Genomic DNA, 113,884 nt, shown 5'->3' on the forward strand with positions numbered 1-113,884 from the left:
CGTTGCGCCCGTGGCGAGAACCATTTCCCGCCTAGCCCGCCACGGGGATGTTTGCCAGGGATGGGCAGGAATATTTATTTTACGCTCCGGCGCACCACTATCAAACAACCCATTCGGTGGCCACTACCGCCTCCTTCGTGAAAATTAGTGCATCCGTGGCTAATTTCTCTTTGCCACGGATGCACGAATGGGCACGAAGGTTTTTCTTACTCTCCTGTCCACCAAAATCAACAACCGTACTATGGCCACATCCACACCTTTCGTGAAAATTCGTGCATTAGTGGCTAGTTTTTTTGCCACGGAGGACTAATGGGTAGGAACTTATTTTATTCCTATATTGCTAAAGCGTAAGACCATTAAATGATGAAACTAGACAAAAAAGCTTTTTCTATTCAACGTTTCGAGGAAGCAGCGAACCATCAAGAACATTACAGAAGCCTTTCGGAAGTAGAAAAAAGGAACCTCTTTCTTCACCTGATGCAAGTTGCCTATGGGTTTGTGGGAAGTGACTGGCCCAAGATGGATAAGAATCATTTTGAGATAAGAAGTTTGATCAAAGATGGTAAAAACGAATCTTAATTTAAATGGGGCATAAAGGTTTCAGGAATACTTTGCTTTTTTTGTTCGTCCTCCTCATAAGCGGAGGTGCTTTTGCGCAGGATATGCCCAGCATCCTTATTACCTATTACTCCGGGTCGGGCAAGACCAAGGCCATGGCAGAGGCTGTTGCTATGGGAGTGGAAAAGGTGGAAAATGTCATCTACACCATTAAACCCATCTCCGAGGTCAGTGGGGAAGAAGTTCTGAATGCTTCCGCCATCATCTTGGGTTCCCCGGTGTACAATGCCAATATTGCCCCTCAGGTACAAGAATTTATCAATGACTGGCCCTTCGACGGCAGACCCTTGAAAGATAAAATCGGTGCGGTATTTGTCACGGGAGGAGGGTTTTCCATTGGGGAGGAATCAGTGATGTTTGGCATGATCCGTGCCATGCTGGTGCACGGGATGGTGGTCTTGGGCGGAGAGGAACCAGAGGCTGCATTTGGTGCCTCGGCAATTACCGGGGAGGGTGATTATGCGGATAAGGAGATCGATCCACTATTTTTGAATAAAGCCGAAGGCTTGGGAAGAAGAGTGGCGGAGATGGTAGTGAGATTGAAATAAATAGCTGACAATAACATAGAGGCTACCCTAAATGATTCCAGAACTGTCACCTTAATTTGGCAGACAAGTTACTGCGGACACTTTATCAAGAATAAAAAATCATTTTATATGTGGACCAAAAATAAGGCTAAGAATTTAACGGGATAGTTGTCCTTTAGTAGTATTCATAGGTAATCCTGCCTCTTGGGCTAAACCGAAAATTGGGGTCATATAGTCTTTTCTCCACCAGGCGGCCTTGATCGTCGTAGTCAAATTCCTCCACGTTTCCCAGTTTTGTTTTATAATCTCGCGTTTTTTTATTCAAGTGATTGAGAATTACCAGGTATTTATTAGGTGTATTTCGGGTTTCACCATTTATGAATAACCGGATTTATCTAAATTTATCCTTGTTAAATCTATATTTTAGAGATTATTTTTTATAATATTTTTAATAAAAGAAATTAATTAATAATTTTTCAATAAAAATTAAATTGTTCAGTAGCACTTTTTTCCATTCTTTCGTATGGTTTATACAGAGGTTGTGGAAAAGTCAAGTTAAAGGCCAGAGGTACAAAATGTTATAAAAGGCATAACCACCATTCAAAAAACAATAGGCCCCTGTCTTTCTTTTTCTGATGAAACCGAAGATTAAGAAAACAATTTTTTTAACTAAAATTAAAAAGCTATGATAAAATCAATGCTATGGGTTTTCCTGACAGCGATGTTAATACCAGGTTGCTCGGACGACGATGCGGACAGAGATGATGCAAATAGGGTTGCCCTTCTCTGTCCGGAACACTCGGACAAAAAAATAATAGACAAAGTAGAAAACATAGTGGGTACAGTGGAATATCATGATAGGTATGTTATCCATGATGTAACCCCTTTGTCTCCAAACCAATCTATGAATACCTTGGTTCCCTGCAATCTTGAGGGAGAGTTTAAAGAAATAGGGCTACAGGTAGAGTTTAGCGGGTATGTATTGGAATTGTTTGATGGCATGGTTATCGAAGATACCGCAGGCCATCCTTTTGTCATAACTGAAATCAACACTATTGATAACTAAATACTTGGTTTATGAAGAAACGTTACTTTCTTTTTTTATTGGGGTGTGGGTAATTTTTTTTTGTATAGAATAAACGTAAACCCAAAATACAATAGCTATGAGAAAGATGTTTTACTATTTGTCCACCGTAATTATCGCATTTGTTTCATTAGAGGCCTTTGGGCAGGAAAAGCGGCAAACATGTTTTTTTCAACGATAAGAACCTAAAAGATAAAATGGATTTCCAAGCGCCTTAAAAAATGTTTCTTGAGGGATTGAGCTTGACGGATCCCTCACCGGAGGGATGACTGCCAACATGTGAGTTCCTTCCGAAGGAAAATTGTGACTAGCTACTTTCTCAGCCTGAAAGGCGCCGACCTTTGGATAGAGGCTTGCTCTGACCTTTAAAAAGAAAAACATAAATAGATAGAATTGAATAACTAAAAAAATATTGTGTATATTTATTGAAAAGGTACACATTATGAGGACCAATATTGAGATTGACGAGAAGTTGATAAGGGAGGCCATGAAAGTTTCAGGGTTGAAAACAAAAAAGGCCGCTGTGGAAGCTGGGCTAAAATTAATCATCACCTTAAAACACCAAGAGAAGATCAAAAGCCTCCGGGGTGAATTAAAATGGGAGGGTAATTTGGAACAAATGCGACTAGACCAATGATCCTGGTCGATTCATCTGTTTGGATTGATTTTTTCAACGGAGTGGATAGTCCTCCAGCAGATAAATTAAATGAACTTTTAGGCAATGAGATGATAGTGACAGGAGATTTGATCATGGTGGAAGTGCTGCAAGGATTTCATAATGACACCCATTTTCAAAAAGCAAGAAACATCTTTCTCGAACTGCCTTTTTTTAATCTCTGCAATAAAGATCTTTCGATGATTGCTGCCGAAAACTATCGAATGCTAAGGAAAAAGGGGATAACTGTCAGAAAGACTATAGATGTCATTATAGCCACTTTTTGTTTAGAGAACCGTATCCATTTATTGCACCACGATAGGGACTTCCATCCATTGGAAGCTTATTTGGGATTACAGGTTATAAGTTGTTGATTACTGAGCATATTATGTTTAAGTCACGGGCTCAAAGAAGTCAGCTAGGGTGGATGAATGCCACAGATACACTAATTTTCACGAATATGTATAGACAGTCCGTCCACGTGGCGTTCGTTGCGCACCCGTTGCGTCCTTTGCGTGAAAAAGTTTTACGCAATGAGGTATGCCACTGATACACGAATTTTCACTAAGTAAGTAAAGGTAGGCCTGCAAGGTAGCGCACGTCGCAGTCACAACCTGCACAGCCCCATTTAGAGGTATTCGAATCAAAGGGAGGTAATTTCCATTTGAATAAAGCCCATTTCGTCCTCCACGTTCTCAAATATCCAGATCTTGCCGTCCTTGGCAAAGTATTTATTGTATAAGGGTTGGTTCAATTCCGGAATTAAGCTCTCGGCGATCAACTTCAGTTCCTTATCATAGACACACAAAAACACCTTACTTCCAATAGGTTGGGGCAAAAACTCGTCTTCCTTCGTCGGCCCTTCCTCAAAAACCAACAGTTGAGAAAACCGGTAATAGCGCTCATTCACTTCATCCCAAACAAGGGAAAGATAGCTGATTTCCTCTCCTGATTTTTTATAGATCGACTCAAACAGTTTCTTGTCCGACACCTTGTTTTCATACTTCCCCACTTTCTCCTTTGGCACTATCTCCGGTTCATAGTCATGAGAAAACCATTCAAAGGTTGTAGGATCAACTTCATAAAGCTGACTGGTAGCATTCCCCCCAAGCAAAATCCTTCCGCCACAGTAGATTACGAATTTGGTGGAACCAATTCCTGCCCCTACTTGACCATCATTAAACTCTATATCATAAGCTGACAGTTTTTCCAATATGGGGACATCCATTCTTATTGCCTTATCGTGTTCCAGGTCCAGTACCATTAATTGGTTGGTTTTTTCCTGCCAGGAATTCACTATTCCGTAAAAAATCTCCGGTTGATCGGGTAAAATGGAAGGAGAATAGAAACTTTCCCCGTCTTTGATGGCGTCTTTATCACCAGCTCCTACTTTCCTAAATGAAAAATGCTTGGTTCTCTTTCCATCCCAGCTACAGATATTGTCCTGATCATATCCGGAAATAAGCAAATGTGCGTCATCCAAAAGTAACAAAGACATGAAATACTCACCCACTCCATCAGGCCCCTCCTTGGAAAACGGCAACATCTCTTTAAAAGCCAATTCATCCAAGTCGATCTTTTCGAAGGCAAACTCATTTCTGTTAAAGTTATACAGGTATCTTTTATCCTCGGATAACAAGGAGGAATATAGTCTGCTATTTAAAAAAAGAATTTCCTGACCCGGATTTACCATCACGGTATCAAGTTGGTAGGAGATTCTGACCAAGGCGCCTTGCTCAGAATTATTTCCTCCCCCGCAAGCCCAAAGGAGGCATATCAAGAGGGCAAAGGTATTGTGTCTCATAGGGATAGGAGCTGATTGAGACTAAAAATTTAGTGAATTTTAAACAAAAGAAAAACTATAAATAGTTTTATTTCCAAAATAAGGAAAAAAAAGACGATAACTCTTCCGAATAAGGGGAAACTATGTAGGGAATATCCATCCTTCAAGAGAAGCGCCTGCTCCAGGTAAAAGGATACCCATTATTTTTCCAAACTATCCTCCCCTATTACCTCCTGTTCCTGGCATCCCGCATAGGGTTTGGACCACGGGAGGTTCCCCTTGGGGCGGATTGCTGTTTAAATAATTCGAAACGGGAGGGGATTGCTCTTTGAGGCCAATAGTTGTTCTCCTCGTCCACATCGGCTGTTTCCCTAAAGGGATCGAGGATAATTTCAGCCACCTCTTTTTCTTTGGCAAATACCTTGGTCACCTCATATTCATCCAATCTCCAAATCTGTGCTGGCAACCTTTCCACATCCGAAGTCCCGTCCACATAATTGAATTGGAGAATCACCGGCATGACCAGCCCGCCCAGGTTCTCTAAAGTGATTTCATAAAAATTCATCCCACTTTCCAGCATTTCCCTTTCTTTTTCATTCAGGCTATTTAAAAATGCCCTGTATTGACTCTCCTCACCCGGGCCCACCCTAAACCGGTCATAGGTGGTATAGAAGTCCCTGGTTTCAGGGTCCTCTTCCACCACAGTAGTGGGCACGTCTTGTCTATTTCTCTCCTTGGTCAAAAAAGACCATTCCCTATCATGGGCTTCTTTTTTCCTTTGCTGCACGGCTGCTGGGTTTCTGTCGTCTATTTTATACCATTTCACGTCCGCAAGGGAAATATCCACTGTTTCGGTCCCGTAAAACCAACCCCGCCAAAACCAATCCAGATCCACCGCCGAGGCATCCTCCATGGTCCTGAAGAAATCCTCAGGGGTGGGGTGTTTGAATTTCCAACGTTGGGAATATTTCTTAAAGGCATAGTCAAACAGATCTCTACCCATGACCGTCTCCCTGAGAATATTCAAAGCGGTGGCAGCCTTCGCATAGGCATTGCCTCCCAGGGAAACTATATTCTCCGAATTGGTCATGATGGGTTCCAGGTATTTCTGCTCCATCTTCATGTAAGGAACGATTTTATGCGGGGGTCCTCTTCTAGAGGGATAATCCCTGTCCCACTCCTGCTCGGCCAAAAACTGAAGAAAGGTATTTAACCCCTCGTCCATCCAGGTCCACTGTCTCTCATCGGAATTGACGATCATGGGGAAGAAATTATGCCCCACCTCATGAATGATCACCGAAATCATCCCGTATTTAATGGCCTCCGAGTAGGTGCCATCCTTATCCGGCCTGCCATAATTGAAACAGATCATGGGATATTCCATCCCGTTGGTGGCCTCCACAGAAATGGCCACGGGATAAGGGTAATCGAAGGTCTTCTCCGAATAGGATTTGAGGGTATGGGCCACGACCTTGGTAGAATACTGTTCCCAAAGCGGGTTGGCCTCTTTGGCGTAATAGGACATGGCCATTACCTCTTTGCCCCCGACGTCAACGGCCATGGCATCCCAAATAAACTTCCTGGAAGAGGTCCAGGCAAAATCCCTAACGTTTTCGGCATGGAACTCCCAGGTTTTAGTGTCGCTTGCCCTTCTGCGTTCTAGCCGCTCAGCTTCGGCCTGCGTGCGGATGATTACAGGCGCATCAAAACTGGTTTTAGCCTTTCCCCACCGCTCCAGCTCCGTATTGCTCAATACTGCCTCGGGATTTTGCAAAACTCCTGTGGCACCCACCATATGATCCGCCGGAACGGTAATGCTGACCTTGTAATCCCCAAAAACCAAGGCAAATTCACCCGTGCCCACAAACTGCTTATTTTGCCATCCCTCAAAATCGGAATACACGGCCATCCTGGGAAACCACTCTGCCATGGTATATAGGTAATTCCCATCTTCTTCAAAAAACTCATAGCCCGGTCTGCCTCCTATGAAGCTCATCCTATCATGGATGTTAAATCCCCAATCGATTTGAAAGCTAAAACTTTCACCGGGTTGCAAAGGCTCCTCCAGGTCCAGCCGCATCATGGTCTGATTAATGGTATTGGCGATGGGGTTGCCTTGGGAATCATTTACCGTATAAATTTTGACCCCGTAGTCTTCCTCGTGCCACATGATGCGTTGCAAGGCAGATAGGGACATGGTGGAATCTATATTGCTGGGAGCCATCTTAGGCGTCTCAGAATCCTTGTCCCTCTGGTTTTGATCTAGCTGTATCCAGAGGTAGTCCAGCACATCCGGGGAATTATTGTAATATGTGACCTTTTCAGTTCCGGTGATGGACTGATTATCGTCATCCAAGGTCACCTCGATTTCATAATCTGCTTTTTGTTGCCAATACAAATGACCGGGAGCGCCGGCAGCAGTCCGGTACACATTTGGAGATCGTAACATGGGACCCAACTGCTCGAATCGCTCTCCATGTCTTCTTTCGTCCTTCTGAGCCAAAACATTGTGTCCTAGCGCAATCCCAAAAAGGAATAGTAGTAAGTAAGTTTTATTCATGTGCTTATAATTACTTTTCAGCGGTCATATAGCCTGCCCCGAACTCGTTTCGGGAGAATCTCGCAATCTTATTCATTCCCCCGTCTGACGTGCTCGTCATGTTCGATTTCATTTTATATATGCTAAACGGAATCAAATAAGCCTGTAATTTAAACAATTAACAGCAATTTCGCTTCTATTTCGTAGGCAAAGGGGCAAATAAAAAACATTATCTGGAACATTTTTTACCAAAAAACCCGAAAAGGGATAAAAAAACAAGTTAAAAACCCAGCTCAAACAAAGCGGACTCTTGCCTTTGAGGTGGCTTTGGAAGGTCATAATATAACCTCAGTCTTAAATCCGGGGGAGTCTCCTCGTAATGGTCCTTTAGCCAGGCAATGGTCTGGTGAGTGAGTACCTCCAAGGTTACCTCTACGATCCCATCCTGCACCATTTCCAGGTGTTCGGCTATCCCTTTCGAAAGATCAATGATACGGGTTGAGCTTTTCGGCAACCTATCGTTGATGCGCACTATGGCCTGATATCCGTTATTGAGGTTGGTGACTTTCAGCAGCGTGCCAAAAGGGAGGTGCTTATGAGCAGCCGTAAACTCCATCATGTCATAAATTTCCCCACTGGCAGTGGGTCTATTGTGAAATTGCTCGGCATAATAACTCGCCACCCCCTGCTGTATGGTCAACAAGGAATCAGGAGCTGTGAAAGGAGATTGCGCATTACCTACAATTGCGAAGTGTGTCAAAAAAATGAAAAGCAATATGTTAGCGTGTTTTCTAATCACTGTTTTGTAATTATCTTTTTCCCTCGCAGGGGATATAAATTACTTTTTTGGTCTCAAAATAAGCATCTTGGAAGTAATCTTCCAAATGATAACTTACATAGGATATATTTAGACTTTCCATTTCCTCGTCAATATCTCCCCCTTTCAAATAGAAAATGCCATTTGGAATATCCAAAACATCTTCCTTTTTGAACTTTCCTTTCACCCATGGCATGAACTTCTCCATTTGGGTTACGGCCCTGCTCACTACGAAATGGTATTTTCGGTTTAAGGCTTCAGCCCTGATCTGCTGTGCCTCTACATTGGAAAGTTTAAGTTGCTTTACCACATCCTTTACTACCTGAATTTTTTTACCAATGGAATCCACCAAATGGAATTGTACATCCGGGAAAAGGATGGCCAGAGGTATTCCTGGAAAACCACCCCCAGTGCCAATATCCAGAACCTTTGTGCCCGCGGGAAATTCCACCACTTTAGCTATCCCAAGAGAATGCAGGACATGGTGGGTGTTAAAATGGTCCATGTCCTTTCGGCTGATAAGGTTGATTTTGGCATTCCAATCTTGATACAGGGGTTCCAATAGCTCAAACTGAGATTTTTGTTCTCCTGACAAATTGGGGAAATAGTGGGATACCTGCTCAAGTACATCCATAAAAATCAAATATGCTTATTTTTACCTTGGGCTATTTCATAGAGCAATTCCCTTGATCTATGCAATTGGGCCTTGACTGTCCCCAATGGTTTTTCAAGTTGTTCTGCGATTTCATCGTAAGAAAGCTCATCAAAGTACCGCAATTTCACCAGTTTCCGGTATTTTGCAGGAAGCTTATCCACAAAAATACGGACCATCTCAATTCGCTGGGACTTGATGTACTCATCCTGAGGGTTATTGTCATCATCCTCCACGTCAATGTTTACGGCATTACCCCCATCATCCGTCAAGGTATTATTCAAGCTCATTGTCTTCAGCTTTTTCTTACGGATAAAGTCAATGGTATTGTTGGTAGCGATACGGAATAGCCAAGTGCTAAAAGTATAGTCCTTTTTAAATTTGTGCAGATTCCTGAAAGCTTTTGCAAAGGCCTCCATGGTAAGGTCTTCAGCATCATCGGTATCCCTAATCATTTTGAGAATCATAAAATATACAGCCTTTTTGTACCTTTTCATTAAGGTGGCATAGGCTTGCTGATCCTTTTCCTTTACCGCTCTATCGATAAGTTCAAAATCTTCTAATGCTTTATCCGAAAACCCTCTATCGTTTATTTCCATCTAACTGTTTTTGACAGGTAACCCTTAGTTCCTATGACCCAAAAATAAACCATATACAACAAATCAAAAAACATGGTCCAAAGAACCTGTCCCATACCTTCCAATTTAAGTTTGGCATTTTTAAAGATCGAATAGTGCAAAATTGCCCTCAGCAGGATTAACCCTAGTACCAGGCCAATTGGTTCCCAATCCCTGCTGTACAGAATGATTCCAAGTCCTGAAAGCCAAAACAACAAATGACTCATGGTATAAACGCCAAATTTGAGTTTATCTTTTGTCCGGAAATATTTACCGACATGAAAGTGCCTCTTTTTTTGTTCAAAATAAGCCCTGAAATTTTCTTTGGGCATGGATAGAGTTACACTTTCAGGGTGAATAACCATAGCAGTGTTTCCCTTGTTGGCATACTTGTTCACGAAAAGGTCATCGTCACCGCCATTGATATGCCAAAGGTCCTTAAATGCTTTTTTGTCCATGAAAAAATCCTTTTTGTAGCAGAGGTTTCTCCCCACGCCCATGAAAGGTGCCCTCCAAAGCCCAAAGGAAAAGTAGTAAAGGGCGGTCAGCAGGGTTTCGTATTGGATAAATTTGTTCAATAACCCCGGCAAAACTTGGTAAGACCCATGCCCCAGAGCAAAATCCTTTTCCAGGATCCTCACCGGATAGCTCATCCGTTTAATCCAATTCTTGGAAAGCGGAAGACAGTCGGCGTCAGTAAGCAAAATGACATTATGTTTGGCAACCTTGATTCCCAAGGTAAGTGCATATTTTTTTGCCGTCACATGGTCGGGTAGATACCTGATATTTACCACTCTTAGGTTAGGATGATTAGTGGATGCCTCTCTTAAAAAGTCCTCGGTTCCATCTGAGGACCTATCATTTACGATGATCACCTCAAAGGTGTCGTACACTTGTTCGAACAAACGCGGGATTAACTGCTGAAGATTATTCAGTTCGTTACGAGCAGCTATTACCACACTTACGCCTACACCGGCTGTATCGGAGGTATCCTCCGAGGGCTTATACAAAAAAGCCAGCCTTCCAAAAACAAACAGTAAATAAACCAATTGTATGGCCAAGGCCAAAAAAAAGATCATCCACAACCAATCGAACAGTATCATGGGTTCTAATAACTTAAAGATAAAATCAAAAACGAAGTATGTTTTGTTTAATTGCCCCTATTTTTGTGCCTCTAAATATATAAATAAGAAATCGTATTTTTCAAAAACATCCCCAATGAAGTTTACCCTTCAACACAAAGACCCTAAAAGTGATGCCCGTACCGGAACATTGCTCACCGACCATGGTGAGATCCAAACTCCGATTTTTATGCCGGTAGGCACAGCCGGCTCTGTGAAGGCTGTACACCAAAGGGAGCTCACCTATGACGTGAAGGCACAAATCATCCTTGGCAACACCTATCACCTCTACCTCAGACCGGGGCTTGAAATATTGGAGGCTGCTGGAGGCCTACATAAATTCAATGGATGGTCCAAACCTTTACTCACAGACAGTGGTGGATATCAGGTTTTTTCCCTAGCGGAAAACAGGAAGATTTCCGAAGAAGGAGTGGTGTTTAAATCCCATATCGACGGGTCCAAACACCATTTCACCCCAGAAAACGTGATGGATATCCAACGCAGCATAGGTGCTGACATCATAATGGCCTTTGATGAATGTACGCCCTATCCCTGCGATTGGGATTATGCCAAAAAAAGCATGGAACTTACCCACAGGTGGCTAAGGAGATGTCAGGATAGGTTTGACAGCATGGAGGGAAGATATGGCTATCAACAATCCCTCTTTCCCATAGTGCAAGGAAGTGTATATAAAGATTTAAGGGAAGCTTCTGCAAACTTCGTGGCCAAACAAGGCAGAGATGGAAATGCCATAGGAGGGCTTTCTGTAGGTGAACCGGCAGAAATTATGTACGAGATGACCTCCTGGGTTACCCGCATACTACCTGCTGATAAACCACGTTACCTCATGGGTGTAGGCACTCCAGCCAATATATTGGAAGCGATAGCTTTAGGGGTGGATATGTTTGACTGTGTGATGCCTACCCGCAATGCGAGAAACGGCATGCTCTTTACTTCGGAAGGAATTATCAATATCAGGAATGAAAAGTGGAAGGATGATTTCTCTCCTATTGATGAAGGTTTTCCTAGTCATGTCAGCCAGTTTTATTCCAAGGCTTACCTAAGGCACCTCACCATCAGTAAAGAAATTTTGGGGGCGCAAATCTCCAGCATCCACAATCTTTCATTCTACCTTTGGCTAGTTGGAGAAGCACGGCAAAAAATCCAAGAAGGAGAATTTTCCTCCTGGAAGACAAAAATGGTGGAGAAAGTAAGCCAAAGGTTATAAAGGTACAACTTTGACTGTACAGTACCGTAAATTAGCGAGGGATTATTCCAGGAAATATCCTTAAATCGAGTATGCCGAGAGGGCACCACATAGGGATACCCCGATAGCTATCGGTGTGCGAGATTCTCCCGAATTAAATTCCCCGAAACGAGTTCGGGGCAGGCAGGGACAGGCTCCCGAAGCGAGTCCACCGAAACAAGTTCGGGGCAGGCTATATGACCGCTGAAAAGAAATTATAAACATATGAAATTACTTGACAAACTGATCATTAAAGATTTTCTCAAAACCTACCTTTTTGTGGTTTTGATGTTGATATTGATCGTTCTGGTATTGGATTTCACCGAGAAAAATGATGCCTATATTAGGAACAATGTCCCTACGCCGGAGATATTGAAATATATGTTCAACTATGGGCTATACCTAAACAACCTCCTAACCCCCATTACAGTATTTATTTCTGTCATCTTTATTACCTCTAAAATGGCCGGGAGGACTGAAATTATTGCCATTTTGAGCAGTGGTGTAAGTTTCTTGCGCATGTTGGTGCCATTTATGTTCAGTGCCTTCTTGATTTCCATCGTAAGCTTTTTCCTCAATGGTTGGATTTTGCCGGTGGCCACAGCAGGAGTATCGGAATTTAAGGTAAAACACCTGGATGACAAAAGGGACTTCAACCAGCAAAATATCCACATAAAAGTAGCTCCCGAAACCTATGCTTATCTGTCTAGGTACTACACTTCTGGAAATACGGGCTATAACTTCACACTTGAACATATTGAAAACGGGGAGTTGCTTTCAAAGCTTTCGGCAGATAGGATAGTTTGGGACACCACGAAGATGGCTTGGAATGTGAGAAACTGGCGATTGCGGGAGCTGCGCGACATGCATGAGGAGTGGAGCACTGGAGATGCCATGGATACCGTGTTATCCATTACCCCTGATGATTTTGACCTTCCTAAAAACCACCATGAAACCCTAACCCTTCCAAAGCTCACAGACCAAATCCGGGTTTTGGAGGAAAGAGGGGCAGACAATATCAGTTTTTATAAGATAGAAAAATACGTAAGGTACATGTCACCCTTTGCAGCCATCATTTTGACTTTTATAGGGGTTATTGTGAGCTCAAAAAAAACCAGGGGGGGTTCTGGTTTTAAAATTGCATTGGGTTTCTTGCTGGCCTTTGTTTATATCATACTTTTCCTGCTTACCAGGACCTTTGCAGAGGCTGGTACCTCTTATCCAGTCTTTTCTGTTTGGATTCCCAATTTGATTTTTGCAACCATGGGATTGGTGCTTTATAAAACAGTTCCAAGGTAAGCCATACGATGCGTATTTCCACCACCACAAAGGATTATGGCATGCTCCATCTCATCGTGATGATATGGAGTTTCACGGTGATTCTGGGACTTTTTATAAGTATACCCCCATTAGAAATCGTTTTTTTTCGTACCCTTATAGCCAGCCTCTTCTTGGTGGTTTTATTCCGATTTCAGGGAAGGAGCTTTAGGATGCCCATAGAACAGGGGCTGAAAATTTTCCTTACCGGGTTTATCATCGGGTTACATTGGATTTTGTTTTTCTGGGCAGCCAGAGTCTCCAATGCCTCCGTTTGTTTGGCAGGGATGGCCACTTGTTCATTATGGACGGCTTTTTTGGAGCCTTTATTCAAAAAAGTGAGTATCAAGATGTACGAGGTATTTTTGGGACTTATAGTAATTGCCGGTTTGCTGGTAATTTTCAGGTTTGAATTTGATTACTGGTTAGGCTTGTCCATGGCTATTGGGTCGGCATTTTTGGCAGCATGTTTTATGGTAATCAATGGCAAGTTTACCCAGAAACACTCTCCCTATGTAATTACTCTCTATGAAATGGTAGGTGCCTGCCTTTTTACCGTTCTCTTTATGCCTATTTATGACCTTTTGCTCACCGAGGCAGGGTTAAACCTCAGCCCGGCATCAATGGATTGGCTATGGTTGATAATCCTTGCGCTGGTTTGCACTATTGTGCCTTTATCCATATCCATAGACATCATGAAAAGACTCAGTGCCTTTGCGGTTAACCTCACCATTAACCTAGAGCCAGTTTACGGGATTATTCTTGCCGTCCTTATATTTGGAGAAAAGGAAAAAATGAGCTCAGGGTTTTACTTGGGGACTTCCTTGGTCCTTTTGGCCATATGTCTTTATCCGGTCTTCCACCTTATAAAAAGAAAAAGGAAATCCCGCCAACTCAGAACCTTGCAATAGGTTTAGGGCAATGGTTCATTAATCTCAAAATAATGATTAGGGAAAGGAATAGGTTCAGGCTTGTGGTCGAATAACCCAAAAACCGCAGATCCAGAACCTGACATAGCTGCATAAAATGCACCATTGCGGTAAAAAACTTCCTTGATTTCTGATAATTCCGGGTGTTTGCTAAAAAGAGAAGCTTCAAAATCATTTATCAAGTGTTTCTTCCAGTTTTCGGGGGTTTGGAGGATTTTATCAATTCTTCGTTCTGGGAGTTTTGGAGTCAGTCCCGAATAGGCTTCTTTTGTGCTGATATGGATCTGAGGATATACCAAATATATCCATTTTCCCTGCATATTCAGTTTGGTTGATGTCATGATTTCCCCTCTTCCTGTCACAATTTTGGGTTTGTTTTGAATAAAAAACGGGCAGTCACTTCCCAATTCAGCTGCATACTTTTCCAAAACCCTAGGCTCCAGATTCAGGCCCAATAGGCTATTCATCAGAGTGAGGGAAAAAGCAGCATCAGCCGACCCCCCACCTAGGCCTGCACCAATGGGAATGTTTTTATGTAAGTGAATCTGAAGTTCTGCCAGAGAAGGGAAATCATTCTTAAGTATTTGATAGGCCTTTAGGATGAGGTTTTCCTTTCCGCTTCCGGGAATGGGAATTCCTGTGCAGGTAAAACTACCTTTTGTGGCCAAGCCCATCTCCAATACATCAAATAATGGGATGGGGATCAAGCAACTTTCAATCTCGTGATAGCCATCCCCCCTTTTTTTGGTGACATGAAGGCCTAAATTGATTTTAGCGTTTGGGAAGGTGATCATTAATTGGTCTATCTATATTATGTCCCAAAAATAATCATTGGGGGTTAAAAACAAGTTACTTTATCGAATACAATGCCAGTATAGCTACTTTGCACAACTTTTAAAAATGGCAGGATAAAGTTAGAAATTCACCAAGATTGCAAGAAAAAAACGACCAAAATCGCAAACAAAAGAAAATTCGGAAATTTCTTATTTTACAAAAAATTAAAAATATTATATTTGTATTTTCAAATAAACTTAATTTTAAATTTCTAAAAAGAAATAATATGCATTTGATTCATTTTTGATTCAAATTAAAAAGTGAAATAAAATATTGTAAGTGTGGGATAAGGGTTTTAATATTGCATATCCAAAATATTTTGGATTAAAGATTATAGAATTTAAAGCAACTAGCATGTTCAGCTTCATTCACTTCCTTATTCTTGTCGTCCTCGTCATTTAACCAAGAATGGAGCGCTGAACTATTGTCAAAAAATTGCAAAACAATAAAGTGCTTCATTCGGTTGAAGCACTTTTTTTTATAGGCCTTTGGATAAAAACATGTATTAATTAATGAGCAACTCTAAGAAATATAGCTGGGAAGTAAGTGATAATCAGGAGAATCCTGGTTCAATGGCCATGCTTTATGCCACGGGCCTTTCTGATGAAAAGATGAAGCAACCCTTTGTGGGGGTTGCAAGCTGTGGGTATGAAAGCAACCCGTGCAACATGCACCTGAATGATTTTGCCAAAGCCATCAAGGATTCAACTGTAAAATCCAAGCTTACTGGTTTAGTCTTTAACACCATAGGAATTAGCGATGGCATTTCTATGGGCACTGCAGGCATGCGGTACAGCCTTCCTTCTCGCGAAATCATCGCGGACTCTATCGAATCTTTTATCCTAGGCCATTCCTTCGATGGGGTGGTGGTAGTGGCTGGATGCGACAAAAACATGCCTGGGGCAGTAATGGGCATGCTCAGGGTAAACAGGCCTGGGATCATGGTGTATGGAGGGACGATAAGGTCTGGAAAATATAAAAACGAAAAGCTCAACTTGGTTTCTGCTTTTGAGGCATATGGCAAGAAGATCAAAAATGAGATAAATGACGAAGATTACATGGGCGTAATCAAAAACGCCTGTCCTGGAGCTGGTGCCTGTGGGGGTATGTACACTGCCAATACCATGTCATCTGCCATAGAGGCCATGGGGCTTTCTCTGCCATACAGCAGTACCAACCCCGCCACCTCCCCAGAAAAACGAAAAGAATGTGATGAGGTAGGTAATTTTATCTCCCAATTATTAGAGAAAAATATCAAGCCAAAGGACATTGTCACCAAGAAAAGCCTGGAAAATGCAGTGAGGGTGGCTGTATCATTAGGGGGAAGTACCAATGCGGTATTGCACCTATTGGCCATCGCTAAAACAGCAGGAGTGGAGTTCAACCTGGAGGATTTTAAAAAAATCAATGCCGAAACCCCATTATTGGGGGATTTTAAACCCAGTGGGAAATATCTTATGGAAGATTTGCACCTTCAGGGAGGATTACCCGCCTTTATGCGGTATCTGCTGGACAATGGGATGCTGCACGGAGACTGCCTCACCGTAACAGGGAAAACCCTAGCGGAAAACCTTGCGGAGATAGCACCGGTAAAACCTGAAAAAGGTGGGGTAATATATCCTCTTGAGGATCCCATTAAAGAATCCGGCCACCTATGTATTTTGTCTGGCAACCTTGCTCCGGAAGGAGCAGTGGCGAAAATTTCCGGAAAGGAGGGAAAATCCTTTACTGGCAAGGCAAAAGTGTATGATAGTGAACAAGAGGCGAATGATGCCATGAAGAACCATAAAGTAGAAAAAGGAGACGTAGTGGTGATCCGATACATAGGTCCTAAGGGTGGGCCTGGCATGCCGGAAATGCTAAAGCCCACTTCCATCATCATCGGTACCGGTTTGGGTGCGGATGTGGCATTGATTACGGATGGTAGATTTTCGGGAGGCACTCACGGATTCGTGGTAGGGCACATTACCCCTGAAGCCTTTATGGGCGGGCCTATAGGGCTGTTAAAAGACGGAGACATCATTACCATCAACTCCGAAGATTTGAGCATTTCCTGTGAGGTTTCAGAGGAAGAATTCGAAAAAAGGAGAAAAAATTGGAAAAACAAGGACTTGTCCCATTTAAGTGGAACGTTAAAAAAATATTCTCAGTTAGTTTCTACAGCATCTGAGGGATGTGTTACTGATAATGGTTAAAGAATTATGGAATATTCTAAAATTAGGGGCGCAGACATTGTAATCAAATCCCTGATAGCCGAAAATGCCAAATATATTTTCGGTTACCCAGGAGGGGCTATCATGCCTGTATATGATGCCTTGTACGATTATGTGGATCAAATCAAACATATTCTCACCAGACATGAGCAAGGAGCCATTCATGCCGCTCAGGGATATGCGCGGGTCTCCGGAAAGGTAGGAGTCTGTATTGCCACCTCAGGACCGGGGGCCACTAACCTTATCACCGGCCTTGCTGATGCCATGATTGATAGTACCCCTTTGGTTTGCATCACGGGACAAGTCCCCTCCCACCTGCTGGGAACGGATGCTTTTCAAGAAACCGATGTGGTGGGCATATCCATGCCTGCCACCAAGTGGAACATACAGGTACAAAAAGTGGAAGATATAGCTCCCGCCATAGCCAGGGGCTTTCAGATAGCTAGGTCTGGCAGACCAGGACCGGTTCTGATTGATATTACTAAGAATGCTCAGGTGAGTGAGGGTGAATTTAATTACGTGCCCTGTTTGAACATTCGTTCCTACAAGCCTTACCCAAAATTAGATGACAAAGCCATCCAGGCCGCAGCTGCTATAATTAACAAAGCAGAGAGGCCATACGTGCTGTATGGGCAGGGGGTGGTTTTAGGCAAAGCGGAAAAGGAACTTAATGCGTTCTTGGAGAAGTCCGGAATTCCAGCGGCATGTACCTTGTTGGGTACAGGTGCCATTTCTGAATCTCACCCAAACTATGTGGGTAAATTGGGGATGCATGGGAATTACGCTCCTAACATGTTGACTAACAAGTGTGATGTTTTGATCGCAATAGGCATGCGTTTTGACGATAGGGTGACAGGTGACCTTTCCAGATATGCCAAGCAGGCGAAGGTGGTGCACTTGGAACTTGACCCCGCAGAAATTGACAAAAATGTGAAATGCGATGTGCCAATTTTGGGGGATTGCAAGGAATCCCTGGAAAAACTCACCAAAGCCGTAGACAAAAAGACCTATACTAGTTGGCTTGAAAAATTCAGGGAACTGGAAGCGGAGGAAAAACGAGTGGTTGTGGGAAATGACTTGCTGCCCACCAAGGAGGGTCTTACCATGGGAGAGGTCATACGGCATATCAACGAATTCAAGGCAGAAGATGCCATCTTGGTTACCGACGTGGGGCAGCACCAAATGGTAGCTTGGAGATATTTCCAATATAATCAATCTCGCACCCAGGTTACTTCCGGGGGGCTGGGAACGATGGGTTTTGCCCTTCCTGCTGCTTTGGGAGCCCAACTGCACGATTTTAATAGGCAGGTAATTTGTGTGGTGGGAGATGGAGGTATTCAGATGACCATTCAGGAACTCGGTACCATCATGCAGACCAAGGCTCCAGTGAAAGTTGTTCTTTTGAATAACAACTTTCTGGGCATGGTAAGGCAGTGGCAACAGCTGTTTTTCGACAAGCGCTATTCCTTTACGGAGTTGGAGAACCCGGATTTCCTCAAAATTGCAGAAGCCTATCGCATCAAGGCGCAAAAAGTGGAGAAAAGGGATGGCCTGAGAGAAGCCGTTGCAGAAATGTTTATACACGATGGCCCCTATTTCTTGGAGGTAGCAGTAGAAAAAGAGGATAATGTGTTCCCGATGATTGCTTCAGGCACCTCGGTGGAAGATATTAGACTGAGCTAAACCTAAAGACTAGATGAAGAGATATACAATTTCTGTATTTACAGAAAACTTTATAGGTATTCTTAGCAGAATTACCGTAATATTTACCAGGCGCGGTATCAATATTGATGGGTTTACTGCTTCTGAGAGTAGAGAGGAAGGCATATACAGGATCACTATAGAAGTCACCACAAGCGAAGAGCAAATCATACAGCTTTCCAAGCAAATTGACAAGATCATAGATGTGATCAAAGCCTTTTACTATACAGATGAGCAAATGGTTTTTCAGGAGATCGCCCTATATAAGATTCCTATAGAAAATTTGGACCCTGGTTTGGAGCGTGTTATTCGCCAACACAACGCCAGGATCATTTCTGCGGAGAAGGACTTTGTGGTCATTGAGTTGACCGGGCACAAGGAGGACACGCAGGACTTACTCGAAGTTTTAAAAGGCTTTGGGGTTTTGGAATTTGTGCGCAGTGGAAGGGTTGCAGTAGCCAAGCCCATGGAAACCATTGACAAATATTTATAACATATAACATTCTAACACACATATTTAACAAACTATTATGAAACTGAAATTCGGTACAGTTGAGGAAAACGTTGTCACAAGAGAGGAATTTCCTTTGGAAAAAGCCCAGGAGGTTTTAAAAGATGAAGTAATCGCCGTTTTGGGGTATGGTGTTCAAGGCCCCGGTCAGGCGCTGAACCTTAAAGACAATGGATTTAACGTAATCGTAGGTCAGAGGAAAGGTTCCAAAACTTGGGATAAGGCTGTAGCGGATGGTTGGGTACCCGGAGAAACCCTTTTTGAGTTGGAAGAAGCCTGCGAAAGAGGAACGATTCTTCAATTTTTGCTTTCAGATGCCGGCCAAATCGCATTGTGGCCCACTGTTAAGAAGCACCTAAGTCCAGGTAAAGCCCTGTATTTCTCTCATGGTTTCGGCATCACCTATAAAGACAAGACTGGGATAGAGCCCCCAAAGGATGTGGATGTCATTTTAGTGGCTCCAAAAGGTTCTGGAACTTCCTTGAGAAGGATGTTTGTTGAAGGAAGAGGATTGAACTCCTCCTATGCCATCTTTCAGGATGCGACCGGAAAAGCAAAGGACAGGGTAGTAGCCTTAGGAATTGGTGTAGGTTCAGGTTACCTGTTCGAAACGGACTTCTACAAAGAGGTGACTTCAGATCTTACTGGAGAAAGGGGCACCTTAATGGGAGCGATCCAGGGAATCTTTGCCGCCCAGTATGAGGTACTTAGGGCCAATGGCCACACGCCTTCCGAGGCTTTTAACGAAACGGTGGAAGAACTTACCCAGAGTTTGATGCCCTTGGTGGCCGAAAATGGGATGGATTGGATGTATGCCAATTGTTCTACCACTGCTCAAAGGGGTGCATTAGACTGGTGGAAACCTTTTAGGGATGCCACAAAGCCTGTTTTTGAGGAATTGTACAACAGTGTGAAGACTGGAAAAGAGGCCAGCAAGTCCATTGAATCCAACAGTAAGTCTGACTACAGGGTGAAATTGGAAGAGGAATTGAAAGAGCTCAGGGAATCAGAAATGTGGCAGGCAGGTGCAACAGTCCGAAAATTGAGACCAGAAAACAATTGATATGACAGAAAAGCTTTGGGTATTTGATACGACGCTAAGAGATGGGGAGCAAGTACCTGGATGCCAATTAGACACCAGGGAGAAAATCATTGTAGCCCAAGCCTTGGAAGCTTTGGGTGTGGATGTACTGGAAGCAGGGTTTCCTGTTTCCAGCCCCGGGGATTTCAAGTCTGTTCAGGAAATATCCAAGGCCGTGTCGAATCCTACCATTTGTGCCCTTTCCAGGGCGGTAGAGAAGGACATAGAGGTAGCCGCTGACTCCCTGCGCTTTGCCAAAAAAGGCAGGATTCACACAGGCATAGGAGTCTCCGGCTACCATATTCAACACAAGCTCCGAAGTACCCCTGAGGCGGTACTGGAAAGGGCGGTAAAGGCGGTAACTTTTGCCAAGAACCTAGTAGATGAGGTGGAATTTTATGCCGAAGACGCAGGTAGGGCAGACAAAGATTATTTGGCCAAAATTATTGAAGCTGTGATTAAGGCAGGTGCCAAGGTGGTAAATATCCCGGACACCACCGGGTATTGCCTGCCCGTTCAATATGGGGCTTTGATCCGGTTCTTGAAAGAAAACGTAAGTAACATCGACCAGGCCATTATTGCCACCCACTGTCACAACGACTTGGGGTTGGCAACGGCAAACACCCTTTCCGGGGTGGAAAATGGTGCCAGACAAGTGGAAGTCACCATGAACGGCATCGGTGAAAGGGCAGGAAACACTTCCTTGGAAGAAGTAGTAATGGCCATAAAATGCCATTCGGAAATTCCCGTTCATACTGATATTGTTACCAAGAAAATCTACGAGACCAGCCGTATCATATCCAAACTCATGAACATGCCCATACAGCCCAACAAGGCTATCGTGGGCAAAAATGCCTTTGCGCATTCCTCTGGTATCCATCAAGACGGAGTACTGAAATTCAGGGAAAACTATGAGATCATTGACCCTAAAGATGTAGGAGTGGAGGAATCCTCCATCGTACTTACAGCCAGAAGTGGAAGAGCGGCATTGAAACACCACTTGAACTTACTTGGCTTCCCTGTGGAGGGAGAAAAGCTCAATGAGATTTACGAACGTTTCCTGGAACTGGCAGACACCAAAAGGGACATAGGGAGAAAGGAACTTTTGTCCCTAATTGGGGAGCAGATGGATCATTCGCTCCTTGTTGAGATTCAGGACATCTCCTACCAAGGTGCCGAAGGAAAAGAAGCTAATGCTGAAGTGACGCTGGAAATGGGAGATAAAGTACTTACGGGAAGCTCTAAGGGAAATGGACCGGTAGATGCCGTGATCAAATCTATCAAACAGCTCATCGAACACAAAGTGATATTGGATGAATTCCTCATCCAAGCCATGACAAAAGGGAGTGACGATGTATGCAAGGTACATATGCGTATCATGCATGAGGGAAAACCCTATTATGGGTTTGCTTCTGAAACCGACATCGTATTGGCCTCGGCAAGGGCCTTTGTGGATGCCTTAAACAAGCTGCCAATAAAAGCGACAAATTAATAAATGATGGAAAAGAAAACATTATTTGATAAAATATGGGATGCTCACGTAGTGAAATCCATCCCCAACGGACCTGATGTTTTCTTCATAGATAAGCATTTTATCCATGAAGTGACTAGTCCTGTGGCTTTTCTCAATTTGGAGAAGAGAGGGACTGGGGTGATGTTTCCGGAGAGGACCATTGCTACTCCAGACCATAACGTTCCTACTATTGACCAGGAAAAAACCATTAAAGACGAGCTCTCCAGGATGCAGGTGGAAAAGCTCCGACAAAATTGCAAAAAGCATGGCATAGAACTTCATGATTTGGGAACTGACCATCATGGAATCGTTCATGTGATCGGCCCTGAACTTGGCGTTACCCAACCTGGTATGACCATTGTGTGTGGCGACAGCCATACTTCCACCCATGGAGCATTTGGTACCATCGCATTTGGAATAGGTACCTCCGAGGTGGAGATGGTTCTTGCTACCCAGTGCATCATGCAGTCCAAGGCTAAAAAGATGCGCATCACTGTAGATGGAGAACTTGGAAAAGGGGTGACATCCAAGGATATTATCTTGTATATCATTTCCAAGATTTCTGCGAGTGGTGGTACAGGGTATTTTATCGAATATGCAGGAAGTGCCATTCGGAACCTTAGCATGGAAGCCCGTATGACCATCTGTAATATGAGCATCGAGATGGGGGCAAGGGGAGGCCTTATTGCTCCGGATGAAACGACCTTCGAATACCTTAAGGGAAAAAGATATACGCCAAAAGGGGAAGAATGGGAAAAAGCCTTGGCCTACTGGAAATCCTTAAAGACAGATGATGGAGCCCAATTTGACTTGGAATACCACTATGATGCAGAGGATATCGAGCCAATGATCACCTACGGCACCAATCCTGGTATGGGTATTAAGGTGAAAGACCCTATCCCTACCACCGATGGCATGGACACCAGCACAAAAAAGTCTTATTTGAAGTCATTGCAATACATGGGCTTTAATCCAGGTGAGCCTATGAAGGGCAAGAAAATCGATTATGTCTTTGTGGGGAGCTGCACCAATGGCCGGATTGAAGATATCCGTTCGGTAGCCCAATTTGTAAAAGGAAAGAAAAAGGCAGACAATATCACGGCATGGATTGTACCCGGCTCAAGGGAGGTAGAAAAGAAAGCCATAGAAGAGGGCTTGGTAGCAATTCTGGAAGAGGCCGGTTTTAAGTTGAGACAGCCGGGTTGTTCGGCCTGTCTGGCGATGAATGACGACAAAATCCCTTCTGGAAAGTACGCTGTCTCCACATCCAATAGAAACTTTGAAGGAAGACAGGGTCCCGGATCCAGGACGCTCCTGGCTAGTCCCCTGACGGTGGCCGCAGTAGCCATCAGAGGAGAAGTGACCGACCCTAGAGAATTGTTTGAAGAATCACCTATCCTAATTTGAAAGTAAACATGGCTTACGATAAATTTAATGTATTGACTAGCACCGTAGTACCTTTGGCAGAGGAAAACGTGGATACGGATCAAATCATCCCGGCGAGGTTTCTTAAGGCCACGGAACGAAAAGGCTTTGGGGACAACCTGTTTAGGGACTGGAGATATGATAGCGAGGGTAAACCTAAAAAAGACTTCGTGCTCAATGATCCAACTTACAGTGGCAAAATCCTGCTTTCCGGAAAAAACTTTGGTTCCGGCTCCAGTAGGGAACATGCCGTTTGGGCCCTCTACGATTATGGGTTCAGGTGCGTGGTTTCCAGTTTCTTTGCCGACATCTTTAAAAATAACTGTTTGAATATTGGTGTACTGCCCGTTACGGTTACCCCTGCATTTGCCGATGAGATGTTCCAAGAGGTGGAGAAGGATCCCAAAACTGAAGTAAAAGTGGATATTGATGCGCAGACCATCACCCTGCTTTCCACAGGAAGAAGCGAATCTTTTGACATCAATGTCTACAAGAAAGAAAACATGAAGAACGGATTTGATGATATCGACTACTTGCTTAATATAAAAGAGGATATTGTTAAATTTACCGAGAAGGCATAATAAATACTCTGTTTCTTTAGGTGTTGGCATAATTTTATCAGGGAACCGCATAAACAGCAAAAATGAGTAATCAATCACGAATAGAAATCATGGATACCACCCTGAGGGATGGCGAACAAACCTCAGGGGTGTCCTTTCTACCTTCAGAAAAACTTCAGATAGCAAAATTGCTACTTGAAGAATTGAAAGTGGATAGGATAGAGGTGGCTTCCGCCCGTGTTTCTGAGGGGGAGTTAGAGGGAGTAAAAAAGATCACTCGCTGGGCTAAAGAAAAAGGTATCTTGGAACAAATCGAGGTGCTTGGTTTTGTGGACACCCCGATGTCGGTGGACTGGATGGTAGAATCCGGGGCAAAGGTCTTGAACTTATTGACCAAAGGTTCATTGAATCACCTTACCCACCAGCTAAAAAAGACGCCAGAACAGCATTTTGAGGAAATCGAAGCCTGTATTACCTATGCCATCAGCCATGGGATATCCGTGAACGTGTACCTGGAGGACTGGAGCAACGGCATGCGAAACTCAAAAGACTTTACGCTTGCCCTGATCCATTTTCTTGGAGGGCTTCCAGTAAAGCGTATTATGCTCCCAGACACCCTAGGTTTGTTGCAACCAGTGGAGGTGAGTCAATTTATGGATGAGATCACTTCCAAATTCCCGGATTACCATTTTGATTTCCATGCGCACAATGACTACGACCTTTCTGTGGCAAACGTGTTACAGGCCGTAAAAGGTGGGGCCAGAGGAATTCATACCACTGTAAATGGGCTAGGGGAAAGAGCTGGAAACGCTCCACTGGAATCGGTAGTGGCTGTACTTAAGGATTTCGGGAATTGCAAACTCAGTGTGAACGAAAGTAAAATCTACCGTATCAGCAAGTTGGTCGAACAGTTTTCAGGCCTTCATATTCCGTCCAATAAGCCGGTGGTTGGAGAAAATGTTTTTACCCAAACAGCGGGCATTCACGCTGATGGGGACAACAAGAAAAACCTCTATTACAGTGACCTGGATCCGGAGCGTTTCGGAAGAATACGTAAATACGCCTTGGGGAAAACCTCCGGTAAAGCCAATATCCTTAAAAACCTCAATGAACTGGGCATCTCCTTAGAACCTGAGGAGCTAAAGAAGGTTACCCAAAGAATCATTGAGCTTGGGGACAGAAAAGAAAGAGTCACCACAGAGGACTTGCCATACATCATCGCCGATGTGCTACAAAACAACAGCATCAAAACGGATATCTGCATTGATGGCTATCACATGGTGCATTCAAAAGGACTCAAGCCATCTGTACAGTTAAGAATGAAAATACATGACCAGTTCTATGAGCAAAATGCCTCTGGAGACGGTCAGTACGATTCCTTCATGAGGGCCTTAAAGAAAATTTATAAGTCCCTTAACAAGGCACTTCCAAAGCTGACTGACTTCCATATCAGCATCCCCCCCGGTGGCAAAACTGATGCCTTTGTGGAGTGTGTGATTACTTGGGATTATGGCAAAATTTTCAAGACCAAAGGTCTGGATAGTGACCAGACCATTGCGGCCATGAAAGCCACGGAAAAAATGTTGAATATTATAGAACAATTAAACCAAACAAAATCAGAAAAAAACAATCCTTATGGAAATGAATATAGCCTTATTGCCCGGTGACGGCATAGGACCAGAAGTAGTTGATCAAGCAGTAAAAGTGGTGAAGGCCATAGGAAAGAAGTTTGGCCACACCCTGAATTTTGAGGAAGCATTAACCGGGGCCGCAGCCATAGATGCTGTAGGAAACCCTTATCCAGACAGCACCCATGAGGTTTGCCTTAAGGCCGACGCCGTTTTGTTTGGGGCCATTGGCCATCCCAAATTCGACAATGACCCTTCTGCCAAGGTAAGACCAGAGCAGGGCCTCTTGGAAATGCGAAAAAAACTGGGATTGTTTTGCAACGTAAGACCTACTTTTACTTTTCCATCCCTGGTTCATAAATCCCCTCTTAAGAAAGACAGGATTGAGGGCACAGACCTGGTATTCCTCAGGGAGCTTACCGGGGGAATTTATTTTGGGGAGCCCAGGGGAAGAAACGAGCAAGGCACCAAGGCTTTTGACACTTGTGTATACAGCGTAGAGGAAATTGAGCGCCTTGCAAGGATGGGCTTTGAATTTGCCCAAAAGCGGAGAAAATTACTGACCTGTGTGGACAAAGCCAATGTACTTGCCACTTCCAGGCTATGGAGAGAAACCGTACAACGACTTGCACCAGAGTATCCTGATGTAAAAGTGGAGTACGAATTTGTGGATGCGGTGGCCATGCGACTTATCCAATGGCCGAAATCCTATGATGTCCTGATCACAGAAAACATGTTTGGGGATATTTTGACCGATGAGGCTTCGGTGATCAGTGGATCCATGGGACTTATGCCTTCCGCCTCCATTGGCACCAAGACAAAACTTTTTGAGCCTATTCATGGATCTTACCCCCAAGCAGCGGGAAAAGACATTGCCAACCCCTTGGCCACTGTTTTGTCAGCAGCCATGATGTTTGAATATGCCTTTGGGCTTCAAGAAGAAGCCAATGCCATTTCCGAGGTGGTAAACCTGTCCTTGGAGAAGGGTATCGTGACCGAAGACCTTTCAGAAGGAGATAAAGCCTACAAAACCTCCGAGGTGGGAGATTGGCTCGTTGAGCAATTAGAGAAATGAATTGGGATTACAATAGCTTATTGCGCCGGATCAAATGACTTTGATCCGGCTTTTTTTTGGGTTAGTTGACTTATTTTTAGAAATCAGATGTTGTATTTTTTTCTGCTGCCCAGAAGAAGATCCTCCAACCGAAGCCCTAGCTTTTACCTTCATGCAGATTGCATATAATTGGGAGTCTTGATGTTTTAGGACGCAAGAAACCACACTTCAAATTTAATAGTATTACTATCATAAAAATATTTTTTACTATTTTTTGATAATTTATACTAACAATGGCAACCCGACTACTATTACCTCCGTAAAACCTATCAAATATCAACAATTATTTAACTACCAAACTGTTATAATCATGAAAACTCCATTGAAAAATGCCGCTTCTCTGTTTGCAGTACTGTTTATGGTAATGGGCTTGTCCACCTTTGCCACAGCCTCCTCCAACCATCCTGACAACCTTTTGCTTCCCGTGGAGAAAAAGGGGAAATTCGCCAAATTGGATGTCAGTTCCTTACCAATGGACCAAGAGGTCACTATCAGGATTAGGGATAATTCCGAAAGGCTAGTGGACGAGTTTAAGGTAAAAAATACCGGGCAAAACCATGTGCTCGTCAATTTTAACCGATTAAAGCCCGGGATTTATTCTCTGAACATTTTGCGGGGTGAAAACGATGTGGTGAGAAAAATATTAAATATCCACTGGAATCAAGTTGCGGTCAATAACGTGGTTTCCCTGAGTAGGGACAGTGGTCAGGAAACTCGTTGGCCATTATATTTGATTAGGTGATATTGACTAACCAACTATTTATATACAAAGCCCATGATGCATTCCTGCATATATGGGCTTTAACGCGTTTAAAGATGATCTACGAATTGAATCCTTTATTTTAATGGAATACCTTTTTAAATAAAAATTCTAAGTTTGGCTATATGCTTTAGAGTTGTTAGGAGAACTTTTGCTTTACAGCATAAAAGAAGCAGTAGTGGGTTTATCAAGAATGAATTTCCAGAATTTGTGGATTGGAACCAAAAGTGGTAATCCAGATTACTTTTCATTTATCCAACGATACCACAGAGTTGTGGTGGACGGGAAAATTAACAGAGCTGGCAATAAAACACAGCTCCTTGGCTTTCCGATGAAGGGAAATTGCCTTTTCCAACATGCTTGCTTTGGGAACTTTTACCTGTGGGTTGAGCAAGACCTCCTTAAACCTCCCACCCATATCCTGGGATTCCATCAAAACCCCTTTGGCCTCGTCTTTATACGTTAGGACCTGAACCCCCTCTATGGAACAAAGGTGCAGGTACCACAGCATATGACAAGCGGACAATGCATAGACCAACATTTCCTCTGGGTTGTATTTAGTTGGGTCTCCCCTAAATGCCGGATCCGAAGAGCAGATCAAATCTGGCTTATTTATTACAGAAAGCAAGTGCTCCCTTTCATAGGCAAGATAACTCTCGGTCCCTTGCCCCTTGTTCCCTGTCCAGGTCACGTTTATGCGGTAGGTGTGTGATTTTTCCATTCCAAGCTAAAAATACGATAAAATGCATGTAATGTGAATTGGCCAAAAAATTTCTTATCAAGTTCCTGAGTGAGGCAGACAAAGAATTGGAGATAATAGGGCTCCAAGCCTTTTTGCAGATTGCTGTAAAGCCTATTTTTATCTATGTTTGTCTTTTATTCTTCCCCCACCGTGGGTAAGCGTATAACCTAGGATCAACAACCGCTGTATATGGCTAAATCCGTAAGCAAAGAAACCCCTTTAATGAAGCAGTATAATGCCATCAAGGCCAAGCATCCTGGTGCGCTACTGCTATTTAGGGTAGGGGACTTTTACGAAACCTTTGGCGAGGATGCCATACTTGCCAGCAAGGTATTGGACATCGTCTTGACTAAAAGGGCCAACGGCTCTGCCTCCCATATCGAATTAGCGGGCTTTCCCCATCACTCCTTGGATTCCTATCTTCCTAAGCTCATCAGGGCAGGTCACCGGGTGGCGATTTGTGATCAACTTGAGGACCCCAAAGAGGTGAAGGGCATCGTGAAGCGTGGGGTAACAGAGCTGGTTACACCGGGGCTGTCCTTTAATGACAACGTGCTGGACAAGCGGAAAAACAACTTTCTGGCCTCCATCCATTTCGGCAAAGACAGACATGGGGTAGCCTTCCTGGATCTCAGTACCGGGGAATTTATGGCAGCAGAAGGAGATACCTCCTATTTGGAAAAACTGTTGCAAAGTTTCGCCCCATCCGAAGTGATCTACTCTAAAAGCTCGCGCAAACAGGCCCAGGAACTCTTTAAAAACGAGTTTACTACCTTTCATTGTGAAGACTGGGTGTATCAGTACGACTACACCTACGAAAAACTGGTTTCCCATTTTGGGACCAACAACCTAAAGGGTTTTGGGATAGAATCCCTGGAACAGGGAATAGTGGCTGCTGGTGCCATATTGTATTACCTAGAGGAGACAGAGCATAAGGACATCAAACACATTGCCTCCATCTCCAGGATTGCCGAGGAGAAATACGTTTGGCTGGATAAATTCACCATACGTAACCTGGAGCTGGTGTATCCGCAGCAGGAGGGGGGTATACCCCTGATTCAGATTTTGGATCACACCCATACTCCTATGGGAAGTCGTATGATGAAAAAATGGATGGTTCTGCCCTTAAAGGAAAAGGAACACATCCTGGAAAGACAGAAAATTGTCAGCCACTTCGTGGAGCAAGAGGAGCTAAGGGAGGAGATTGTCTCCCACCTTAAACAGGTTGGGGACTTGGAAAGGCTTATTTCTAAGGTGGCCGTGGGTCGGATCAACCCCAGGGAAATGAACCAATTGAAAAAGGCACTAAAGAGCAGCCTTCCCATTAAGGCCCTTCTCAAAGAGCAAAAATCTGCTGCCTTAAAAAAATTGGGAGATCAACTCAATCCCTGCGACTTTTTGCTGGAAAAGATCGAAAAGGAGCTGATGGAGGATGCCCCCATGCTCCTGCACCAGGGAGGTATCATCTGTGGCGGGGTGGATGCGGACTTGGATGAATACAGGTCTTTGGCCACTTCCGGCAAGGACTACCTTATACAGCTTCAGCAAAGGGAGGTAAAAAGAACTGGCATAAGCTCCCTTAAAGTGGCCTACAATAAGGTGTTTGGCTATTACCTGGAAGTGAGCAATACTCACAAGGACAAGGTGCCCCCTGAGTGGATAAGGAAGCAAACCCTGGTAAATGCGGAACGTTACATCACCGAGGAGCTCAAGGTCTATGAGGAAAAAATCCTACACGCTGAAGAGCGCATGATCTCCCTGGAGCAAAAGTATTTTCTTCAATTGGTGCAGGATGCCGCCGATTATGTGACCCATATCCAGCAAAATGCCCGGATACTTGCCAGTCTAGATGCCCTGCTGTCTTTTGCCAATGTGGCTGCCAGCAACGGCTATTGCCAACCCAAGATCGCCGAAACGGACTCCATAGAAATCAAGGATGGGAGACATCCTGTCATAGAGAAACAATTGGCCATAGGGGAAGAGTATGTGCCAAATGATATTTTCCTCGACAATGACCATCAGCAAATCATCATTATCACGGGTCCTAACATGGCTGGAAAATCGGCCTTGTTGAGACAGACTGCCCTGATTGTATTGATGGCCCAAATGGGTAGCTTCGTACCGGCTTCCTATGCCAGGCTGGGGATCATCGACAAGGTATTCACCCGTGTGGGAGCTTCGGATAACCTATCCAAAGGAGAGTCTACCTTTATGGTGGAGATGACCGAAACCGCCAGTATCCTCAATAACCTCTCGGATAGGAGCCTGGTACTGATGGACGAGATAGGTAGGGGCACCAGCACTTATGATGGGATCTCAATTGCCTGGTCTATTGTGGAGTATTTGCACAACCAGCCCAAATGCAGGGCTAAGACTCTCTTTGCCACCCATTACCACGAACTCAACCAGTTGGCAGAGGACTTTCCCAAAGTTAAAAACTTCAACGTGGCGGTAAAGGAAATGGGAAACAAGGTGATTTTTATGCGGAAACTGGAAAAGGGGGGCAGTGGTCATAGCTTCGGTATACATGTTGCCCAGATGGCGGGTATGCCAAACCCGGTGGTACTTCGGGCGGCCGAGATCATGAAGCACCTGGAGAAGGACAAGAGCCTACAAAAGCAACAAGAAAAGTTGAGGGACATCCCTAAAAACAACTACCAACTCAGCCTCTTTGAAATGGATCCCAAGTTCAAAGCCGCCAAGGAAATGCTGGACAACATAGACATCAACACCATCTCTCCGGTGGAGGCCCTGCTCAAACTGCACGAGTTAAAAAAGACCCTGGAACAGTAGCTGCTCGCAATCAACAGCATAGGATGGGACCTGTTCAGGCCATCATTTTTTTTAACTATCCATGTTGCCTTTTCAAAAATATACCCTAAATTTGCATTCACATTAAGGGATACGGATGGTATGCCCATTAAAAAGTAAGAAAAGCGAAAGTAGCTCAGCTGGTAGAGCACGACCTTGCCAAGGTCGGGGTCGCGAGTTCGAATCTCGTCTTTCGCTCCAGTTAAAGCCCTTAGCACAGGGCTTTATTCTTTAGGGGGCTAAGCTTCCCAAAAAAGGGGGGTACCCAATGCCGGGATGGTGGAATTGGTAGACACGCAAGACTTAAAATCTTGTGTCCATTAGGACGTGCGGGTTCAAGTCCCGCTCCTGGTACTAAAATAAAGCCTATTAACACCCTTATTTCTAGCAAGTTAAAAGGTTTGTCAAATCGGCCTACTGACAAAAAAATGACAAAACTTAATTATCGGCTTCCAAAGATCTATGATGCGAGCGGGAATTTAAGTAAACAATGGTTTGTCTATTATTCATTTCTGAACCCGGAAACAAAGAAGTTCCAGCGGTTCAGGATTTTTCAAGATATCAATTCAGGATCCACCAAAGCAGAACGGATGGAAAAAGCCAGGTTGGTACAGCTGGCTATGGCTGAATTGTTGGAAGACGGGTTTAATCCTTTTGAAGATCAGGCGCATGATAACACCTTTACAATCATCAATTGCATAGATATTTTTTTGGAGGCGGTAAAGGATCGGATAAGGCCAAAAAGCTACAATAGGTATTTTTATGAATTTAGGTTGATGAAACAATGGTTCATTGATCAGGGATTACAAAACCTTCACATCAGCCAGGTTAAGAAAAACCATATTTTTAACCATCTTGAATTTGCCCGGCAGCATGGAGACTGGACCTCCGGAAAAACCTACAATACCCACAAATCAAACATCTCAAGGCTGTTTAATTTCTTCATTAACAATTATGATGAGGTGTTGGATAAAAACCCGGTGGAAACGATTGAATCCAAACCTGTCATTACCCGTGGCAACCAACCCTATAATGAGAATGAATTTAAGGCCATTCAGAAGGTTATTTTAGAAAATGACCCGTACCTATGGAGGATATGCCAGTTCGTTTACTATGCTGCTGTAAGAAATGAACAGGAGGGACTTAATCTGAAAGTGAAGCATATCGATTGGGGAGCTGGTAAACTGGTATTACCTCCGGAAATTACAAAGGCCAAATCAACCCAGTTCATTCCTATTTACCCTGAGTTCAAAAAGATCCTTTTGGAAATGGGGTTGATGAACGTTGAGCCCAATTATTTTATTTTTGGCCGGGATGATCGACCGGGACCGCTAAGAGTTGGTAAGGATAATTTTTATGATCGGTTTAAGAAAATGCGTTCTTTGGCCGGGCTATCAAAGCATCATGGTATTTATTCTTTTAAGCATACAAGGGCATGTCACATGGTTGATGATGGGTCTTCTTTATATGAGATTCAAACCCTTTTTAGGCATGGTAACTTACAGGCTACTATGGAATATCTCAAAAGCGTTGGTAGGATTATCGGTGAAAGGAAATTGAGTTCAGCGAGGGATATTTGAAAAAATAATTGAAATTATTTTTACTATTTGCTTGCATGGTAAATATATATTTACTATCTTTACATCATAACGAAACAACAAAACTACAAAGTCATGAAATATCAAGTATCAAACACCGCCCAAGCAAACACCATCCAGTTACAATCAGTAGGCCACGTAATAGGGGAGCCATCTATAAATGTAAAGCCTGGAAACGTTCTAATGTGGAATTTTGGAGAAACTGAAAAGGTAATTGAAATAACTGGCGAAACACCTTCATTTATCAAAATTTTGATTGAATCCAAAAGCGGTTTTAGAGGGGAAAGGAAATTAAAGAAATCACGTTTAGTTTGCATATTAAAATAGAAACTTAATGACTGACCACGAAAAATTCAAAGCCCTGCTGCAATCGGTGGGGCTTTCATACAAGCAACTGGCAAAAGAACTGGGACTAACCCATGACAGCGTTAAATCACTTGTGGCCCCGGCAAAGGAACTCCCTAAATGGGCCAAAAGTATGTTGTTGGTTGCGGATAGGTTGAAACTTAAAAAACAAGATCATGAAATTTAAATTACAAACTACAGGGGATTTTTACCCCAAAGATGAGGAAAGGAAAAAATTAGAGCCTCTTGGGTTTAAATTTATACCTTCAGATTATGAAAGGTTTTATATTGAAGGAGAGCCAGAAATTGAAATAAATTCTTTAGAAGATTTAATTGAATTTTCTAATAAATTTGGTGAATTGATTATATCCGATGGATATATTGAGATTTATGATAATTACAGGGAATGAAAAACCCCTTCATTATAAATGAAGGGGTTTCTTTTTTAGGAAAATCAAACAAAAACAAAACTACCATATTTTAAATCCCGTTTTCACCCAATGGACATTCAAATCAGGTTGATATTCATACCCAAACAAAGAACGATCATTCAAATAGGTGGCTCCTATCTTGTAATTGAACTGGCTTGAAATCCCGCCTTCAAGGTAAAGGCCCTTTGGTTTTTGAATGATTGTTCTGGTTTCGGTTCGGGTGATGGTGTTCTCAATTTGAGGGATGGACCAATTAGGGGTTAATTCCAAATTCAGAAGCGATCCAGCTACCAAAGCATTGTAACCAATATCACCAAACAAAGTAGCCTCTAGACCTCTATATCTGTTAATTGGATAAGTTATATCCAATATCACCGTGTCCCTTATATACTCAAAAATAAGGCTGTCTTGGGGAATGAAAATAGTGTCCCGGTATTCCAGATACACGGTATCAATCTGAATGTCTTCTACTATTTCAATATTTTCGATGTAATTAGGCTTAAAAAATACCCAGCAAATGGCAAAACCCATCACCACACAGGCTAAAAAAGAAAACAGCGTAATTATGCGGTTATCCATGAGAACTCTTTTTTGGCATCATAGCAAGGGCAGGCTCTAGCAATCCCCGGTAGCTGTCCATGGCCTATTATTTCAATCTTATAATCAATATTGATCTTGCCAACGGCTATATTTTCAATATACTGAAGAATCTGGTAAATGCAATTCAGTTCCCCCGCCCTTTGCTCATCGGTCCTTGTGTCCTGTGCATCCCTCCAAGTGGTTCCACCTTCCTTTAACCCCCCCTCATAGCAAATACCCCAACTATCCCGGTTAAACGGCAATGCATGGGCTCCCATTTCTGAAAGTTCCCGGCCCTTTACGATCCTGCCGTCTTTCCGGATGTAAAAATGATAGCCCATTGGTGACCTTATGCCTCTGATGTTATGATCCCTTTCGAGTTGCTGTTCAGAATAGTCTTTTGTAAAGTCGGTAGCTGAACAATGCGGTACAATCCTGTATATTTTCATTTCAGTTCAAATTGAATGCATTGGAGTGACTATCAATAACCACATAGGCAATACACATAGATCCCTTGGTATATGGTTTGTATTCTTTACCTGGAGGGATTTCGATCACGTCTCCAGCTCTTAGTTTTTTACCGCAAAACTCCTCATATACCTCACCCATTGCGATGTAGCATATCTTTTTCATGTCATCTAGCTCAAAAGTATATGGAGTTGAGTTTTTTGGATAAATGACCATGAAATGGTTTTGGTTTTCAGGAACCGGAGCTATTAAGGGGCTGCCAGGATCATCTTCAAAAATAGGTTTAAACACAAAATTCGATTGTGAATCCGTTCCCCTAAGGCGGTCAATCAACACCTTTGAAAAATCTATACTGAATTTGCACAGTATTTCATCAATTGCACTTTTGTCAATTATTTTTGTGTCCATTTTTCAGGTATTTTATGGCCGATATAAATTCGACATTTATTTCAATCAGCCTTTCGGTGATTTCCATTTTCCGCTTTTCGGAAAGCTCCAATTTATCCCGAACCTCCCTTATTTCAGCCTCTTTCTTTTCTATGATGTGTTGGTATTCGCTTTTCTTCTGCTCCAACTTTTCATGAAAAGATGCGTCTTTTTCTTCCAACTTCTGGCCATAACTGTCATTAGCCTTCACTAACCACCTTATGGCCACCAACCAACTCATTATCAAAAGGGCAAGAGCCCCGTATTCCAAAGGGTTGCTCGGGATAGATTGAAGTAAATTCATCCACTCATTGTTTTTTGAACTAGGTTAATGAATCGTTTTGGTTTTTCCGCTCAATACCGATGGCTTCCAGGATAGGACCTAAGATGAAATCATAGGACGCAATAGCGGTGAGGAAAGAAATGATTCCCTCAATTACGTTCACTGAATCATTGACAATCACGAAAATTGCAACGAAAACAACTGAAACAACAATGGTCGCTATTTGACCTGATAGACTTGGTATTAGTCTTTTCAATGCCTCGGTTCCCGCAAGGATCAAGGCGGCTAATGCAGGATTGATTAATTCAAAGAATACTTCCATAATGTTTTTTTGATGTAAAATTGGCATTAATGATGCGGGATGCATGGTTTGAGAGTTTTAATACAGGGTTATACCTACATAACACCCTCTATTGCATCACATTATAGCACCAATAAGTCCCATCCCAGACAAACACACCCATGTCCCCGGCAGATGGTATTGATATAGTGCTGAACGTCTGGGCATCGTCTGTGATCTCCTCGCCGTTGCCCCCGACTGTAACCGCTGAGCTGTTTGTCCTACGGACATAGCACTTACGGCCTAAACGTGGGTTAGCTGGGAGATTCACCTGGATACCTGAGGTGTTATAGCAGCTTACATAGGTCTCGGCGGTCATAGTATGGTTTTCGGTGACGGCAGCAATACCCAGTTCAATAGAATTAATTTTCAATCGCTCTATCAGGGCTGAATTGAAATACCCGCCAAAAGACCTGCTGGCGCCTGTTGTAGTCGGGTCCAATCCAACTACCCCGGCACTTATCCCATCTGTGTCACTGTTGCGCTCGTTCAATATCCCTACCACGCTCGCATTTGTGTCAAGCCCCGAGGCAATCGAAAAGAAAGGCATTAGAGAGGCATTCGATAATATGCCTGAAGCGGCTACAAAGCTACTCCTGGCATTTTCTGGGTTGTCAACTGCAATGCCTGCAAGCTGATTACCTAGAATATCGAAGCCCAAAGTATCATTGATCTCCACAACCATCACCCCGTCTTCATTGTAGAATCGGATACTATTATTTTGCTCGGTTATCTCTACTCTTTTGCCTGTGTTTGCAGTCCTAAGTGAGCTTACCAGGAGATTGACTATCTCGGCATTCTCGGCGAAGATCATCTTGCTAACCAATGCACCATCTATTGTTAATTGCCCCTCTTCGGTTACATTCCAGTCAATTGAATTACCCTCTGATCCAAATTTAAAGGATCCATCGGTGAGATTCAGCCACACAAGGCCATCAATGCTTTGAATGGTTCCGGTTCTGATTGTGTCACCCACAATGAAAGTCATCCCGTTTGTGAAGTCGAATCCCCTGTACCCGTCCTTGACCGCATAGAGAATACCTACGTTGAAGTGCCAAAAACCCGCTTCTGATTCAGTCATTACGGGGTCTTCGCTTAGGTGCCATGTACCTGTCAATGCATTTTGGCTTACCCTTGCGCTGAGGAAATAGGGCTTTAGGGGGTCCAATTGATCAAACTCAAATGGGCTCATTTCCCAGATATATCCCAAACCCTCTATTTCCAGTTCGTAATGGATTAGAAACCCGCCTGAAACGAACAATGAATTAGGATCACCCCCGGCATTAGGGGCTATTTCTACCCCGTTGAGGGCAAAATTTTGAGACTTGGCACCTACGGATAGCATTAAGGTTTCTATGCTTCCAGGCTTGATGTTCTCGGGATCAAAGTACCCGTCTGGGTCAAAAATCAGACCTTGCAACTGCCGCATCCGCTGGGTATTCTGCCTGGCCAGTTCCGCTTTGGTGCGGTCCACCCGTGTCACCCGTTCTTTGCTTTTCTCTATCTCGATCTCCTGCCTTACCTCTGTCCTATACACTACAGCGTCGGAAATGACAGCGGTAAGGTCATACGGGTTCACGAGCGGCCAACTAACGGAAAACACCCTTATATTATCATCAATGTTAAGCCCCTGATCACGGAGCCTCACCCGGTCACCTGCATTCAGCACTATGCCGTTATCCCGCATGTATTTTTCGTCTACCTCTACCTCATAAGGTGGCCGGGTGACTTGGTTAAACACACCCTGTGCGGCACTCCTGAGCCTTGCCTCTGCATCGTCTATATAGGACTGTGGCATGCTGATCCCTACCAAGGTGTATTGGTCTCCCGTTGAGGGGTTAAAGGTGCTGTTTGGAGTGGTATAACCGTCCTCTTCCGTGAATGGCACTAGCGTGATTGTCTTTGTTGAATGATTATAGCTTCCAATGTCGTACTCCCTACCGCTGAGGTTTCCCGACTTGAAAACGATCTTAGCGGTTTCACCTTCGACCCGTTGGCCGTTCAAATCAAAATCAATACCCCCATCCGTGATGTTCAGCCAATTCTCAGAAACCGCTGAAACGGTTCCCGTTCTGGTAGGATATATGTCCTCAAAAATAACGCTGTTTTCCCTTCTCCGCTCCCCCGGCTGTAAGGGCATTTCCAACATCCTCTCTTCAAAAACAAGACGCTTCGCCCCGTTCCTATAGTCGAAATTGATATTTTTCCTTCCCCCGAACGCCCATAATCGATTATACAAGGGCTGTTCCTGCGCCCCCCTAGTGAGGGAGTATAAGCCCCTAGTTTGTCCATATTCAAAATCCAGATTGGTTTGCACTCCCGCCTCTGTGGTGAGGTTGATCTGCTTCCCAGTAAACCAGAACTCCATACCGAATTCCTCGGCCACCCTCATTAGAGCCCCCTTACACGTGAATCCCCCTTCATCCCCATAGAACTCGATTAGCATGGGTTCTGTGCCCACCACATTGCCTATGCTCCATCCTGTGTCGTCCAGGTTCATATTCTCTACGATCAAGCCTACGAAGGCCGCAGCTGTACCAAAATAAGAGAACTCCACCGCCCCTTGATGCATGAGTATCTTATCCTTAAGCCAGTAGCTTACATGCTCGAAAAGTATGGAATACCGATACTCGAAGTTGCTGACCTTCTGCATCTCGTACTCCACATTTATATTATACCGCTCCTGCCTGTAGATGATATAATCATCCACCTTAATATCAAGAGGGAAAGGGGCTATGAACTCGGCTTGAATCTCCCACGTGCCCATAACTTCGTGTATATAGGTCGTGGAATCATCTATCTTGACTTGGATAGTCGGGTTTCCGGAGCGGTATAGTTGTAGTTCTGTCATGAATCTGGCAGTAAATCACCAGACAAAATAGCATCATCTGGAGCCTTGAATCTGATTGAAAACACCCCGTTTTGTGGTACTTGTGGCAGATAGCCATCCTTAACTCTTAATGTACCTGAGCCACTCATGGTAAATGTCTTTGTGGCTCCCTCTACTTCTCCAATTAAGGTATCCCCTGCTGAAAAAGTGCTTGCATCTATGGTTGCCGTTCCTGGCGAACCTGCGGTGAATCTCAAATACTGGTTTAGTCTTGTGAGCGTATCAATTGTGTTATTAACTGCCGTAAAATCTTGTTCGCTTCTACGCTGTATTTGTGCCTTACGCATGTACTGATCATCAAGAACAGCATCAAGGCCACATCCTGCCTGTTCTTTGAATTTTGTATAGTGCTGAATGCTGTTAGCAAGATCTGGCACAGTACTACTAAGTGAAACGGGTGTAGATAGAATGACGTGGTCAATGAAAAAAGAACTCGCAAGGTTTGGCCCATATACGGTTAATCTTATCTGTGCTGGCCTCCCATCTGAATTTTGCCTAATAATAGGAACCTGTAGCTTTCCGTTATTTGCTTGAACCTCTCCAAATCGATACCCATGGTTCCCTATATACTTTTCTTCCTGGTCAGGGGAACCTTGTATGGTACCACCTCCTGAATCGCTCCATCTCACTGTGAAGGATTTTTTGGCGTACCCATCAAAAGTAGTGCTTGATCCGCCTTGGCTACTTCTGTATAGTTCAAGTTCTATGTAGCTGGTAATATTTTCAGGAGGTGAATCCCACTCCAAGACCTGTTCCTGATTTTGGAGATTTATTTCGGCTAATACCTTTGATTTAATATTATTGGCAAAATTTAATTCAGATCCCGTACTGAAAATAACCTTCCCGTCTACGGTACTTTCACCAAAAAACGTGAAATCATTAGCGCTTAACCTGTTGTTTGCTAAATCTATATTTGCGGTAATCAGTCTGCTTCCCCCGCTGCTTAATTCTACCTTGCTAAGGTCACTGACTGTATTGTTTACGAATACTTTTCCAAATCCTCCTCCGCCTCCTGTTCTTGAATTTTTGAAGGGTATCTCCGCTCTCAGTGTATTTCCTATTACATGAAAGGTCGAAGAATTATCGGCATCTTCATCTATGAACCTGATCCCATGCTTAATATTGGAATCGGTCACAAAATTTGGCCCCTGGTTTCCTTGAATGGTATTATTGATGAAAAAAGACTGGAATATCTGTCTGTTTACTCCTGTGCTCAAATCCACACATATCCCATCCCAGTCATCCTCGGAACCTGCCCTACCCACTCCTACAATTCTGTTATTTTGCACCAGAATCCCATTCCATCTGTTTGCGTTGGTTTGCTCATTGAAATACATGCCATGCCACTGGCAGTTGATGATTTGGTTTCCTTGTATTTGTGTTAGGTTGAATTGACTATCCAGCACCCTGTTTGAAAAATGGATGCCGTGCCCTCCGCTATTCAAAATCTTATTATTGGATATAATACCCATAGATGGACCGGAATCTACGTTTAACGCTGTGCTTGAGGTATTTTGGATCGTATTGTTGGAAAACATGTTCAAAACACTTTCGGCAACTACGGCATAGTTTTCTGCTGTACTGTCCGCTATGAAATTACCCGTTACGGAATAGCACCTCCATAGGTATACTGACTCGCTCATACCTGTAAGAATATTATCAGATATGACAGATTCATAGCAATGGTAAGTTTTAATTGCTGCCAAGCTTCCCTTACAGATATTATCCGAAAAATTGAACCCGTTAGCATACCCATTTCCCCCTATTCTCACAGCGTAATAAAAAGCCCCGTCAAAATGATTAGAATTTACAATCAAATTAAGGTCTTTTACAAAGCTAGTAGATTGACCTAATCGAACCCGAACTGCTGATCTATCTGTTTCTAGGCCTGTGGAGTTTGTGGTATGAAAGTAGCTGTTTGAAACAGTAATATTCTTAGCACCTCCCCAAATATCTATGGCACTCTTTTCTGTATTACCAAAATACTTGAGGTTTCGGAAATTAACATTTTCAAACTCCCCAAAATCCTCCAAACTATTAATATACCCTACATTAACGCATGATTTTGAAATTCTATCGGAATCCTCTCCAAAACTAATATTGTCAATTGTCACATCGCTACTTTGAATATCAAAGCAAAAATCTCCCTGATCTGAAACAATAGTATTATTGTTGAAATCTATGTTTACCGGGTGTGAAATATTTACCTGTGCTATTTTCACCTTTCCTAATGCAGGTAAAACTACTCTGTGAACATTAAGGGTTTTAAGCACATCAATCATAAGCTGCAATCCCTGTGTATCATCCGTGACCCCATCAAACTTGCAACCAAAATCTAATGGGTTAAGGGAATACCCTCCTTGGAATCGGTTAATCACATAATACTCCTCTCCCATCTTCCTATACACGACCCCGTCACACTTAGAATCATCCATCGTACTCCCGTCCCGCCAGGTAGTCACCCTCGTGTAGGTATCCAGCATATTCGTATGCCTATTCCTTATATTATTCAGGACCTTCGCCCCGTCCTGATAAGTAGTACTAATGTGCCTTTGCATATCCCTATAATCTTATATATCGAAAACTTCATCATCACTTTCGGGCTGCAACGTAAGCGCCCCGCTGTTCCCAAAATCGGGAATCTCCATATACAGTACTTTTTTTTCGCCAGCTCCCGCAAGCGGGTTGACTATCACAATCCTATCGGTGAGCTGAATATCCGTCCGCTTTTGAATGTCCTTCGTTATGTCTGTTTGTCCCTGCATTTTTATCGATTTTTTTAATATTTTCTGTACCTAATAATCACGACTCCTGAGCCTCCGTTTTTCCCTTCTGAAAAAGATGCTTGGTGCGACCCATCTCCTCCATCTCCCGTGTTAGGAGCTGTTTCATTAGCTGTTTCTGTTGCTGATCCCCCACGGCCTCCTTTTGCATAAGTCATTGTAGTTCCTGAAATCGACAACTGAATGCCTAACCCCGCTATACCTCCAGTTGCGAAACTTGCGTTTCCTCCAGGGCCGCCAGCACCTCCGCCACCACCTCCTGCTCTATTATCTAGATCATTTTGAGTCGCTTGTCCAATCGGAAATGCATTACCTCCGTTATGTCCGTTAATACCCTGTGCTACTCCTCCTATACCAGGGGACCCCCCCGTGGAACCTTGGCCACCACCACCACCAGACGATCCGTTGCGTCCCGCACCAGAAGAAATATTAACGGAGGCACCACCGCCACCCCCGCCAATTGCAGTTTGAGAATTAAAAACAGTATCGCCCCCATTTTCCCCTCTAAGTGCTGCTGAGCTTGCACCACCGGCTCCACCATTACCTATTGTAACGGAATATATTCCCACTCCTATTTCTTCAATAGCTTGAATCACATCCCCAGCACCGCCACCCCCACCAGATCTAGCTCTTGACCCGCCACCACCGCCACCGCCAACAATCAAATATTCTATCTCACCACCTTCAATCACCTCAAATTCCCCGCTTTCCGGGAAAGTATGAACCACCCAATCTACTCCATCTATTTCCACGTCTGTAACCACCCCACCGATGGCCACTACCTGCACAAAATCAGGCCGCTCAACCTCAAAAAACAGCGGTGCCCCGTGGTTGTCTACCAGCACGTTCCCTAAGTTGTCCGTAAGCACGTTCCAGCTTCTTAGCAGTCTCACCTCCGCAAAGGATATATTTATCCTTGAATAGAAATAGGTTTTGGTATGTTTTATGTTTTGCAAGCTGAACCCATCTTTTACAAAAACCTCCCGATAGGTTCCGTCCATGTGCCTGAGTGTCCTAAGTCCGGGGGATTTCATCATTTCATATAACCCTCTAATCTTGCCTAAAAAACTAACAAAGCTAGGTTCCTGAATGTGAAAAGAAAGGGTGTATTCGTTCAAACCACGTTTTTTTCTCCCGTAGCCCTCTTGGCTGTGACTTATGTAAGATGCTTGCTTGGCCCCTGATCTATTCAGCACCTTGAAGCCCTTCATAGGCAACAATCCCAAATCCTTGAATTCCACCCCATCAATCCCGGGGTTCTGTGAATCACCCGTTGGAAGGGTTCCTGTTAGGTCGGGAACAGGTTCCCTGAATACCATCCTTATCCTGAAATAACCCCTAGATATGTATTGTGCCGTAATTTCATCGACAACATGCACCCAAAAAGCACCCCATTTACAGGTCAACAAGACAAGATGATTGAAAGCATCTATTTCCTGATAGAGGTCCAAGACCTTATCAATCGCCTCGGTTTCATTTTGGGCCTTCACAAAACCCATAAGGCTAATGTCCCGGCCGGCAAAGAAGATTTCATCTGCCCTTATATAAGGTTGAATCCCGTGTTGATCCCCCCAGCTGTGATAGGTTTTCCCTGTTCGCTCCGGAAAGTCAAAAATACCCGCTATCGCTATGCTCGAATTCGGTTGTTTGCCTGGCAATATTCCGTGATCCGCCAAGGGGATTTGATTCAAGGAATAGAATTCTGTTGTCTCGGATGATGGCCCCGTAGTTTCAAAAAACGCAAGCAAAGAAGTGTTTTCGCTTGGCATGGTATATTGAAATTCAGCCTGATTACTGATTACTTGGGTGCCCCGCATCCAATAGGCGAATGTCCATCCTTGGTTTGATGTGGCGATCAACTCTACGGTGCTGCCCTCGGGGTGAGTTCCTGCCCCTGTCACGGTTCCGGCGCCTTCGGGGTTTATTGATAATGATAAGGTGTATTCATTCGGGGGCACATCCTCCAATTCAGCAACTAGACTGAGTGCCTCGGTAACCTCGAAGGTGTGTGGGTTGGCCGTGCTGAATGTTTCACTTCCATTTCTCCACCTTACAAACTGCTTTCCGCTTACGGGGTTGACATTGATTTGAACGGTGGATCCTTCCTGAATCGGATTGCTGGGGTTTTGTGATGTGGTGCCTGATCCTGCGGGGTCTACACTTAGGGATATCGTGTAGGTTGGTATTAGCTCAAATACCGCTGTCAAGCTTAGGTTTTCTCCGGGCATGTTGAAGGAATAAAGCGCATCGGTACTGACTTCATCCCCTCCAATTTCCCATCTAAGGAACCGATACCCTGAATTTGGTGTGGACTGAACTTGGACCAAATCACCCTCTTCATAAGGGCCTGTGGTTAATTGGCTTACTGCTCCCCCATTGTTGGCATTGAGGGTAACCGTGTATGTTTCCGGTGGCACTACACTAAATGTTCCTATGATTGTTTTTTCCTCTGCTAATGTAGTGTAGCTGTATGGGTTGTTTGTTGATAACAAGGTTTCCCCATCGTACCATCCATCAAATTGATTACCACTATCTGGAGTTGCTGACAACTCAACGTTAGTTCCTTCCTCATGAGGGCTTTCAGGGTTTTGGATTGCTGTCCCGTTTCCTGAAACGTTAAGGGTAAGCGCATAGGTTTCAGGCGGTATTTCCTCAAAAACAGCCACAATACTCTCTGATTGTGCGGCTCTTGTCAATATCCACGGATTGGGTTCCTGTTGATCTACTCCGTTTCGCTGCCACTTGTCAAACGTCCATCCTGAATTTGGAGTAGCTGTAACCGTTACTTGTGCCCCTACTTCGTGTGGGCTTACTGGATCAACGGAAACGGAACCCGCTGCTTCAGGGCTTGCAGCGGCGGTTAATGGATATATGGTTGGTTCGGGGTCAAGTGGTCCCAGATCATCTACAAGAACTTGCCATGTGAAGCTGTTTAAAAACAACTCTGTTACTTCGACTCCATCAACATCCAGTCTTTTCCTTAGAATATCCTGCTCAACATTATCATCCTCTGTGTCATTTAAGTACAAGAAAAATTCATTGCTTGCACTTGGTTTCAATGAACTGTTTGGATCATAGGCAGGGTAATCCGTTTTCCATTCTGAAAATGTGCGATTGAAACTGAATGGCCCCGACCCCGTGTTTAATGTTAGACGTGTAAATTCCTTTGTGTCTGGATTTGCGTAGATATAATTATTGTTATTAATCAAAGAAAAAATATCCTCAATCTTATTTTCTGAATGGCTGTTACTGATCTCAAATAGCCTCATCATTCTTTGATCCCCGAAGCTCACAACCACATTATCATAGAACTCTATATTTCTTATGTGTTGTCCTGAATTGGTATCGTTTTGACAGTTCAACCCAGCATAAAAATTATCGAACATGATATTATCATGGCACTTGTGATTAGAGGTATTGTGATATTTCACACCATAGGCATTCCCTCTTAGTAGGTTGTGGCGAATGGTAATACTGCAATCCTGACCTACCACATAAGAGTCGTCTATGTATATTCCCTCATTGGCAAATACTGCCGTTGATGGCATCCCCTCTAATGTTCCTGGCCCCGCAAAAATGTGATTTCTTTCAATTATTCGCTCGTTGATATTATAATTGGCATTAACAGTAGGGCCGTTCTCATGGTATATACCCCCTGAATCAGCTTTCACATTGGCACAGCTAAAAATCCTGTTGTGGGAGAAAAGAAACTTCACACCTTGCGCAATTACACCGTTAAACCCTACATTATTGATATAATTGTGCTGAAATTCAACATCAAAAGTTCGTGTAGAGAACATGAAAGTATTGTAGGAACCATCCCCATTACTCCCAGCTCCCGGAAACATGGCATGATCCTCTATTGTGCAACCTGTCACCTTGACATCGGCCTCCCCGTGACGCATCCAATGTAGCGTATTATTGTTTTTTCGGAACTTGCAACCATAATACCTAAAACCTTCTGGCCTGTCTGCCTCTTCGTAATTTTCGGTGTAGATGAAGGTCTGACCCATGTGTTCTACCTCACACAAATCAAATCGGAGCCCCTTGCACCTTCGAAGGAATGAACAAGAGCAAGATGGATGTGTGATACCGTCATTGGCACTTCGCTGCACCACACCGTTGAAGCCCGTGAATTTTATCTTCTCAAAAATATTGTGCTCTAAACCGAATTGATCAATCCATTGCTGATCTTGGGCCACCCTGACTTTGTAATTATCGGGATTATTGGCACCAAAAAACATAATAATATCATCTCCCTCCTGTGTCCATTCCCCCAGCTCGGTGCAAAATTCCCTTTTGTTATCGACCTTATATCCGTAATTAACTTGCGCATTGTAGCTACTCGTATTTGAATAGGATAATGTACTTCCTGAATGTGCCGTTATTTCGGCCTTATCCAAAATCCAATGCAGCTTTTTGAATATTACCCAACCTCCAGTAAGATTTAGTTGGGAGGCATCTAAGTTAGCGGAATCGGAAATGGTACCGGAACCTGCGCCACTTGCACCAGTAATTGTATTATAACCCTCTTTTGGCCAAACGCCTCTCGGTTTTTGTGCATTATCAAATGAAAGACTGTTTACCCTAGGATCTAACCCGCCTGAAACAGTGTGTCGGTATAATCCCCCTCCAATATCCGTCCATGATGGAACGTCATAGAATCCGGTGATTTCAGGAAGAGGCAAACTATCATCCCCGTAGGGAATCCAGTTAATAGGATTCATCGCTGTGCCACTCTTATTAATCCCCGTAATGCCCTTCCATACACTTCCATACTTCAAACCAATAACGCTACCGGCAGAAGCAAGCTCCTGCGCACGTTGTATTGTCGCAACCGCTAAGGCATCTGAGCTACCGTTATTAGCATCGTTGCCTCCATTTCGGACGTATATAGTAGGGGTTAGTGGCATAGTTTATCTATTTAAGAGGTATAGCCCCTCATTCCCTTATCTTTAGTGTTTTTATTGATAGCCTTCAATTCAATTATTGTGAGCTTCAACTGATCAACCGTGTGAAGGGTGTTCATTTCAATCTGTCCCAAATGATTGATTTGCATCACACCCTGTCTTATCCCTTCCGTTGCATGGCTTTCAATCCGTTTAATCATGTCGAATTGTGCCCTTGTTAGTCCGGCCAATAGGGTTCCCGTTTCCTCTGTGAGTTCCCGCCTGATTGCTCCTGATAGTCCTGTTTGTTGGGATTGTGCGCCCGTTAAATCTATTCCGGTGGCCTCTTGAAGCTGTTTCAATGCCTCCTGTGCATTTTCTGAAAGCTGGGTGTAAGCTTGGGTGAATCGGGCTATTTCCCCCTGGGTAAGTTCACCGTCTGATTGAGCATCCTCAGCGAATTGGTCAATAAGTTCGTTTAATGGCCCCTCCAAGAATCGGTATTTGAAACCGCTTAGGATTGCATTCCTGATTATACCCTCAATATCACTTCCAGCCCCTTGAAACTCTGCAATAATCCCATCTGCAAGCCCGGTCCAGGTCAATCCCCCCGTAAAAATGTTATCCAGTTCGTTTTGGATTTCCCGCAACTGCTTTTCAACCTCAATACCCTCTTCTTTGAGGCGTTTAAGTTCCTGAAAGGCTTCTTCGGCCTGTTGGGTTAGTTTACCACCTACTGAAAGTTCTTCTATCTGCTCAAATGAAAGCCCTGCTAATGTTTCAAAAACATCAATTTCTTTACTTCCCAACCCAAAAAGACCGCTCCTTATTGATTTCGTCTCACCTGTTCTGAAAAGGAAATTACCCATTTCCTCCATAGCCTTATCAATACCCTCTTTCCCAGCAGAAAGCATCCTATCAAGGTCCATAGCCATCTTCCATGTGAGCTCGGTATTGAAGGTGTCACTTATTTTCCGTATGTCGTTTTCTATTTCTTCTAGGCTTTTTGCAAGGATTTCACGCTGATTATTAAGCGTCTGCAATGTTGATCCCTGAACCTCAGCTGCCAACATCTCCCTGTCCCTGTACAGCCTATTCACGGCCAATTCCCCGTATAGGATTTGTCTCTGGAACCTCAATTGCTCCTTATACAACTCCAATTGCTGCTTTGCGTAGTTATTTGCGGCGGTCATCATTACGGATATACCGCCTAATATCGCACCCGCAACACCTGCCCCAGCCGTGACCATCCCCAAAACATCCCCGGCACCGTCATTGGCCCTCATGGCTTGCATGTAGTCATTAATATTCTGCTTGACCTGACCTGTTCGTTGAATGATGTTTGCCAGGAGCCCCAGGGTTTCCCCAAAAGCCTTGTTGGTGTCTCCCACTGAGCGAGCAACGTCTGCCATAGACCGGGAAACATCTTGCATGGCCATGGGTAATCTGGATTCAATGGACCTTTCGGCCTGCTCGATCCTGCCCAGCATTTCCCGGTAGAAACCTTCTGTAACCCTGCCCGTCTTTTTGAGTTCTTGAAGTTGTTCCCTTGCCGTCCCAACGAGACTTTTGGCCGCTCTAATGGATAGGGTTTCTATACCCATGAAAAGGCGCCTGTAAATCCCTAGTTTTTGAGCGTTGGCATCGTCTAGGGCCGCTATTTCTTCATGGTATTGCCTTTCAAGTTCTTGAAGTTGTTCCCTATTAGCAACACCTTGCAGTTTCTCCCTGTTGAGGATGTATTTTTCCCTTATAAGTTCCCGTTGCGTTTCGTAGTCCTGGACGGATTGAAGGAGTTGGTTTTGCTGCTTTTCTTGCAACTGCCTTTCCCTGTTCAACTCTTCTTCTAAGAACCTCAACCGCTCATTTTCAACACCCCTTCTTTGGCCGGGGTCCATCATTGAAAGCTTTTCGTATTCATCCCTGATAAGGTCAATGTAGTTCTTTGCAATGTCCAATTCACCCTCATAGCGGGCATTGGCTTTCTGCAAACCCATCTCGGCGATCATGTTTTCATAATCGGTGTATAGTTGCCTTCTTCGCTCGAGTTCCTTTTTCAGGTCCTCGGTTTCAGCACGGTAGCGGATATCCCCCGTGGCCTGGGATTCTATGTTGTCTATCCGGGTCAATACAGTTCCCCCCAACCCCGCATCAATCGCCGCTTTTCTAAGGTCCTCAAATTGCTTTCTTACCTGTTGTATCTCCTGCTCGCGCTTGTCAAAGGATTTTTTGAAAAACTGATCCTCCATTTTCTGGATATCGTTAAGGACCATTTTCCTTTCTTTCTCAACATCCCTTAGCTCTTTGTTTTCCTCCTTGATGTTGTAATTCGAAAGTACATTATTGATGGCAAGGATCTTTTTCTTTACCTCAGCGATTTGTGAATCGTTAGGGGCCAGGCTATCAAGGTAATCCTGTAGGTTTTTACGGATAGTTTCTGCATCCCCCTTATCCTGAATCAGTCCTACAAGCCTATCAAAATTGGCTACGGTGTCACTTATGAGCTCATCAAATGCCCGTTTGTTGGTTTCTTTTTTACCGCCCGTTCCAGTGATTATTTCAGTGAAATCAAAGGCTTCTAATAATGAATCCCTTTGGGTTTCTAGATCTCTTTTGGCTTGATTTACTATTACGTCATCTGTTCCTGATCCTGATATGAAAGCAGAGAACCAATCTCTTAATGATAATTGAGCCCCCCTGGTAGGATCAAATGTATTTCTCATTGACTCCCCGACCCTTCTAAACATTCCGATGGCCTCAATACCCTTCGTGTTTAGTTCATCCAAGCTTTCATTGATGGATTGTAATTGCTTGTATGCCTCCTGTGTGGCTATGTTTTTCTTTATGGATTTAGTGTATGCCTCAATAGCATTTGCAGCTTTTCCAGCGGCTATTTCCTCTGCTGTCAGGTCTTTAATCGAATCCCCCATCAACAAATTGAGCTGATTCATAGCCGCCACCTTTTGTTCTCGGGTGGCCAGTTCATTTTTCAGTACCCCTACAAGCTCATTGATCCTAGAAAGTTCCTTTGCTCCCGCCTTTTCACCCTCCTGGATGGCATCATTGTAATTTTTCTGTACTGATTTTGCGGTGTTGATTGTTTGGGTCAATGAATAAATAGCAAGCCCTAACGCTGAAATAATGGCTGTATAAGCCCCTACCGGACTTGTGACAAATGCAGCGTTAAGCCCCATCAAAGCGGTTCTTGCGCCTACAAAAAGTCTTGACAATGCAAAAGTGCTGGTACCCAATGCCGCCTGGCTTGCGGCTGTCAGGATTAGAGCTGTTCGGTAGGACCCATAAACCAGAATCAAGGCCTTGATAGTTGTAATTACGGATTCATAATTTTCCACCAAAAAAGAAAGGCCCGCAATTCCCGATTTTATCAACCCTTCGTTTCCCTCCCCGATCTGGTTGAACATGAGTTGGATCCTGTCCTGGAGCTTGGCAATTTCCCCGGTTACCGTCTGGCTTTGCTTCTCCATCAAGTTGAAGAACTGACCGCCTGAGCTCGTCATGGATTGGAAAGCCTTTTGCACCTCCGGAAACCCGATCTGCCCGGCTGAAACCATGTCGTTGATCTTCGCCTCTGTCACCCCGAACTGTTCAGCTAATTGACCAACAATAGGAATACCTCTGGTAGTAAACTGCCTAATGTCCCTTGCAAATGCACGTCCCTGGGTTTTTAGCGTACCGTAGGCATAGGCCACTTCTTGGAAGGTGGCACCAACCCCGGAGGCTATGTTACCAATGGCAATCAGTTCCGGTTTGATTTCTTCCTGTGCAAAACCGTAGGCTAAAAGCTGTTTGGTGGCATCCGCTACCTCAGTAAGTTTGAAAGGGGTTGTGGTGGCTACCTGGACAATCTCAGCCATCAAAGCATCTGCCCTTTCCTTGCTGTTTAGCATGGTGGAGAATGCAACCTCTAATTGCTCAATCTCACCCCTAGTTTGGATGATGTCCCTAATCAGCCTTGACCCTTGGGTAATGGTGAAAAATCCCGTAGTGGCAAGTAATACCTGATTCATTAACCTGCCTGACCTTTGGGCACTTCTCATTGATCGGTCAAACCTACGTATGTCCCTTTCCAGGGAAACAATCTCCCTGCGCATTACCCGGCTTGATTGGGAATTTCGGAGCTCTGAGGCGGTCAATTGCTCCATGGTGGCCCGCAGCTGGGAAAGCCTGGCCCTTTTTTGAGCTATCGAACTGTTTGAGGCATCCATCACCGCCCTATTGGATTGAATGTAACGGTTATACCTGCTTATGTTCTCGTTGATCTCCCTTGTCCTGACCGATAGCCCGGCCATGGCCTGATTATACTGCCTCTGGGAGATTGTCCCGCTTTTAAGGTCGTTGTCAAGTTGTTTTTGTGCCTGACCTACTTTTGTGAGTTCGGTTTGAAAAGATTGCAGGATTCTAACCTGCTTTTGCATTTCGGGGTTAAGGTCTTGGAATGCCCTCAACCCATCCTGATAGACTGATTTGTAGTTCTTTGAAAGGCTTTGAAGCAGGGCGGCCTCTTTTTTCTTCTGTTCCGCTGTAATACCAGAAAGCGTGTCAGCTACTTTCTTGCTGTCACGCTCTAACTCTGTTGTGTCTATTCGGGCTTTCCAGGAAAGTCCACCATCCCTAACCTCTATTGGCATTTCGCTTCGCTTTGTTTTTTGACCGCTTATCGGTAATGAACGCCTCTAACTCATCTGCATCAATCACCTCATTATCATCATTGTTCTTTTCTTTTTCACTTTCGAATGTTGGAATGGTCTTGAACAGCATCACCAAATTGGGATAGCTCAAATCCATTATTTCATCCCAACTGAATCGAAAGTATTTGGCTGTGGCTCCGATGATTCCCCAGGGGCTATTATCCCCCCTGTATTTTGTAGGCTCGCTTCCTGATCCTGTGTTCCCGGGCTTATTAGATCCAGGCTTCTGATCATAGCGATAGAGTTCATGAAAGGCCGAATGTCGATTTGATCCTTGATGATTGAGGTGATATACTCCATTTCCTCATAGGTCATGTTTTCAAGGATGTAATCAACTAACTCATATGGGGTTTCCTCTTTTGGCTTCCCATGCAGGTAGGTGGCTATTATTTCGGCCATCTTGTCCGTATTGGCAAGGATGAAGAGGTTAACCATGTCGTTTAGATCCTCTTGGTTTTCGGGTTGATCCACTTCCATGAAAAGCCCGGTAACCTTATATGCCAACCTGAGAGAGGGTGGTTTGATGAAAAATGTTTTTCTATCGGAAATCACCCCCATCCTAAGCAACAACCGTTCAAACCACCCTGTTACCTCCCTGCTTATTACTACCTCGATTGCTTTCTCATTGACTGTATCGGCAACCTTCTTGATGTCTTTGTTTTTGCTCATAAACTTAAAAATTACCCCCTAGCCTTCTAAGGGGTAATTATTTACCCAACTGGTGGTTCAGCATCTTCCATGTACCAATCTGCCAATGGTTCATTGGATGCATTGAAAGGTGTCAAGGCCGTGCCGGTTCCGGTTACGGCAGTCAATGCCCCCTTGGTTAAAGGTTGGTCAATAGACATCCTAAGTAGCAACCTTGGGAAGGTGATCACTTTCCAAATGTCATTTCTACTTTTAGTTGTAATCTTCAATGTCCTTTCCACTCCGTTTCTGTTTGGAGTATATTTTCCATCGTCCAAAGTTCCCCCGAAAATAGTGTTGAGGGCCGCATTGTCAGCTTTATAGGTGCTGAATGTGATCTGAACAGGATCCGGCTCCGTGTTGTCCAGTTCATCATAGATCGTGTCGATTTCCTCGACATATATCCTTTCCCCCTCTACCTCGGGAACGGTCAAGGATACTGATTCCATTTCGATGGCCGTCACCTCTGTGAGTGAGGTTCCTGGGGCTCCATCTGCCCCGGTGGCCCCCACTTCAATTTTCTGTATTCCGTGTATTTTTGCCATTTCTTTATACGTTAATTGCGAAATATTCTACTCTTATGTTCTGGAATGAGCTTTTCTCCTCTGTCAGGAGGTTGATTTGCTCGATGTCCATGTTGTAATCAAGGCCCCAATAATCCTTAAGGAGTGGAACAATGATTTTACTTAGTGCCTTAAGCCTAGCATGGTTCGCCTGGGTTGTGTCGGTCCCGGATGGCCCGGCTAAAACAAGGTTTGGAACGTGGATATTGACCACTAGCATCCCTCTTTGTAGCTGGTCATTGTTAAGAGCAAGATCACTAATTACAATGTCCTCTTTGTCACTATTGAATGGCCTGTTGTTCTTGGTAAGCCGCCCGGTGATTACACCCGTAACCTCAGGAACATTAAGCCTTTGATAGACCTCATCGATTGCATCCAGGTTCAGTTTCATAGCTTCTTGATCCTTTCCATGGCCTGTTTTAGGCTTGATTCAGCTTCAAAAGAACTTCCTGTAAGCACGTCATATCCGTAGCCTTCAACATATACCGCATAGCTCATTCCAGCTACGACAATAAGGATGTACCCTACATTTTCACCTGCCAATGACCCGGCATATTCCCTTGCTTTTGCAACCCCTTCGTTTCCATCGGTTCCTTTAGTTGTTTTCTGGAAATTCTGCTTGATCACAACCCCATCCTTAATAATCAGATAGCCGATTGAGCTTCTCAGGTTTCCGGTTCTGTCGGTGAAGTCGGCCTTGGTCCTTGCGCTTTTCACAAATTCAAGACCGATCATATCCAACTCATTCAGGATGAAAGACTGAACCCTTTCCATTCTTGCGGATAGTTGATCCGTAATGTCTTTCTTGCTGAATTGTGGCGTTATACCCATACCCTCGAGTGTAATTGGTTTTTATCTGATCGCTTACAAGTGCCTTGGAAAACAATCACCCCACCGTCCCGCCTAAGCGTCACCTGATCCCCCACTTTTGGGAGCTTGGATTTTTTAGGCAGGAAAACAGCGTAGGAAAATTCAACCCTCGATCCATCCTCTTCATTTACCATATATTCGGCCCTGATATTAGGTTGATAGCGGCAATTTTGGATAACCTGGTCCCCTGGTTGGGGGACTATCCAATTACCATTTTCATCCTGTGCAGGCTCTCCTGTTGGGGATAATTGAAATCGGATGGTATGTGGGTATCTTCTTACCATAGATAGCTTTTGTTTCTCACCTTTGGCTGTGAATTGAACTCGTCAAAACCATGTTTACCAGATAGGTAGGAAAGCCGTTTTTGAAGTAGGTCCTTGTCGTAAGTGATAGTCAAATCACCCTCTTTCAATGATGAGTAGATCAAACTTTGAAGGACCTTGCAGGCGACATAAGCCACCTCTTTTTCAAGGTCATTCGAGTAGGTGTCTACCCCGTTCAAATCAGAATTGATGATCTCAAGATCAACAAGATCCTCGTTTACTTCTATAGCGCATTGCGCCAAAACGGCTCCCCTAACTGTCATGCTTTTTTGATTGCTCCTTTTTCTACCATCTTGTCAAACTTGGATTTCTCCAACCCTGAAACCTCCTGTCCTTTCAAATAAGTGGTATCTGTCTCTTTTACCCGAAATGGGATTTCGACAATCCACTTTACCTTTTTCGTTTCCTTGCTGTCCTTATCGGAGCTTTTCGTTTCTTTAGTCATGATTAGGATTCGATTACAGTAGTGTCAAGGTGGTAGATTTCATCCACATTGTTGATGATAGGAACTACCCTCGCCTGAGAAGAAGTGAACTCCTTCAATGGGCTGGTTTTCCTGTACTTGGATGCCAAGATGAAATCATCTACCGTCTGATAGGTCACGCTGGAAACAGGGTAATCCATCTCGGCTAAACGTGCCCAAACAAGATTTCCTATGTTCTCAGATTGCATAAAAACAACCTGACCGGCTGCCCATGGAGTGATTACCGATCTTACACCGTTCTTTTCCACCTTCACGCTTCTTTCCACTAATTGAATAGTGAAACCATAGTTGCCTAAAAGCATGGAATTGACTTTTTCCAAGTCAGGGGCGGGCACATTATCGCCCACAAAACCAACATTGAAAGCATACTTTTCTTTGACCTGCGTGGTCTTAGCGAAGTTGTCAAAGGTGGGCCGGTCCATAAGGACTACACCAACGGTATTTCCATCTTCCTGAGCCTTTTTCCTGATCTTCTCGATGTCATCCAAAGGAGTAGATGCAACGTTTGTCCACAATGTGTCCACGTTGAACTTGTTCTCATTCTGGAAACCATAATCGATCCTGATACCGGTGCCTACGTTGTCGGCATCTTCAGCAAGGGCAACGCCCGTGGAAAGGCCTCTAAGGAATGTCAATTCGTTACGCTCCCAAACACCTTGAATAACTCTAGGAGTATCTTCAAAAACCCGCCTCATAATCTCAGCATTAGGCACGTTCATGGCCATCATGGTAGAGATGTTGGTGAGCTGGGTTTCATTCAAGGTAAGCTCCATACCCATCTTGGGGATGTCACCGGAAAACTTGGAAATTGACGGTCTGCTTTTCAAAGGCAGACTTGCATCCATAGCGACAACATCGGCAGCCACATTGTGATTGTTTGATGTTACGCTCTCCCATTTTCCGCTTACAGAAAAAAGCTTTGAAAGCATTCTCCTGTGCCAATAGACCTGTGGTCTTTGCGTGTCGTTCAGGTTTTGCACCACCCTGACGGTGATACCGGGGAAATATTTATTTACCCATTCTTGAAATAATGATTCTTCCATTTCTTACCTCCCTATTTAATCAGCCCTGAACAAAACGAGTGGAACATCGGCCTTGAATGCGGCCAATATAGATGCCATGCCGAACGGTGCCGCTACCGGGTTCACCGTGCCTCTAACCATTATACTTGCAAAAGGTCTTGCCTTTCGAATGGTTGCTACCAAAACGCCTACATAGGAATGTCCCTCTGGTAATGCCGCATAGGCATCTCCGCCACCGTTCAAGGGCATGGGCTTATATACACCATCTCCATCGGTGATGATGACGTGCCCCGCCTTGATGATATCCGGTGCGAACCCGGTGACATCCAGCGTCCTTCCTCCCCTGAACTGCTCCAAGTTTTCGACAATGACAATGCTGTCATCACCGTCCATGAAGGATTCAGATTCGTTAACTAGATTTGCTACTGTCATTTGTTGTTCATAATTGAATCAGTAATATCTTCGACCTCCTCCTTGGAAGCCTCTTTCTTTCCGTTGGCACCTGCTTTTTTTGGTGCCCCAAAACCCCTTAATCCGTCATTTGAAAAATCCTGCTTGATTTGTTCAACTTCCTCGGAAGTCTCTGTCACGTAAGAATTGAAGGAATCCTCATCCTCGAAATTCATCCTTTCAAAGTCCTTCAAAATCTTTGATGTGATTTTTTCGGGAGCCCCTTCCAATTTCTTTTTCAGGATGTTCTTTCTGTTCTCCTTAAGATTTCCGGTTTCCATCGATTGGAGCTTTTCAGATAAGGCCTTATTGGTTTCCATCATCTGTTGCGCCCATGCTGGAATCTCATCGGTTTTCTTCTTTTCCCCGGGTGGATCTTCTTGCTTGCTACCTTTACCCTCGTTGCCGCCATCCTCTGCTTTCTTTTCTTTCTCCGCTTTGGCTTTTGCAACGGCATCGGTAACCCGCTTGTCAATATCCCCTTGGAATGCCTTAAGAAGTTTTTCGACCCCTTCTACTGAGGTTTCGATTTGATCCTCTTCGCTTACGGTTGCGGACAAGTAATCAGCCACCCCCTTAAATGCTTTTTCGCTGAAACCCATGTTGGTGTACTTGTTTTTCAGCTTTTCTAGGATTTTTTCAAACATGCTTATTTAGTTGTTTTGTGAAAACTTACCCCAAAAAACAAACAATTAGTAGACTATGCTATATTTTTCAAGTAATCAGATAGGGATATAAAGCCAAAACACCCTGTTTAAGGTAGTTTACGAAAATATTTACTAAACTTTTACAGTATTATTTTGGTGGTTTGGGTTTTTATTACTTGATTTGTTAAGTATTAAAAAATCACAATTATGGAACAAGAACTTAATCACGTCACCTGTGAATGGGTGAAAAAACAAATGGAAGAAAAACGGGTGCGCCCGGTGGATGTCGCAAAGCATTACAGTGTCCATCATCAGACTGTTTACCAGTATATTTCATCCAGTCCGATCCCGATAGGAAAGAAATGGAAGAAAAGGTTTGTCGAATATTTTAACCAGCTATCATGAAAGCACTAATAGGAGTAGGTGTCGCATTCGGGATTTTATTATTCCCTTTTTTCGCTGCTGTGTTCGTTGCCGGGTTTGCGGTTGGGTATGCAAATGGATTGGTTATAAAGCCAAAAATAAAGGGGAAAGTCTCCCTTAAGAGCGCAAAGGAATTAGGTAAGTCTGTACTTCATTTCAACTAACCATGGGACAGATAATAGCTATATCCGTGATATTGTTCACCGTTTTTTCCATCGGCTTATTGTTTAGGCACCTTTCTAATTGCAAGGAATACGGTGAGGTATGGATTGATCTTAGAATGCTGAGCACGTTGGATCAAAAGCTAAGGAAGGTGATTAATGATATCGATGATATCGATGATGAAAAAGTAAAAATTGTAAACATCGTGATTTACGGAGACAGTAGAACATCCAAAGATGTAAGCAATATCGAAAGCAAGGATCTTGTGGGTGCCAAAATGGTAAAGGTTGAGTTTTGTTATGAGTGAAGGAACTAAAATACAATGGTCGGATCAAAAATTGATCGATGAGGGATACAAAGAGGGTAAAAAATCATTTGATTTTCTTATAAAAGAAATACATGATAATTTCAACTGGGAAAACGTTCATACAGCCATGCATGCCACTAATTGGGTTTGGGTAATTGGTTATGATGAATTTGGAAAAGAAAACAAAGGAATCCCAGATATTCCCACAATCAAAAATAACGCTTACGCCCTTTTAAAACGTGCTTATGATAGAGAAACCCAAGTAAGCACAGGCGGTTTTTCGGCTGGATGGGATAACGGAGAATTATATTTAACATTCACTTTAGAGCAATTTTCGGTATAAAACCATGAAACCATGATAGAAACATTTGATTACGATTTGATTGATAAAAATGGGATAAACTCATTAGAATTACCTATTAGGTTAGATGTAGGTTCCTTCTTCGAGTGTTATTGGGGGAGGTATGTGGTAATAGAAACCCCAAAGGAATATGGGGAACATTATCAAAACATTGTTTGTGAAAGAATAGAAAAATAAAACCATGAGCGATAAAATCACAATACACGAATTAAAGAATTATTTGGGAACAGGGTTGAAGTGTAAACATCCATGGGAAAATGTGTTTTGGAGATTAGATATAGGAAGTTCAAACGATGAAGTTTCTATTAAAACAGCATTATGGATGCAAGCAAAACCTTTATGCTACCGCCTTTCCGACCTAGATAGGTTTATCCCAGAATTGGGGTTTGTTCCGATTGATGAAATAAGTGAAAAAATGAACATCAATAGAGGTTGGTGGAGATGGAAGGATGTTATTTCTGATAATTCAAAGGTATCTTGGTTAGATTTTAGGATAGTTGATCAGCTATTTCGTTGGCACTTCTGGCCTTTCGATCAATCATTCTTCACAAAAGGGTTGCTGATTGATAAGATGACTTATGGAAAGGAGGGTGGAGATGAATAAGGGAGAATATAATGGTAAATGTAACATTACTAGATGCGAAACTCAAAAACCTGCAACATGGTATAATCATTCAACACGTGCTTATTATTGCCCTACTTGCGCTGCTAGATTGAATAATGATCCATTTAACAAAAGGGATGCTGAGAGAATGTTTGGACATGATTTGTGTACCAAAGGAAAGGAGGCATCAAATGAAAGATGAAACAAACCAAAAAAACAAGGCAAAGTTCTTTGTGCTTTATTGGGGGCAGGAAGTATTATCAGCACCTCTAAATACAGGTCATTTAAGGGAAACTTATGCCGTACAAGCGACCGAAATGTATGATATACAAAGCTGTTACTTAGAACTCAAACCCCTATCCCAAATAAGCGATGAGGATGCTATTGCATTAGGTTATCCAGATGCGGGTGATATTATAGCTTCTTATGATATAGAGGATGATTTACCTCATTCATTAGCGGATGGTTTACGGGGATTAGGGTATGCTGTTCCCTACATGGGTCTATCAGTAGATGAAATGGTTCAGGCTGGATGGATTAAGTTAGTAGGAAAGGAGGCCGAAAATGGCTAAGGAACTTCAGGAACTAATGGATCGTAATAGAAAATTCGCACAGCGGGTTTTTCCATTGCATTGTGATGATCCAAAAGCACCATTACACCACCTAATCAAGGAGGTGAAAGAAACTATTGACGAGTTGGAAGCTGATAACTTGGATATGGAAAAAGTTCTTTTTGAGTATGCGGATTGCTTGATTTTATTGGTTGGAAGTGCGGTAAGAATTGGCATCACCGCAGAGGAATTGATCAAGTATTCTATGGAAAAAATGACCATCAACGAAAAGAGAGATTGGGGAAAACCTGATAAAAACGGTGTGTATTCTCATAAAAAAAACCAAAATGGCTAAGGTACGCACGCTTGCAAGGCAGTTCATGAAAGGACACCCCAGGGCAGGGGAACCAACTTACTTCGTGGAGAAGGTTTTGAATGCTTTGGGGATTGATTCTAATACAGAAATGCGTCCTGAATTATTTGACTACTTCGCAAGGCTCAACAAAGATAAAAGAGGTAAACTGGATAATCAGGTTTTCATTGAATGGTTTAACAGTCTCTCATTTGGCATCACCGATAAAAAACTCCACACAATACGAAAAGGCCACCACTTCAAAACAGGGGATAAAATCCAGCTTGCGGTATGGTCGGGTAAGCCATATTGTTCCCCTCAGATAAGGATTTGTCCTGAATTGGAGGTTGTGAAAACTTATGATTTTGAGGTGATTAATAATCAATTTATTATTGATGGTTGGTTTTTTTATGATCCATACAAATCAGTATTTCATAACCATTTTGAAGAGTTGACAAAAAATGACGGCCTATCAACCGATGATTTCCTTTCGTGGTTCAAATTCCCCTCAGACTTCAAAGGTCAGGTGATTTGTTGGGTTGATCCTGGGTATTAACGTATCGGGCATATGAAGCGTACCGAATTAAAAACTAAAATTAAAACAATGAAAATAAGACAAACATTACAGAAAATTCACAATCATAGCAAATTGGCAAGGTATGCTTTATATACCTTGTTGTATGCTGTTTTTACTCCATTTTGGCTAACTGGCATACTGTTATTTTGGATTACAAGACCATTGGTAGCATTAAGCCATTTGTTAATGGGAAATTTCCATACAGCAAAAGAAAAAATAACGGAATTAAATCCGCTATTGAACTTACGAGATGTCTTTTAAATGGCATACAACTAGAAGCTTGGCGCAATTAAGAAAATTAACCAAAATATTGAGTGATGAAAAAAGAAACAATAGAAGAATACCAAAAGCTAAATAAATTTCAAAAAGACCTAGTTGATGCCTTAGAAAACTTAGGTTTTGAACATAAATATTTCTTCACATGGGAGCTTTTGGGATGGGGATCAATTCGGGTTGATAAATTTAATAGATGGTCAGATGTGCTTAAATATGTCCACGAACAAGGAAAAGACCAAAAGAGATTTGAGCTGTGCCGAGTGTTGGGGCTTTAATTTCTATTAATAAAATTAACCAAAAGGATAAAGATATGTTTGGTGCAATAGCAATAGGGATAGCTTATTTGATAGCTAAAAAATTAGACAAAGCAGGTGAATATAAAACACCTAAAGGAAAGTATAAAAACCGATACAAGTAGCCATGAAACACACTTGGATAAACACAGGGGCTAAAATAGCAGACCGAATAGAACTAACTTGTAAGGAGGTGATACAAGGCGGTGACGTGAAATACATTGTTAGTGAATGGGATAAAGACTCCGAAAAGATGAAGCGGATTAACAAAGTGGCTAACAATTACAATCTTCGTCCTGAACTACTGGTTAAAATCTTAAAAGGGAGATGAAAAAAGAGACAATATACCTAGACCTCACAGAAATGAAGGTGTCAAGGCCACAGCTCAGAAGACTTGAAAAGAACCTACAGACTTCATCCGAGTTTGTAAAAAAGAAAGGAAAGGTTTTCTTCTTTTCGGTGGATCCGTTTACCAAGGCTGTGTTTTTTCAGGCCGTTGGGCAGGCTTTGGAGAATCTGGGTAATGCTTATGTGAGGGAATTGAAGTATGAATGGGAGTTGGGGAGATAAAAAAAACCGAAGGAAAGTGATGGTTCCCTTCGGTTATGGTTGATATACTGTCATGTAGTAAACCAGATTTGACAACTAGTCATGTAAATATAGGTATTTTTTGTTTGATGTGTAGGAAATAATTAATTAAATTTAGTCATGATACTTAAAAATTTAAACATTTTAGAGCTCAAAGCAATAAAGGAATTACTTAGTAAAAAGATAAAAGTAGTTCAGGAAGTAATTAAGGAGATTGAATCTGGAGGGGGTGGTTCTGTTTATGCTGTTTTTGATTATGAGATTGAATATGACCACATGGAGGCTGATTTGGTAGAATATAAAAAACAACTTGAAAATCTATCCAATAAATCAAAGATTGTTTGGGATGAAATAAACTCGAGGCTGGAAAATATTCAATAATACTACCCTAGTCCAAATACCCCCTCAACCCAGGATTATCATTCATAAAAGTAGGCAAGGACTTCCATCTATTGAGCATTTCGCTATTTCCCTTGATCCAATTTAACGTGGATTGAGGGATTTTTTTATATTGATTTATCTGTTAAAATGTTTGTGATTAAATAAAGTACTTTCCTATTATTGCTTAACTAAAATGGTTATTTTTATACTATCACTTAACTTAGATAGTATGAAAAAATGTAGCCATTGCAAAGAAATTAAACCATTTGATGATTTTCATAGGTCTAGTTTGAACAAATCTGGATATTATTCTCAATGTAAGAATTGCAGACACCTTAAAAGGAAAGCCTTAAAAACTGGCAAATCAAATAGAGACATATCTAATCTACCTAATGAATACTGGAAGGATTTAAAGGGTTTTGAAGGGATTTATCAAATCAGTAATTTAGGCAGGGTTAAAAGCCTTGAAAGAAAGGTTTCTGATCCTTATCCTGTAACTGGTTATCGGATAATAAAGCCATCTATTTTAAAGGTTACTTTTTCAAGCGGTTATCCAAGCGTTAGGTTGACTAAAAATAAGAAGTCAAAAAACTATTCAATACATGTGCTTTTGTTTGCTCATTTTAGCAACAAGCCATTAAAGGATGGTTTTGTAGTTGACCATATTAATAATAACAGGAATGATTATAGGCTTGAAAACCTTCAATTGATCCCACAAAGATACAATAGTGTAAAAGACAAAGGTAGGGGTAATCTACTTGGTAGTTTTTACATTAAACCAAAATCTAAGGATGGTGAACCTAGATGGGATGCTCGAATTAGGCTTAACAATGAAAGAATTCATTTAGGTAGGTTTGATAATCCTTATGATGCTCATAAAAGGTATCTCAAGGAATACAAAAAGATTCACGGTTCTATTCCAGAAGTGTTTTAAACCTCGGGTTATCCTTTAAAAATGGGGGTAGATGTTTCCAACCATTTACCCTTTCTTTGTTTTCTTCCAGCCAGTTAAAAAAACCATCAGGTGGGTTTTCTATCTTGTCTTTAAATTTGAAGTCTTTTTCGGTTCCGTCTAATACGGCATCCTGATAAGCTCTGAACTCTTCTTTTGATGGAAGTACGGGAACAGCATAGCAGATACATTGAATGTGCCACATAGTGAATTTAAACCATGGAGGATAAATACCTGCAACTATGTCGCAAACATCGAAAACTATATGCTGGTCCGATAACCTCACCTCAACCCCCAACACAAAAGGAATGGAACTAAACTTCTCATGGTCAGCTGTCCGATAGGCAGTATTAACCTCAGTCCTACTTACCCTCATGGCATTCTTATAGCTGGAGCGATAAACCCCTTGCCCTGGCTTGAATTGCCTTGCTGCCCTGGATAATACCAGGTTACCCTTTGCATTCCTTACCCGCCTGAATAAAGCATCAGGATTGCGCAAAAAACGTCTTATGGACCTGCTTATGGTCTGGGAGCTTTGGCCCTCGGATATCCCCGAAAAAAGTGACCATTCTATTTCCCTTTGGAGTTGGTTTGATAAGTTCCAAACCCTATCCGATAGTTTTAAACCGTCAATAGTCCGGTTCAGGAAAGCATTTAAAGGCCTTTCATATGTCGCATTAATCAGGTCTTTTACATTCTGGCTAATGGTTCGTCCATCATAGGAACGGTAAACCAAATCGGTGAAGTTCTTTTGGCTTGCCTGGAAAGAAACTTGAATCCCGTTTACAATGGCCGCCTCAACTTCAATCCTGAAACCCTTTAAAGCCTCCTGGATCTTTCTTTTGAGTACAGGGTTGTCATCTAATCTGAAGGTATCACCAACCATCTTTAAGCCGCTGGCACCGGAAATGACCTGAATTACCCTGTCGTAGGCTTCATCTATCTGTCGCTGTACCCTGCGTATGTTTCGCCTGTTTTCTTCTTCCTCGGGTGTCATTTGTTGTTATTTTGGTGCCTTTCCCAAGCCTTAAACCCCTTATCCCAATACTTCATAAACACCATAGCAAAGGTGGGTCTGCTGGATTGGAATTGGTAAATAGGTTGGTATGGGTTTTCTGCTTTTATTCCTTCATGCTGACATGCTTTTACCCCCTTCATAAAAGCGCCCCTGAAAGCCGGGTTTTTAATCGTTTCGGCTTCTTTGTTGATGTTTTGGGAGTTGGGCCATATTTCGGGGGAGGTGGTCATTTAGGGTAAACCCTGTGAACATTTTCAATAAACCAATCAATAGCCTCCTTAGCCAAATCAGATTTATCATTTGGATCAATAGGTAATTCTAATCCCTCTTTTTTTAGCCATGGGTCAAAGATGTGATTTGGAATTACAGCTATCCTTTTATCTGAGGTAACCACAAAATAAAGCGTCTTGAATGCTAATTCTTCATTGTATTCTTTGTTTTTACGCCTCATGACCTCCCTGTCAATATCATCTGAAATGCAGAAGTATTCGAGGTTATCGGAACCCAGTTTATCAAGGTTCAATTTTTCGACAATCCTAAATTTATATGTAGCCATAATTACACCTCCATCCCTCCAAGTTCTTCTTCATTAATCTGCCTGATCTCTTCCTCTGAATCATCAACATACCCCAATGTTTCAATTGCTGTTTTCCTGGACATAAACGATTTACCCCCTAATGCTGTGGAAATATTGGACATCAAAGTAGATTGATCATCAATCATGTACGGGGTGATTTCGGGGTCTATTTCCATGTTGTTAGCCTCTTCCTTGTATTTCCCGTTCATGGTGCCAATGTAGGCCAAAATCAAGCTATACCTCCTCTGCAAATGCTCCACAAAGATTTCTTTCTTATCCTCTACTTTAAGATGGGCATCCATGAACATCAATTTCAAGGCTATACCTGTGATGTTTCCGATTCCTTTGACTGATTCAAAAGAGATGTCAGGCGTTTGGGTGAGGCTGTAAATGAACCTTACCAGCGTTTCAATTTCCAGTTTGACAGCATCTGGGGCCTGATCCCATGAAAGGTATTGGGCTTTTGCGTTTTCATCAGCTTCAAGGATCTTTCCAGATTCTCCTTTTTGAGCAAATCCGGTAATTTCGCCGTTCACAAAAATGGTAGGGGAGGCGTGGTAATCGATCGTGTCAGCATAGTTGGAGAACAGCTTTTCCATCCTGTCAATCAATCCCTGTACGTCATGCCATTCTGGGTTATCCTGCCTTGAATAGACCACCGGGATTTTACCGATTGGATTGTCAACCCTGTTAACCTCAACCCACCCCTCTTTTTCTTTCTTCCAGACTACCTTTTCATCTGCTGTATAGGTTTCAAAATAGACTTCCTTTTCGTCTCCCTTTTTGATTTCGTATTCCCGAGAGAATGCTACCAAATCATCGGTATCATCGAAAATAGGGTAAAGCAGGTCACCGCTCAACGGACTCCAAATTGTTGATTTAATTTTCAGGTCAGAAGGGAACCCGTATTTTGTGTGAGTTTCTTTTGCGTCAAATGTATACCACATTTCCGCAACCTCAGTGGCTTTGAATAGTTCCCGGGCTAATCGCTTGTTGAATGATTGTTCCTTGATCGATCTGAGTATCTTTTTCAGGCTGTCAAAAACTATTTCCCCGGTGTCACTCAATTGGGAATCAATAGGGAAAGGTTTGACCGGGTTCCCGAATAGAAAGCTGGCAGCCCGTTTAACAATCAGTTTTTGTATGGCCAGGGCTATTCTTGCAACCGGTTCGACTGCGGTTTGCCCATCCTCTTTTTTTACCTGCTTATCCGGTCTCTTTACCTTGCTGGTAATGTCATGCAAATAGGGGTCATATTCCTTTTTGATCCTGTCAATTTCAGGATGATCACCGTCCCTTAATTTCAGGGTTTCAATGATCTTTTTGATCTCCTGGATATCTTCACCTGTCAGGTCTAATATTAATTCGTTTACTTTCATCGGAAAAACTGTGTTAAGTTCTGCTTCTTTCTGTGATAATGAGGGGCAAACGTATTGGCCAGTGAATCGAACTTATCCGGTGACCTTCCAAGCCTCTTTATGATTTCATCTTTCTTTTCGATTATGATGGATCCGTTTGATTGGAACATCCATTTTATTTCGCTCGCTTCTTCTGTTAGGTCTACATCTTCAGGCAGCATTGCCCCGGTTTCATTCTTCGGGTCCAACCAATCCCGAACTCCCCAAAAACAAAAAGCTCTCATGTTGGCAAACTTGTACTCACCTGTAATATCTGATAAGGGATTTCCAAACTTATCCTCTGCTTTGTTTCCAAATTTGACCGAATAGATTTGATCTGTTAACCCCTGTTCATCCAGTCTGGAATATACCCCAGCACCCTCTCCAATAGTGTCAATGAAGGCTATGGATCCTGGGTTTTGCTCCAATCTTGTTTTGGTCATTCCGGCTACCTTCATGTGTTCTGCCTTACCTCCGGAGTTCATAGCATAGAAATCCGTTACCCTGGCATCAAATCGGTTACAGAATACCGATTTATCACGACCCATTCCCGCCACATCTACGCCTATCCTAGCAGGTTCTTTGGTTTTGTAGTTCTTATTATCCCTCCATCGTTTTTGGGCCAATTCAATCCACTGGTGAGGGATTAGGGTATCTTCTCCAACCTTAGGGAATGTTCCCAATACTTTTTTCCTAAAAAGGTCATTTGGTCTGTATAATTGGCCTTCCCATTCAAAATCATCATGTTCAATATTGAATTCATCTTCCCTGATTGGCTCTGCCCATGAATTGACCTTATCCAATACCCATTCATAATCCACCTGTCCGGGGATAACTATTTTCTTTTCAACTACATTAGTGGCGTTGAGTGAGCTTAGGGAGAACCTGGACCAACGTTCTTTTTTTTGGGACCTGGCAGCGTATCCGGTCAATATATTGGGATTGAACACTATCAATAACCTTGAATTACCCTGTAGGTTACCCTCGATGGCTTCAAATGTTCCCTCTGGTATTCCCGTTGCCTCTGTTACCACAAACATCGTATTGACAGCGTGAAAGCCTGACCATGCCTCATGCGTGTTATCGTCAGCTTTAAATCCCGTTAAGAACCATTCTTCCCAATCGGTCCTAATATCATTTCCAGAAAATCGCCCAGGTAATTCTATACCTCTTTGTCTGGCTTTCCTTATCAGTTTACGTATTTCAGGCACCATAATGTTAATTACCTGCCTTCCTGTGGGAGCGGTGTTGGCTACTTTGGTATTTGCTATCAAATTACCTTCTTTGTCCCATCTAGGGGTAAGGTAAAAAAAACATACAGAAGCCACAGCCGCAATGAAGTCTTTCCCCCTGGATGTTCCGCTTGCAACGGTGGTACGTGGGTTGTTTTGAACAGATCTTAATATTTCGGCTTGTTCATCATCAAGAATGGCCCCAAGTGCTTCACGTGCAAAAAGGCACCAATCCTTACGCCATTCTTTGATGGTGGATTTTGCTTTTTGCTCTATGACGGCTGTATTACTCATCTTCTGTTTCCTCTGCGCTCGTTTCTCTCAGGAAGTCGAAGAACCCCTTTCCTTGCGAGGTAACATCAATCCTTTCAGGGGCATCTATTCCAAGGATCCTGCAACGCCTTTCAATGCATTTTTCAACCCCTGACAGGTAGGCGGGATTACCAAAGTTTACCATGTTGATAGTCTGTATTTCCTGTTGGGTGGGTTTGATAGGATTACCGTCTTTATCGGTTCCTACCTGGCCCATTAGCTTTTTTGACTTCTTTTCGTAGTCCTCTATGGATTTATCCCAAGCCATCCAATAAGTCCTTTCAAGCTTATTGATCTTTTCAAGTTCTATCAGCTTTTGTTTGTTGATATCATCGATCCGGTCTTTCTCCCATTCTTTCAGGAGCTTGTTTAGATCATTGTGAATTGTTCGATAGGAAACGTATTTTTCAATTCCTACATGTTTAGAAAGCATCAAAGCAATAGCCCTGACAGAATAGCCCTTCAAGTAGTGTTCAGCTACGAAGTTCTTATCTCTTTCCAGTTCTGGTTTTGATCGTGCCATTATGTGAAATTTCTAATATGTTCAATAATTTATCTTAGTATTATCCCCTCATATTTGGATATGGTTTCCTCTATTTCATTCCTAATTTCTTCATAAGAATCAATCTGATCAAAGATGATTTCCAGTTTGATTTCGTTCTTTTGGGTAGGTGTTGATTGCCCTGTGTCCTCTTCATCCCAACCCACCGGAAGATCCATACCCCAATGTTCAAGTTCCTCTATATCCCATTCGTTTGCAATCATATCAAAATTATGCTCTCCAAAAGAAATATTATCTTTCTGAATTATCGCCCTAATAGTCTTAGCAGGTGTTTTAGCATCAAGAACCTTACAAGGAATTTCCTTATACTTTAGGTGCTTACAAGCCTGCAACCTCATATTACCCCCGATAGCTACAAATAGCCCTTTCAAGGGATAAACCAAAACTTCTCTCATTTCAAGCATCTCAGGATCATCAACAATGCTTTGCACAAGCTTTTCAAACTTATGATCCTTGATCAATCTGGGGTTGGCCGGGACATCAGGTATTTGTCCGGTGTTTGGAACCACTTTCGATATGTCAATCCATTGGGTTTTCATTCTCTTATTACTTCTTTTGTGAGTTGGTTTACAATACTCCTGAAATCTGAATAAATCGAATAGAAATCCTTTGCCCTCCTTACTTTCTTAAGAAGCTGTTTCCTGTTGATTGAAGGGATATTTTCTATGATCTCAGTTCCCAATCCCGTTTTCATCCTTTGGTCATGTGCCAGTGAAATCGGGTCATAGATGTTCATTATCACAGCAATGCAAATGAGCATCTTGTTATATTTTGGAATCCTCCTTGGGAGTATTGATTTCGAAATACCATTAATCTTGGAATAGTCGTTAAGTAGCGGCCTGTTCCTCCTGATTTCTTGTAATATCTGTCCCTTGACGTTAGGGTAGTAGATATCTAGAATCCTGCATATTTCGAAGTTTGTGGCTCCCATTTTGACAAATTAAGCATTTTACATTACTATTCAAGTAGTTAAACCGAAAAAAGAGTGGTTAGGTTAGCCATATTATTAATCCCGAACCCGAAGCAAACCCACGGGTCAAGCCTGAAAATCCACCATGATACTAAGGTGACTAATAAGCCTCCGATAAAATGTAGGGCGATAAATGCATAGGGGTGTATCCCGTTAAGCTTTTTGAATATTTTTGATAGTGTTTTCATGGTATGTTTGTTTAATCCATCTCTATTTTTTTCGCTTCAACAAAGAAGCTGTCAAGTTCCTCTTCTGTCATGCCTACTATTTCGGCCATACCTTTGATTGTGTTGCTTTGCCTTCTCCATGTGTCTATTTCCACCCATGCTATTAGCATCATTGGGTTATCAGATTGCGATATAGCCTGTTCTACCTGTTCCAGTTTTCCTAATATTTTGAGCATCACCTTCCCCTGAAACTTGGTGATTTCTTGGGGGATTCCGTTGATTTCCTTGGGCCAATTGATTTCAACCTCGTAATCATCGGTTTCGCTACGGTATCGGGCACTAATTACATAATCCTCTAATCCTTCTGGAATATCAGCTCGAAAGGGGTCTTGTCTCGATCCTGTGCCTGTTTTTTGTGCTATCATACCACTCTTGTTATTGAGAAATTAGAAATCATATTCTGAGACCTCGTACCGATTATTCCAGCGAACGCAACATCTGAGCTATTTACAAACACGCTATTATCATTTTCAACGTCAACTACTGAATTGTTTGAAGGGTAATCCGATGATCCTACAAACAAAATAGACCTTCCACCTGGTGATATTTCCCCTCTTCTGTAATATTTAATAAATCCGTTTACACCAATTTGAGCTGCCCCCCTTGCTGTATTTGAAATACCAGATTCATTATAATTTTTCTCTAATAACAAAGTTTCAATCCCAGAAATAACCCTATATAAAGAAAATCCGTAACTAGTAGTTGCGGTATCAAATAATATATAATAATAATTATCAATATCTTTTCCAATTATAAATCCACAACTAATCTGTTGTGAAGTGTTAAACCCCCTCGTCTGACAAAAACCACGAACAGACAAAGACCCAAATCCCGTATTAATTATTGATGCGTTTAATGAATCTGTAGATGGGCTCGCTCTATTCGAGGTGATTATCATCCCGTCACCTAAAAATGTCTGCCATGTTTGCCCTGAATCAGATACCCCAATAGGTCCGTTTCCTCTTGAAAATGAATCCCAAGCAAACAAATTATCCAAATCAACCATCCCCGCCAACGGGCTTTTCAAAAGAGGCACCTTACTCTTCAAAAACTCCGTTTCATTCACCCTAACCGCAACCCCCTGAGCATTCACCCTGAATAAATCACCCTCTTGGGCATCTGTGAAATTAATCTTCTCGGTTATCTCGTTTTTTGAAGTCTCTGCATCACTTGCACTTTGAGCAGCATCTTCCGCATGTCCCCTACTCGACTTAGTGCCTTCCCCTCCTGGCTCGTTGCCTTCTGCCCAGGACTGGGAGAGGGTGGTAAAACCTTGAGCATCATTCTTTGCTTGTTCTACTTCCCCTGCCGTCTGGTCGATCTGCTGTTTAGTGACATCAATTTCGCCTTTAGTTACGTCTACCTGACTCTTTATTGTTTCCGTGTCATTTTTTGCTTGTAGGGCAATTCCAGATGCTGTATTGACCTCCTGTTTTTTTAGGGTAACATCCTCTTGTGCGCTAATAACAATATCCTTATCGGTGGCTACCTGTTGAGTATAAGCGGCAACATGATTATACCATCCCTCCATCTGGGTCATGGCAAAATCCTTGGTTATGACGTTGTAAACTATCCTATTTCCGCTAACTGTTATCTGTGGCATGGTTGGTGTTCGTTTTGAAGATGTTCAGTTTACCGGGAAAAAAAGTATGGGGCTTTCCGTCTTTCACCGCTTTAATGTCCCAAAATTTAGAACTCATTGAGATTAGGGGCTCATGGTCAATTTCCCAAACAAGGACGGTCGGGCTTTCAACGCTTCGGGTTAGTCCGGTATCAAGGTCGTAGGATTTAACTGCCTCCGATTGCATGTCCAAATTTTCCTTAAGGTCAATTTTGATCGTGTCAAAAGTATTCCAGTCCATTTCAGGAATTTCAATCTCCACCTTTTCATCCCGGCCCTGATAAACGTTGATATGGACCATGTTTTTTTTGACCTCAATTAGCTCTTTGTTATACATATCGATTGCCTTAAACCCAAAAAAGGGCAGGGTCAAAGCCCATACCCTTTTCAGTCAAACCCAAAATAACCTATTATAGACAAGCAAGTTAAGTATTTTGCTTGAATAGTCAAGTGTTTTGGTCAAAATAATTGGAGTTGGTTTATATGGTTCTCAAATCTTTTCACCGAAGCATCAAAGTATTCCTTGTCCAGTTCAATTCCTGTAAAATCAAACCCTAGATTGTAGGCTGCTATTCTACTGGAGCCTGATCCGAGGTGTGTATCGAGTATTTTATCCCCTTCCTTGGCGTAGTTCATCAATATCCATTCGTAGAGTTTTACTGGTTTTTGGGTGGGATGTAGGCGCTCTTCCTTGTTCTTCATATCCCCTTGAATAAATCCTGACCATGTGAATTTGAATTTTCTAACTGGTGATTTAAATGATGTCCAAGCTAATTCTCCATCAGCGAAATCAGATCCTCCATTGTTTTTATCCCAAAACAGAAAACAAGGGGTTGGAAATAGATTGAAATAGTTTCCTCCCCATATTATTTGATTTTTAGACACTCTAAATAATTCATTAAAATAAAAATCGTCTGGAATTAGACAATCCCATTCTCCTCTTTTATACTTTTTTGCTTTTCTGTAAAGCCCCCCCCCTTCTCCTAAGCTTTGTTTGGTGATATTTATCCCATAAGGAGGATCAACCACCGCCAACTCAAAATACCCATCCATCACCCCAGCCATATAATCCATGCAATCCCCTTGAATTACCCTAGTTCTATCTTCTTTCATATCAAAATAATGGTATTTGAATCCTGCTTAAAACTTTTTCATTTGCATCTTTGAAATAACCTTTCTTTATCTCAAAACCATATCCTTTACGGCCTGTTTGCGCTGCAGCCAATAGGGTAACCGCGCTTCCAGCCACGGGATCAATAACAACCTCCCCGGGATCGGTAAATAATCTTATCAACCTTTCTAATAATTTAACTGGCTTTTGTGTTGGATGAACTTTTACTGTTACCCCATCCCTCTCCCAATCAAAACAATTGAAAATCATTTTTCCATGGTTATTAAATTTTGGAAGCTTGTCACGATAAAGTATTACACCATATTCACAATTTCCTACAACTCGCATATTTGCCTTTAGTACCTGAGCGGAGAAATTTTTCCTAAATACCAAGTTGATGTAATTTTTGAACCCGTATTTTTTAGCCTTTTCAATCAATTCAAACTGCTGCTCAAATTCACAAAATACAATCATGCATGGTGCCCTACCTTTATCTTTCGGTTCCTTAACAAGCATATTTGAACAAAAATGAAGAAATTCAGTAATTCGAAAATCTTTATCGGTATCAAAAAATTCGGTTCCTGCTTTTGATGATTCCCCATTCTTGTTATCACCTCCCTCATACCATGCAGGATTTGAAGCATAGGCATAATTACCAAGATTGTAGGGTATATCAGCTATGACCAATTGAGCCTTAGGAATACCATAAACCTTATAGTTTTGAAAATGATCATTGAATAATTTAGGTTTATGAAACTTTTTCTGATCCCGTCCTTTGATAAAGGAAGTTTGGGATGATTCTACAATTTGGGCCATTCGTTTTATTTTGGTTTTGAGTTCTAAAGTTAAGTATAATACTTAATTAATCAAGTAATTGCTATAAAAAAACATAACTTTCCCCGTTGATGCATTTGTTATAATCCCCGTTGAAAATACTCCATTCCTCCCCCGTTTCATCTACTACCCTGATCATTGAATTATATTCCTTTATGACCTTCAAAGGCTTGTTCCAGATATGTTTGTCAAAATATTTATTCGTGCATGGCAGGTTCTCTGCCCTGAATCCTATTTTTACTTTTACTGTCATAGTTTATTCGTTGTTTATCATTTCCCCAACCAACTCCAAAAATTCATCCTTGAGCAAATCCGAAGGAACAACCCTAACCAACCTCCATCCCAAAGCAGCTGCCCGGTTATACTTTTCAATATCCTTTACAAATCCCGATCCCCTAGTATGCCTCCCTTGGGTCCATACTCCCCCCTCAACTTCAATGGCTATTTTGTAATGAGGTAGCGCAAAATCAAACCTCCATCTTCGATTAGGGTCAAACCTGAATTCAGGAACAATTTTCACCCCATACCTGAATATTACCATTTTGAGGAACATACTTGACTTATCAAGCCCCTTTTTTACCGCTTTTTTTTGCGCCTGTGGCCTTTTCGGTATGCGTGTGGTGTTCTTGTGCCACACCTTGGACTTTCTCAATTGAGAGAGGGTTATTTTAGCTTTTTTCATAATCAGAATAAATTTGGGTCCCTTGGCTCGGTGTCGAAGTCAGACAATCCCGCCCTTATGTTTGTGTTTCGTGAATAATCATGATCTATCTGAGCGGCCTTTTCAATTTTTTCAATTCTTTCCTCTACATCCTCATCCTTGAAATCCGTATATCTAGCAAAGAACTTGGTGAATACACTTCCTAATGCGCCGTTCCTATGTTTCGAAATCATTATTTCCCCCATATTTTGGGTGGAATTCCCGTTGCTATCCTCCATGATCCCGTAATATTCGGCCCGGTACAGAAACATGATGATATCAGCGTCTTGCTCAATAGCCCCTGATTCTCGGAGGTCAGAAAGGTTTGGCCGCTTGTCACCTCCCCGGGTTTCTACCGCCCTTGATAGCTGGGCAAGGGCTATAACTGGAATTTTCAACTCCTTCGCTATCTTTTTCAACCCCCTTGCAATTGCTGAAATCTCCTGCTCCCTGTTACCGGATCCTTTTGCGCTCATGAGTTGTAAGTAGTCCACCACAATCATTTTTATGCCGTGCTGTGTTTTCATTCGGTAGGCCTTCGACCTCAAAGCTGTGATTGAGAGTTCGGCGGTATCATCGATATGCATGTTATAGCCAAAAATCCTATCACATTCACTTGATAGCTTGTTAAATTCCCCCTCGGAAACCTCCCCGGCCTGTAGTTCCGAACTGCTTTTCATGTGGGTTTCCTGTGCTAATATGCGTTTGAAAAGTTGGCTCTTTGACATCTCAAGACTGAAAAAAGACACCGGGAAACCCTGTTTTGCGGCATTGCACACCCAATTGATCGCAAGTGATGTTTTCCCCATTGCGGGACGTGCGGCCAGGATGATTAAGTCAGGTTGCTGCCATCCCTTGACTATCTCATCCAACTTTTTGAACCCTGTAGGGATTCCAATCAACTTTCCCTTGTTTGACATAGCCGTGGCAATTTCCTCCATCGCCTCCCGGCCAATCTCCCTCAATGTCTGGGTGTTTCCGTTGTCAATCCCGGAGATGATCCCTATTACATCATTTTGCTGCTTCTCGATGATCTCAAAACAATCCGATTGATCATCATAGGCCATTTGGATGATTTCATGAGCGGTCTTGATAGCCTCCCTCTTGATGTGGGTTTCTTGGATGATCCTTGTATGAAATTCGATGTTATCAGCACTTGAAACTTTACTTGTTAGTTCGGTGATGTACACAGCTCCCCCACATTCTTCAAGTTTCCCTTTTTTCCGGAGGTGGTCAGAAACCGTTAGGATGTCAACGGGGTCACCGTTGCTGTACAGTTCCATTATCGATTCAGTGATTAACCGGTGCCGGTCCAGGTACATGATACTTGGCCTAATTGAAGCACCGACCAAAACCAAGGCCTCCCTCTCAAGCATTAGAGCTCCCAGCACCACTTTTTCAAACTCGATCGCTTGAGGTGGTATCTTTCCCCCTGTGTTCTGCTGAACAGGTAGTGTCGGTTTCTTTTGGATTGCGTAGGTCATTTTGAAAGTACGTAGTCTGGTAATGCATAGGATAGCCGCTGTGGGGCTTGTTCCTGTGCTTTTTCTTTTTGGATGAGTTTGGTCCAGTCCTGTTCGGTCCACTTGCCATCCTCATAGCTTTTAGATGGATCACCCAAATAGTTTTCTAGGCTGTGGGGAAATCCGTTTTTATCCTTGTAGGTTTTGTATGCGGTAAATTGGGTGCTGAGGTGGTCTAGTTTTTTGTTCAGGTGGCAATGCCTGACAAAGTTTCCAATCTTCCGGTAGGTGTTCGGGTTTGTAAGTTCGCTCACATTGAAAAATTCAGCTATGATCTTTGTGGCTTTGATGACCCGCTCAGTGTCCTGTGGCTGGTCTAGGTTTATTGGGGATTCTAGGTTTTGGTTTTCTTGATTTTCAGGAATAGGTAACTCTTTTTCTTTATCCTTATCTTTTTCTTTATCCTTATCTTTATAGCTAGAGCTTTGCTTTAGCATTGCTTTAGCATTGCTAGACTTTGATAAACCGCCTTTACGGCCTGCTATTTGGCGTTTTTTACGTTTTTCACTCAATAAATCGAACTGATCATTAAGAAAAACAATGTCTACGTTTTCAGATTCATCTACCTTTAATATACCAAGGCTAATCAATTGCTCTAGCAAACTTGTAGCATTGCTAAAGCGTTTCTTAAGCATTGCTAAATCTACCGTACAATCCTTTATCCAGTAAAAACCACAAATATCAATGAACAATCCTTTCAATTCATAGGATTCAATTCCAATATCTCCATTTTGCCATTCCTGAACTGTGAACCTGAAATAAGGGAGTTCTTTAGCCATAGTTTACACATGTTTAAAATTTTAGACATAAAAAAACATCATGCCCTGACAAGGGTATAGGTGCCAATCTTTCTAGATTCATACCTTCCGGCCTTAATACCCATATAGACCGCCTGAACCGTTATGCCTCTTTGATCGGCAAACTCCCTGACTGACATCCATCCGTTTTTTACTAGTGTTTCCATTTTAAAATTTTAAATTCCCTTGCAAAGTAAAGTAAAACCCTTAACAAGTCAAGTAAAAGGTAGAAAAAAAAGCACGGGCCATTGAGAACCCGTGCTAAAAAAATCAACTACACTTCTTAGGAATTCCATTTGTTGAGCATTTCCCTTAAATTCTCCACGGTAGTTTTGTACCTATAGAAAATTTCCCTCTTTGCATCTAATTTAGCGTAAACCCATTCTTTTTCCTTGTTGAAGGAGTGATTTTGGAGAAACATAGCCCTATGTTGAAGCTGCGTTATCTCCTTATCAAAATCATAGAGGTCAGATTCAGCCTTCTGTAGTATTTCTTCTAATTTTTCTTCCATGCTTTCAAAATTCAGTAGTTGCAATCATATCAGTTTCCGTGTTCTGTTCAGCATATTCCTTGAATGACATTACGATTTTGTAACCACCACAATAATCATCTTCATTCCATTCTATACCATCATCCTCATCTGGTTCTGGTTCGTTTGGATCAATTAAGTAGTTAGAATCCCATTGCTTTTTAGGCACAGACCTAATTTCGCACCCATCCAAATCTCTAACACCAATATGGTCCATATAAAATGTCCTTGCCTCTTTGATGTTGGGAGCAAATACCCATTCGGTTGTGTTGGATAATTTAGGCCATTTGAATTCGTAGATTTTCATGGTTTTATTTTTTTTGCCCTTCTATATTTTTCTTTTGCATCATAACGCAAATGGCATAATTGACACAATGCGGCAAGCCTATCCAATTTGACTTCATGATTGGTTTCATCATGATCTAAATGGGCTATTGTTAAAATTACTTTTACAGGAAATGATCTCCAATGAGTTGGAGCATCAAATTTGTTTCTATGCCAAATAGTGCCATTTTTTGTTTTTTCTCTGTAAACAATTGAATAGTTTTTAACCCCGCAAAACTCACAACAATTACCAGCCCTTTCCAATACCCTTGGCCTGATCTCTGTTTTCCAGTTGTCAGGATATTTACTGTAATCAATTGGCATGATCAATCCCCCTCCCCACTCTCATAAGGGAAAACCTCCAAAATAGGGCTTTCCTCGATCTTTGGCACCTGGAATGATACCAACATATTACTCAAGCTCTCATGTACCCTGTCATAGGCTTCTTTGACGTTGTGAGCGGTCAATAGCATGTATTGGGTAATTTTCTTTTCTTTTCCGGATCCTTCATCAGCAATGAAATAGGTGACCTTGCACTTAAACCATACATCAATGTCATCATAAAAGAAAACATCCGATATGTTGGCCGGAACCAATCTTTTCACCTGGAAGTCTCCTCGGATTTGGGAGCCCAATAAATCATAGATCCTGGCTTCAGCTTCTGAGTGACTGACTGCATCAATCAGGTACTTTTCAGATACCTTTTTCAATAGGCCCTGATCATTTTCTTTGGCGTAAGTAATTGTTGCTTCAAAATACGTTCTCATTTGATTTGTTATTTAGGTTGAAATTTCATTTAGTAATTGCAATACCCTTTCTTTTGACTTTTGAAACTGGCTGTCATCAGTGGGTAATATTTCCCTGATTTCAGATTCAATCTGCTTGATCCATCCTTTCTTATCGGATTGGAGAAAGAAACCTGAAACCCGCTTTATTTTGGCTATTGACTTGGCCTTTCGATCCTCACATAACCCGTATGCCTGATATGCTTTTTCTCGCTGCCTGGCAAAGGAAATAAGTATCTGAGCGGGCTTCATGCTTGATTAGTTAAGTAGTTGGGGTAAATTTTTTTAGGGTTCTTGATTCAGGTATTTTTCGAGTTGTTGGGCTAGTAATTCATTGGTTTCCCAGCACCCTATTTTTCTGCATTTATCTTTAGCGGCATCATTCATGATAAAGTGGAAGTGCCCTGAATCAATATTACCTCCTTCTGCTTTAACGGTGGGTTTTTCAGGTAGCTTTGTGGCCCATTTCCCTTGTTGATAAACAGGATGACCATAAAAGTAAAGAGTATCGGTGTCTTTTTGGTATTTCCATTTCGTTGACTGATCAGCTAAGGCACCTCCCTTCATTTCTGAAAAATCAAGGTTTCTAATTTGATCATCATAGATACAATCACCCAGTTTTTCATTGGATTCAGTTATGAGTTGAAGTACGTACTCATGTTCGGTTGAGGGTTTGAACCTCTCTTTGTTTAAGCCATACCACCCATCACCATCCCCATCATTGTTTCTAATATTGTAGTATTTATTGATATTTGAATTATCAATAACTTTATAAATTCGCCCTACAGTAAAACACCCTTCTGAATTAGTATTATCCACACACTCCACAAACTCACACCCATCCCAAGGGTCTTTCTTAGGATTTATAGTGAACAGCTCACTGTGTCCAAGATTAGGGACTCTCTCTAATTCAAACCCTTCCTTATCGCAAAGGGCTTTCAATCGGTCAATGTCTTGTTTTTTCATCTTCTAGTTGTTTGAATGTTTCTTTAGCGAGTTCGATTGCGTCTTCCACTATTGCTCTGTCTGGTAGAGTTGCATGTGTTTTTAGACCTACAATCTCCCTAACATTTCCCAAAACCGCCATTTCAAACTTGGTCATGCTAGAGGCTGGCATGTCTTGGTTTAGTATTTTAGAATAGCTTACACGATTATGAATTACTTCTTCTGGTTCTGTTATTTCTTCCCATTCTTCACTACAAATCAACTCTTTTCTGGTCACCCATGATTCCAGTGGTGGCCCCGTTTGGCCTTCGAATGACCACCTAAAATCACCGTCATAAACTTTTCCCTTAACGGGTGGATTATCCCAAACATAATTATCTGGGTTACCCACAAACTTAAATTTCCTTTCCATCTCCAATTTCTTTAATTATTTCCTCTGATCTTTTTTCAATCTTCAAAAGCGTTTCCTTTGCTTTTTCCCATTTTTCCAAACCTATCAAGGTCAAAAATACCTTACCCTGAACGTCTAACAACGGGTCAAGAGGGCATCCAAAAACATCCCTTGGGATAATACTGCATTGGTTCCCACATGCACAGGTAACCCAATCCCCCGCAATATTAGTGGCTACAACACACTCCCTTTTTGAGACCTCACCCCTAATGGCCCTTTCAAGAAATTCATTCCAATCGAACGGGGTTCCTTTTTCTTGTTCACAATATGTTTGCATTTTGGTTTTGGTTAAAATTCCCTTAAATCCTTCTCATTCACCGGAAACCTGCCAGACTTACCCTCAACTATCAGTGCTGGCCTTGATTCCCTGATTATGATCACAACCTCATTTTTCTTTCCGTATACCACCCTTTTCTTACCCCCGTTGCTGAGAATATCCTTCAATAGCACGGCTTTATTTGATTTTTTCATCGTCTGAAAAGATGGTGCTTATAAGTTTCTGTTTGAAACTGGACCTAGAGTTTACCAAGTCAATATGTCTATTATTGAGGTCCCTTAGGTGCCTTATTAGATTAGTGGTTTCCTCGGGGTCAAACACATAGTTGGCCACCTCTGCCTCTGACGTGATTTCAATATGGATCTTCCCAGCATCATCCATGTGGGTGATTATCCTGTCTCCGTTGTTCGTCTCAAATAATGCCTTCATGGTTCTTGTTTATTTTAGGTTTTCAATTCCGTAATCCTGGATATAGTCTAATACTGATTGCTGTTCTTGACTTATTTTCCGGCCCCTCATTAATTCGAGGGAAATTTCGGCATGGAGCCATTTAAGGTAATGGTCCGGTACATTGGCCATCGGGGTTCCTTTGTGTTTGCCAAATGGCATTGGGTCATTGTCTGTTAGGGTCATGGTTTGATTATTTTTTCTATTTCTCCCACGAAAACAGAGGCCATTGTTCTCATGGATGAAACTCTTGTGCTATCAGCCGAAAAGTCTAAATATTTATCTCTTAAGAGTTTTAATTTTTGTTCTAAATCATTGGGTAAAACTTCATGATTAATAGATTCTTCGATCGACCTTTTCCTTTTTTTGAGAATTATAATATCCTTTTCAAGGTCATTCATATTCTTTTTTAATCTGTCCTGAGTTTCACACAGTTTACGGTATTCTTTAGGGTTCATATATTTTGTAGACCTAGTTCTGTATTTTGTTTTAAGCTCCGATAACTGTTGTGCAAAATCTCTCCTTTTTAGAGCTAATTCTTCTATCGTATTTTTTAATTCATTTATGTTTTCCATACTTAAAACGGGTTAATACTCAATTCAAACTCCCTACCTTTATCCGCGACATAGGTAGGTTTTCCAGTTAATTCTTTGACTTCTTTTATGAAGCGGGATTCATCGGAGTTGCTGTCACTCAAATGGTGAAGTATAATCGTATTCAACTGGCTTAAATCATTTGATTTTAGAAAATCTTTTGCCACCTCAAGTTCTAAATGACTTTCCATAATTCTATTCCTTAGATAGCCATTTAGGGATCCACTTATTAGCCTTTCATTCATGATCGAAATACTATAATTAACTTCCAGTAAAAAATGATTGACTTTTTCAAAGCTGAATGATAAGAATTTTGTGTCCGTTATAAACACAAGCCGCCCCATCTCAGGTTGTTCTATCATAAAGCCAACTGTAGGCAAATCATGATGAACTGGAAAGGCTTTTATTCTGAAAGAACCAAGATTAAAACCTACTTTTTCTTTGAAAAACTTTAGCCTATGGTTTTTAAATTCACTTAACCTATCCTTGTTTTGATCTTCCACATAGACATCTATGCCAGCCCTGCAAAAGTCCTTTGCTCGTCCGAAATGATCCCCGTGTCCGTGAGTTGTAATGGCACCGACAATACCAGTTAAATCAAAATTTAATGCTTTTTTAACCTCTGATATATTGACACCACATTCCAAAACAAGTACCTCCTTTTTGCTTGTCTGAAATAGAAAACAGTTGCCTTTAGATGATGAGCTTATTACTTTTAGTCTCATCTTCTCACGTATTTAGGGATAGTTAATGCATCATAGTCACTCCATCCACTTAGCCTTCTAGCGACTACCATTCTTGCTGATATGTTTAATACCCTACACCATTCAGCTATACATTTTTTTTCACCCATGTAGTCAATCAATACTGCGTACCTTGTATTTTTAGCCTGATCTTTTAAAGGAATCCATGTGCAATTTTCTGGACAATAATCTTTATTAAAATCAATCCTTTCTATAGTAAGATTCGACTTGTACCCTGATTTTTTACTCCATTCATAAAATGGAATAAAATCCATCCATTCATCACAAATAGAGATTCCTCGGGCACCGTAATGCTCATAGGACCTTACTTTTTTATTAAAACATCTAGTTTTAATATTTCTCCAAATCCTATATATTCTGGTTTTACTCATGCAATGAGTTCTAGTCGGTTTAGTAATGTGGGGCCTTAAACAACCGCAGGATTTTACATGACCCGATCTTAATGAGGCCAGATTAACCGTAGTTTTATTTTTGCAATCACAAATACATAAGACAAATCTTCCCTTTCTATTATCATCAACCTCTGATAAAATAGTTAGCTTATTATGTTTTGTTCCCGATATTATATTGATCATTTTCATATCCTTTCCACTTTATAGAATTCAAACTTAGAACAAATTTGAATAGACCAGTTTTGAAGGAATGCAGCGGGTTTCATGTTGTAACTATCCCATTTTGGGTTTTTAAATACAACTGCCTTACCTTCACGGGCGAGCCTATGAATTTCCCGTAGGTCCTTGATAGGCTCGCCCAATTTGAAGTTTTTAGATACCTGGATCATGGTCTTATTATTCTATCAACTTCATATTCAGAAAGCTCAGCAGTTGATTTATAACCCTGATCTTTGGCATATTGAAGCACCTTTCTAACTTCCTCTTTTGTCATTGGAGAACCTTTATGAGTAAAGGCCCTCCATGATTTGTTTATTTGGGCTAAAGCCCCATTTACATCAGCGTGCATATCAAAACGGATCATTACCTTTCCCCTCACCTTCAAAAGCCAATTCCCGCTCTTTCACAGCCTCCTTTTTCGGTTCCTGTTTTACGGGTTCCGGGCCTTTATCAACCCCTTTTTGAGGTTCCTTCACCTCCTCGTAATCATCAAAGGAAAGAGACTGCTTATTGGCCTCTTTTGGGATTTTTGGGGCTTCGGTTTGGGTTGTATCATCCTCTTCAAATAAATCGGTGTCAGCACTTGAATTGACAATTGTCTTTAGCGCCCTGTTAATGACTGTCTTTTTGGCCATCTCCCCTGAAAAATTAGTATGGGCCGGGCTATTGCCTTTTGTTGCGCCTTGTGCCCATGCTTTTTTGATCTCAAGGATTGTCATTTCTTCCAGCTTGGTAGACCCATCATTGAAAACAACCACGGCATAAGCACCACGTATATTGTTGTCATCCCGGTTATCAAAGGGGCTATCATGCCTTACCAATTTTCTAACCCCTGTTTGGTCTATTTCGGTGGTGTATTCATCCCCCTTATAGATCACATTGGCATTCACCTGTTTTACATCACCCACCCTCTTAGCTACTGCAATGGTGCCCTGGTAGCTTCTTTGGAAAGTTAGTTTGTCCCCATAGGCAATGAAGTAACATTGATTCTTGACCGGACTAAGTCCTTGCACAACCATTTTCATCAAGGCATTGGCAATACTCACCTTCGTGCATGATTCAGACACGGGTTTTCCGTTCTTATCAGTTAGTTCGCTGATACTCATCCATGCAGATGAAAGGGCGTTTTGGGGTGAATAATTAGCAGGGAACTTGATTTCCCCGCTTTCCTGCAAGGATGTAACCCTGTTGGTTACATCCTGAATGAATTCTTTTGATTTTTGTACTTGCATTTTCGTGTAGTTTTATTTTGACAATGTATGTATTAATACTTGAACTTTCAAGTAAAAGGGGTAAAAAATTAAGCTTCTACCTTTTCCTGTATTTGAACAGTCAATTTCTTGTGTGCCTTACTGGCAATTAAGTTGATTACCTGATTTTCAGTCTCGGGAATATCAAATACTGATTCCCTGTTGTCCAAGATCATTGGAGCGGTCACCTCATAATACTTGCAGAAAGCGTTGATTATATCAATTCCTGCCTTTAGTTTACCTCCGGTGTTCAAGGTTGACCATGGCACATCATCCAGCATGGTTTCACAGGTTTCCTCGGTTCCTCCGTTAATCAGGATGTTGAACATCTTGAATCTGACAAACTGAAACCTTGAATTGATACTTTCCTCTATCATCGTCATTTTAGTGTTAATGAATTCACTAATTAAGTATTCAATACCTTCCAATTCACTTACTTTGTTGGCTAGGGTTCTTTCCTCTTTCTCGAGTTCAGATATCCTTTCCTTTAATCGATCAATTACGGGCCGGTCTGCAAGCTGTTCTTTGAGTTCATCAATTTCAGCTTGCACCTCTAATTTTTTGGCTTTCAGGGGTTCAACATCAATCTCAGGCTTATCCTCTGTTTTTACAGCTTCTAGCTCCTCAATTTGCTTTTTAACGTTCTTGTATTCAACTGTCAAGAACTCTTCAAATTGGTACTCCTTTTGGTCCCTGCCTTCCTCTTTTTCGATGGCCTTCTCAATCTTAGCGTATTCCTGACTTAACTCCTGAATAGAGGTGTTAAAGTTGATTGCCTGATCATTCAGGTTGGTAATAAAGGATTCTTTGTTTTTGATGGCATTTGCAATACGGGTGCCCTCGGTTTTGATGTCAGACAATTTAGAGAGCTTTTCATTGTTGAAGTTGGCTTTCATCTCTGAAACCTTTTGCTCCAAGTCCTCACCTTCAAAATCCCTTTTACAGGTAGGGCAGGCAACGCCACCATCCATACTGAATTCATTCCCGTTGATGGTATGGTATTTTTCAAGAAGTTCAGCCCTTTTGGATTTCAGTCCTTCAATATCTGATTTCAGGAGCTTGATTTCCTTTCCGGTTTCGGATTCCCGGTCGGTGAGGGATTTTAATTGGTTGCCAATATCCGTTCTCCTTATCCTTAGGTCCCTCAGTTCCTTTCCTTGGTCCCGGTTCTTATTTTCGGCCTCCTGTTCAGCATCCCATTTCAGGTTTTGAAGCTTGGTTTTAAGCTTGTTGATCTGGAATTGCCTTTGTTGCTCTTTTTCAAAGTAGGCTTCCAGGGCTTTTGATTTGTCCTGAATCTGATCATCCAGTTTGGTAAGTTCCTTTTTTGATTCTTCAATTCCCTTTTCGATGGATGCCCAATTCAAAGCCTCAGGCATGTTGTGATTGGCTTCTTTTATCTTTACCGGAATATCTTTCAATTCTTCAGCTGTCTTTTTCCTTTGGGAAGAAATCTGATATTTGTAATCTTCAAGGGACTTGTGTTTCAATTGTTCTAAGAGGGGTAAGAATTCTTCCCTTCCTTTGGCCACATCCTCATTGGATATTTCCCCGGCCATGTCAATTAACATCTTCCGGCGGTCCTTCCAGTTCAGGGAATTGAAGTAGTGGGGATTGGTTACCAACTTGAAAATAGATTCTTCTAGGATATCATTCACCCGCTGGGCGAAGTCTTTCAACGGGACCGGTACCTCATCAAAAAATAGATCCGTTTGGTGCCCGGTGAACTCCTGATCATTGGAACCTCTTCTTTTGGTCCATTTTTCAGCGTACACACGCTTGATTGGTATGTGCCTACCATCCACATCCAGAACAACCTCAACGGTGTGATCCTGCCTGTTTTTGGAGGTGTCAACTGTGTTTTTGATCTCATGGTCCTTACGCTCCTGTTGGTCCTTTCCCCATAGGACCCAAAATATAGCATCTGCAATGGAAGATTTGCCAAGGCCATTATAGGCAAGGATATCATTCTCTTGTCCAAATTCGCTTTCAAAGTGATTGATTCCTTTGAAATTGGTGATTTTGATTGATTTGATTTTAATCGTTTTCATAAGACTGTAGTTTGATTAATTCGTTTTCAATGATTTCCAAAAAGTATTGATTTGTTTCAAGGTCGCTCTCAAGCCCCTTGATTGTTGATTGGTAAAATTCCTCGTAAATCCTGTAGAATGCTATTTGGTTCTTGATCCCCTTGATTTGGCAGTTAAGGAACTCCAAGGCTTCTAAGCATTCATTTACTTCCACATCCCTTTCCATTTTGGATGCTGCCACTAGGGCAATGATGCTATATGTTTTTTGGGCTAACTTATTTTTCATGGTCTTTTGGGTTTGACTTCCTGTAATAGGAAAGTATTTTTTCTTTCATGGCCTCGATGGCCATCCTGTTTTTATAAAGCTTTACCCTTTCCTTGGGCCGCTCGTTTTCCCGATATTTCGAGTAGGTTACTCTCATTGTAGCCTAGTTACTTCAAGAAAATCACCCTTTTTTTTAGTGGTGAATTTCTTTCCTTCCCTGATCGCAACCCTTTGAATTGCTGCTCTAACACTGTTTTTTTGGCCCAAATCAAATAAAATCACCTCCCCTTTAATGCAGTCATTCAGGTGATCCGATAAAGTTTTATGCTTTATTTGTTTGATTATCTGCATTTTTCTGTATTTATTTGTATTGTGTAATGCACTACATAACAAAAGTAAAGTATTATACTTTCCTAATCAAGTAAATTACTTGATTTTTTACGTAATCCCTTAAATTAATTTTTATCTTATTGAAAATGAATGATATAGAATTCATCCAGACCAAAATGAAACAGTTAGGTGTTTCTGCCTACCGGGTATCCCAAGACACAGGGATCACAGAAGGCGCTATTTCAAAAATCCTAAATGGAAAAGTTAAGCAACCTAATAAGGCTACAATGAAAGTGCTTAAGGATTACTTTCTAAATTACCAAGGAAATAAGGAAACAATGTCTTATGAAACCAATTTTAGGCAGTCTGATTTTATTCTACATGACCGTCAACCTCAATACAGGGAAAAGGTAGGGGAGAATGAGTTTATTACGGTTGGGCCCTCTACTCTTATGGTCGTGCCCATGGTAGAGGATTATGCGGAGGCGGGTTTCCTGCAAGGATATAAGGATCCTGAATTCATAGCCGACCTTCCAAGGCATAGCACGGTGGTTGACAAATACCACAAAGGAAAGTATTTTGCTTTCAGAGTAAAGAATCAAAACATGGAGGATGGTAGTGATAACTCAATTCCAGAGGGATCGATAGTCACTGGCAGGGAAATTCAAAAAGAGTTTTGGAATTCAAGATTTCACATTCACAAACACAAAGACTATATCATCGTTCATAAAGAGGGTATCATAATCAATCGCATAAAAGAGCATGACATTGAAAAAGGGGTAATTACCCTTGAATCCCTGAACCCGAACAAAGAACTATTCCCAGATTTCAATATCATGCTTGATGATTGCAATATGATGTTCAACGTTATTAACATTTCAATTTCAAGGAGATGAAACTAATAACCCTGGCTATATGCATACTTTCCCTTTCGTCCTGCATGAACGGTGATGATGGCACTTATTCTAATCCTTATGTGATCCATCTCGATTGGCTCAGGGTTCATGAGGATACCTATACCGGTGAAGAGTTCAGAATATTTGCAAGGCTAAGGAATATCCCCCACACTTCAAGATGGTGGCTTTCAATGTATGTTGACGGTGAAAAGATTCATGAACTCAGGTTACAGGATTCTGTGGAAGGGGATGATGGTTACCTGTTTCGGCATGTGTTTGATCATCCTGGAGAATACCACATTGAAATATGTTTAAGGGGTAGGGATGATCAATTTTGCAGAGAAATTGATATTGAAATCCTATGAGAGTCAAAATTTTTAAAGCAACAATCATCATTGACCCGATCAAAGAGCTCACAAAAAAACTGATTAAAGCCACTGAAGGTAAAATTGAGGTGCCTAAATCAAAAAACGACAACTGACAATTCACTGACAAAACAGTCAACAATGACAAACAAAAAGGCCGATTCAGAGCAGTTTAAAGGTATTAAAGAGGATAAAGCGGGTTCAAGTCCCGCTCCTGGTACATTGACTTCAATTAACTGCAAAACTCAGGTCTAAAGGACTTGTACAGCAATATTCCCGGTGGCTACCGGGGTTGCATCCCAGGGCAGACCTACTATGAATCCTACCAACCCCGGAGGCCATAGAGTTTGGGTTTATTAGGAGAAATTATAACGTTCGTTCAATTTCCATTTACTTTTCTACCAATACTCGGTTGAATTCCTCCAAAAAGTATTTCTTATTGTGATTTTCTTTTTTTGCCTTTGACAGAAGAAGTAATTTTGTCTTTATCTCCGTCCTGACATGTAAATGTTCCGTACTCCTTACCCCATGAGTTCCAGTAAGGGAATTTTTCGTGATCCTTCATGCATATGCTATTTGCAACTTTTATGTCTTGGATGAATTCGGATAAAGACAAACACCTGCTTAAGGAGTCAATCGTTTTTCCCACCCATCAAAAACAGACCCCTTTTAACTAATTACCATCAAATAATGCTAAATTTGAAAACGGAAAAAACAATTCTGCTTACATGGAAAATAGGGATGAAAATTCACTGATACCCCAATTTTTACTAGAAGTGCTTCAAAAACTGGCTGATGTCTCTTCGCTGGATTGGCTAGCTGCGCGAGCAAAAAAAATCGCCGTGGAAGAAAAAAAGACTACCTTGTTCCTTTCCTTTAGCCAGGCCTCGCGTTTTTTTACTAAGGATGGATTAAGCCTTGAGGATTCGCAATTAAAAAGGGCAAAAGCGCTCAAGGCAGATTGGAGACCGGAAACCTGGAACCAGCTTAACGCCGCCAGAGCCTACCTGGTCCTGCATCTCCCTCACGCAGACTCCACCAAATGGCTGAAAACCCTGGACCAACTCTTTGAGACAGGGGATATGAATGAATTGGAGAGCCTATATAAAACCCTCTGCCTGTATCCCCATCAGGAATTACTGGCTCCTAGGGCAGCCGAGGGATTGAGGTCCAATATGACCATCGTATTTGATGCTGTGGCCCTTAACAACCCCTATCCTGCGGCCCATCTTAATGAAACCGCTTGGAACCAATTGGTGTTGAAAGCCATTTTCTTACAAAGACCCCTTTATCAAATAATTGGTCTTGATGAACGGGCAAACGCCCATTTGGCGGATACGCTGTTAGATGCAGCCAATGAGAGGTGGTCGGCACACAGAAGTGTGATGCCGGAATTATGGAGGCTGGTGGGACCCTTTATCCATGATGAAAACATACAGATGATTAAGAAGTTACTTAGCCAGGACAACCCATTGGAAGTACAAGCGGGTGTTTTGGCCTGTTTGTCCAGTAGCCACCCTGAGGCCCAACAGCTTGTAAATGAACATGTTTCTATCAAGGAAGAAATAGATAGAGGAAATGTTTCATGGGAGAGTATAGGGAGGCAATATGTTCCTTTTCAATAATGGGGAAGGCCTTTTGTTATTAAACAGGACTTTTCCTTTAGTTAGTAAAACTAGAATTATCACAAAAAATTAAATGCCATGTATATTGATCCACATATCCATATGACATCTAGGACCACAGATGATTATGAAGCCATGAAAAAGGCAGGCATCGTGGCCATTATTGAACCAGCCTTTTGGTTGGGGCAGCCAAGGACCCAAGTAGGCAGTTTTCAGGATTATTTCAGCAGCCTGGTGGGCTGGGAAAGGTTCCGCGCCAAGCAATTTGGTATCGTCCATTACTGTACCATAGGATTAAACAGCAAGGAGGCCAATAATGTGGCCCTTTCGGAGCAAGTCATGGATTTGCTACCGCTTTATGTAGGAAAAGAGGGCGTAGTAGCGATAGGAGAAATAGGCTATGATGATCAAACAGAAGCGGAAGACCGTTTTTTCCGAGCACAGTTGGAACTTGCCAAGGAAGTGAACCTGCCCGTGATGATACATACCCCTCACAGGGACAAAAAGAAAGGGACTTCCAAAAGTATGGATGTCAGCCTGGAGCATGGACTTGAACCCCACCAAGTGGTGATTGACCATAATAACGAGGAGACCGTGAAAGAAGTCTTGGACAGGGGCTTTTGGGCGGCCTTCACCATTTATCCCCATTCCAAAATGGGAAGCGAAAGAATGGTAGAAGTGGTGAAAAAATATGGTCCTGAGCGGATAATAGTTGACAGTTCTGCTGATTGGGGAGTAAGTGATCCTCTATCAGTGCCCAAGACCGCCAATTTAATGAGAGAAAGAGGGGTTCCGGAGGAGCATATCCACCTTACTTGTTATCAAAATGCCCTAACTGTGTATGGTCAAAGTGGCCAATTTAAGGAGGAAGACTGGCTAAACAGGTCCGCCATAGACCAGACTGAATTAAGCGACGGAAATTCGGTGCTTAGGGGAGGCCAAACCCCGGTGGTGGAAGATAAATCCTCCAATATCGTGAAGAATTGATAGCTGAATGACAAAAGTTCGGGCATTTTTAAAACTTGCAAGGCCAGCCAATGTGGTCACTGCGGTAGCAGACATTTGGGCTGGTTTTGCCATTGTAGGGGGTGTGTCACTACTTTTTGGTGATAAACCGGAGGAATATTGGGAGGCATTAATTTGGCTCACCTTTTCTACCTTAGGCTTGTACGGGGGCGGAGTGGCTTTTAACGATATTTTTGATGCCAACCTGGATGCCAAGGAAAGGCCGGAAAGGCCTATACCCAGTGGTCAGGTTAAGATATTCTGGGCAGTGGTTTTTGCCAGTTTTTTATTGATAGGAGGGATTGTCTGTGCGGCACAGGTTTCTATTTGGAGTGGGCAATTGGCAGTTTTCATTACTGTTTTCGCTCTGGTATATGATGCTTGGGGAAAACATCAGCCCATATTTGGACCTATTAACATGGGGGCGTGTAGAAGTGGCAACCTGCTTTTGGGAATGACGGCATATTACTATGCCATTGGTCAATTTTGGTATGTTTCTTTGATTCCTTTGGCGTATATTGCCGCCATTACCATGATCAGCAGGGGCGAGGTTCATGGAAAAAACAAGAGTGCCTTATTGGGGGGGTTAGTCCTTTACCTGAGCATAACGGTGGCAGTGATAGGATTGGCCCTCTTTCACAGGGGTATGATGGCATGGGAAGTGCTTCCGTTTCTGGTATTATTTTGTGTGATGGTTTATCCACCACTTTTTAAGGCCATAAAGTTGCAACAACCTGCATTGATAGGAAAAGCGGTAAAAGCTGGAGTGATTGCACTCATTGTGTTAAATGCCACCTTGGCCAGTGCATTTGCGGGTATTTTGCCTGGTATAGCCATTATTGCCCTCCTGCCAATTTCTCTTTGGTTGGCCAAGATTTTTGCTGTAACTTAAACCCCCAAAATTCAGTTGATTATAGTACATGTGCGGAGTTGAAATAAAGTGCTCCATTTTTAAAAGGGAGAGAATAAATCATGAATAAACGAAAAGATAAAATCATAGAGCAGGCCTTTAAGGTCCCTTTTTATTATCAGGTTTGCTTTACAGAAAGAATATTTGATCTGGAGAATCCTCTTTTGGCCAATTTGCTGAAGGGGGATAAAAAGCCAAAGGTTTTTTTTGTGATCGATGAAGGAGTACATCGTGCACATCCTTATCTCATTAGTGCCATAGAGGCGTATTCTAAATCCTTCGAAGATACTTTTATTCTTTGTGCCCAACCTTTGATCGTACCCGGAGGTGAAAGGGTGAAAAACGAGAAAAAGCACTTGGATCAGGTATTAGATGCCACCCACGAGTTTGGCATTGACAGGCATTCCTATATTATTGGCATAGGAGGGGGTGCCGTTTTGGACATGGTAGGCTTTGCCGCAGCAATTGCCCACAGGGGTATTCGGCACATTCGGATTCCCACCACGGTTCTGTCCCAAAACGATTCTGGGATAGGGGTCAAAAACGGTATCAACGCTTATGGCAAAAAAAACTACTTAGGCGCCTTTACGCCTCCGGTGGCCGTAATCAACGATTTCAAATTTCTACAAACATTAGAGGACAAAGATTGGAGATCCGGAATTTCCGAAGCCATCAAAGTGGCACTTATCAAGGACGCTTCTTTTTTTATTTGGCTAGAATCCCATGCCTTTGAGCTTTTGGACAGGCAAAACCCCGCCATGGAGGAACTTATCACCCGCTGTGCAGAAATGCACCTTGACCATATCGCAGGTAAGGACCCCTTTGAAATGGGATCATCCAGGCCTTTGGATTTTGGTCACTGGGCAGCGCATAAGCTAGAGCAACTTACCAACTACCAAATCAGACACGGGGAGGCCGTAGCAGTAGGTATTGCATTGGACACCACTTATTCGCATCTTAAGGGTATGCTGACAGAGATAGAGCTGAGCAGAATTATTCAATTGATCAAAAACTTGGGGTTTGAACTGTTTGTCCCTGAGCTTTCTGGGACATCTATCCTTCAGGGGTTGGAAGAATTTAGGGAACACCTAGGGGGTGAATTGACCATTATGCTACTGAATGCTATAGGAAGCGGTGTTGAAGTGCATGAAATGGACAAGAACCTGATTGTGGACGCGATAGAACTACTCAAGCAATACCAATATCAGGATTTAAAGGCCTAGGGGATCCACTTTTTTGAAAGGTGCTATTATGAAATCGAGCCTGTCCTGACGGCAGTCAGGGCATGACGAGCACCTCACACACCGGGATGATTATCGTTTAGAGATTCTCCCGAAATAAATTCCCCGAAACGAGTTCGGGGCAGGCTATGTGACCTTAAAAAGACAAATATAAACACATGAAATCGAGCATGACGAGCACGTCACACACTGGGATGATTATAGACTGCGAGATTCCCCCGAAGCGAGTCCGGGGCAGGCTATCTGACCGCTGAAAAGAAATTATAAACATATGAAAATAAAAAATCAGCACCTCACCTATTGTACCAATATCCATCCGGGGGAAAGTTGGACGGACACTTTTGATAATCTAAAAAAGTATCTTCCCGGCATTCGGGAGAAAGTAGGGGTTGAAGGGCCATTTGCCATAGGGCTTAGGTTATCTAATGAAGCTAGTTTGGAATTGGAAAAGGAGAACCACCTGAACGCATTCTCAAACTGGCTTCAAGAAAACGATTTTTATGTGTTCACCTTTAATGGGTTTCCCTATGGTGGGTTTCATAGGCAGGTAGTAAAAGATGAAGTACACCAACCCGATTGGACCACTTCAGAGCGAAGGGACTATACCAATCGGCTGTTTACCCTCATGAGCCAATTGCTTCCCTTGGGGATGGATGGGGGCATCAGCACTTCCCCGCTTTCCTATAGGCATTGGCACCAAGGGGAGGAAGCATTAAAGGCAGTTTGGGAAAAAAGCACCTCCCATCTCATTGAGGTTGTGGCTCACTTGCACCAATTACATCAGCAGACTGGTAAACTCCTGCACCTGGACATTGAGCCAGAGCCGGATGGCATGATTGAGAACGCCGATGAAACGATATACTTCTTCAAGGAGTGGCTGCTAAAAAATGGGGCTGAACAACTTCAATCTGAGCTTGGGGGAAGTGTGGAAGAAGCCAAAACCCTCATTAAATCGCATATAAGGATATGCTACGATGTATGCCATTTTGCAGTGGTATACAGTGATCATTCCGCCGTGCTTAGGAGATTTAAGGAGGAGGGTATCGGTATAGGCAAATTCCAATTAAGTGCAGCACTTAAAGTGTCCCTTCTGAAAGGTGCAAAAGAAAAAGGGCAAGTGAAAAATGCCTTACTGCCATTTGCTGAGTCAACTTATCTGCATCAAGTGGTGGCAAAGTCCATTGAGGGCGAATTTTCTTCTTACAAGGACTTGCCTGAAGCCCTTCATCAACTCGATACGACTAAGGATCAAGAATGGCGCATTCATTTTCATGTTCCCATATTTCTTTCCGAATACGGCAATCTTCAATCCACTCAGGAAGACATTTTACAGGTTTTATCCTTGAATCTTAAGGAAGACTATACCCCTCATCTTGAAGTGGAAACCTATACCTGGGAAGTTTTGCCAGAAGATATCCATTTAAGCTTATCAGAATCCATAGCTAGGGAATTGCAATGGGTGTTAACCTCCATTTCTTCATATGAATAAAACAGTAGTCATAGATATTGTGGCCCTGTCCGGCAGGGTGCTAGGGGAGCATACTCCTTTTCTTAGAGAATGGACAGGGAGAAAGCAACAAGCAGTGATAGAGCCGGTATTGCCAGCAGTTACCTGTTCTGCCCAGTCGGTTTACTTAACCGGGAAATGGCCCAAGGACAATGGAATAGTGGGTAACGGCTGGTACTTTAGGGAGGAGTCTGAAGTGAAACTTTGGAGGCAATCCAACAGGCTGGTTCATTCCGAGAAAATCTGGGATGAGCTGAAGGCCCAAAATCCCGCATTTACCTGTGCCAATATGTTTTGGTGGTACAATATGTATTCTACGGTAGATTTCGCCGTTACTCCCAGACCCTTATACCCTGCCAACGGTCTCAAGCTCCCTGATGTACATTCTCAGCCCATGGATTTGAGGGACAGGTTACAAAAGGAGCTGGGTCAGTTTCCGCTTTTTTCGTTTTGGGGCCCTAATGCCAATATTGCGTCTTCCAAATGGATCGCTGAGGCCTCAATGCTGGTGGATCAGTGGCACGATCCCACCCTAACCTTTATCTATTTACCCCACCTGGATTACGGACTTCAAAAACATGGAATTGCTTTTGAGAAAATAGGTAAGGATTTGACCGAAATTGATTCCCTATGCCAGCGATTGGTGGAATATTATGAACAAAAGGGAGCGAAAGTCCTACTGCTTTCAGAATATGGGATCACTTCAGTAAACAGGCCGGTGCATATTAATCGTGTTTTGCGCAATGCAGGGTATATACAAGTGAAAAACGAATTGGGACTGGAAACTCTTGATGAGGGAACATGTAGGGCTTTTGCTGTGGCAGACCATCAGGTAGCCCATGTTTATATACAGCATCCCGAAAGCATTACAGAAGTAAGGAGGTTATTGGAGAATACACCTGGGGTCGCCCGGGTATTGGATGAGGAGGGTAAAAAGCGCTATCATTTGGATCACGAGCGGTCGGGAGAGCTGGTTGTGATGGCCGAACCGGACAGTTGGTTCAGCTATTATTTTTGGTTAGATGACAAAAAGGCACCTGATTACGCCCGTACGGTAGATATACATAGAAAACCAGGCTATGATCCTGTAGAAATGTTTGCTGACCCCAACATAAAATGGTTAAAGGGTAAAATTGGGCTGAAGCTACTCAAGAAGAAATTAGGTTTTAGGTATTTGATGGATGTAATACCCCTTGATGCCTCTTTAGTGAAGGGATCACATGGGATAGTACCTACCAATGAGTTGGATTGGCCGGTGCTTATTGGCGATAAAGAGATACTCACCCAGACCCGATACAGTCCCACATCAGTATATGACCTCATCAAAAAACAGTTGGGTTTGTAGCAATGCACCGCTTATTAGGGCCTGCGTTTAGGATTCCCATCAATTTTCACTTATTTTGATAAAAATTATATCCATGAAATCGAGCATGAGGAGAACCTCACACGGAGTATTAAAAATTGGCATTTACAGAAAGGAAATGACATTTAGTTTCTCGCAACGGGCGCAACGAATTCGCAACGCTCGCAGCGAAGTAGCTTTAAAAGTTTGTATTTAATCAATAAATTATTTGATTTAAAGTAATATGTCAATGGTAGGGATGATTATCAAAGCGAGATTCCCCCGAAACGAGTTCGGGGCAGGCTATATGACCGCTGAAAAAAAATTATAAACAGATGAAAAAAGGATGGAAAATATTCTTTGGTATTTGGGCTGTATTGTTTCTTCTGTTTGCCTATTGGCAGCTTAATGATCCTGACCCGGAATGGTGGGTGCCTGCCTATCTGGTGGGAACCATAATCTCGGCTTTTGCTGCATTTGAAATTTTTCCCTACAAACTGTTAGTGGTACTGGTAATCCTTTATGTCTCCACTGCCCTTTTTTTCTGGCCCACAGATATTAGTGGGTGGCTATTTCAAGAAGTGGAGCAGAAGGACCTCAGCATGAAAACCGAGCAAATGGAGATAAACAGGGAGTTTTTTGGCCTTATGTTGTTAGCATTTATAACCTTTCTTGCCTTCTGGCAAGGGAGGAAATTAAAATTAAAAGAAAAACACCTTTCAGAAAATGAATAAAAAATACGATGTTGCCGCAGTGGGCAATGCATTAGTGGACATTGAATTCACTGTTTCGGATGAATTTTTGAAAAATTATCAAATTGAAAAAGGCCTGATGACTTTGGTAGATGAGGAAAGGCAAACCCTTTTGATGCAGAAAATCAACACTAAAACCACAAAAATGCAATGTGGGGGGTCTGCCGCCAATACCATCATTGCCCTTAGCCAATTTGGGGGAACAGGTTATTATTGTTGTAAGGTGGCAGATGATGAGCTGGGCAGGTTCTTTGTCGAGGACTTGTCGGATGCTGGTGTGGACAACAGCCTAACCGGAAACTCACTTGAAAAAGGGATCACCGGCAAATGCCTGGTGATGGTAACTGAAGATGCCGAAAGGACGATGAACACCTTTTTGGGGATCACGCAAAACTTTTCCACTAAGGATCTAAACGAATTTGCCATAAAAGATGCAAAATATTTGTATTTGGAAGGCTATCTGGTGACCTCCGAAAATGGTAAAGAAGCTATGCTACAGGCCAAACGGATTGCTGAACAAGCGGGGACCAAGGTTTCCCTCACTTTTTCTGATCCTTCAATGGTTAAATATTTCAAAGCTGCCTTTGACGATATCATCGGTCCCAGTGTGGACTTGTTGTTTTCCAATGAGGAGGAGGCGAAGCTTTTTACAGGTAAGGACAATCTTTTGGAGGCTCGGGAAGAGTTAAAAAAAGCCGCAAATCATTTTGTGATTACCCAGGGAAAAAATGGCGCAATGATCTACGACGGGGATACTTTCATTGACATTGAGCCCTACCCAATCAAGGCTATAGACAGTAACGGTGCAGGAGACATGTTTGCAGGAGCCTTTCTGTATGGGATCACGAATGGGCATTCCTATGCGTCAAGTGGAAAATTGGCAAGCATGGCGTCTTCCAAAATTGTAGGCCAGTTTGGCCCTAGGTTAGAGTGGCATGATGCAAAGAAAATTCTGAACAGGCTACATCCCTAGTGATTTATAGGTAAAATAGTGGTTTAGCCAATAGCTAAGTTGGTGAAGTTCTTTTTTTTAGGTAATTTGAAATGTGAATTAATTAAACCTAAATAATTATCTATGAAAACTTTACAGAAAACTTCATTTGCAGTAAGGCTAGGAGGTATTTTCCTTGGACTAGTCTGTTTGGTATTTCTTCCATCCAATATCCCAATGGATAAGGACGGTGAAGAAGTAGAGGTGTCCGGAGAGGTGCTGGACTTGTCCTGCTATATGGCCAGCGGCGCCAAGGGAGAAGGCCACAAAGAGTGTGCAGCCAGTTGCATCAATAATGGGATGCCGATTGGGTTATTGGGTGCCGATGGAAAAGTTTATTTGCTTATAGAGGACCACAAAAACAAGGAGCCATACCAACAACTAAAAAAACATGCTGCGGAGCAGGTTGCTGTGTCGGGTAAGTTCTTTGAAAGAGAAGGAATGCCTGCTATAGTTATTGGTAAGGTTCAAGCGAAAAGTTAGTCATTCAATCAGCACAGTCCACATCCAGGTGATGGACTGTGCTATTTTCTATCCTGAAAAGTTAAATTGGAATTTTGCATTATGGAATAATTATTGATAGGAGCTAATAAATAACAGCCTAAATTTGCCAGAAAGAGCATTATTTTAGGTATAAGATTCGTTTTTTTACATTTTTTTTTATTTTATAGAAAATAGGTTTTAATTTTGCTCTATTGTTTAATCTTAAATAACCTTTTGTAAACTAGTGTGGGAGAAGCAGGATTGGGATCATCGAGAAATAAAGACAGAAATATGGTCTCTTTAGTAATGGAGGAGATATATGGTTCCTCAAAAAGGTTTGGTGAAGGCATAGCCGTAAATGAGGATAAAGAAACATTAACCTATAATTGCTTAGAGGAGGATTCGGATAAAGTTGCTTTATATTTATTTCATAAAGGCTTGAAAAAAAATGACCTTATTCCAATTGTAGTGGATAAGTCCATCGATTTTGTGGTAGCCTTTATTGGAGTATTGAAATTTGGGGGCATTTGTGTACCTGTTGATCCAAGCCAACCCCAGAAAGTAATTGAAAATATTCTAGGTGTTTTACAACCCAAATTTTTATTGACCACCGAAAGGAATAGTAAAAAGGTCGAAAAATTTTGTAGTTGTGGAATTGTTTCTACAATTCGCTTAATGTCCCCCGTAAATTTACCCAAAGATTTTGCAGGTAAAGCAAACAAAAGTAAGAACGATACCTCTTCCATAATTTTTACCTCTGGCACAACAGGCACTCCAAAGGGTGTAATGATTAGCCAGGAAAATTTAAACAGCAGTATTAAAGCTAGGATAGCCATTTATGGGGATAAGCCTAAATTACTATGGTTAACTTCAGTGGGGTTTGATGCTTCTATTGCAAGTGTTTTATGGCCCCTCATGACTGGTGGTACCATCATTATCCCTGCTCAGGAAAAACTTTTTAATAAACCGTACCTAACCCAACGATTAAGAGAAGCTGATACGCTGGTTAGTGTTCCCACTTATTATCAGTTTTTACTCGAAAATAACCTTATACGGTCTTCATCCCTAACAAATGTCATTTTGGGTGGAGAGTCCATTCCTCCTGAATTGATAAAGGGACATTTTGAGGTTTCTCCGAATAGCAATTTATACAATGAATATGGCCCCACTGAATGTACCATTTGGGCTACGGTAAAGAAGGTTCAGGTTGAAACTTCTGGTAATAATATTGGGAAACCACTTCCACATGTTCAATTGGCTTTATTGAACAAGGATTTGGACAAGGTGCCAGATGGGCATACAGGTGAAATATATATTTCCGGGGAGGGAGTGACTTCGGGCTATTTTAAGGATAAAGCATTCACCGAAAAATCCTTCATTAAACTTTTCAACAACAAGATTTGGTATAAAACTGGTGACTTGGGTAAAACACTTCCAAATGGGGATTTGGAGTTTTTGGGAAGGGTGGATGACCAGGTCAAAATAGCGGGACATCGTATCGAATTAGCAGGGATAAGGGAAAAATTGCTAAGTACGAAGGTAGTAAAAGACTCCTTGGTATTTGCCGTAAATGGGAAGGAAAGGCCAAAAGAACTGATTGCTTGCGTGGTGCCTTCGGTAGGGTATCATGCAGAAGAATTTTTGGCGAAACTAAAAGGGATTTTGAATAAGGTAGAAATTCCAAATGCCATCATCGAAGTGGATAAGATTCCACTTAACCTAAACGGAAAGGTAGACTACAAAAAGTTACATGATTTATATGAAGAGTATCGCATAGAAAATAGGCTACTCCACGTCAAAAACAATGTAGAAGATAGCTTGATTTCTTTATTTAATGAATCTACAGGTCTTCAATTGCCAGAATTTAATGGGAGTATCTATGAATTGGGGGTAAATAGTATTGATCTTATTCGTTTTGTTGGAAAAATAAATCGTCTTTTTGAGCTTGACTGTTCGGTTGTTGACCTTTTTAAAGCAGAGAGGCTGGAGTTATTTCTTGCAAGCATTGAGAGTAAGAGGGCTACAAATCAGCAGGTAACTGACTTAGTAATCCCCTCAAATAGTGCTACTTACGAGCAAGAAAGCTTATGGTTAAACCATCAATTAGGCAATGACAGTGCTTATCATTTAAACTTTAACATCCATTTTGAAAAAGGTGTAAAGGTGGATTTTTTGGCAGAAGCTGTAAGACATATCCTGAAACGGGAAGTGCATCTTCGGACTGTATTCAGGGAAGAGGAGGGTTTTATCCTTACTGAATTTTTGCCTGAACATAAATGGAGTTTAAAGGAATGGGATGTGTCTCACGAGCCCTTTAATGCTGAACAGGTACCCTCATTCGTTAGGCCTTTGATGCAAGATTCTTTTGACCTTGAAAAAGACTTTCTGATTAGGATGCATGTTTTTCATTTTCAGCATCATGTTGACCTAATTAGTATAATTGTTCACCACATAGCTTTTGATAAATCTTCATTATCCATCTTTTTACGATCACTTGAGAATCACTATAATGTTTTATATAAAGGGGGTTTGTTAGAAGAGAAATTACCTGAAAATCCCCCAAGTTTTGGATATCTTCAAAGGGTAGAAGCGGAGATAAAGAAAAAGGTTAGACTTTCCTATTGGAAGGATAGGTTAAAGGAAGCAAATGCCACGATCATTGAGAAGCAGATCAACTCCTTTGACACAAGACCTACTGGGTTTTCAATCAAAGCTCCAATTCCTGTAGGCAATATTACATTTCTTAAAGAGGTTTCACAAAAATACAAGTCGACTGAATTTGCACTTTTTTTAGCTGCTTTTAAGGTCTTGGTTTATAAATACAGTTTTGTCAAGGACCAAACCATTGGGATTACTGTATCTACTCGAACAACAGTGGATAGGGAAAGGTCCGTCGGGTATTTTATTAATACTATTCCGATTCGGTCGGTTATTGACCCAAACGAAAGTTTCAAGGATTTTTTTCGGGATACCAACTTATCCCTTCATGATGACTTTGAACATCAGTTGCCCATTTCCGAGCTGGCAAAATCGATTTCCCATGCAAAACTATTAGTTGAGCAACCTTTTTTTGACATTTTATTCAATTTTGAAGTCGAAGGAGATGGTCAATTTCTAAACTTTGCAGGGTCAAGTGGAAAATTGATGGAAGGAACTGCAATATCCTCCCCTTTTAAAATTACATTTTCAGTGCATCGTGGTATCTTCGATACGTTTGTGGAGGTATTGTATGACTCCAGCTATTACCCTAAAGAATTTATTGAGGGCTTATTAGGAGATTATAATAGCCTAATCAGTCAAATTAAAAACAACCTAGAAGTAAAAATCAGGGATATATCCTTCTGTACGTATAAAAGCGGAAGCGAGTCAACTTTAGAGAATAGGGGTTTTAATCTGATAAAAGATATTGAGAAAAATGCCATTGAAATTCCCGATGCCATAGCGATCACCGTAGAGGATGATGTACTAACTTTTGAAGATTTAAATCATCGTGCAAATCAGTTGTCATGGACGCTTCTAAAGGCAAAAAAACTGAAATCGATTTTGGTGGCCACAGATCGCAATAGTGACCTCATCATTGCTATTTTGGCGATCTGGAAAGCAGGACTTACCTATGTTCCAATTAATCCGGAATTACCCAAGAATAGGATTGAAAAAATGGTCAAAAACTCCGAGGCTTCAATGGTCATTACCTCTACGGATAATCCGCAGATTAAGGAAAAGTTTTCTGGCCTACAAGTTTTATCGTTGAAGGGTTCGACATGGTCAAGTAACTCGGTAGAAAACCCTTCCATCCATGCGGGTAAAAACAAAATTAGCCACTTGATATATACCTCAGGATCTACAGGAGAGCCTAAGGGAGTGATGATTACATATGGTAATCTCAACGCTTTTTTTCACTGGGCAAAAAATGAGTTCAGAGATGAAGAATTCGACGTATTGTTGGCCACAAGTTCTGCATCTTTTGATTTGTCCATTTTCGAGTTTTTTTACCCACTTTTAATAGGAAAAACAGTGAGAATTCTTGGAGATGGGACTGAGATTTTAAACCATAGCTCCAAGAATGGAAAGTTGTTTATCAATACTGTGCCAAGTGTTGTAGATTACTTGATCGCTGAGGGGATGGACTTTTCTAATGTGGGGTGCTTAAATGTGGCCGGCGAACCTTTTCCTTATCGGTTTCTTGAGGCTATTGATCTGCAGAAAGTGAGTGTTCGCAACCTATATGGTCCTACCGAGGACACCACCTATTCTTCATGCAAAAAATTCAGGCAAAGAGAGCCTGTAACTATTGGCAGACCCATAGAAGGCACATACTTTTACATACTCAGTAAGGATTTAGAGCCTTGTCCTACAGGGATTACAGGTGAGATTTGTATAGGGGGCCTTGGTCTATCTCCAGGATACCTGGTGGATTCCACAAAAACAAATGAAAAATTTATTTTGGATCCGGTTTTTGGGGAAGGTAAAAAAGTATATAAAACGGGGGATCTGGGAAGGTTTCTGGCAAACGGGGAAATAGAATACAAGGGTAGATCTGATTATCAGGTTAAAATCAGAGGTTATAGGATAGAACTAACTGAAATTGAAAATTATGCCTTAAAAAGTGGTCTTGTCCATTCTGCCTGTGTACTTCTGAAAACCATGCAAGAATCCGATTTATTGGTGGGATATGTGGTTCCAAAAAGTAAGGATTTTGAACCATTATTGATAGATTTTTTGAAAAGTCAATTGCCTGGTTATATGGTTCCTTCTATTTGGGTGGGCCTTGACCAGTTTCCGTTGACTCCCCATGGGAAAGTAGATAGGAACAAACTGCTCCAATATGAGGTAACTAATGCAGTTGATTCGTCTAAGTCAAAGGAATTATTACCTGCAAATTCCACTTTTGACAAAATCAAAGTTATTTGGCAGGAGCTTTTTAGCCATAACCAATTGAGCTTAGAGAGCAACTTTTTTGAATTGGGGGGGCACTCTTTGCTAGCTGTAAGGCTAATTGGTAAGGTGAATAAACTTTTTGAACTAAATCTTACTCTTTCTGACCTTTATCGGCAGCCCACTATTAAGGGGATGGCCGAGCTAGTAGTTGATCTTAAGAAAACTGAGGAGGCGGATAGTATTCCCCGTTTTGAAAGTCGCCCTGCATTGATCCCGCTATCCTACAACCAAGAAAGCCTTTGGATTTTAGACCGTTTAAGTGGCTCCAGTGAATACCATATCCCTTTTATTTTGCGATTAAAAGGGGAGTTGGAAATTGAACATTTTGAAAATTCCATTAAATCTATAGTTGAGAAACATGAGGTTTTAAGGACAATTTTTGAGGAGATGGAGGGGAGCCCCTACCAGCGCATAATCACATCGGATAATTGGCATCTTGATGTGGATGAATTCACCTTCAGCGAAAATCTCGATTATACTGAGTTATACGACTATGTAGAATCCTATTTTTTCAGACCTTTTAATCTTAAAAGGGATTATATGCTTAGGTGTAGCTTAGTTAGATTGCCAAACAATGAGTTTTTATGGATTAACGTTTTTCATCACATAGCTTGCGACGGATGGTCTTTGCCAATCTTCTACAAAGAGTTTGTGAGTAGGTATACTGATGAGCTTGTGGGACAGGTCCAAGGAATGCACACTGGGAACCTGGATTATCAATATGCGGAATATGCAGGTTGGCAGAAGAAAGAATCCACCAAAGAAACAAAAAGGGAGAAGGTCAACTTTTGGAAACAACTTTTGGAGAACCATAAAAACCTCTCCTTACCAGAAATTTCCAGTACTGCTAATTCTTCTGAGAGAAGGGGGGGGATACACAGCTTTCAGTTTGATAAGGGAGTGACCAAAAAAATTCGGAATAGGGCAAAAGAACTTCAGTCTTCCCCTTTCGTGTTTCTCCTTTCTGTATTCAATTTGCTTATTTACAAGTTTTCCCAACAGAGGGACTTTTGCATTGGAATAGCCTCTTCAGGGAGGCATATAAAAGGTTCCGAAGAATTGATAGGGTATTTTGTAAATCCCTTGCCATTGAGATGCGTTATTACCGAATCTGAAGATTTTATACGGTTTCACACAAATCTCAAGAAGCAGTTTTACGATTGCCTTGACCACCAAGATGTACCATTTGAAGTCATCGTATCGGAAGTTTCTCCAAAAAGAACCTACGGGGTGAACCCCATATTTCAAGTAATGTTTGCCGCTGACTATCCAGTGGACTTAGATTCTGTTCCGATACCTAATTTCAAAATCAGCCGATTTGATTTAAATCAAACAATACCTAAGTTCGACTTAACCTGTTTTGTGACAGAGGAAGATGAAACCTTCCGAATTTCTTTTGAATATTCAAATAAGACATTCAATGATAAAACCATTCAAGATTTTGCCCAAAATTATGTGAAATTGATGGAGCAAGTCACCAATGGAAATATTACGGAGCTTGGAAAGACACAATTTTTTGACAAATCATCTCCTAGCTTTATAGAAGGAAAAACCACCTCATTGGAGGGAAAAGGCACTATAATTCAATCCATTGAAAGAAATGTAGCCCTATTTCCGGAAAAGATTTGTGTTAGTTGCTTGGATAAAGATTTCACCTATGAGGAAATAAATACCATGGCCAACCGTTTTGCCAATTACCTAGACCAAAAAGGGGTAGGAAGCGGTATGGTGGTGGGTGTTTGTATGCCTAGGTCGGAGGAATATGTTATTGCAATATTGGGGGTTTTAAAGACAGGAGCAGCTTATTTGCCCATTGACGATTCATTGCCAAGCCAAAGGATCAATTTTATGGTAAATGATGGTTGCCAGTATTTTGTGTCCGTTCAAAGTACTTTAAGCCATTTAGAATCAGTAACTAAGGATATTTCATGGGAGGAATTTAAAAGGGAACAGGAAGGTATTCCATCCAAAGCCTTGAATAGAGAAATTCCAGTCAACTCTCCTGCCTATATAATTTATACCTCGGGTTCAACTGGAAAGCCGAAAGGAGTTGTGTTGACCCATAATAACCTGATAAACTTTGTGGAATCATTTCCGCTGCACATAGGTATATCACAAAATGACAAAATATTGTCTGTTAGTTCTGTTTCTTTTGATATTGGGATTTTAGAAACCTTACTGCCCCTTGTATTTGGAGCCTCGCTGAGGATTATGGATCAAATGGCACGGAAGGAACCATCTGCTATTCTCGAACAACTCGAGGACGATGAGGTCACATTAATGTTTGCCACCCCTACCCATTGGAAAATGCTATTGGCATATGGTTGGGAAAAACCATTTACAAAATTAAAAGCAATTTCCGGTGGAGAGCCCTTGAAAGCAAAAGTTGCAGACCAACTTAATAAACTATGTAAGGAGGTATGGAATATTTATGGCCCTACGGAAACGACGATTTTTTCCACCTTAAAACGGATTCAAAAAGGGGATGATTCCATAACTGTTGGCATGCCCATTCACAACACTGAAATAATGGTGTTGGATGAGCATCAGGAGGTTTTACCTCGTGGAAACAAAGGTGAGGTGACGATAGCTGGAGCCGGAGTAGCTGCATCTTACTTGAACAGGAAGGAATTAAGTCTAGCCAGATTTATTGCTCATCCGCTGCAAGCTAATAGGGCAGCATATCTTACCGGTGACATGGGGTATATAAATCAAGATGGTGAACTTGTAATTCTTGGCAGAATGGATCACCAGGTAAAGATTGATGGGTATAGAGTAGAATTGGGAGAAATCGAAGAGTCCCTTAAGGGTTTTCCAGCGGTGGAGGAAGCAATTGTGACCTTAAAGAAAAATCATGAGGGGCTATCCTATTTGATCGCATTTTTGAGGTTAAAAGGAAAACAAGAGGAGGCATTTACACCGCGCCTGTTGGAACAAAAACAACAGCAGTTTTTTCAATCCCAGCTTAAGGGTTCATTACCACACTATATGGTACCTACCCATTATGTAGAGGTTCCTAATTTTCCGATTACTACAAATGGGAAAATTGATAGGATCAAATTAGAGCAGCTTCCTATCGACAGGAAAAATCCCGAGAATTTGGACTCTGGGAAGACACCACTAGAAGAGAAGCTGCTTAAAATATGGAAAGATGTATTAGGGATAGAAAATCTCGGCATTCATGATAATTTTTTTGAGATAGGAGGCAATTCTTTATTTGGGGTAAAATTGATTTCAAGGCTTGAACAATCGTTCGGACAAAAAATACCATTGTCCGTACTTTTCAAGCATCCAACCATTTTCACCTTTTCTGCATTTTTGAGAAAGGATAAAAAGAATTCCGAAAATTATTGGAAACCACTAGTGTCTATTAAGAAAACAGGGTCAAACCCCCCATTGTATATTGTCCATGGCGGAGGATTGAACATACATCCTTTTATCGAATTGGCTAGAAGGCTGCCCAGTGAGCAACCAGTCTATGGTTTTCAGGCTTTGGGGCTTGATGGAAGGGGTATTTCCCCATTGAGTATAAAAGAAATTGCTAGTGAGTATATCAAAGATTTATTGGAACAAAACCCTCATGGGCCATATAATTTAGCTGGTTATTCCTTAGGTGGGATTATTGCTTACGAAATGGCTCAGCAACTTAAGGAAATGAAAAACCCGGTGTCTAAGCTGATTTTCTTTGATACTTATGCTGTTAGTGGGGAACAAAATTTGGATAAATGGGAAAAAAAGTTCTTCCACCATTATCATTCCATAAGGAAAAGGTTCTTTGACCTTCATTTGCTGTTTAACCAACCTAAAATTCTATGGAGAATAAAAAAAGACTCTTTTTCTTCAAAATGGAAAATATTTCAAAAAAAATTCGGGAAAGTTCAGGAAAATGAAGACCCCCTATTGCTGAAGTTTAAGGGGATAGAGCAACAGTATAAAGCAGCATGCATAAAATACTACCTACAACCTTATTCGGGCGAGGTGCATCTAATTAAGGCAAGAATCCAGAGTGGATATCTTCCCGACAAAAAATTCTATGGTTGGAAGCCATTTATCCAAGACATGAATACTTGGGAGGTTCCAGGAGAGCATATCGATATGCTTTCAGAAAAGAACCTGTATGGATTTGCAAAAACCTTGGAACGTATATTGATTGAAAAGAAAACAAATAATTAATAGAATAGTATGAAAACAAATGTTTTTGCAAAAAGGATCTTATTGATTCTCCTGACCTTTGCTTTTTTTGTAGCATGTAGTTCAGACGAGGCACCGGATGTACCACCAGTAACGGAAGATCCGGATCCAAATGAGGACCCGAATGGAGACCCTCCTAGAACCCCCAGGGATCCAGAACTTGAGGTTGAGTTTGGGGAGGACGTAGTAATTGTATTTACACCTGTAGATGAGGCTTCGGAGAGGTTGGGAACTTCCGACTCTTATACCAAGGAACTAAGTAAGTTTGATCTCATTTCGAGGACTAAGGATAAGTCCAGTGATCAGGAGGAAGATTATTTGGAATTTGCTAGCCAGCAAGCCCAAGTTTGGACCGAGCAGGAAAGGGAAGTGCTTACTGGGAAAATCTTGTCAGTAAAAAACAAGATGGATAACCTTGGGTTGAAGCTGGAGTTTCCAAATGAGATTTTGTTGGTAAAATCCACAATGGCTGAGGAAGGAGGAGCCGTCAGTTATACCAGGGAGAATTACATAGTAGTAAGGGGCGATGTTTCCGAGGATTTTCTAGCTCATGAACTATTTCATATCTTGACCAGATACAAGCCGGAAAGGAGAAAAGACCTATATGAAACCATAAACTTTTACGAAACCAACAGGATCCATTATCCAGAAGCAATAAGAGATTATGTCATTACCAATCCTGATGCTCCCTTTTTAGAGCACACCATTACACTAAAAATCGAAAATGAGGATGAAGAGGTTGTTTTTATCCTAATCTCTGAGGAGGATTGGGATGGTGGGTCTTTCTTTACTTATATGAAGCAAAGGCTTATGTATATTGATGGGGGGCAGGGTGAGAAGGCAGCAAAGTTGATTGACGATTATCCAGTGCTAAAGAATTTTGCAGCCGCTCCTGACCTGAAGCAAAAGATAGGTACAAATACTGACTATACCCTACACCCTGAAGAAATACTTGCTGAACATTTTGTGATGCTAGTTATGGGAAAGGAAGTGCCAGAACCTTCCTATCTTGATGCAATGAAAGAAGTTTTATCAAGGTAAGGGCTGAAAAAGTGTTCTTTTTTTAATAATTTGCCCAGAAGACGCATCCTCTTCTGGGCAAAAATATTTATGGGCAACAGCAATTTTCCAACCTTGACAAAAATAAAAGAAGCCTCCCAAAGGATTAGGCCTTTTATACATAAAACTCCAGTGCTGAAAAGTACAGCCATAGACAAATTGGCCGGATGTAGGGTCTTTTTCAAATGTGAAAACTTCCAAAAGGTGGGGGCTTTTAAGGCCAGAGGTGCCTCAAATGCGGTTCTAAAATTGCAGGATAGTATAAAACAAAAAGGGGTGGCCACTCACAGTAGTGGCAACCACGCAGCGGCTCTTGCTAAGGCTGCTTCTCAAGCTGGCATTCCAAGTTTTATTGTAATGCCAACCTCAGCACCTACTGTAAAAATTGATGCAGTAAAGGAGTATGGAGGGGAGATTACTTTTTGCGAACCAACCTTGGAAGCTAGGGAAAGGACTTTAATGCAAGTAGTGGAAGAAACAGGAGCTAGCTTTATACCTCCGTATGATCATTGGGATATTATCGAAGGTCAAGCCACCTGTGCATTGGAGTTTTTAGAAGAAATACCTTCACTGGAAAGTATTATGGCCCCTGTAGGAGGCGGGGGCTTGTTGGCAGGCACTGCCCTATCAGCCTCCTATCTTTCTTCCACTATAAAAGTATATGGAGCAGAACCCTTGGGTGCTGATGATGCATTTAAGTCCTTCAAAGCGGGTAAAAGAATCCCAATGACCAACCCCAAAACCATAGCGGATGGCTTATTGACATCCTTGGGGGAAAGGAATTTTTCTGTAATTATGGAATTGGTGGAGGATATCCTTACCGTAGAGGATAAAGCCATCGTAACGGCCATGCGGCTCATCTATGAAAGGCTCAAAATCGTGGTGGAACCAAGTTGTGCAGTTCCATTGGCTGCACTCCTTGCCAATAAGGAGATGTTCCTTGGGCAGGAGGTAGGCATAATTTTGTCAGGGGGGAATGTGGACCTTACTAAGCTTCCTTTTTAAAGCTTTTCCAGATAAAGTTCGCTAAGGACTTTCACCACCTCTTCGATTTCAGAGGTTGTGTTGTACCTGCTAAAGGAGAAACGAACCGACTCTCTTTCCGCCGAACTATCGAGTGCCCTCAATACATGGGATCCGAGAGTGGCTCCACTGCTACATGCGGAACCTCCAGAGGCAGAGATTCCATGAAGGTCCAAATTGAACAACAGCATTCCTTCGTTTTTCTTGGAAGCAGGCAAGCATACATTGAGTACGGTGTATAAACTATGTTCTAGATCACCGGAGGCTCCATTAAAAGAAACTTCGGGAAGTGCCTTGCTCAGCTTTTCGATGAATAACTTCTTTAGCCCCAGAATTTGGGTTTTATGGGAATCCATTTCCTCATAAGCCAAGGATAAAGCTTTTGCCAGCCCTACGATACCATACACATTTTCGGTGCCGCCTCGCATATTGCGCTCTTGCGAACCTCCTACTAAAAGGGGATGGATCTTGTGTGGTTTTTTAATATACAAAAACCCAACTCCTTTCGGCCCATGAAATTTATGTGCTGAACCTACTATGGATTGAACCTGCAGGCTTTGTAAGTCATGTTGATAGTGCCCCATGGTCTGTACGGTGTCGGAATGAAAAAAGGCCCCTTTTTCCTGACATATTTCTGAGATACTTTTTAGTTCTATCAGGTTTCCAATCTCATTGTTACCATGCATAAGGGTAACAAGTGAATCAGGCTCTTTTTCTAGCCATTGAGTTAATTGGTTGTAGTCCAAGTTTCCGTTTTGATCCACTTCTAATAACCTTAATGGAATGCTATTAAGTTGGGCGCACTTTTCTGCTGCATGCAATACAGCATGATGTTCTATGGGAGAGGTGATAATCTGTTTTAGGCCTAGGGATTGCACGGCGCCATGAATAATCGTATTATCTGCTTCTGTGCCACCCGAGGTAAAAAAAATCTCTCCTGCTGTAACATTGAGCAGGCCGGCAACTTGTTTCCTGGCTTTCTCTATTGCCGTCCTAACTTGTCTGCCATGGGAATGCACGGCTGAAGGATTCCCGAAATAGGTTTCCAAGTAAGGGGTCATAGCTTCCAATACCCTAGGGTCTAGGGCAGTGGTAGCCGCATTATCCAAATAGATTTGGTTTTTTGTAGGCATGATGCAGTCCGATTTCGATGAGTCACTTTACAGAAGATACAATCTCTTTGATATCTGAGATAAGTTTGTTTGCTAAATGATCTGCGGTTACTGATGTTTCGGATTCGGAGTAAATTCGAATGATGGGCTCGGTGTTTGATTTTCTCAAGTGAACCCATTCCTTTTCAAATTCTATTTTTACTCCATCTACATCATTAATGGGATGTTTACTGTATTTGTTTTTAATTTCTTCTAATATATGATCCACGTCAATTTGTGGGGTTAGCTCAATTTTATTTTTTGAGATATGATAGTTGGGATAAGTTGCCCGTAGTCGGCTTATGGTTTTGCCAAATTTGGCCAAGTGGGTCAGAAACAATCCTATCCCTACCAAAGCATCCCTTCCGTAATGAGAATCAGGATAAATGACACCTCCATTACCCTCACCCCCAATTACGGCTTCCATTTCCTTCATCTTATCCACTACGTTCACCTCTCCAACAGCGGAGGCAAAATAATTCCCTCCCCTTTTTAGGGTAACGTCTTTGAGCGCCCTAGTAGAACTTAGGTTGGAAACAGTGTTTCCGGTTTTATGCGAAAGCACATAATCTGCCACGGCTACCAAGGTGTATTCTTCCCCAAAAAAGCTTCCATCTTCGTTTAATAGGGCTAACCTGTCCACATCAGGATCTACCACAATTCCCAAATCATAAGATCCGTTTTGTAGTTTTTGAGAAATATCCCTGAGGTGCTCTGGCAGGGGCTCCGGATTATGCGCGAAATTACCATCTGCCTTAGTAAATAGTCCTTCTACCGTTTCCACTCCCAAAGCTTTTAGCAATTTTGGAATTACGATACCCCCTGTGGAATTGACACAATCTATAACGACCTTGAAATTTCTGGCGGCGATCGCTTCCTTGTCCACCAACTCAAGGTTCAATACATGGGCGATGTGTTTGTCGAAATAGTCCTCTCTCAGGGTGTAACTCCCCAGTTTTTTGACAGTTGCAAATGAAAACTCTTCTTTTTCAGCGATTTGTAATACCTTCTCCCCTTCTTCAAAATTAATAAATTCTCCATGTTGATTCAAAAGTTTAAGGGCATTCCATTGTATGGGATTATGGCTTGCAGTGATAATAATGCCCCCTCCTGCATTTTCCCAAGGTACAGCAAGTTCTACTGTAGGGGTGGTACTCAGACCCAAATCTATGACGTGGATTCCCATTCCCTGAAGAGTGGCACTGACAAGTTGGGAAACCATGCTACCTGAGATACGGGCATCCCTGCCAATAACTACTTTGGGAATTTGTGAGGTATCTAACACCCATTGCCCATAGGCAGCTGAAAACTTAACGATGTCCAAGGGAGACAAACCTTCTCCAGGCTTTCCACCTATGGTACCTCTGATTCCAGATATTGACTTTATTAATGCCACTAAAATAAAATGGTTAGTTGAATGAAAAATTAAGTAATACTGTTACTCCAAGATCACTTAAATTTAGCCATGGCCTTATCCACTTCATTGTCAGGGTTGCCACAGGCGGATTCTTGATCCACCTTCTTTCCACAATATCCGCAGGTATCCCCATCTTTATTAAGATAGGGATTCTGTGAGGCACAGGTTCCCTTGAATTGGCCATCCTTCAAAAAGATAAGTCGCACTGACATCATGATAAAGAATAATGCAACAAAGGCCAGTGTCAAATATACAGTTGTCATAATAAATTAATTTCTACAAATTTACACAATACTTTCAAAACGTTAACCGATAAGCATTAGTTTCCACACCATGAATCAAAGCAATAGGAAAGAGGCTAGGCTCAAAGCCTTCGAAGAGTTACTGAATATTATGGAAGAGCTAAGGGAAAAATGTCCATGGGACAGAAAACAGACCATGGAAAGCCTCAGGCACTTGACAATAGAGGAAACCTTTGAACTTTCAGATGCCATTATGGAGGGAGACTTCGAGGAGGTTAAGAAAGAAATTGGGGACTTGCTACTTCACTTGGTTTTTTATGCCAAAATAGCGGAGGAAAAAAAAGAGTTTGATATTGAGGATGTCATCAAAGCAATAAACGAGAAATTGATTCGAAGGCATCCTCACATATATGGGGAAACAGAAGCGAAAGACGAGGAAGCAGTCAAACAGAATTGGGAAAAAATAAAGCTTCAGGAAAAAGGAGAAAAAAACAAGAGTGTACTTGGGGGTGTTCCAAAATCCCTTCCGGCACTTATAAAGGCCATGCGTATTCAAGAAAAAGCCAGAGGGGTTGGGTTTGACTGGGAGGAGAAAGCTCAGGTTTGGGAGAAAGTAGAAGAGGAGATGCGTGAATTCAAAGAAGTCAACGATGCAGAATCCAATGGGGTGATCGATATAGAAAGGGCAAGTGCTGAATTTGGAGATTTGTTGTTTTCCTTAATCAACTATGCGAGGTTTATAGAAGTAAACCCAGAAGAGGCACTGGAAAGGACCAACCGTAAATTTATTAGAAGGTTTCAGTACTTGGAGAGCTCCTCCAGGCAAGCGGGAAAAGTACTAAGCGAAATGAGTTTGAGTGATATGGATAAATATTGGGAGGAAGCAAAAAAGCTCGAATCCGGAACATAACGGGCACAAATTAGTACCATAATTACATCTTCGAATAATTATTTAAATAAATAGCCAGTTTTTCGAAAAAAACTCAGTTTTTTAACCAAAAAATTAAGCGAAGTCGTTGTATGACCTCAAATCCAGCTATTTATCCACAAATTGTATTTTTTGAATATACGCATAAGTAGTTATAAATCAACAAATTAACATGTTAAGTAAATGTTATGTGGATAATTGTTGATAAATGTGGATAAACTCAGCAATTTGATGAGCACTAAGCCTATACAAAGTTGGAACGGGTTTTTTGACCTGAGGTCAATAGTGAGATGGTGTTTATACGGTCAAAAATATGTTGTTCATATCACTATTTCCCTAATGGCTCAGGATTGAAATTGTTCAATTTTTATTGGATAAACGAAAGTATATCTTCCAAATAATCCCTGCTGTTGAAAAGGCGTGGGACCTTGTTTTGTCCCCCTAACTTGCCTTTGGATCTAAGCCAGTTTTCAAAGGTGCCCTCCTTCGCAAAATGAACAATGGGAGGTTGCAAAGCCATGTCCCTATACCTTTTGGCATCATAATCCGAATTCAGCTCACGTAAATTTTCGTCAAGCTTTTTGGAAAAAGCATTTTTGTCATTAGGAGGAATGGCAAATTCCACTATCCATTCATGGCTCCCTTTGGTGCCATTTTCACCAAAATAAACTGGTGCGGCAGTAAAGTTTTTGATAGCCGCTCCTGTAGCTTGAGAGGCCAGCTCAATGGCTCTCTCAGCGTTTTCCACAATGATTTCCTCACCGAATGCATTCAAAAAATGTTTGGTGCGTCCAGAAATTTTGATCCTGTAGGGTTTTATGGACGTGAACTTTACGGTGTCCCCAATTTTATACCGCCACAACCCTCCATTGGTGGATATGATCATGGCGTAATTCCTGTTTGTTTTTACGTCTTCGAGTGGTAAGGCTTGGGGGTTTTCTTTTTCCCAATCCTCCATCGGGATGAATTCATAAAAAATGCCATAGTCTAACATCAGAAGCAACTCATCGGAATCAGGCTGATCCTGAATCCCGAAAAAACCCTCGGAGGCGTTGTAGGTCTCCATATAGCGCATTTTGGGGATGGGAATCAACTTTTTGAAAAGCTCCCTATAGGGCCCAAATGCAACAGCACCATGGAAAAAAACCTCCAAATTTGGCCAAATTTCTCCAATATGGTTTTTTCCCGTGATTTCTAGTATTTTTTGTAAAAGCACCAGGGTCCAAGTAGGCACACCGGTAATGCTGGTTACGTTTTCCTCAATGGTTTCTTCAGCCATTTTAATCATTTTGGCTTCCCATTCGCCCATAAGTGCTGTTTCAAGGCTTGGAGTTCTGGCGAACTGGGCCCAAAGTGGTAAGTTCTGCATGATTACAGCAGAAATATCCCCAAAAAAACTATTCTTGTTCCCGTCTAACTCATTCACTTGGTGGCTGCCTCCTATGGAAAGACTCTTGCCGGTAAAAAGTTTGGTGTCGGGAAAATTGTTGATATATAAGGAAATCATGTCCTTTCCTCCCTTAAAATGGCAATCTTCCAAAGACTCCGTGGAAACAGGAATAAACTTACTCCTTGAGCCAGTGGTGCCGGAGGACTTACTGAACCATTCTATGTCGGTGGGCCAAAGTATCCGTTGGTCCCCCTTCATGGTTTGTTCTATATAGGGTTTGATTTGTTCATAATCATGGATTGGAACCTGGCTGGCAAAATCCCTGTAAGAGGAAATTTGACCAAATCCATATTTTGTGCCAAACTGCGTGTTCTTTGCGGCATGAATTAATTTAAAAAGGATCTCCTGTTGTACCTCAATGGGGTTGGACTTGAACCGTTCTATCTGGCCGATTCTGCTCCTGAAAATCCAAGTCATAAAAGTATTGATCACTTCCATAATCTCCTGATTAAATTTTTCTTTTTAACTCAAAATGCTTCCCTAAATACACTTTTCGCACCTGTTCGTCGGCTGCTAACTCCTCAGCGGTACCGGCTTTCAACAGCTTACCCTCAAACATAAGGTAGGCCCTGTCCGTGATGGAAAGCGTTTCATTCACGTTATGGTCTGTAATCAAAATCCCAATATTTTTATTTTTAAGCTTTGCTACTATGGTCTGGATTTCTTCCACAGCTATGGGATCCACCCCTGCAAAAGGCTCATCAAGTAACACAAAGTTAGGGTTCACAGCCAATGCACGGGCTATTTCCGTCCTTCTTCTTTCGCCACCAGAAAGCACCATTCCAAGGTTTTTACGTACGTGAGTCAAGCTAAATTCCTCCAGCAAGTTTTCAGTGATCTCTTTTTGTTCCTTCTTTGGCAAATTTGTCATTTCAAGGACAGCCATGATGTTTTCTTCCACAGTCAATTTCCGGAATACAGATGCCTCCTGCGCAAGATATCCTATACCCAGTTTTGCTCTTTTGTACATAGGTAGCGATGTGATTTCCCGTTCGTCCAAATACACCTTGCCGCTATTCGGTTTAATCAATCCCACGATCATGTAGAAAGAGGTTGTCTTTCCAGCTCCATTGGGACCCAGTAACCCCACAATCTCTCCTTGTTCCACTTGAACCGAGATGTCGTTTACCACACGCTTTCTCTTATAAATCTTGACAAGGTTATTTGCTTTTAAAATCATCTTTTAATCAAATTTTATATCCTTCACATTTAATTGAAGGGTGCTGAGGTCCCGAAATGTGTTTTCCCTCATTTCAAATGCAATATTAAACCGCATTTTACTCTTAATGAAATCATAGTATTTGGCAAACCCAAAACCTATGCATACTGGCCTTGTTTCTTGTCCATCTTGCACGATTTCAAATCTCAAATGTTTTTCTTTCAAAATCCGAATGTTTTCTGCATATACCTGATAGGCGCAAAATATGGGTTCAGGATTTCCTGGGCCAAAAGGAGCCATTTGTCTTAGGATGTTATAAAACTTAAAATTAATCTGATCAAGTAGCAGCTCGTCATCAATTTCCAGGGTAGGCCTTAGGTGGTTGTCTTGGATCCGGGCACTAACTTCTTGCTCAAATCTTTCCTGAAATGCAGGTACATTTTCTACAGAGAGGGTGAGTCCCGCTGCATATTTGTGCCCCCCAAACTGCTCCAATAGATCACTGCAGGCGGCAATGGCTTCATAAATATCAAACTCAAACACCGACCTTGCACTTCCTGTGGCCTTATTGTTGGACTCTGTCAGGATTATGGTTGGCCTGTAATATTTTTCTATACATCTGGATGCCACTATTCCTATCACCCCTTTGTGCCAATTGTGCTTATATAGGACCGTACTTTTCTTGGACCCATTGGCCTCTCGAATTGCAATCATCTGAAGGGCTTCACGAGTGATGTTTTCATCAAAGTTCTTTCTCGTGCTGTTAACATCCTCCACGAGTTCGGCCCTTCTAACGGCCTCGTCCAAATCCTTGGATAAAAGTAACTCTACGGAAGCTTTGGCATGTTCTATTCTGCCTGAAGCGTTTATCCTTGGGCCTATCTTGAACACAATGTCTGTGATGTCTATATCCTTTGCAACCTTTCCTTTTAAGATCAAGGCCTTCAGCCCTGGCCTAGGGTTGTTGTTGATCCTCTCTATCCCGTAGAAAGCAAAAATCCTGTTTTCGCCTTGAATAGGGACAATATCCGAAGCAATGCTGACGGCAAGCAAATCCAAATAACCGTACATTTTGTCCAGATCCCTGCCAGTGCGTTGGGAAAAGGCTTGGATCAACTTAAACCCTACCCCGCACCCGCTAAGCTCTTTAAAAGGATAGTCACAATCCCTCCTTTTTGGATCTAAAACCGCTACCGCATCTGGGAGGACTTCCCCAGGGGTATGGTGATCACATATGATGAAGTCCAGACCAAGTGAATTAGCGAGCTGGACCCTGTCGATGGCCTTTATCCCACAATCCAGTGACACCACTAAT

General features: G+C 42.0%; 127 protein-coding genes and 2 tRNA genes (1 of these 129 cut by a window edge). 55 read left to right on the forward strand and 74 right to left on the reverse strand.

Annotated elements, in window-relative coordinates; translation table 11 throughout:
- Positions 1-159 precede the first annotated feature (159 nt).
- Positions 160-300 (reverse strand): hypothetical protein, encoded by a 141-nt coding sequence (locus DB520_RS26845; RefSeq protein WP_157972219.1) that lies wholly within the window; start codon positions 298-300, stop codon positions 160-162.
- A 60-nt stretch (positions 301-360) separates the two neighbouring features.
- On the opposite strand from DB520_RS26845, the gene DB520_RS23585 reads away from it, so the two are divergent.
- Positions 361-579 (forward strand): hypothetical protein, encoded by a 219-nt coding sequence (locus DB520_RS23585; protein ID WP_114752251.1) that lies wholly within the window; start codon positions 361-363, stop codon positions 577-579.
- A gap of 5 nt (positions 580-584) precedes the next feature.
- Positions 585-1,166, forward strand: a complete 582-nt coding sequence (locus DB520_RS23590) for a flavodoxin family protein (protein WP_114752252.1) — start codon at positions 585-587, stop codon at positions 1,164-1,166.
- Positions 1,167-1,320: 154 nt separating this feature from the next.
- Here the strand turns inward: DB520_RS23590 and DB520_RS23595 are convergent, their stop codons facing one another.
- Positions 1,321-1,470, reverse strand: a complete 150-nt coding sequence (locus DB520_RS23595) for a hypothetical protein (protein ID WP_157972220.1) — start codon at positions 1,468-1,470, stop codon at positions 1,321-1,323.
- A gap of 360 nt (positions 1,471-1,830) precedes the next feature.
- Between DB520_RS23595 and DB520_RS23600 the strand changes: the two genes are divergently transcribed.
- The 3 genes from DB520_RS23600 to vapC all read left to right on the forward strand — a co-directional run bounded on the left by DB520_RS23600 (position 1,831) and on the right by vapC (position 3,258).
- The gene (locus tag DB520_RS23600) at positions 1,831-2,211 is read left to right on the forward strand and encodes a hypothetical protein (protein WP_157972221.1); all 381 of its coding nucleotides are present in this window, start codon (positions 1,831-1,833) and stop codon (positions 2,209-2,211) included.
- A gap of 460 nt (positions 2,212-2,671) precedes the next feature.
- Positions 2,672-2,866 (forward strand): type II toxin-antitoxin system VapB family antitoxin, encoded by a 195-nt coding sequence (locus tag DB520_RS23610; RefSeq protein ID WP_114752256.1) that lies wholly within the window; start codon positions 2,672-2,674, stop codon positions 2,864-2,866.
- Complete coding sequence (gene vapC / locus DB520_RS23615) at positions 2,863-3,258, forward strand: type II toxin-antitoxin system VapC family toxin (RefSeq protein WP_114752257.1); 396 nt, start codon at positions 2,863-2,865, stop codon at positions 3,256-3,258. The genes DB520_RS23610 and vapC overlap by 4 nt, the downstream gene beginning before the upstream one ends.
- A 269-nt stretch (positions 3,259-3,527) precedes the next feature.
- On the opposite strand, the gene DB520_RS23620 is transcribed toward vapC, so the two are convergent.
- The 6 genes from DB520_RS23620 to DB520_RS23645 all read right to left on the reverse strand — a co-directional run bounded on the left by DB520_RS23620 (position 3,528) and on the right by DB520_RS23645 (position 10,395).
- Entirely contained in the window at positions 3,528-4,688 is a 1,161-nt protein-coding gene (locus tag DB520_RS23620) for a DUF4221 family protein (protein WP_114752258.1), read from the reverse strand.
- Positions 4,689-4,893: 205 nt separating this feature from the next.
- Positions 4,894-7,227: a M1 family metallopeptidase gene (locus DB520_RS23625; RefSeq protein ID WP_114752259.1), complete on the reverse strand. Its 2,334-nt coding sequence runs from the start codon at positions 7,225-7,227 to the stop codon at positions 4,894-4,896.
- A 259-nt stretch (positions 7,228-7,486) separates the two neighbouring features.
- Positions 7,487-8,005: a septal ring lytic transglycosylase RlpA family protein gene (locus DB520_RS23630; RefSeq protein ID WP_232835129.1), complete on the reverse strand. Its 519-nt coding sequence runs from the start codon at positions 8,003-8,005 to the stop codon at positions 7,487-7,489.
- Between the two features lie 10 nt (positions 8,006-8,015).
- A complete protein-coding gene (gene rsmG / locus DB520_RS23635; protein ID WP_114752260.1) occupies positions 8,016-8,657 on the reverse strand; it encodes a 16S rRNA (guanine(527)-N(7))-methyltransferase RsmG in 642 nt (213 codons plus the stop codon).
- A 5-nt stretch (positions 8,658-8,662) separates the two neighbouring features.
- Positions 8,663-9,274: an RNA polymerase sigma factor gene (locus tag DB520_RS23640; RefSeq protein ID WP_114752261.1), complete on the reverse strand. Its 612-nt coding sequence runs from the start codon at positions 9,272-9,274 to the stop codon at positions 8,663-8,665.
- Positions 9,265-10,395, reverse strand: coding sequence for a glycosyltransferase (locus DB520_RS23645; protein ID WP_198675438.1), 1,131 nt, complete (start codon positions 10,393-10,395; stop codon positions 9,265-9,267). The genes DB520_RS23640 and DB520_RS23645 overlap by 10 nt, the downstream gene beginning before the upstream one ends.
- Positions 10,396-10,510: 115 nt before the next feature.
- Between DB520_RS23645 and tgt the strand changes: the two genes are divergently transcribed.
- From tgt to DB520_RS23660, 3 genes are all read left to right on the forward strand, one after another.
- Positions 10,511-11,641 (forward strand): tRNA guanosine(34) transglycosylase Tgt, encoded by a 1,131-nt coding sequence (gene tgt / locus DB520_RS23650; protein WP_114752262.1) that lies wholly within the window; start codon positions 10,511-10,513, stop codon positions 11,639-11,641.
- 243 nt (positions 11,642-11,884) lie between these two features.
- Positions 11,885-12,958, forward strand: a complete 1,074-nt coding sequence (locus tag DB520_RS23655) for an LptF/LptG family permease (RefSeq protein ID WP_114752263.1) — start codon at positions 11,885-11,887, stop codon at positions 12,956-12,958.
- An 8-nt stretch (positions 12,959-12,966) separates the two neighbouring features.
- Entirely contained in the window at positions 12,967-13,887 is a 921-nt protein-coding gene (locus DB520_RS23660; RefSeq protein WP_114752264.1) for a DMT family transporter, read from the forward strand.
- 2 nt (positions 13,888-13,889) lie between these two features.
- Here the strand turns inward: DB520_RS23660 and ispE are convergent, their stop codons facing one another.
- Positions 13,890-14,699, reverse strand: a complete 810-nt coding sequence (gene ispE, locus DB520_RS23665) for a 4-(cytidine 5'-diphospho)-2-C-methyl-D-erythritol kinase (protein WP_114752265.1) — start codon at positions 14,697-14,699, stop codon at positions 13,890-13,892.
- Positions 14,700-15,251: 552 nt separating this feature from the next.
- On the opposite strand from ispE, the gene ilvD reads away from it, so the two are divergent.
- From ilvD to DB520_RS23715, 10 genes are all read left to right on the forward strand, one after another.
- Positions 15,252-16,934 (forward strand): dihydroxy-acid dehydratase, encoded by a 1,683-nt coding sequence (ilvD, locus tag DB520_RS23670; protein ID WP_114752266.1) that lies wholly within the window; start codon positions 15,252-15,254, stop codon positions 16,932-16,934.
- A gap of 6 nt (positions 16,935-16,940) precedes the next feature.
- Positions 16,941-18,635 (forward strand): biosynthetic-type acetolactate synthase large subunit, encoded by a 1,695-nt coding sequence (gene ilvB / locus DB520_RS23675; RefSeq protein ID WP_114752267.1) that lies wholly within the window; start codon positions 16,941-16,943, stop codon positions 18,633-18,635.
- A gap of 13 nt (positions 18,636-18,648) precedes the next feature.
- On the forward strand, positions 18,649-19,146 hold the full coding sequence (gene ilvN, locus DB520_RS23680) for an acetolactate synthase small subunit (protein ID WP_114752268.1): 498 nt from the start codon (positions 18,649-18,651) through the stop codon (positions 19,144-19,146).
- Between the two features lie 37 nt (positions 19,147-19,183).
- Positions 19,184-20,227, forward strand: coding sequence for a ketol-acid reductoisomerase (gene ilvC / locus DB520_RS23685; protein WP_114752269.1), 1,044 nt, complete (start codon positions 19,184-19,186; stop codon positions 20,225-20,227).
- A gap of 1 nt (position 20,228) precedes the next feature.
- Positions 20,229-21,737 carry a 2-isopropylmalate synthase gene (locus DB520_RS23690; RefSeq protein WP_114752270.1) on the forward strand — a complete coding sequence of 503 codons (1,509 nt, stop codon included), beginning with the start codon at positions 20,229-20,231 and terminating at the stop codon, positions 21,735-21,737.
- A 6-nt stretch (positions 21,738-21,743) separates the two neighbouring features.
- Positions 21,744-23,165 carry a 3-isopropylmalate dehydratase large subunit gene (gene leuC, locus DB520_RS23695; RefSeq protein WP_114752448.1) on the forward strand — a complete coding sequence of 474 codons (1,422 nt, stop codon included), beginning with the start codon at positions 21,744-21,746 and terminating at the stop codon, positions 23,163-23,165.
- A gap of 8 nt (positions 23,166-23,173) precedes the next feature.
- The gene (gene leuD / locus DB520_RS23700; protein WP_114752271.1) at positions 23,174-23,764 is read left to right on the forward strand and encodes a 3-isopropylmalate dehydratase small subunit; all 591 of its coding nucleotides are present in this window, start codon (positions 23,174-23,176) and stop codon (positions 23,762-23,764) included.
- 62 nt (positions 23,765-23,826) lie between these two features.
- Positions 23,827-25,410 carry an alpha-isopropylmalate synthase regulatory domain-containing protein gene (locus DB520_RS23705; protein ID WP_114752272.1) on the forward strand — a complete coding sequence of 528 codons (1,584 nt, stop codon included), beginning with the start codon at positions 23,827-23,829 and terminating at the stop codon, positions 25,408-25,410.
- Complete coding sequence (gene leuB / locus DB520_RS23710; protein WP_114752273.1) at positions 25,379-26,446, forward strand: 3-isopropylmalate dehydrogenase; 1,068 nt, start codon at positions 25,379-25,381, stop codon at positions 26,444-26,446. The genes DB520_RS23705 and leuB overlap by 32 nt, the downstream gene beginning before the upstream one ends.
- A gap of 349 nt (positions 26,447-26,795) precedes the next feature.
- A complete protein-coding gene (locus DB520_RS23715; RefSeq protein WP_114752274.1) occupies positions 26,796-27,227 on the forward strand; it encodes a T9SS type A sorting domain-containing protein in 432 nt (143 codons plus the stop codon).
- A 265-nt stretch (positions 27,228-27,492) separates the two neighbouring features.
- Here DB520_RS23715 and DB520_RS23720 read toward each other — a convergent pair whose 3' ends face one another.
- Positions 27,493-27,966, reverse strand: coding sequence for an OsmC family protein (locus DB520_RS23720; protein WP_114752275.1), 474 nt, complete (start codon positions 27,964-27,966; stop codon positions 27,493-27,495).
- 210 nt (positions 27,967-28,176) lie between these two features.
- Here DB520_RS23720 and mutS point away from each other — a divergent pair, with 210 nt between their 5' ends.
- The 7 genes from mutS to DB520_RS23755 all read left to right on the forward strand — a co-directional run bounded on the left by mutS (position 28,177) and on the right by DB520_RS23755 (position 33,151).
- Positions 28,177-30,780, forward strand: coding sequence for a DNA mismatch repair protein MutS (gene mutS, locus DB520_RS23725; RefSeq protein ID WP_114752276.1), 2,604 nt, complete (start codon positions 28,177-28,179; stop codon positions 30,778-30,780).
- 143 nt (positions 30,781-30,923) lie between these two features.
- A tRNA-Gly gene (locus DB520_RS23730) sits at positions 30,924-30,999 on the forward strand.
- Positions 31,000-31,068: 69 nt separating this feature from the next.
- Positions 31,069-31,152: transfer RNA gene (locus DB520_RS23735), tRNA-Leu, on the forward strand.
- A 74-nt stretch (positions 31,153-31,226) separates the two neighbouring features.
- Positions 31,227-32,378, forward strand: a complete 1,152-nt coding sequence (locus DB520_RS23740; RefSeq protein WP_114752277.1) for a tyrosine-type recombinase/integrase — start codon at positions 31,227-31,229, stop codon at positions 32,376-32,378.
- Positions 32,379-32,471: 93 nt separating this feature from the next.
- The gene (locus DB520_RS23745) at positions 32,472-32,723 is read left to right on the forward strand and encodes a hypothetical protein (RefSeq protein WP_114752278.1); all 252 of its coding nucleotides are present in this window, start codon (positions 32,472-32,474) and stop codon (positions 32,721-32,723) included.
- Positions 32,724-32,730: 7 nt separating this feature from the next.
- Positions 32,731-32,928, forward strand: a complete 198-nt coding sequence (locus DB520_RS23750; protein WP_114752279.1) for a hypothetical protein — start codon at positions 32,731-32,733, stop codon at positions 32,926-32,928.
- On the forward strand, positions 32,918-33,151 hold the full coding sequence (locus tag DB520_RS23755) for a hypothetical protein (protein ID WP_114752280.1): 234 nt from the start codon (positions 32,918-32,920) through the stop codon (positions 33,149-33,151). The genes DB520_RS23750 and DB520_RS23755 overlap by 11 nt, the downstream gene beginning before the upstream one ends.
- A gap of 60 nt (positions 33,152-33,211) precedes the next feature.
- Here the strand turns inward: DB520_RS23755 and DB520_RS23760 are convergent, their stop codons facing one another.
- Genes DB520_RS23760 through DB520_RS23855 form a run of 21 tightly spaced genes read right to left on the reverse strand, consistent with a single transcriptional unit; the run spans position 33,212 to position 55,585 of the window.
- Positions 33,212-33,751, reverse strand: a complete 540-nt coding sequence (locus DB520_RS23760; protein ID WP_114752281.1) for a hypothetical protein — start codon at positions 33,749-33,751, stop codon at positions 33,212-33,214.
- Positions 33,736-34,200 carry an N-acetylmuramoyl-L-alanine amidase gene (locus DB520_RS23765; protein ID WP_114752282.1) on the reverse strand — a complete coding sequence of 155 codons (465 nt, stop codon included), beginning with the start codon at positions 34,198-34,200 and terminating at the stop codon, positions 33,736-33,738. Before DB520_RS23765 ends, DB520_RS23760 begins: the two co-directional genes overlap by 16 nt.
- Position 34,201: 1 nt before the next feature.
- Complete coding sequence (locus tag DB520_RS23770) at positions 34,202-34,627, reverse strand: hypothetical protein (protein ID WP_114752283.1); 426 nt, start codon at positions 34,625-34,627, stop codon at positions 34,202-34,204.
- Positions 34,608-34,949 carry a hypothetical protein gene (locus DB520_RS23775; RefSeq protein WP_114752284.1) on the reverse strand — a complete coding sequence of 114 codons (342 nt, stop codon included), beginning with the start codon at positions 34,947-34,949 and terminating at the stop codon, positions 34,608-34,610. Before DB520_RS23775 ends, DB520_RS23770 begins: the two co-directional genes overlap by 20 nt.
- Before the next feature lie 19 nt (positions 34,950-34,968).
- The gene (locus DB520_RS23780; protein ID WP_157972222.1) at positions 34,969-35,295 is read right to left on the reverse strand and encodes a hypothetical protein; all 327 of its coding nucleotides are present in this window, start codon (positions 35,293-35,295) and stop codon (positions 34,969-34,971) included.
- A 43-nt stretch (positions 35,296-35,338) separates the two neighbouring features.
- Positions 35,339-38,119, reverse strand: coding sequence for a phage tail protein (locus tag DB520_RS23785; RefSeq protein ID WP_114752286.1), 2,781 nt, complete (start codon positions 38,117-38,119; stop codon positions 35,339-35,341).
- Entirely contained in the window at positions 38,116-40,716 is a 2,601-nt protein-coding gene (locus DB520_RS23790; RefSeq protein WP_114752287.1) for a right-handed parallel beta-helix repeat-containing protein, read from the reverse strand. The genes DB520_RS23785 and DB520_RS23790 overlap by 4 nt, the downstream gene beginning before the upstream one ends.
- Before the next feature lie 12 nt (positions 40,717-40,728).
- Positions 40,729-40,923: a hypothetical protein gene (locus DB520_RS23795; protein ID WP_114752288.1), complete on the reverse strand. Its 195-nt coding sequence runs from the start codon at positions 40,921-40,923 to the stop codon at positions 40,729-40,731.
- A 14-nt stretch (positions 40,924-40,937) separates the two neighbouring features.
- The gene (locus DB520_RS23800; RefSeq protein WP_157972223.1) at positions 40,938-45,854 is read right to left on the reverse strand and encodes an InlB B-repeat-containing protein; all 4,917 of its coding nucleotides are present in this window, start codon (positions 45,852-45,854) and stop codon (positions 40,938-40,940) included.
- A gap of 11 nt (positions 45,855-45,865) precedes the next feature.
- On the reverse strand, positions 45,866-50,479 hold the full coding sequence (locus tag DB520_RS23805) for a tape measure protein (RefSeq protein WP_114752290.1): 4,614 nt from the start codon (positions 50,477-50,479) through the stop codon (positions 45,866-45,868).
- Entirely contained in the window at positions 50,463-50,636 is a 174-nt protein-coding gene (locus DB520_RS26850) for a hypothetical protein (protein ID WP_157972224.1), read from the reverse strand. The genes DB520_RS23805 and DB520_RS26850 overlap by 17 nt, the downstream gene beginning before the upstream one ends.
- Positions 50,636-51,208: a hypothetical protein gene (locus DB520_RS23810; RefSeq protein ID WP_114752291.1), complete on the reverse strand. Its 573-nt coding sequence runs from the start codon at positions 51,206-51,208 to the stop codon at positions 50,636-50,638. Before DB520_RS23810 ends, DB520_RS26850 begins: the two co-directional genes overlap by 1 nt.
- Positions 51,209-51,249: 41 nt before the next feature.
- Positions 51,250-51,771 (reverse strand): hypothetical protein, encoded by a 522-nt coding sequence (locus DB520_RS23815; protein ID WP_114752292.1) that lies wholly within the window; start codon positions 51,769-51,771, stop codon positions 51,250-51,252.
- Between the two features lie 4 nt (positions 51,772-51,775).
- Positions 51,776-52,180, reverse strand: a complete 405-nt coding sequence (locus DB520_RS23820; RefSeq protein WP_114752293.1) for a hypothetical protein — start codon at positions 52,178-52,180, stop codon at positions 51,776-51,778.
- Entirely contained in the window at positions 52,177-52,620 is a 444-nt protein-coding gene (locus DB520_RS23825; protein WP_114752294.1) for a hypothetical protein, read from the reverse strand. Before DB520_RS23825 ends, DB520_RS23820 begins: the two co-directional genes overlap by 4 nt.
- The gene (locus DB520_RS23830; RefSeq protein WP_114752295.1) at positions 52,611-52,943 is read right to left on the reverse strand and encodes a hypothetical protein; all 333 of its coding nucleotides are present in this window, start codon (positions 52,941-52,943) and stop codon (positions 52,611-52,613) included. Before DB520_RS23830 ends, DB520_RS23825 begins: the two co-directional genes overlap by 10 nt.
- Positions 52,937-53,245: a DUF6706 family protein gene (locus tag DB520_RS23835; RefSeq protein ID WP_114752296.1), complete on the reverse strand. Its 309-nt coding sequence runs from the start codon at positions 53,243-53,245 to the stop codon at positions 52,937-52,939. Before DB520_RS23835 ends, DB520_RS23830 begins: the two co-directional genes overlap by 7 nt.
- On the reverse strand, positions 53,242-53,427 hold the full coding sequence (locus DB520_RS23840; protein WP_114752297.1) for a hypothetical protein: 186 nt from the start codon (positions 53,425-53,427) through the stop codon (positions 53,242-53,244). Before DB520_RS23840 ends, DB520_RS23835 begins: the two co-directional genes overlap by 4 nt.
- A gap of 2 nt (positions 53,428-53,429) precedes the next feature.
- Entirely contained in the window at positions 53,430-54,509 is a 1,080-nt protein-coding gene (locus DB520_RS23845) for a major capsid protein (RefSeq protein ID WP_114752298.1), read from the reverse strand.
- A 15-nt stretch (positions 54,510-54,524) separates the two neighbouring features.
- Entirely contained in the window at positions 54,525-54,920 is a 396-nt protein-coding gene (locus DB520_RS23850; protein WP_114752299.1) for a hypothetical protein, read from the reverse strand.
- Entirely contained in the window at positions 54,917-55,585 is a 669-nt protein-coding gene (locus tag DB520_RS23855; protein WP_114752300.1) for a hypothetical protein, read from the reverse strand. Before DB520_RS23855 ends, DB520_RS23850 begins: the two co-directional genes overlap by 4 nt.
- A gap of 207 nt (positions 55,586-55,792) precedes the next feature.
- Here DB520_RS23855 and DB520_RS23860 point away from each other — a divergent pair, with 207 nt between their 5' ends.
- The 15 genes from DB520_RS23860 to DB520_RS23930 all read left to right on the forward strand — a co-directional run bounded on the left by DB520_RS23860 (position 55,793) and on the right by DB520_RS23930 (position 61,394).
- Positions 55,793-55,990, forward strand: a complete 198-nt coding sequence (locus DB520_RS23860; RefSeq protein WP_114752301.1) for a hypothetical protein — start codon at positions 55,793-55,795, stop codon at positions 55,988-55,990.
- Positions 55,987-56,172, forward strand: coding sequence for a hypothetical protein (locus DB520_RS23865; RefSeq protein ID WP_114752302.1), 186 nt, complete (start codon positions 55,987-55,989; stop codon positions 56,170-56,172). Before DB520_RS23860 ends, DB520_RS23865 begins: the two co-directional genes overlap by 4 nt.
- Before the next feature lie 2 nt (positions 56,173-56,174).
- Entirely contained in the window at positions 56,175-56,477 is a 303-nt protein-coding gene (locus tag DB520_RS23870) for a hypothetical protein (protein ID WP_114752303.1), read from the forward strand.
- A complete protein-coding gene (locus DB520_RS23875) occupies positions 56,470-56,820 on the forward strand; it encodes a hypothetical protein (protein WP_114752304.1) in 351 nt (116 codons plus the stop codon). Before DB520_RS23870 ends, DB520_RS23875 begins: the two co-directional genes overlap by 8 nt.
- A 12-nt stretch (positions 56,821-56,832) precedes the next feature.
- The gene (locus DB520_RS23880) at positions 56,833-57,015 is read left to right on the forward strand and encodes a hypothetical protein (protein WP_114752305.1); all 183 of its coding nucleotides are present in this window, start codon (positions 56,833-56,835) and stop codon (positions 57,013-57,015) included.
- A gap of 4 nt (positions 57,016-57,019) precedes the next feature.
- Positions 57,020-57,442: a hypothetical protein gene (locus tag DB520_RS23885; RefSeq protein ID WP_114752306.1), complete on the forward strand. Its 423-nt coding sequence runs from the start codon at positions 57,020-57,022 to the stop codon at positions 57,440-57,442.
- A 191-nt stretch (positions 57,443-57,633) separates the two neighbouring features.
- Positions 57,634-58,014, forward strand: a complete 381-nt coding sequence (locus DB520_RS23890; protein ID WP_157972225.1) for a hypothetical protein — start codon at positions 57,634-57,636, stop codon at positions 58,012-58,014.
- Positions 58,007-58,348 (forward strand): dATP/dGTP pyrophosphohydrolase domain-containing protein, encoded by a 342-nt coding sequence (locus tag DB520_RS23895; protein ID WP_114752308.1) that lies wholly within the window; start codon positions 58,007-58,009, stop codon positions 58,346-58,348. Before DB520_RS23890 ends, DB520_RS23895 begins: the two co-directional genes overlap by 8 nt.
- The gene (locus DB520_RS23900) at positions 58,341-58,901 is read left to right on the forward strand and encodes a hypothetical protein (RefSeq protein WP_114752309.1); all 561 of its coding nucleotides are present in this window, start codon (positions 58,341-58,343) and stop codon (positions 58,899-58,901) included. The genes DB520_RS23895 and DB520_RS23900 overlap by 8 nt, the downstream gene beginning before the upstream one ends.
- A 12-nt stretch (positions 58,902-58,913) precedes the next feature.
- Positions 58,914-59,183, forward strand: coding sequence for a hypothetical protein (locus tag DB520_RS23905; RefSeq protein ID WP_114752310.1), 270 nt, complete (start codon positions 58,914-58,916; stop codon positions 59,181-59,183).
- A 56-nt stretch (positions 59,184-59,239) separates the two neighbouring features.
- Positions 59,240-59,473, forward strand: coding sequence for a hypothetical protein (locus DB520_RS23910; protein ID WP_114752311.1), 234 nt, complete (start codon positions 59,240-59,242; stop codon positions 59,471-59,473).
- Positions 59,474-59,618: 145 nt separating this feature from the next.
- Positions 59,619-59,822 carry a hypothetical protein gene (locus DB520_RS23915; RefSeq protein WP_114752312.1) on the forward strand — a complete coding sequence of 68 codons (204 nt, stop codon included), beginning with the start codon at positions 59,619-59,621 and terminating at the stop codon, positions 59,820-59,822.
- On the forward strand, positions 59,819-60,061 hold the full coding sequence (locus DB520_RS23920; protein WP_114752313.1) for a hypothetical protein: 243 nt from the start codon (positions 59,819-59,821) through the stop codon (positions 60,059-60,061). The genes DB520_RS23915 and DB520_RS23920 overlap by 4 nt, the downstream gene beginning before the upstream one ends.
- Before the next feature lie 138 nt (positions 60,062-60,199).
- The gene (locus DB520_RS23925; RefSeq protein WP_114752314.1) at positions 60,200-60,460 is read left to right on the forward strand and encodes a hypothetical protein; all 261 of its coding nucleotides are present in this window, start codon (positions 60,200-60,202) and stop codon (positions 60,458-60,460) included.
- Between the two features lie 229 nt (positions 60,461-60,689).
- Complete coding sequence (locus DB520_RS23930; RefSeq protein ID WP_198675439.1) at positions 60,690-61,394, forward strand: NUMOD4 motif-containing HNH endonuclease; 705 nt, start codon at positions 60,690-60,692, stop codon at positions 61,392-61,394.
- Here the strand turns inward: DB520_RS23930 and DB520_RS23935 are convergent.
- From DB520_RS23935 to DB520_RS26865, 37 genes are all read right to left on the reverse strand, one after another.
- The gene (locus DB520_RS23935; RefSeq protein WP_114752316.1) at positions 61,375-62,409 is read right to left on the reverse strand and encodes a hypothetical protein; all 1,035 of its coding nucleotides are present in this window, start codon (positions 62,407-62,409) and stop codon (positions 61,375-61,377) included. The genes DB520_RS23930 and DB520_RS23935 overlap by 20 nt on opposite strands.
- Positions 62,406-62,660 (reverse strand): hypothetical protein, encoded by a 255-nt coding sequence (locus DB520_RS23940; RefSeq protein WP_114752317.1) that lies wholly within the window; start codon positions 62,658-62,660, stop codon positions 62,406-62,408. Before DB520_RS23940 ends, DB520_RS23935 begins: the two co-directional genes overlap by 4 nt.
- Positions 62,657-62,986, reverse strand: a complete 330-nt coding sequence (locus DB520_RS23945; protein ID WP_114752318.1) for a hypothetical protein — start codon at positions 62,984-62,986, stop codon at positions 62,657-62,659. The genes DB520_RS23940 and DB520_RS23945 overlap by 4 nt, the downstream gene beginning before the upstream one ends.
- Before the next feature lie 2 nt (positions 62,987-62,988).
- Positions 62,989-64,386 carry a phage portal protein gene (locus DB520_RS23950; protein ID WP_114752319.1) on the reverse strand — a complete coding sequence of 466 codons (1,398 nt, stop codon included), beginning with the start codon at positions 64,384-64,386 and terminating at the stop codon, positions 62,989-62,991.
- Positions 64,383-65,930, reverse strand: a complete 1,548-nt coding sequence (locus DB520_RS23955; protein WP_114752320.1) for a hypothetical protein — start codon at positions 65,928-65,930, stop codon at positions 64,383-64,385. The genes DB520_RS23950 and DB520_RS23955 overlap by 4 nt, the downstream gene beginning before the upstream one ends.
- On the reverse strand, positions 65,923-66,471 hold the full coding sequence (locus DB520_RS23960; protein ID WP_114752321.1) for a hypothetical protein: 549 nt from the start codon (positions 66,469-66,471) through the stop codon (positions 65,923-65,925). Before DB520_RS23960 ends, DB520_RS23955 begins: the two co-directional genes overlap by 8 nt.
- Positions 66,472-66,500: 29 nt before the next feature.
- Positions 66,501-66,971, reverse strand: coding sequence for a ParB N-terminal domain-containing protein (locus DB520_RS23965; protein WP_157972226.1), 471 nt, complete (start codon positions 66,969-66,971; stop codon positions 66,501-66,503).
- 74 nt (positions 66,972-67,045) lie between these two features.
- Positions 67,046-67,441 (reverse strand): hypothetical protein, encoded by a 396-nt coding sequence (locus DB520_RS23970; RefSeq protein ID WP_114752323.1) that lies wholly within the window; start codon positions 67,439-67,441, stop codon positions 67,046-67,048.
- 238 nt (positions 67,442-67,679) lie between these two features.
- Complete coding sequence (locus DB520_RS23975) at positions 67,680-68,072, reverse strand: hypothetical protein (protein WP_114752324.1); 393 nt, start codon at positions 68,070-68,072, stop codon at positions 67,680-67,682.
- Positions 68,069-69,310 carry a hypothetical protein gene (locus tag DB520_RS23980; RefSeq protein ID WP_157972228.1) on the reverse strand — a complete coding sequence of 414 codons (1,242 nt, stop codon included), beginning with the start codon at positions 69,308-69,310 and terminating at the stop codon, positions 68,069-68,071. The genes DB520_RS23975 and DB520_RS23980 overlap by 4 nt, the downstream gene beginning before the upstream one ends.
- Complete coding sequence (locus tag DB520_RS23985; protein ID WP_157972229.1) at positions 69,291-69,665, reverse strand: hypothetical protein; 375 nt, start codon at positions 69,663-69,665, stop codon at positions 69,291-69,293. Before DB520_RS23985 ends, DB520_RS23980 begins: the two co-directional genes overlap by 20 nt.
- A 122-nt stretch (positions 69,666-69,787) precedes the next feature.
- Positions 69,788-70,441: a DNA methyltransferase gene (locus DB520_RS23990; RefSeq protein WP_114752327.1), complete on the reverse strand. Its 654-nt coding sequence runs from the start codon at positions 70,439-70,441 to the stop codon at positions 69,788-69,790.
- A 1-nt stretch (position 70,442) separates the two neighbouring features.
- Positions 70,443-71,255, reverse strand: coding sequence for a DNA-methyltransferase (locus DB520_RS23995; RefSeq protein ID WP_114752328.1), 813 nt, complete (start codon positions 71,253-71,255; stop codon positions 70,443-70,445).
- Positions 71,256-71,316: 61 nt separating this feature from the next.
- Entirely contained in the window at positions 71,317-71,526 is a 210-nt protein-coding gene (locus DB520_RS24000; RefSeq protein WP_114752329.1) for a hypothetical protein, read from the reverse strand.
- A gap of 3 nt (positions 71,527-71,529) precedes the next feature.
- Complete coding sequence (locus tag DB520_RS24005; protein ID WP_114752330.1) at positions 71,530-71,955, reverse strand: hypothetical protein; 426 nt, start codon at positions 71,953-71,955, stop codon at positions 71,530-71,532.
- Positions 71,956-71,957: 2 nt separating this feature from the next.
- Positions 71,958-73,457, reverse strand: coding sequence for a replicative DNA helicase (gene dnaB, locus DB520_RS24010; RefSeq protein WP_114752331.1), 1,500 nt, complete (start codon positions 73,455-73,457; stop codon positions 71,958-71,960).
- Positions 73,454-74,275 (reverse strand): hypothetical protein, encoded by an 822-nt coding sequence (locus DB520_RS24015; RefSeq protein ID WP_114752332.1) that lies wholly within the window; start codon positions 74,273-74,275, stop codon positions 73,454-73,456. Before DB520_RS24015 ends, dnaB begins: the two co-directional genes overlap by 4 nt.
- Positions 74,276-74,313: 38 nt before the next feature.
- Positions 74,314-74,460, reverse strand: a complete 147-nt coding sequence (locus DB520_RS26860) for a hypothetical protein (protein WP_157972230.1) — start codon at positions 74,458-74,460, stop codon at positions 74,314-74,316.
- 116 nt (positions 74,461-74,576) lie between these two features.
- Entirely contained in the window at positions 74,577-74,804 is a 228-nt protein-coding gene (locus tag DB520_RS24020; RefSeq protein ID WP_114752333.1) for a hypothetical protein, read from the reverse strand.
- A 4-nt stretch (positions 74,805-74,808) separates the two neighbouring features.
- Entirely contained in the window at positions 74,809-75,129 is a 321-nt protein-coding gene (locus tag DB520_RS24025) for a hypothetical protein (protein ID WP_114752334.1), read from the reverse strand.
- Entirely contained in the window at positions 75,126-75,470 is a 345-nt protein-coding gene (locus DB520_RS24030) for a hypothetical protein (RefSeq protein WP_114752335.1), read from the reverse strand. The genes DB520_RS24025 and DB520_RS24030 overlap by 4 nt, the downstream gene beginning before the upstream one ends.
- A gap of 2 nt (positions 75,471-75,472) precedes the next feature.
- The gene (locus DB520_RS24035; RefSeq protein WP_114752336.1) at positions 75,473-75,913 is read right to left on the reverse strand and encodes a DUF4494 domain-containing protein; all 441 of its coding nucleotides are present in this window, start codon (positions 75,911-75,913) and stop codon (positions 75,473-75,475) included.
- 12 nt (positions 75,914-75,925) lie between these two features.
- A complete protein-coding gene (locus DB520_RS24040) occupies positions 75,926-76,183 on the reverse strand; it encodes a hypothetical protein (protein WP_114752337.1) in 258 nt (85 codons plus the stop codon).
- Positions 76,184-76,216: 33 nt separating this feature from the next.
- Positions 76,217-76,897, reverse strand: coding sequence for a hypothetical protein (locus DB520_RS24045; protein WP_114752338.1), 681 nt, complete (start codon positions 76,895-76,897; stop codon positions 76,217-76,219).
- Positions 76,878-77,288, reverse strand: coding sequence for a hypothetical protein (locus tag DB520_RS24050; protein WP_114752339.1), 411 nt, complete (start codon positions 77,286-77,288; stop codon positions 76,878-76,880). Before DB520_RS24050 ends, DB520_RS24045 begins: the two co-directional genes overlap by 20 nt.
- Positions 77,272-77,604, reverse strand: a complete 333-nt coding sequence (locus DB520_RS24055; protein ID WP_114752340.1) for a hypothetical protein — start codon at positions 77,602-77,604, stop codon at positions 77,272-77,274. Before DB520_RS24055 ends, DB520_RS24050 begins: the two co-directional genes overlap by 17 nt.
- An 11-nt stretch (positions 77,605-77,615) precedes the next feature.
- On the reverse strand, positions 77,616-77,798 hold the full coding sequence (locus DB520_RS24060) for a hypothetical protein (protein ID WP_114752341.1): 183 nt from the start codon (positions 77,796-77,798) through the stop codon (positions 77,616-77,618).
- Positions 77,782-78,033, reverse strand: a complete 252-nt coding sequence (locus DB520_RS24065; protein ID WP_114752342.1) for a hypothetical protein — start codon at positions 78,031-78,033, stop codon at positions 77,782-77,784. Before DB520_RS24065 ends, DB520_RS24060 begins: the two co-directional genes overlap by 17 nt.
- Positions 78,034-78,042: 9 nt before the next feature.
- A complete protein-coding gene (locus DB520_RS24070) occupies positions 78,043-78,237 on the reverse strand; it encodes a putative quorum-sensing-regulated virulence factor (protein ID WP_114752343.1) in 195 nt (64 codons plus the stop codon).
- Complete coding sequence (locus tag DB520_RS24075; protein ID WP_114752344.1) at positions 78,234-78,626, reverse strand: hypothetical protein; 393 nt, start codon at positions 78,624-78,626, stop codon at positions 78,234-78,236. Before DB520_RS24075 ends, DB520_RS24070 begins: the two co-directional genes overlap by 4 nt.
- A 2-nt stretch (positions 78,627-78,628) precedes the next feature.
- Positions 78,629-79,369 (reverse strand): MBL fold metallo-hydrolase, encoded by a 741-nt coding sequence (locus DB520_RS24080; RefSeq protein WP_114752345.1) that lies wholly within the window; start codon positions 79,367-79,369, stop codon positions 78,629-78,631.
- Positions 79,366-79,989 carry a hypothetical protein gene (locus tag DB520_RS24085; protein ID WP_114752346.1) on the reverse strand — a complete coding sequence of 208 codons (624 nt, stop codon included), beginning with the start codon at positions 79,987-79,989 and terminating at the stop codon, positions 79,366-79,368. The genes DB520_RS24080 and DB520_RS24085 overlap by 4 nt, the downstream gene beginning before the upstream one ends.
- A 196-nt stretch (positions 79,990-80,185) precedes the next feature.
- Positions 80,186-80,368 carry a hypothetical protein gene (locus DB520_RS24095; protein WP_198675441.1) on the reverse strand — a complete coding sequence of 61 codons (183 nt, stop codon included), beginning with the start codon at positions 80,366-80,368 and terminating at the stop codon, positions 80,186-80,188.
- Position 80,369: 1 nt separating this feature from the next.
- Positions 80,370-81,251: a recombinase RecT gene (locus tag DB520_RS24100; protein WP_114752349.1), complete on the reverse strand. Its 882-nt coding sequence runs from the start codon at positions 81,249-81,251 to the stop codon at positions 80,370-80,372.
- 68 nt (positions 81,252-81,319) lie between these two features.
- Positions 81,320-83,320, reverse strand: coding sequence for an AAA family ATPase (locus DB520_RS24110; protein WP_114752350.1), 2,001 nt, complete (start codon positions 83,318-83,320; stop codon positions 81,320-81,322).
- The gene (locus DB520_RS24115; RefSeq protein ID WP_114752351.1) at positions 83,307-83,585 is read right to left on the reverse strand and encodes a hypothetical protein; all 279 of its coding nucleotides are present in this window, start codon (positions 83,583-83,585) and stop codon (positions 83,307-83,309) included. Before DB520_RS24115 ends, DB520_RS24110 begins: the two co-directional genes overlap by 14 nt.
- Positions 83,575-83,721 (reverse strand): hypothetical protein, encoded by a 147-nt coding sequence (locus DB520_RS26865; protein WP_157972231.1) that lies wholly within the window; start codon positions 83,719-83,721, stop codon positions 83,575-83,577. The genes DB520_RS24115 and DB520_RS26865 overlap by 11 nt, the downstream gene beginning before the upstream one ends.
- A gap of 319 nt (positions 83,722-84,040) precedes the next feature.
- Here DB520_RS26865 and DB520_RS24125 point away from each other — a divergent pair, with 319 nt between their 5' ends.
- The 14 genes from DB520_RS24125 (at position 84,041) to DB520_RS24190 (ending at position 106,204) form a co-directional block, all read left to right on the forward strand.
- Positions 84,041-84,790 carry a helix-turn-helix domain-containing protein gene (locus DB520_RS24125; RefSeq protein ID WP_114752353.1) on the forward strand — a complete coding sequence of 250 codons (750 nt, stop codon included), beginning with the start codon at positions 84,041-84,043 and terminating at the stop codon, positions 84,788-84,790.
- Entirely contained in the window at positions 84,787-85,155 is a 369-nt protein-coding gene (locus tag DB520_RS24130) for a hypothetical protein (RefSeq protein ID WP_114752354.1), read from the forward strand. Before DB520_RS24125 ends, DB520_RS24130 begins: the two co-directional genes overlap by 4 nt.
- Positions 85,156-85,883: 728 nt before the next feature.
- Positions 85,884-86,780, forward strand: a complete 897-nt coding sequence (locus DB520_RS24135) for an EboA domain-containing protein (RefSeq protein WP_114752355.1) — start codon at positions 85,884-85,886, stop codon at positions 86,778-86,780.
- A 78-nt stretch (positions 86,781-86,858) separates the two neighbouring features.
- Entirely contained in the window at positions 86,859-87,767 is a 909-nt protein-coding gene (locus DB520_RS24140) for a TatD family hydrolase (protein WP_114752356.1), read from the forward strand.
- A 7-nt stretch (positions 87,768-87,774) separates the two neighbouring features.
- Positions 87,775-88,677, forward strand: coding sequence for a UbiA-like protein EboC (gene eboC / locus DB520_RS24145; protein ID WP_114752357.1), 903 nt, complete (start codon positions 87,775-87,777; stop codon positions 88,675-88,677).
- Positions 88,678-88,757: 80 nt separating this feature from the next.
- Positions 88,758-89,918, forward strand: a complete 1,161-nt coding sequence (locus tag DB520_RS24150; protein WP_114752358.1) for a 3-dehydroquinate synthase — start codon at positions 88,758-88,760, stop codon at positions 89,916-89,918.
- 289 nt (positions 89,919-90,207) lie between these two features.
- Positions 90,208-91,425 (forward strand): metabolite traffic protein EboE, encoded by a 1,218-nt coding sequence (gene eboE, locus DB520_RS24155; protein ID WP_114752359.1) that lies wholly within the window; start codon positions 90,208-90,210, stop codon positions 91,423-91,425.
- Positions 91,418-92,788 carry an alkaline phosphatase family protein gene (locus DB520_RS24160; protein ID WP_114752360.1) on the forward strand — a complete coding sequence of 457 codons (1,371 nt, stop codon included), beginning with the start codon at positions 91,418-91,420 and terminating at the stop codon, positions 92,786-92,788. The genes eboE and DB520_RS24160 overlap by 8 nt, the downstream gene beginning before the upstream one ends.
- A 332-nt stretch (positions 92,789-93,120) precedes the next feature.
- Positions 93,121-93,519 (forward strand): transmembrane 220 family protein, encoded by a 399-nt coding sequence (locus DB520_RS24165; protein ID WP_114752361.1) that lies wholly within the window; start codon positions 93,121-93,123, stop codon positions 93,517-93,519.
- The gene (locus tag DB520_RS24170; RefSeq protein WP_114752362.1) at positions 93,512-94,510 is read left to right on the forward strand and encodes an adenosine kinase; all 999 of its coding nucleotides are present in this window, start codon (positions 93,512-93,514) and stop codon (positions 94,508-94,510) included. The genes DB520_RS24165 and DB520_RS24170 overlap by 8 nt, the downstream gene beginning before the upstream one ends.
- Positions 94,511-94,612: 102 nt before the next feature.
- Complete coding sequence (locus DB520_RS24175; RefSeq protein WP_114752363.1) at positions 94,613-95,011, forward strand: hypothetical protein; 399 nt, start codon at positions 94,613-94,615, stop codon at positions 95,009-95,011.
- A 291-nt stretch (positions 95,012-95,302) separates the two neighbouring features.
- On the forward strand, positions 95,303-104,122 hold the full coding sequence (locus DB520_RS24180) for a non-ribosomal peptide synthetase (protein WP_157972232.1): 8,820 nt from the start codon (positions 95,303-95,305) through the stop codon (positions 104,120-104,122).
- Positions 104,123-104,131: 9 nt separating this feature from the next.
- Entirely contained in the window at positions 104,132-105,181 is a 1,050-nt protein-coding gene (locus DB520_RS24185; RefSeq protein ID WP_114752365.1) for a hypothetical protein, read from the forward strand.
- A gap of 69 nt (positions 105,182-105,250) precedes the next feature.
- Positions 105,251-106,204 (forward strand): pyridoxal-phosphate dependent enzyme, encoded by a 954-nt coding sequence (locus DB520_RS24190; RefSeq protein ID WP_114752366.1) that lies wholly within the window; start codon positions 105,251-105,253, stop codon positions 106,202-106,204.
- On the opposite strand, the gene DB520_RS24195 is transcribed toward DB520_RS24190, so the two are convergent.
- Genes DB520_RS24195 through DB520_RS24205 form a run of 3 tightly spaced genes read right to left on the reverse strand, consistent with a single transcriptional unit; the run spans position 106,201 to position 109,053 of the window.
- Positions 106,201-107,355 carry a cysteine desulfurase family protein gene (locus DB520_RS24195; RefSeq protein WP_114752367.1) on the reverse strand — a complete coding sequence of 385 codons (1,155 nt, stop codon included), beginning with the start codon at positions 107,353-107,355 and terminating at the stop codon, positions 106,201-106,203. The two genes, DB520_RS24190 and DB520_RS24195, sit on opposite strands and share 4 nt — an antisense overlap.
- A gap of 22 nt (positions 107,356-107,377) precedes the next feature.
- On the reverse strand, positions 107,378-108,769 hold the full coding sequence (gene glmM, locus DB520_RS24200; RefSeq protein WP_114752368.1) for a phosphoglucosamine mutase: 1,392 nt from the start codon (positions 108,767-108,769) through the stop codon (positions 107,378-107,380).
- Between the two features lie 53 nt (positions 108,770-108,822).
- Positions 108,823-109,053: a hypothetical protein gene (locus DB520_RS24205; RefSeq protein ID WP_114752369.1), complete on the reverse strand. Its 231-nt coding sequence runs from the start codon at positions 109,051-109,053 to the stop codon at positions 108,823-108,825.
- Positions 109,054-109,123: 70 nt separating this feature from the next.
- Here DB520_RS24205 and mazG point away from each other — a divergent pair, with 70 nt between their 5' ends.
- Positions 109,124-109,942 carry a nucleoside triphosphate pyrophosphohydrolase gene (gene mazG / locus DB520_RS24210; protein WP_114752370.1) on the forward strand — a complete coding sequence of 273 codons (819 nt, stop codon included), beginning with the start codon at positions 109,124-109,126 and terminating at the stop codon, positions 109,940-109,942.
- Positions 109,943-110,327: 385 nt separating this feature from the next.
- Here mazG and DB520_RS24215 read toward each other — a convergent pair whose 3' ends face one another.
- The 3 genes in view from DB520_RS24215 to recJ are tightly spaced (at most 10 nt apart) and all read right to left on the reverse strand, a layout consistent with a single transcriptional unit that may run on beyond the window.
- Positions 110,328-111,848: a GH3 auxin-responsive promoter family protein gene (locus tag DB520_RS24215; protein WP_114752371.1), complete on the reverse strand. Its 1,521-nt coding sequence runs from the start codon at positions 111,846-111,848 to the stop codon at positions 110,328-110,330.
- A 10-nt stretch (positions 111,849-111,858) separates the two neighbouring features.
- Positions 111,859-112,590: an LPS export ABC transporter ATP-binding protein gene (gene lptB, locus DB520_RS24220; protein WP_114752372.1), complete on the reverse strand. Its 732-nt coding sequence runs from the start codon at positions 112,588-112,590 to the stop codon at positions 111,859-111,861.
- A gap of 3 nt (positions 112,591-112,593) precedes the next feature.
- Positions 112,594-113,884 carry the 3' portion of a single-stranded-DNA-specific exonuclease RecJ gene (recJ, locus tag DB520_RS24225; RefSeq protein WP_114752373.1) on the reverse strand. Its footprint extends 410 nt past the window's final position, so 1,291 of the gene's 1,701 nt are visible here — the last part of the coding sequence; its start codon lies off the right edge, out of view; it ends in the stop codon at positions 112,594-112,596.

It is taken from the genome of Pleomorphovibrio marinus (assembly GCF_003347495.1).
Lineage (GTDB): Bacteria > Bacteroidota > Bacteroidia > Cytophagales > Cyclobacteriaceae > Pleomorphovibrio > Pleomorphovibrio marinus.

Excerpts from the sequence above, each read along its gene's own strand:
- DB520_RS24040 (WP_114752337.1), bottom strand. The coding sequence starts at position 76,183 with ATGAAGCCCGCTCAGATACTTATTTCCTTTGCCAGGCAGCGAGAAAAA.
- DB520_RS23745 (WP_114752278.1), top strand. The coding sequence starts at position 32,472 with ATGAAATATCAAGTATCAAACACCGCCCAAGCAAACACCATCCAGTTA.
- DB520_RS23810 (WP_114752291.1), bottom strand. The coding sequence starts at position 51,208 with ATGAGCAAAAACAAAGACATCAAGAAGGTTGCCGATACAGTCAATGAG.
- ilvN (WP_114752268.1), top strand. The coding sequence starts at position 18,649 with ATGAAGAGATATACAATTTCTGTATTTACAGAAAACTTTATAGGTATT.
- ilvC (WP_114752269.1), top strand. The coding sequence starts at position 19,184 with ATGAAACTGAAATTCGGTACAGTTGAGGAAAACGTTGTCACAAGAGAG.
- DB520_RS23940 (WP_114752317.1), bottom strand. The coding sequence starts at position 62,660 with ATGACCACCTCCCCCGAAATATGGCCCAACTCCCAAAACATCAACAAA.
- DB520_RS23945 (WP_114752318.1), bottom strand. The coding sequence starts at position 62,986 with ATGGCTACATATAAATTTAGGATTGTCGAAAAATTGAACCTTGATAAA.
- DB520_RS23925 (WP_114752314.1), top strand. The coding sequence starts at position 60,200 with ATGATACTTAAAAATTTAAACATTTTAGAGCTCAAAGCAATAAAGGAA.
- dnaB (WP_114752331.1), bottom strand. The coding sequence starts at position 73,457 with ATGACCTACGCAATCCAAAAGAAACCGACACTACCTGTTCAGCAGAAC.
- DB520_RS23590 (WP_114752252.1), top strand. The coding sequence starts at position 585 with ATGGGGCATAAAGGTTTCAGGAATACTTTGCTTTTTTTGTTCGTCCTC.
- DB520_RS23820 (WP_114752293.1), bottom strand. The coding sequence starts at position 52,180 with ATGAAACTGAACCTGGATGCAATCGATGAGGTCTATCAAAGGCTTAAT.
- DB520_RS24190 (WP_114752366.1), top strand. The coding sequence starts at position 105,251 with ATGGGCAACAGCAATTTTCCAACCTTGACAAAAATAAAAGAAGCCTCC.
- DB520_RS23915 (WP_114752312.1), top strand. The coding sequence starts at position 59,619 with ATGAAACACACTTGGATAAACACAGGGGCTAAAATAGCAGACCGAATA.
- DB520_RS23975 (WP_114752324.1), bottom strand. The coding sequence starts at position 68,072 with ATGATAGCACAAAAAACAGGCACAGGATCGAGACAAGACCCCTTTCGA.
- DB520_RS23985 (WP_157972229.1), bottom strand. The coding sequence starts at position 69,665 with ATGTATAACAAAGAGCTAATTGAGGTCAAAAAAAACATGGTCCATATC.
- DB520_RS24150 (WP_114752358.1), top strand. The coding sequence starts at position 88,758 with ATGAATAAACGAAAAGATAAAATCATAGAGCAGGCCTTTAAGGTCCCT.
- DB520_RS23910 (WP_114752311.1), top strand. The coding sequence starts at position 59,240 with ATGAAAAAAGAAACAATAGAAGAATACCAAAAGCTAAATAAATTTCAA.
- ilvD (WP_114752266.1), top strand. The coding sequence starts at position 15,252 with ATGAGCAACTCTAAGAAATATAGCTGGGAAGTAAGTGATAATCAGGAG.
- ilvB (WP_114752267.1), top strand. The coding sequence starts at position 16,941 with ATGGAATATTCTAAAATTAGGGGCGCAGACATTGTAATCAAATCCCTG.
- DB520_RS23620 (WP_114752258.1), bottom strand. The coding sequence starts at position 4,688 with ATGAGACACAATACCTTTGCCCTCTTGATATGCCTCCTTTGGGCTTGC.
- DB520_RS26850 (WP_157972224.1), bottom strand. The coding sequence starts at position 50,636 with ATGGATTTGAGCTATCCCAATTTGGTGATGCTGTTCAAGACCATTCCA.
- DB520_RS23690 (WP_114752270.1), top strand. The coding sequence starts at position 20,229 with ATGACAGAAAAGCTTTGGGTATTTGATACGACGCTAAGAGATGGGGAG.
- DB520_RS23585 (WP_114752251.1), top strand. The coding sequence starts at position 361 with ATGATGAAACTAGACAAAAAAGCTTTTTCTATTCAACGTTTCGAGGAA.
- DB520_RS23995 (WP_114752328.1), bottom strand. The coding sequence starts at position 71,255 with ATGGCCCAAATTGTAGAATCATCCCAAACTTCCTTTATCAAAGGACGG.
- DB520_RS24175 (WP_114752363.1), top strand. The coding sequence starts at position 94,613 with ATGAAAACTTTACAGAAAACTTCATTTGCAGTAAGGCTAGGAGGTATT.
- DB520_RS23795 (WP_114752288.1), bottom strand. The coding sequence starts at position 40,923 with ATGCAGGGACAAACAGACATAACGAAGGACATTCAAAAGCGGACGGAT.
- eboE (WP_114752359.1), top strand. The coding sequence starts at position 90,208 with ATGAAAATAAAAAATCAGCACCTCACCTATTGTACCAATATCCATCCG.
- DB520_RS24070 (WP_114752343.1), bottom strand. The coding sequence starts at position 78,237 with ATGACCCTAACAGACAATGACCCAATGCCATTTGGCAAACACAAAGGA.
- DB520_RS23805 (WP_114752290.1), bottom strand. The coding sequence starts at position 50,479 with ATGCCAATAGAGGTTAGGGATGGTGGACTTTCCTGGAAAGCCCGAATA.
- DB520_RS24015 (WP_114752332.1), bottom strand. The coding sequence starts at position 74,275 with ATGGCTAAAGAACTCCCTTATTTCAGGTTCACAGTTCAGGAATGGCAA.
- leuC (WP_114752448.1), top strand. The coding sequence starts at position 21,744 with ATGGAAAAGAAAACATTATTTGATAAAATATGGGATGCTCACGTAGTG.
- DB520_RS24025 (WP_114752334.1), bottom strand. The coding sequence starts at position 75,129 with ATGAAAATCTACGAATTCAAATGGCCTAAATTATCCAACACAACCGAA.
- DB520_RS23705 (WP_114752272.1), top strand. The coding sequence starts at position 23,827 with ATGAGTAATCAATCACGAATAGAAATCATGGATACCACCCTGAGGGAT.
- DB520_RS23740 (WP_114752277.1), top strand. The coding sequence starts at position 31,227 with ATGACAAAACTTAATTATCGGCTTCCAAAGATCTATGATGCGAGCGGG.
- DB520_RS24000 (WP_114752329.1), bottom strand. The coding sequence starts at position 71,526 with ATGACAGTAAAAGTAAAAATAGGATTCAGGGCAGAGAACCTGCCATGC.
- mazG (WP_114752370.1), top strand. The coding sequence starts at position 109,124 with ATGAATCAAAGCAATAGGAAAGAGGCTAGGCTCAAAGCCTTCGAAGAG.
- DB520_RS23970 (WP_114752323.1), bottom strand. The coding sequence starts at position 67,441 with ATGGGAGCCACAAACTTCGAAATATGCAGGATTCTAGATATCTACTAC.
- DB520_RS24045 (WP_114752338.1), bottom strand. The coding sequence starts at position 76,897 with ATGAAAAAACAAGACATTGACCGATTGAAAGCCCTTTGCGATAAGGAA.
- DB520_RS23715 (WP_114752274.1), top strand. The coding sequence starts at position 26,796 with ATGAAAACTCCATTGAAAAATGCCGCTTCTCTGTTTGCAGTACTGTTT.
- vapC (WP_114752257.1), top strand. The coding sequence starts at position 2,863 with ATGATCCTGGTCGATTCATCTGTTTGGATTGATTTTTTCAACGGAGTG.
- DB520_RS23845 (WP_114752298.1), bottom strand. The coding sequence starts at position 54,509 with ATGGAAGAATCATTATTTCAAGAATGGGTAAATAAATATTTCCCCGGT.
- DB520_RS23960 (WP_114752321.1), bottom strand. The coding sequence starts at position 66,471 with ATGGCACGATCAAAACCAGAACTGGAAAGAGATAAGAACTTCGTAGCT.
- DB520_RS23830 (WP_114752295.1), bottom strand. The coding sequence starts at position 52,943 with ATGGTAAGAAGATACCCACATACCATCCGATTTCAATTATCCCCAACA.
- DB520_RS24125 (WP_114752353.1), top strand. The coding sequence starts at position 84,041 with ATGAATGATATAGAATTCATCCAGACCAAAATGAAACAGTTAGGTGTT.
- eboC (WP_114752357.1), top strand. The coding sequence starts at position 87,775 with ATGACAAAAGTTCGGGCATTTTTAAAACTTGCAAGGCCAGCCAATGTG.
- rsmG (WP_114752260.1), bottom strand. The coding sequence starts at position 8,657 with ATGGATGTACTTGAGCAGGTATCCCACTATTTCCCCAATTTGTCAGGA.
- DB520_RS24050 (WP_114752339.1), bottom strand. The coding sequence starts at position 77,288 with ATGGAAAGGAAATTTAAGTTTGTGGGTAACCCAGATAATTATGTTTGG.
- DB520_RS23990 (WP_114752327.1), bottom strand. The coding sequence starts at position 70,441 with ATGAAAGAAGATAGAACTAGGGTAATTCAAGGGGATTGCATGGATTAT.
- leuD (WP_114752271.1), top strand. The coding sequence starts at position 23,174 with ATGGCTTACGATAAATTTAATGTATTGACTAGCACCGTAGTACCTTTG.
- lptB (WP_114752372.1), bottom strand. The coding sequence starts at position 112,590 with ATGATTTTAAAAGCAAATAACCTTGTCAAGATTTATAAGAGAAAGCGT.
- DB520_RS23885 (WP_114752306.1), top strand. The coding sequence starts at position 57,020 with ATGAGCGATAAAATCACAATACACGAATTAAAGAATTATTTGGGAACA.
- DB520_RS24080 (WP_114752345.1), bottom strand. The coding sequence starts at position 79,369 with ATGAGACTAAAAGTAATAAGCTCATCATCTAAAGGCAACTGTTTTCTA.
- DB520_RS23800 (WP_157972223.1), bottom strand. The coding sequence starts at position 45,854 with ATGCCACTAACCCCTACTATATACGTCCGAAATGGAGGCAACGATGCT.
- DB520_RS24005 (WP_114752330.1), bottom strand. The coding sequence starts at position 71,955 with ATGAAAAAAGCTAAAATAACCCTCTCTCAATTGAGAAAGTCCAAGGTG.
- DB520_RS24140 (WP_114752356.1), top strand. The coding sequence starts at position 86,859 with ATGTATATTGATCCACATATCCATATGACATCTAGGACCACAGATGAT.
- DB520_RS24165 (WP_114752361.1), top strand. The coding sequence starts at position 93,121 with ATGAAAAAAGGATGGAAAATATTCTTTGGTATTTGGGCTGTATTGTTT.
- DB520_RS23880 (WP_114752305.1), top strand. The coding sequence starts at position 56,833 with ATGATAGAAACATTTGATTACGATTTGATTGATAAAAATGGGATAAAC.
- DB520_RS23865 (WP_114752302.1), top strand. The coding sequence starts at position 55,987 with ATGAAAGCACTAATAGGAGTAGGTGTCGCATTCGGGATTTTATTATTC.
- DB520_RS23825 (WP_114752294.1), bottom strand. The coding sequence starts at position 52,620 with ATGGGTATAACGCCACAATTCAGCAAGAAAGACATTACGGATCAACTA.
- DB520_RS24195 (WP_114752367.1), bottom strand. The coding sequence starts at position 107,355 with ATGCCTACAAAAAACCAAATCTATTTGGATAATGCGGCTACCACTGCC.
- DB520_RS23895 (WP_114752308.1), top strand. The coding sequence starts at position 58,007 with ATGGCTAAGGAACTTCAGGAACTAATGGATCGTAATAGAAAATTCGCA.
- DB520_RS23840 (WP_114752297.1), bottom strand. The coding sequence starts at position 53,427 with ATGACTAAAGAAACGAAAAGCTCCGATAAGGACAGCAAGGAAACGAAA.
- DB520_RS23610 (WP_114752256.1), top strand. The coding sequence starts at position 2,672 with ATGAGGACCAATATTGAGATTGACGAGAAGTTGATAAGGGAGGCCATG.
- DB520_RS26860 (WP_157972230.1), bottom strand. The coding sequence starts at position 74,460 with ATGGAAACACTAGTAAAAAACGGATGGATGTCAGTCAGGGAGTTTGCC.
- DB520_RS23935 (WP_114752316.1), bottom strand. The coding sequence starts at position 62,409 with ATGACACCCGAGGAAGAAGAAAACAGGCGAAACATACGCAGGGTACAG.
- DB520_RS23765 (WP_114752282.1), bottom strand. The coding sequence starts at position 34,200 with ATGAAAATATACAGGATTGTACCGCATTGTTCAGCTACCGACTTTACA.
- mutS (WP_114752276.1), top strand. The coding sequence starts at position 28,177 with ATGGCTAAATCCGTAAGCAAAGAAACCCCTTTAATGAAGCAGTATAAT.
- DB520_RS23645 (WP_198675438.1), bottom strand. The coding sequence starts at position 10,395 with ATGATACTGTTCGATTGGTTGTGGATGATCTTTTTTTTGGCCTTGGCC.
- DB520_RS23950 (WP_114752319.1), bottom strand. The coding sequence starts at position 64,386 with ATGAAAGTAAACGAATTAATATTAGACCTGACAGGTGAAGATATCCAG.
- DB520_RS24100 (WP_114752349.1), bottom strand. The coding sequence starts at position 81,251 with ATGCAAGTACAAAAATCAAAAGAATTCATTCAGGATGTAACCAACAGG.
- DB520_RS23640 (WP_114752261.1), bottom strand. The coding sequence starts at position 9,274 with ATGGAAATAAACGATAGAGGGTTTTCGGATAAAGCATTAGAAGATTTT.
- DB520_RS23860 (WP_114752301.1), top strand. The coding sequence starts at position 55,793 with ATGGAACAAGAACTTAATCACGTCACCTGTGAATGGGTGAAAAAACAA.
- DB520_RS23600 (WP_157972221.1), top strand. The coding sequence starts at position 1,831 with ATGATAAAATCAATGCTATGGGTTTTCCTGACAGCGATGTTAATACCA.
- DB520_RS24095 (WP_198675441.1), bottom strand. The coding sequence starts at position 80,368 with ATGCACGCTGATGTAAATGGGGCTTTAGCCCAAATAAACAAATCATGG.
- DB520_RS24160 (WP_114752360.1), top strand. The coding sequence starts at position 91,418 with ATGAATAAAACAGTAGTCATAGATATTGTGGCCCTGTCCGGCAGGGTG.
- DB520_RS23790 (WP_114752287.1), bottom strand. The coding sequence starts at position 40,716 with ATGCAAAGGCACATTAGTACTACTTATCAGGACGGGGCGAAGGTCCTG.
- DB520_RS24085 (WP_114752346.1), bottom strand. The coding sequence starts at position 79,989 with ATGAAAATGATCAATATAATATCGGGAACAAAACATAATAAGCTAACT.
- DB520_RS26865 (WP_157972231.1), bottom strand. The coding sequence starts at position 83,721 with ATGAGAGTAACCTACTCGAAATATCGGGAAAACGAGCGGCCCAAGGAA.
- DB520_RS23870 (WP_114752303.1), top strand. The coding sequence starts at position 56,175 with ATGGGACAGATAATAGCTATATCCGTGATATTGTTCACCGTTTTTTCC.
- DB520_RS23850 (WP_114752299.1), bottom strand. The coding sequence starts at position 54,920 with ATGACAGTAGCAAATCTAGTTAACGAATCTGAATCCTTCATGGACGGT.
- DB520_RS24135 (WP_114752355.1), top strand. The coding sequence starts at position 85,884 with ATGGAAAATAGGGATGAAAATTCACTGATACCCCAATTTTTACTAGAA.
- DB520_RS23890 (WP_157972225.1), top strand. The coding sequence starts at position 57,634 with ATGAAAGATGAAACAAACCAAAAAAACAAGGCAAAGTTCTTTGTGCTT.
- DB520_RS24215 (WP_114752371.1), bottom strand. The coding sequence starts at position 111,848 with ATGGAAGTGATCAATACTTTTATGACTTGGATTTTCAGGAGCAGAATC.
- DB520_RS23720 (WP_114752275.1), bottom strand. The coding sequence starts at position 27,966 with ATGGAAAAATCACACACCTACCGCATAAACGTGACCTGGACAGGGAAC.
- DB520_RS23930 (WP_198675439.1), top strand. The coding sequence starts at position 60,690 with ATGAAAAAATGTAGCCATTGCAAAGAAATTAAACCATTTGATGATTTT.
- DB520_RS23775 (WP_114752284.1), bottom strand. The coding sequence starts at position 34,949 with ATGAATTTACTTCAATCTATCCCGAGCAACCCTTTGGAATACGGGGCT.
- leuB (WP_114752273.1), top strand. The coding sequence starts at position 25,379 with ATGGAAATGAATATAGCCTTATTGCCCGGTGACGGCATAGGACCAGAA.
- DB520_RS24115 (WP_114752351.1), bottom strand. The coding sequence starts at position 83,585 with ATGAAAAATAAGTTAGCCCAAAAAACATATAGCATCATTGCCCTAGTG.
- DB520_RS23780 (WP_157972222.1), bottom strand. The coding sequence starts at position 35,295 with ATGCATCCCGCATCATTAATGCCAATTTTACATCAAAAAAACATTATG.
- DB520_RS23955 (WP_114752320.1), bottom strand. The coding sequence starts at position 65,930 with ATGAGTAATACAGCCGTCATAGAGCAAAAAGCAAAATCCACCATCAAA.
- DB520_RS23835 (WP_114752296.1), bottom strand. The coding sequence starts at position 53,245 with ATGACAGTTAGGGGAGCCGTTTTGGCGCAATGCGCTATAGAAGTAAAC.
- tgt (WP_114752262.1), top strand. The coding sequence starts at position 10,511 with ATGAAGTTTACCCTTCAACACAAAGACCCTAAAAGTGATGCCCGTACC.
- DB520_RS24030 (WP_114752335.1), bottom strand. The coding sequence starts at position 75,470 with ATGCCAATTGATTACAGTAAATATCCTGACAACTGGAAAACAGAGATC.
- DB520_RS23875 (WP_114752304.1), top strand. The coding sequence starts at position 56,470 with ATGAGTGAAGGAACTAAAATACAATGGTCGGATCAAAAATTGATCGAT.
- DB520_RS24185 (WP_114752365.1), top strand. The coding sequence starts at position 104,132 with ATGAAAACAAATGTTTTTGCAAAAAGGATCTTATTGATTCTCCTGACC.
- DB520_RS23815 (WP_114752292.1), bottom strand. The coding sequence starts at position 51,771 with ATGGCAAAAATACACGGAATACAGAAAATTGAAGTGGGGGCCACCGGG.
- DB520_RS24055 (WP_114752340.1), bottom strand. The coding sequence starts at position 77,604 with ATGCAAACATATTGTGAACAAGAAAAAGGAACCCCGTTCGATTGGAAT.
- DB520_RS24020 (WP_114752333.1), bottom strand. The coding sequence starts at position 74,804 with ATGGAAGAAAAATTAGAAGAAATACTACAGAAGGCTGAATCTGACCTC.
- DB520_RS23750 (WP_114752279.1), top strand. The coding sequence starts at position 32,731 with ATGACTGACCACGAAAAATTCAAAGCCCTGCTGCAATCGGTGGGGCTT.
- ispE (WP_114752265.1), bottom strand. The coding sequence starts at position 14,699 with ATGATCACCTTCCCAAACGCTAAAATCAATTTAGGCCTTCATGTCACC.
- DB520_RS23980 (WP_157972228.1), bottom strand. The coding sequence starts at position 69,310 with ATGCCACAGATAACAGTTAGCGGAAATAGGATAGTTTACAACGTCATA.
- DB520_RS24130 (WP_114752354.1), top strand. The coding sequence starts at position 84,787 with ATGAAACTAATAACCCTGGCTATATGCATACTTTCCCTTTCGTCCTGC.
- DB520_RS23660 (WP_114752264.1), top strand. The coding sequence starts at position 12,967 with ATGCGTATTTCCACCACCACAAAGGATTATGGCATGCTCCATCTCATC.
- DB520_RS23625 (WP_114752259.1), bottom strand. The coding sequence starts at position 7,227 with ATGAATAAAACTTACTTACTACTATTCCTTTTTGGGATTGCGCTAGGA.
- DB520_RS23905 (WP_114752310.1), top strand. The coding sequence starts at position 58,914 with ATGAAGCGTACCGAATTAAAAACTAAAATTAAAACAATGAAAATAAGA.
- DB520_RS23785 (WP_114752286.1), bottom strand. The coding sequence starts at position 38,119 with ATGACAGAACTACAACTATACCGCTCCGGAAACCCGACTATCCAAGTC.
- DB520_RS24170 (WP_114752362.1), top strand. The coding sequence starts at position 93,512 with ATGAATAAAAAATACGATGTTGCCGCAGTGGGCAATGCATTAGTGGAC.
- DB520_RS24205 (WP_114752369.1), bottom strand. The coding sequence starts at position 109,053 with ATGACAACTGTATATTTGACACTGGCCTTTGTTGCATTATTCTTTATC.
- DB520_RS23755 (WP_114752280.1), top strand. The coding sequence starts at position 32,918 with ATGAAATTTAAATTACAAACTACAGGGGATTTTTACCCCAAAGATGAG.
- DB520_RS24065 (WP_114752342.1), bottom strand. The coding sequence starts at position 78,033 with ATGAAGGCATTATTTGAGACGAACAACGGAGACAGGATAATCACCCAC.
- DB520_RS23655 (WP_114752263.1), top strand. The coding sequence starts at position 11,885 with ATGAAATTACTTGACAAACTGATCATTAAAGATTTTCTCAAAACCTAC.
- DB520_RS24035 (WP_114752336.1), bottom strand. The coding sequence starts at position 75,913 with ATGAGAACGTATTTTGAAGCAACAATTACTTACGCCAAAGAAAATGAT.
- DB520_RS24180 (WP_157972232.1), top strand. The coding sequence starts at position 95,303 with ATGGTCTCTTTAGTAATGGAGGAGATATATGGTTCCTCAAAAAGGTTT.
- DB520_RS24110 (WP_114752350.1), bottom strand. The coding sequence starts at position 83,320 with ATGAAAACGATTAAAATCAAATCAATCAAAATCACCAATTTCAAAGGA.
- DB520_RS24075 (WP_114752344.1), bottom strand. The coding sequence starts at position 78,626 with ATGGAAAACATAAATGAATTAAAAAATACGATAGAAGAATTAGCTCTA.
- DB520_RS23770 (WP_114752283.1), bottom strand. The coding sequence starts at position 34,627 with ATGGACACAAAAATAATTGACAAAAGTGCAATTGATGAAATACTGTGC.
- DB520_RS24060 (WP_114752341.1), bottom strand. The coding sequence starts at position 77,798 with ATGAAAAAATCAAATAAAGCCGTGCTATTGAAGGATATTCTCAGCAAC.
- DB520_RS23920 (WP_114752313.1), top strand. The coding sequence starts at position 59,819 with ATGAAAAAAGAGACAATATACCTAGACCTCACAGAAATGAAGGTGTCA.
- DB520_RS23900 (WP_114752309.1), top strand. The coding sequence starts at position 58,341 with ATGGCTAAGGTACGCACGCTTGCAAGGCAGTTCATGAAAGGACACCCC.
- DB520_RS23760 (WP_114752281.1), bottom strand. The coding sequence starts at position 33,751 with ATGGATAACCGCATAATTACGCTGTTTTCTTTTTTAGCCTGTGTGGTG.
- DB520_RS23855 (WP_114752300.1), bottom strand. The coding sequence starts at position 55,585 with ATGTTTGAAAAAATCCTAGAAAAGCTGAAAAACAAGTACACCAACATG.